General features: G+C 62.6%; 91 protein-coding genes, 1 tRNA gene, 2 pseudogenes and 1 riboswitch (1 of these 95 only partly in view). Of the genes and pseudogenes, 51 read left to right on the top strand and 43 right to left on the bottom strand.

Translation table 11 applies throughout. The annotated features are described in order from the left end of the window. A pseudogene (locus AC04SH_RS23815) lies at positions 1-210 on the bottom strand (glutamine--fructose-6-phosphate transaminase (isomerizing)); the annotation flags it as partial. Positions 211-492: 282 nt separating this feature from the next. Here AC04SH_RS23815 and AC04SH_RS23810 point away from each other — a divergent pair. Beyond that, positions 493-783 carry a hypothetical protein gene (locus AC04SH_RS23810; RefSeq protein WP_488576895.1) on the top strand — a complete coding sequence of 97 codons (291 nt, stop codon included), beginning with the start codon at positions 493-495 and terminating at the stop codon, positions 781-783. 3 nt (positions 784-786) lie between these two features. On the opposite strand, the gene glmU is transcribed toward AC04SH_RS23810, so the two are convergent. Together glmU and AC04SH_RS23800 are read right to left on the bottom strand one after the other, a co-directional pair. Next, complete coding sequence (gene glmU / locus AC04SH_RS23805; protein ID WP_488576894.1) at positions 787-2160, bottom strand: bifunctional UDP-N-acetylglucosamine diphosphorylase/glucosamine-1-phosphate N-acetyltransferase GlmU; 1374 nt, start codon at positions 2158-2160, stop codon at positions 787-789. Positions 2161-2305: 145 nt separating this feature from the next. Continuing rightward, complete coding sequence (locus AC04SH_RS23800; protein WP_488576893.1) at positions 2306-3052, bottom strand: cytochrome c biogenesis CcdA family protein; 747 nt, start codon at positions 3050-3052, stop codon at positions 2306-2308. Positions 3053-3270: 218 nt separating this feature from the next. Between AC04SH_RS23800 and AC04SH_RS23795 the strand changes: the two genes are divergently transcribed. The 8 genes from AC04SH_RS23795 to rpmG all read left to right on the top strand — a co-directional run bounded on the left by AC04SH_RS23795 (position 3271) and on the right by rpmG (position 12338). Continuing rightward, complete coding sequence (locus AC04SH_RS23795; protein ID WP_488576892.1) at positions 3271-3648, top strand: COG4315 family predicted lipoprotein; 378 nt, start codon at positions 3271-3273, stop codon at positions 3646-3648. Positions 3649-3981: 333 nt separating this feature from the next. Beyond that, on the top strand, positions 3982-6618 hold the full coding sequence (gene topA / locus AC04SH_RS23790; protein WP_477238409.1) for a type I DNA topoisomerase: 2637 nt from the start codon (positions 3982-3984) through the stop codon (positions 6616-6618). Between the two features lie 4 nt (positions 6619-6622). Next, positions 6623-8929 (top strand): ribonuclease R, encoded by a 2307-nt coding sequence (gene rnr / locus AC04SH_RS23785; protein WP_488576891.1) that lies wholly within the window; start codon positions 6623-6625, stop codon positions 8927-8929. Between the two features lie 18 nt (positions 8930-8947). Continuing rightward, positions 8948-9400 carry a DUF983 domain-containing protein gene (locus AC04SH_RS23780; RefSeq protein WP_488576904.1) on the top strand — a complete coding sequence of 151 codons (453 nt, stop codon included), beginning with the start codon at positions 8948-8950 and terminating at the stop codon, positions 9398-9400. A gap of 87 nt (positions 9401-9487) precedes the next feature. Next, positions 9488-10228: an NUDIX hydrolase gene (locus AC04SH_RS23775; protein WP_488576890.1), complete on the top strand. Its 741-nt coding sequence runs from the start codon at positions 9488-9490 to the stop codon at positions 10226-10228. A gap of 37 nt (positions 10229-10265) precedes the next feature. Then, positions 10266-11444: an MFS transporter gene (locus AC04SH_RS23770; RefSeq protein ID WP_488576889.1), complete on the top strand. Its 1179-nt coding sequence runs from the start codon at positions 10266-10268 to the stop codon at positions 11442-11444. 113 nt (positions 11445-11557) lie between these two features. Next, on the top strand, positions 11558-12016 hold the full coding sequence (locus tag AC04SH_RS23765) for a YqfO family protein (protein ID WP_488576888.1): 459 nt from the start codon (positions 11558-11560) through the stop codon (positions 12014-12016). A gap of 154 nt (positions 12017-12170) precedes the next feature. Then, entirely contained in the window at positions 12171-12338 is a 168-nt protein-coding gene (gene rpmG / locus AC04SH_RS23760) for a 50S ribosomal protein L33 (protein ID WP_006201775.1), read from the top strand. 406 nt (positions 12339-12744) lie between these two features. On the opposite strand, the gene AC04SH_RS23755 is transcribed toward rpmG, so the two are convergent. Further along, positions 12745-14118, bottom strand: a complete 1374-nt coding sequence (locus AC04SH_RS23755) for a PleD family two-component system response regulator (RefSeq protein ID WP_488576887.1) — start codon at positions 14116-14118, stop codon at positions 12745-12747. Between the two features lie 33 nt (positions 14119-14151). Next, a complete protein-coding gene (locus tag AC04SH_RS23750) occupies positions 14152-14523 on the bottom strand; it encodes a response regulator (protein ID WP_142864985.1) in 372 nt (123 codons plus the stop codon). Positions 14524-14761: 238 nt separating this feature from the next. On the opposite strand from AC04SH_RS23750, the gene AC04SH_RS23745 reads away from it, so the two are divergent. Further along, positions 14762-15061: a DUF3572 domain-containing protein gene (locus AC04SH_RS23745; RefSeq protein WP_192258736.1), complete on the top strand. Its 300-nt coding sequence runs from the start codon at positions 14762-14764 to the stop codon at positions 15059-15061. After that, on the top strand, positions 15058-15711 hold the full coding sequence (locus AC04SH_RS23740; RefSeq protein WP_488576886.1) for a hypothetical protein: 654 nt from the start codon (positions 15058-15060) through the stop codon (positions 15709-15711). The genes AC04SH_RS23745 and AC04SH_RS23740 overlap by 4 nt, the downstream gene beginning before the upstream one ends. A 25-nt stretch (positions 15712-15736) precedes the next feature. On the opposite strand, the gene AC04SH_RS23735 is transcribed toward AC04SH_RS23740, so the two are convergent. Then, positions 15737-17248, bottom strand: a complete 1512-nt coding sequence (locus AC04SH_RS23735; RefSeq protein WP_488576885.1) for a hypothetical protein — start codon at positions 17246-17248, stop codon at positions 15737-15739. 83 nt (positions 17249-17331) lie between these two features. Then, positions 17332-17905, bottom strand: a pseudogene (locus AC04SH_RS23730) (GNAT family N-acetyltransferase). A 67-nt stretch (positions 17906-17972) separates the two neighbouring features. On the opposite strand from AC04SH_RS23730, the gene AC04SH_RS23725 reads away from it, so the two are divergent. Further along, positions 17973-19301, top strand: a complete 1329-nt coding sequence (locus tag AC04SH_RS23725) for a DNA polymerase IV (protein ID WP_488576884.1) — start codon at positions 17973-17975, stop codon at positions 19299-19301. A gap of 9 nt (positions 19302-19310) precedes the next feature. Here the strand turns inward: AC04SH_RS23725 and AC04SH_RS23720 are convergent, their stop codons facing one another. Together AC04SH_RS23720 and AC04SH_RS23715 are read right to left on the bottom strand one after the other, a co-directional pair. Beyond that, positions 19311-19817, bottom strand: a complete 507-nt coding sequence (locus AC04SH_RS23720; RefSeq protein ID WP_488576883.1) for a hypothetical protein — start codon at positions 19815-19817, stop codon at positions 19311-19313. Between the two features lie 155 nt (positions 19818-19972). Continuing rightward, positions 19973-20476 carry a hypothetical protein gene (locus tag AC04SH_RS23715; RefSeq protein ID WP_488576882.1) on the bottom strand — a complete coding sequence of 168 codons (504 nt, stop codon included), beginning with the start codon at positions 20474-20476 and terminating at the stop codon, positions 19973-19975. 199 nt (positions 20477-20675) lie between these two features. Between AC04SH_RS23715 and AC04SH_RS23710 the strand changes: the two genes are divergently transcribed. Next, positions 20676-21557 carry a DMT family transporter gene (locus AC04SH_RS23710; protein ID WP_488576881.1) on the top strand — a complete coding sequence of 294 codons (882 nt, stop codon included), beginning with the start codon at positions 20676-20678 and terminating at the stop codon, positions 21555-21557. A gap of 95 nt (positions 21558-21652) precedes the next feature. Here AC04SH_RS23710 and AC04SH_RS23705 read toward each other — a convergent pair whose 3' ends face one another. From AC04SH_RS23705 to AC04SH_RS23695, 3 genes are all read right to left on the bottom strand, one after another. Further along, entirely contained in the window at positions 21653-22048 is a 396-nt protein-coding gene (locus AC04SH_RS23705; protein ID WP_477238438.1) for a nuclear transport factor 2 family protein, read from the bottom strand. A 180-nt stretch (positions 22049-22228) separates the two neighbouring features. After that, positions 22229-25756, bottom strand: a complete 3528-nt coding sequence (dnaE, locus tag AC04SH_RS23700) for a DNA polymerase III subunit alpha (RefSeq protein WP_488576880.1) — start codon at positions 25754-25756, stop codon at positions 22229-22231. A gap of 111 nt (positions 25757-25867) precedes the next feature. Continuing rightward, a complete protein-coding gene (locus AC04SH_RS23695) occupies positions 25868-27880 on the bottom strand; it encodes an acetyl-CoA carboxylase biotin carboxylase subunit (RefSeq protein WP_488576879.1) in 2013 nt (670 codons plus the stop codon). A 238-nt stretch (positions 27881-28118) separates the two neighbouring features. Here AC04SH_RS23695 and AC04SH_RS23690 point away from each other — a divergent pair, with 238 nt between their 5' ends. The 8 genes from AC04SH_RS23690 to AC04SH_RS23655 all read left to right on the top strand — a co-directional run bounded on the left by AC04SH_RS23690 (position 28119) and on the right by AC04SH_RS23655 (position 33586). Next, positions 28119-29246 (top strand): S-(hydroxymethyl)glutathione dehydrogenase/class III alcohol dehydrogenase, encoded by a 1128-nt coding sequence (locus AC04SH_RS23690; RefSeq protein ID WP_112564606.1) that lies wholly within the window; start codon positions 28119-28121, stop codon positions 29244-29246. Positions 29247-29320: 74 nt separating this feature from the next. Further along, on the top strand, positions 29321-29494 hold the full coding sequence (locus tag AC04SH_RS23685) for a hypothetical protein (protein WP_488576878.1): 174 nt from the start codon (positions 29321-29323) through the stop codon (positions 29492-29494). A gap of 28 nt (positions 29495-29522) precedes the next feature. Further along, positions 29523-30092 carry an S-(hydroxymethyl)glutathione synthase gene (gene gfa / locus AC04SH_RS23680; protein ID WP_488576877.1) on the top strand — a complete coding sequence of 190 codons (570 nt, stop codon included), beginning with the start codon at positions 29523-29525 and terminating at the stop codon, positions 30090-30092. Positions 30093-30356: 264 nt separating this feature from the next. Then, entirely contained in the window at positions 30357-30494 is a 138-nt protein-coding gene (locus AC04SH_RS23675) for a hypothetical protein (protein WP_488576876.1), read from the top strand. Continuing rightward, positions 30481-30963: a YaiI/YqxD family protein gene (locus AC04SH_RS23670; RefSeq protein ID WP_142864998.1), complete on the top strand. Its 483-nt coding sequence runs from the start codon at positions 30481-30483 to the stop codon at positions 30961-30963. The genes AC04SH_RS23675 and AC04SH_RS23670 overlap by 14 nt, the downstream gene beginning before the upstream one ends. Positions 30964-31104: 141 nt before the next feature. After that, positions 31105-31791, top strand: a complete 687-nt coding sequence (locus AC04SH_RS23665; protein ID WP_488576875.1) for a DUF1345 domain-containing protein — start codon at positions 31105-31107, stop codon at positions 31789-31791. Between the two features lie 135 nt (positions 31792-31926). Next, positions 31927-32793, top strand: a complete 867-nt coding sequence (locus AC04SH_RS23660; RefSeq protein ID WP_488576874.1) for a cytochrome b/b6 domain-containing protein — start codon at positions 31927-31929, stop codon at positions 32791-32793. Between the two features lies 1 nt (position 32794). Beyond that, positions 32795-33586, top strand: coding sequence for a molybdopterin-binding protein (locus AC04SH_RS23655; protein ID WP_488576873.1), 792 nt, complete (start codon positions 32795-32797; stop codon positions 33584-33586). A 19-nt stretch (positions 33587-33605) separates the two neighbouring features. Here the strand turns inward: AC04SH_RS23655 and AC04SH_RS23650 are convergent, their stop codons facing one another. Then, positions 33606-34607 carry a hypothetical protein gene (locus tag AC04SH_RS23650; protein ID WP_488576872.1) on the bottom strand — a complete coding sequence of 334 codons (1002 nt, stop codon included), beginning with the start codon at positions 34605-34607 and terminating at the stop codon, positions 33606-33608. A 175-nt stretch (positions 34608-34782) separates the two neighbouring features. After that, positions 34783-34869, top strand: a riboswitch (glycine riboswitch). Positions 34870-35018: 149 nt separating this feature from the next. Here AC04SH_RS23650 and gcvT point away from each other — a divergent pair. From gcvT to gcvP, 3 genes are read left to right on the top strand one after another with little or no spacing between them, the layout of a single operon-like run. After that, on the top strand, positions 35019-36119 hold the full coding sequence (gene gcvT, locus AC04SH_RS23645; RefSeq protein WP_488576871.1) for a glycine cleavage system aminomethyltransferase GcvT: 1101 nt from the start codon (positions 35019-35021) through the stop codon (positions 36117-36119). 6 nt (positions 36120-36125) lie between these two features. Further along, entirely contained in the window at positions 36126-36494 is a 369-nt protein-coding gene (gene gcvH / locus AC04SH_RS23640; protein WP_477238462.1) for a glycine cleavage system protein GcvH, read from the top strand. 18 nt (positions 36495-36512) lie between these two features. Further along, positions 36513-39323: an aminomethyl-transferring glycine dehydrogenase gene (gene gcvP / locus AC04SH_RS23635; protein ID WP_488576870.1), complete on the top strand. Its 2811-nt coding sequence runs from the start codon at positions 36513-36515 to the stop codon at positions 39321-39323. A gap of 12 nt (positions 39324-39335) precedes the next feature. On the opposite strand, the gene AC04SH_RS23630 is transcribed toward gcvP, so the two are convergent. The 10 genes from AC04SH_RS23630 to cpaB all read right to left on the bottom strand — a co-directional run bounded on the left by AC04SH_RS23630 (position 39336) and on the right by cpaB (position 49527). Then, a complete protein-coding gene (locus tag AC04SH_RS23630; RefSeq protein WP_488576869.1) occupies positions 39336-40508 on the bottom strand; it encodes a GGDEF domain-containing protein in 1173 nt (390 codons plus the stop codon). 162 nt (positions 40509-40670) lie between these two features. Then, positions 40671-41141, bottom strand: coding sequence for a hypothetical protein (locus AC04SH_RS23625; protein WP_488576868.1), 471 nt, complete (start codon positions 41139-41141; stop codon positions 40671-40673). Positions 41142-41303: 162 nt separating this feature from the next. Continuing rightward, positions 41304-42125: a PA3715 family protein gene (locus AC04SH_RS23620; RefSeq protein WP_488576867.1), complete on the bottom strand. Its 822-nt coding sequence runs from the start codon at positions 42123-42125 to the stop codon at positions 41304-41306. 132 nt (positions 42126-42257) lie between these two features. Next, positions 42258-43223, bottom strand: a complete 966-nt coding sequence (locus AC04SH_RS23615; RefSeq protein ID WP_488576866.1) for a type II secretion system F family protein — start codon at positions 43221-43223, stop codon at positions 42258-42260. Between the two features lies 1 nt (position 43224). Continuing rightward, positions 43225-44190 carry a type II secretion system F family protein gene (locus AC04SH_RS23610; protein ID WP_488576865.1) on the bottom strand — a complete coding sequence of 322 codons (966 nt, stop codon included), beginning with the start codon at positions 44188-44190 and terminating at the stop codon, positions 43225-43227. A 4-nt stretch (positions 44191-44194) separates the two neighbouring features. Then, complete coding sequence (locus tag AC04SH_RS23605; RefSeq protein WP_112564632.1) at positions 44195-45616, bottom strand: TadA family conjugal transfer-associated ATPase; 1422 nt, start codon at positions 45614-45616, stop codon at positions 44195-44197. Beyond that, positions 45613-46827 (bottom strand): CpaE/TadZ family protein, encoded by a 1215-nt coding sequence (locus tag AC04SH_RS23600; protein ID WP_488576864.1) that lies wholly within the window; start codon positions 46825-46827, stop codon positions 45613-45615. The genes AC04SH_RS23605 and AC04SH_RS23600 overlap by 4 nt, the downstream gene beginning before the upstream one ends. A gap of 44 nt (positions 46828-46871) precedes the next feature. Next, the gene (locus tag AC04SH_RS23595) at positions 46872-47138 is read right to left on the bottom strand and encodes a hypothetical protein (protein ID WP_488576863.1); all 267 of its coding nucleotides are present in this window, start codon (positions 47136-47138) and stop codon (positions 46872-46874) included. 4 nt (positions 47139-47142) lie between these two features. Beyond that, positions 47143-48543: a type II and III secretion system protein family protein gene (locus tag AC04SH_RS23590; protein ID WP_352588828.1), complete on the bottom strand. Its 1401-nt coding sequence runs from the start codon at positions 48541-48543 to the stop codon at positions 47143-47145. A 78-nt stretch (positions 48544-48621) separates the two neighbouring features. Continuing rightward, positions 48622-49527 (bottom strand): Flp pilus assembly protein CpaB, encoded by a 906-nt coding sequence (gene cpaB, locus AC04SH_RS23585; RefSeq protein WP_488576862.1) that lies wholly within the window; start codon positions 49525-49527, stop codon positions 48622-48624. Positions 49528-49786: 259 nt separating this feature from the next. Here cpaB and parE point away from each other — a divergent pair, with 259 nt between their 5' ends. Beyond that, the gene (parE, locus tag AC04SH_RS23580; RefSeq protein WP_488576861.1) at positions 49787-51841 is read left to right on the top strand and encodes a DNA topoisomerase IV subunit B; all 2055 of its coding nucleotides are present in this window, start codon (positions 49787-49789) and stop codon (positions 51839-51841) included. A gap of 44 nt (positions 51842-51885) precedes the next feature. Continuing rightward, a complete protein-coding gene (locus tag AC04SH_RS23575) occupies positions 51886-53955 on the top strand; it encodes an FUSC family protein (RefSeq protein ID WP_488576860.1) in 2070 nt (689 codons plus the stop codon). A gap of 4 nt (positions 53956-53959) precedes the next feature. Here AC04SH_RS23575 and AC04SH_RS23570 read toward each other — a convergent pair whose 3' ends face one another. After that, positions 53960-55084, bottom strand: coding sequence for a DUF2336 domain-containing protein (locus AC04SH_RS23570; protein WP_488576859.1), 1125 nt, complete (start codon positions 55082-55084; stop codon positions 53960-53962). Between the two features lie 150 nt (positions 55085-55234). Between AC04SH_RS23570 and AC04SH_RS23565 the strand changes: the two genes are divergently transcribed. Both AC04SH_RS23565 and AC04SH_RS23560 read left to right on the top strand, forming a co-directional pair. After that, on the top strand, positions 55235-55687 hold the full coding sequence (locus AC04SH_RS23565; RefSeq protein WP_477238491.1) for a MaoC family dehydratase: 453 nt from the start codon (positions 55235-55237) through the stop codon (positions 55685-55687). Then, the gene (locus tag AC04SH_RS23560; protein ID WP_488576858.1) at positions 55687-56568 is read left to right on the top strand and encodes an HpcH/HpaI aldolase/citrate lyase family protein; all 882 of its coding nucleotides are present in this window, start codon (positions 55687-55689) and stop codon (positions 56566-56568) included. Before AC04SH_RS23565 ends, AC04SH_RS23560 begins: the two co-directional genes overlap by 1 nt. Positions 56569-56623: 55 nt before the next feature. Here the strand turns inward: AC04SH_RS23560 and AC04SH_RS23555 are convergent, their stop codons facing one another. Then, entirely contained in the window at positions 56624-56941 is a 318-nt protein-coding gene (locus AC04SH_RS23555; RefSeq protein ID WP_477238495.1) for a hypothetical protein, read from the bottom strand. Positions 56942-57026: 85 nt separating this feature from the next. Then, the gene (locus AC04SH_RS23550) at positions 57027-57611 is read right to left on the bottom strand and encodes a nitroreductase family protein (protein ID WP_488576857.1); all 585 of its coding nucleotides are present in this window, start codon (positions 57609-57611) and stop codon (positions 57027-57029) included. Between the two features lie 166 nt (positions 57612-57777). Here AC04SH_RS23550 and AC04SH_RS23545 point away from each other — a divergent pair, with 166 nt between their 5' ends. Further along, positions 57778-58740: a hypothetical protein gene (locus tag AC04SH_RS23545; RefSeq protein ID WP_488576856.1), complete on the top strand. Its 963-nt coding sequence runs from the start codon at positions 57778-57780 to the stop codon at positions 58738-58740. A gap of 43 nt (positions 58741-58783) precedes the next feature. Here AC04SH_RS23545 and AC04SH_RS23540 read toward each other — a convergent pair whose 3' ends face one another. Both AC04SH_RS23540 and thrS read right to left on the bottom strand, forming a co-directional pair. Continuing rightward, entirely contained in the window at positions 58784-59722 is a 939-nt protein-coding gene (locus tag AC04SH_RS23540; protein WP_477238503.1) for a lysophospholipid acyltransferase family protein, read from the bottom strand. Between the two features lie 84 nt (positions 59723-59806). Beyond that, positions 59807-61780 (bottom strand): threonine--tRNA ligase, encoded by a 1974-nt coding sequence (gene thrS, locus AC04SH_RS23535; RefSeq protein WP_477238505.1) that lies wholly within the window; start codon positions 61778-61780, stop codon positions 59807-59809. 207 nt (positions 61781-61987) lie between these two features. On the opposite strand from thrS, the gene AC04SH_RS23530 reads away from it, so the two are divergent. Then, complete coding sequence (locus AC04SH_RS23530; protein ID WP_488576855.1) at positions 61988-62824, top strand: SAM-dependent methyltransferase; 837 nt, start codon at positions 61988-61990, stop codon at positions 62822-62824. 11 nt (positions 62825-62835) lie between these two features. Here AC04SH_RS23530 and blaOXA read toward each other — a convergent pair whose 3' ends face one another. The 3 genes from blaOXA to AC04SH_RS23515 form a co-directional block, all read right to left on the bottom strand. Continuing rightward, the gene (gene blaOXA, locus AC04SH_RS23525) at positions 62836-63651 is read right to left on the bottom strand and encodes a class D beta-lactamase (protein WP_488576854.1); all 816 of its coding nucleotides are present in this window, start codon (positions 63649-63651) and stop codon (positions 62836-62838) included. 157 nt (positions 63652-63808) lie between these two features. Then, positions 63809-64177, bottom strand: coding sequence for a membrane protein insertion efficiency factor YidD (gene yidD, locus AC04SH_RS23520; RefSeq protein ID WP_488576853.1), 369 nt, complete (start codon positions 64175-64177; stop codon positions 63809-63811). Between the two features lie 125 nt (positions 64178-64302). After that, positions 64303-64458, bottom strand: a complete 156-nt coding sequence (locus tag AC04SH_RS23515; RefSeq protein WP_477238513.1) for a hypothetical protein — start codon at positions 64456-64458, stop codon at positions 64303-64305. Positions 64459-64550: 92 nt separating this feature from the next. Here AC04SH_RS23515 and AC04SH_RS23510 point away from each other — a divergent pair, with 92 nt between their 5' ends. Beyond that, positions 64551-65480, top strand: a complete 930-nt coding sequence (locus AC04SH_RS23510; protein WP_488576903.1) for a LysR substrate-binding domain-containing protein — start codon at positions 64551-64553, stop codon at positions 65478-65480. 55 nt (positions 65481-65535) lie between these two features. Here AC04SH_RS23510 and AC04SH_RS23505 read toward each other — a convergent pair whose 3' ends face one another. Further along, positions 65536-65982, bottom strand: a complete 447-nt coding sequence (locus tag AC04SH_RS23505) for an iron-sulfur cluster assembly scaffold protein (protein ID WP_477238515.1) — start codon at positions 65980-65982, stop codon at positions 65536-65538. A gap of 241 nt (positions 65983-66223) precedes the next feature. Between AC04SH_RS23505 and folE the strand changes: the two genes are divergently transcribed. The 3 genes from folE to AC04SH_RS23490 all read left to right on the top strand — a co-directional run bounded on the left by folE (position 66224) and on the right by AC04SH_RS23490 (position 68402). Next, complete coding sequence (folE, locus tag AC04SH_RS23500; protein WP_477238517.1) at positions 66224-66859, top strand: GTP cyclohydrolase I FolE; 636 nt, start codon at positions 66224-66226, stop codon at positions 66857-66859. 34 nt (positions 66860-66893) lie between these two features. Then, entirely contained in the window at positions 66894-67346 is a 453-nt protein-coding gene (gene hisI / locus AC04SH_RS23495; protein WP_488576852.1) for a phosphoribosyl-AMP cyclohydrolase, read from the top strand. A gap of 84 nt (positions 67347-67430) precedes the next feature. Next, positions 67431-68402, top strand: a complete 972-nt coding sequence (locus AC04SH_RS23490) for a patatin family protein (protein ID WP_488576851.1) — start codon at positions 67431-67433, stop codon at positions 68400-68402. A gap of 15 nt (positions 68403-68417) precedes the next feature. Here AC04SH_RS23490 and recJ read toward each other — a convergent pair whose 3' ends face one another. The 5 genes from recJ to AC04SH_RS23465 form a co-directional block, all read right to left on the bottom strand. Next, positions 68418-70202, bottom strand: coding sequence for a single-stranded-DNA-specific exonuclease RecJ (gene recJ, locus AC04SH_RS23485; RefSeq protein WP_488576850.1), 1785 nt, complete (start codon positions 70200-70202; stop codon positions 68418-68420). A gap of 60 nt (positions 70203-70262) precedes the next feature. Beyond that, on the bottom strand, positions 70263-71246 hold the full coding sequence (gene glpX / locus AC04SH_RS23480; protein ID WP_488576849.1) for a class II fructose-bisphosphatase: 984 nt from the start codon (positions 71244-71246) through the stop codon (positions 70263-70265). Between the two features lie 256 nt (positions 71247-71502). Beyond that, positions 71503-72816 (bottom strand): homoserine dehydrogenase, encoded by a 1314-nt coding sequence (locus AC04SH_RS23475; RefSeq protein ID WP_488576848.1) that lies wholly within the window; start codon positions 72814-72816, stop codon positions 71503-71505. A gap of 151 nt (positions 72817-72967) precedes the next feature. After that, positions 72968-74185, bottom strand: a complete 1218-nt coding sequence (locus tag AC04SH_RS23470) for an LL-diaminopimelate aminotransferase (RefSeq protein ID WP_477238529.1) — start codon at positions 74183-74185, stop codon at positions 72968-72970. A gap of 91 nt (positions 74186-74276) precedes the next feature. Next, entirely contained in the window at positions 74277-74687 is a 411-nt protein-coding gene (locus tag AC04SH_RS23465) for a hypothetical protein (RefSeq protein ID WP_203279972.1), read from the bottom strand. A gap of 97 nt (positions 74688-74784) precedes the next feature. Between AC04SH_RS23465 and phaC the strand changes: the two genes are divergently transcribed. The 14 genes from phaC to AC04SH_RS23395 all read left to right on the top strand — a co-directional run bounded on the left by phaC (position 74785) and on the right by AC04SH_RS23395 (position 86950). Further along, positions 74785-76620 carry a class I poly(R)-hydroxyalkanoic acid synthase gene (phaC, locus tag AC04SH_RS23460; RefSeq protein ID WP_488576847.1) on the top strand — a complete coding sequence of 612 codons (1836 nt, stop codon included), beginning with the start codon at positions 74785-74787 and terminating at the stop codon, positions 76618-76620. Positions 76621-76947: 327 nt separating this feature from the next. Continuing rightward, positions 76948-78105 carry a YcbK family protein gene (locus AC04SH_RS23455; protein ID WP_477238535.1) on the top strand — a complete coding sequence of 386 codons (1158 nt, stop codon included), beginning with the start codon at positions 76948-76950 and terminating at the stop codon, positions 78103-78105. Between the two features lie 103 nt (positions 78106-78208). Continuing rightward, positions 78209-78283 (top strand) — tRNA-Glu (locus tag AC04SH_RS23450). 648 nt (positions 78284-78931) lie between these two features. Beyond that, positions 78932-79753 carry an alpha/beta fold hydrolase gene (locus tag AC04SH_RS23445; RefSeq protein ID WP_488576846.1) on the top strand — a complete coding sequence of 274 codons (822 nt, stop codon included), beginning with the start codon at positions 78932-78934 and terminating at the stop codon, positions 79751-79753. 105 nt (positions 79754-79858) lie between these two features. Continuing rightward, entirely contained in the window at positions 79859-80815 is a 957-nt protein-coding gene (locus AC04SH_RS23440; RefSeq protein WP_488576845.1) for an alpha/beta fold hydrolase, read from the top strand. A gap of 105 nt (positions 80816-80920) precedes the next feature. Beyond that, positions 80921-81904 carry an alpha/beta fold hydrolase gene (locus AC04SH_RS23435; RefSeq protein ID WP_488576844.1) on the top strand — a complete coding sequence of 328 codons (984 nt, stop codon included), beginning with the start codon at positions 80921-80923 and terminating at the stop codon, positions 81902-81904. 63 nt (positions 81905-81967) lie between these two features. After that, the gene (locus tag AC04SH_RS23430) at positions 81968-82939 is read left to right on the top strand and encodes an MBL fold metallo-hydrolase (RefSeq protein ID WP_488576843.1); all 972 of its coding nucleotides are present in this window, start codon (positions 81968-81970) and stop codon (positions 82937-82939) included. Positions 82940-82967: 28 nt separating this feature from the next. After that, entirely contained in the window at positions 82968-83717 is a 750-nt protein-coding gene (locus tag AC04SH_RS23425) for an SDR family NAD(P)-dependent oxidoreductase (protein WP_488576842.1), read from the top strand. Between the two features lie 24 nt (positions 83718-83741). Next, positions 83742-84191: a DUF6130 family protein gene (locus AC04SH_RS23420; protein WP_488576841.1), complete on the top strand. Its 450-nt coding sequence runs from the start codon at positions 83742-83744 to the stop codon at positions 84189-84191. Positions 84192-84242: 51 nt separating this feature from the next. Further along, a complete protein-coding gene (locus AC04SH_RS23415) occupies positions 84243-85169 on the top strand; it encodes an MBL fold metallo-hydrolase (protein WP_488576840.1) in 927 nt (308 codons plus the stop codon). Between the two features lie 29 nt (positions 85170-85198). Beyond that, entirely contained in the window at positions 85199-85561 is a 363-nt protein-coding gene (locus tag AC04SH_RS23410) for an SH3-like domain-containing protein (RefSeq protein WP_488576839.1), read from the top strand. 2 nt (positions 85562-85563) lie between these two features. Continuing rightward, positions 85564-86208 (top strand): nitrile hydratase subunit alpha, encoded by a 645-nt coding sequence (locus tag AC04SH_RS23405; RefSeq protein WP_488576838.1) that lies wholly within the window; start codon positions 85564-85566, stop codon positions 86206-86208. After that, entirely contained in the window at positions 86205-86546 is a 342-nt protein-coding gene (locus tag AC04SH_RS23400) for a nitrile hydratase (RefSeq protein WP_488576837.1), read from the top strand. Before AC04SH_RS23405 ends, AC04SH_RS23400 begins: the two co-directional genes overlap by 4 nt. 8 nt (positions 86547-86554) lie before the next feature. Then, a complete protein-coding gene (locus AC04SH_RS23395; protein ID WP_488576836.1) occupies positions 86555-86950 on the top strand; it encodes a DUF302 domain-containing protein in 396 nt (131 codons plus the stop codon). 38 nt (positions 86951-86988) lie between these two features. Here the strand turns inward: AC04SH_RS23395 and AC04SH_RS23390 are convergent, their stop codons facing one another. The 4 genes from AC04SH_RS23390 to AC04SH_RS23375 form a co-directional block, all read right to left on the bottom strand. Then, positions 86989-87840 (bottom strand): response regulator, encoded by an 852-nt coding sequence (locus AC04SH_RS23390; protein WP_488576835.1) that lies wholly within the window; start codon positions 87838-87840, stop codon positions 86989-86991. 33 nt (positions 87841-87873) lie between these two features. Then, complete coding sequence (locus tag AC04SH_RS23385; RefSeq protein ID WP_488576834.1) at positions 87874-88263, bottom strand: response regulator transcription factor; 390 nt, start codon at positions 88261-88263, stop codon at positions 87874-87876. A 118-nt stretch (positions 88264-88381) separates the two neighbouring features. Beyond that, on the bottom strand, positions 88382-89002 hold the full coding sequence (locus AC04SH_RS23380) for a response regulator transcription factor (RefSeq protein ID WP_488576833.1): 621 nt from the start codon (positions 89000-89002) through the stop codon (positions 88382-88384). Beyond that, on the bottom strand, positions 88986-91415 hold the full coding sequence (locus AC04SH_RS23375) for a PAS domain-containing sensor histidine kinase (protein ID WP_488576832.1): 2430 nt from the start codon (positions 91413-91415) through the stop codon (positions 88986-88988). The genes AC04SH_RS23380 and AC04SH_RS23375 overlap by 17 nt, the downstream gene beginning before the upstream one ends. Positions 91416-91916: 501 nt before the next feature. On the opposite strand from AC04SH_RS23375, the gene AC04SH_RS23370 reads away from it, so the two are divergent. Next, the gene (locus AC04SH_RS23370; protein ID WP_488576831.1) at positions 91917-92177 is read left to right on the top strand and encodes a winged helix-turn-helix domain-containing protein; all 261 of its coding nucleotides are present in this window, start codon (positions 91917-91919) and stop codon (positions 92175-92177) included. A 50-nt stretch (positions 92178-92227) separates the two neighbouring features. Here the strand turns inward: AC04SH_RS23370 and AC04SH_RS23365 are convergent, their stop codons facing one another. Continuing rightward, on the bottom strand, positions 92228-92464 hold the full coding sequence (locus AC04SH_RS23365) for a hypothetical protein (protein WP_488576830.1): 237 nt from the start codon (positions 92462-92464) through the stop codon (positions 92228-92230). Between the two features lie 270 nt (positions 92465-92734). Between AC04SH_RS23365 and AC04SH_RS23360 the strand changes: the two genes are divergently transcribed. Further along, entirely contained in the window at positions 92735-94501 is a 1767-nt protein-coding gene (locus AC04SH_RS23360) for an adenylate/guanylate cyclase domain-containing protein (protein ID WP_488576829.1), read from the top strand. Between the two features lie 203 nt (positions 94502-94704). Then, entirely contained in the window at positions 94705-95004 is a 300-nt protein-coding gene (locus tag AC04SH_RS23355) for a hypothetical protein (protein ID WP_488576902.1), read from the top strand. 173 nt (positions 95005-95177) lie between these two features. Here the strand turns inward: AC04SH_RS23355 and AC04SH_RS23350 are convergent, their stop codons facing one another. Continuing rightward, on the bottom strand, positions 95178-95835 hold the end of the coding sequence (locus AC04SH_RS23350) for a hypothetical protein (protein ID WP_488576828.1). The gene runs 659 nt beyond the window's last position; only the last 658 of its 1317 coding nucleotides appear in the window; the start codon falls outside the window, past its right edge — the gene reads right to left on this strand; its stop codon occupies positions 95178-95180.

Genomic DNA, 95835 nt, shown 5'->3' with positions numbered 1-95835 from the left:
GCCGATGCCGATCGTGCCATCGAGCGGCTCGTCTTTCAGCCGGCGTTCGAGGTTGATCAGCTTGCCTTCGGCGCGGCGGCGGCCGAGCGCGCCTTTCTCGACGGTGGCGACGCCGGCCGAGTCATAGCCGCGGTATTCCAGCCGTTTCAGCGCGTCGACAATGAGCGGCGCGACCTGGTGCTGGCCGACAATCCCAACGATACCGCACATGCGCCTGCCCCCGATTCCCGATGGAAAACCAGCGCTATCTAGGGATTGCCGGCCTGCCGCGAAAGTCACTTTGCGTTTCGTCTGGTGTAACGGAGCGCTTGTCAACCCGATGCACCATGACAGGCCGCTCTTGCAATCCGGTTACTGCAATTGCTCGATTTTTCAGGCGTCCGGTTCTCGTTTTCGCAATATCTGGCTAAGGTCCGGCCACGATGAGCCAAGCCACCGTCACACTCTGGCGTCCTGTCGGACCGAAGGCTGGAACTGATCAAGGCGTCAGGGATGCGGGGATTCCCGCCGCGCCTGCCCGATCAGCCGATTTTCTATCCGGTTTTGACCGAAGCCTATGCTACGCAGATTGCCCGCGACTGGAACGTACCGGCCAGCGGCTCCGGCTTCGTCACCCGCTTCGACGTGCTGAAAAGCTTTCTCGACCGCTATCATGTCGAACATGCCGGCAGCAGGGCACATCTGGAATACTGGATCCCTGCCGAAGACCTCGCTGATTTCAACAAGGCGATCGTCGGCCGGATCGAGGTGACGGCCAGCTTCGGCAAGGCTGCTACCGACTGACCGCTAGTGGTCGGCGCCGGCTTTCTTTTTCGCCGCCGCCGCTGAGGCAAAGCGCTCGCGCAATTCCTTGCCCTTGCCGGGGATGGTCTTCTGGCGGGCGCGGCCGAAGGCCAGCGCATCGTCGGGCACGCTTTGGGTGATGACGCTGCCCGAGGCGATGTAGCCGCCCTTGCCGATGGTCACCGGCGCCACCAGCGACGAATTCGAGCCGATAAAGGCGCCCTCGCCGATATCGGTGAAGAATTTCGAGTAGCCGTCATAGTTGCAGGTGATGGTGCCTGCGCCGATATTGGCGCCCGCACCCACACGAGCATCGCCGATATAGGTCAGGTGGTTGACCTTGGCGCCTTCCTCGACAACCGCCTGCTTGACCTCGCAGAAATTGCCGACCTTGGCTTTCTGCCGGAGATCGGCGCCGGGCCTGAGCCGCGCGAACGGCCCGACATCGCAATTGGAGGCTACGGTGGCGCCTTCGATGTGGCTGAAAGCGTGGATCTTGGCGCCCGTGGCGATCTTCACGCCCGGGCCGAACCAGACATTGGGCTCGACGATGGTATCAGCGCCGATTTCGGTATCATGCGAGAAATACACGCTTTCCGGCGCGATCAGCGTCACGCCCGACAGCATCGCCTCGCGCCGCTTGCGCGTCTGCCAGATGGCTTCCGCTTCGGCGAGCTCGGCCCGATTGTTGATGCCGAGCGCGCTCTCGAAGCTGGCTTCGGTGGCGACGACATCGAGGCCTTCGGCGCTGGCGATCTCGACGATGTCGGTGAGATAATACTCGCCTTTGGCGTTTTTGCTGCCGACCTGGTCGAGCAGATCGAGCGCATGCTTGCCCGCCACCGCCATCATGCCTGCATTGCAGAAGCCGATCTTTTTCTCCTCCGCGGAACAATCCTTTTCCTCGCGGATGGCGGTGAGCTTGCCAGCCTTTTCAATCAGCCGGCCATAGCCGGTCGGATTGGGCGGACGAAAGCCGACGACCACGACGGCAGCCCCGTCGGCCAGCTTCTGCCGCGCATTGGTGAGCGCCTCGGCGTCGATCAGCGGTGTGTCGCCAAACATGATGAGGATGTCGTCATAACCCTTTGATATCGCTTCGCGAGCGGCCAGCACGGCATGGGCTGTGCCGAGCCGCTTTTCCTGCACGAACGTCTCGGCTTTGGGCGCGAATTTCGTCGCAGCCTTGCGCATCTCGTCGGCGCCATGCCCGATCACCAGAGCCTGGCTGGCAGCACCGGCGGCTTCCGCCGCCTTCACCACATGCGCGACCATCGGAAGCCCGGCGATCTGGTGCAGCACCTTCGGCAGCGCGCTCTTCATGCGCGTGCCTTCGCCGGCGGCGAGGATGACGGACAGGCAGGATCTCTGGCTCATGGAAAGACAACCGTATGAAATGGGATCAGGAATCGCAGAGTGGTAGCATCTGGCGCCATGTTGCACCAATGCGGTTAAATTCCGGTGAGACCATAGAGCAGCTGACTCTTAATCAGCGGGTTTGCGGTGCAGTTTGGCAGGCGACCTACCCCAGCCGCCCCAGCACCGGGAAATTCTCCAGCAGCCAGTAAGACACCGTCTGCACGCCGCCGGTGAGGAAAAGCACGCCGGCGACGACCAGCAGTGCGCCGATCGCCTTTTCGACACGGCCGAGATGGACGCGGAATTTGCCGAGGAAGCGCATGAAGGCGCCGGAGAACAGCGCCGCGATCAGGAACGGGATGCCGAGGCCAAGCGAATAGGCGGCGAGCAGCAGCGCGCCCTCGCCCACGGTTTCACGGCCGCCGGCCAGCGTCAGGATCGGTCCCAGAACCGGCCCGATGCAGGGCGTCCAGCCGAAGGCGAAGGCCAGTCCCATGACATAGGCGGCAAGGGCATTTGCCGGCTTGCCTTGCGACTGGAAGCGCGCCTCGCGCGACAGCAGCGGAATGCGCAGGATGCCGAGGAAATTCAGGCCCATCAGGATGATGAGCACACCGGCCGCCATCGCCAGCGGCTCCTGCCAGACCCGTAGCCAATGGCCGATGGTCGAAGCGCCGGCACCGAGCGCCACGAACACGGTCGAGAAGCCGAGCACGAAGGCGACCGATGAATAGAGCAGCGCGCCACGCGTGCCTTCCCGAGCCGTCACGCCCGCATCGCCGCGAAAGTCGTCGACGGAGACGCCGGCCATGTAGCAGAGATAGGGCGGCACCAGCGGCAGCACGCAGGGCGACAGGAACGAGATCGCCCCCGCCCCGACCGCGCTGACATAGCCGATATCCAATGCCATCCCGAAACTCCAAATTCGCTGGCGCCGATATAGCGACGCAAAACATCGTTCGCCAATCACCATCGTGTGGCATTTGGCTACAGGTACGGTTCGGCCGGAGGAATTGTTACCGGCCCATCGTCAGATGACCAAGCCAGGGAAGAAACGCTCCTCGCCAAGCGTTCATAGAGCGAAGCCGCGATTTCTGCGCGCTTCTTCGGATACCCAGGGAGATTTCCATGAAAACGATCACTGTTGGCCTGGCCGCGCTTTTGCTCAGCACCGCCGCATCCTTCGCCGCCGAAGCGTGGAAGGAAGCCGAAGTCAACGGCACCAAGATCTACACCGATGCCAACGGCATGACGCTCTATACCTACGACAAGGACGAGAAGGGCAAGTCCAACTGCTACGACAAATGCGCCACCAACTGGCCGCCGCTGAAGGCCGAAGAGGGCGCCAAGGCGGACGACGAATGGACCATCGTCGACCGCACCGACGGCACCAAGATGTGGGCCTATGACGGCAAGCCGGTCTACACCTTCATCAAGGACAAGAAGGCCGGCGACATGACCGGCGACGGCGTCGGTGAAGTCTGGCATATCGTCAAGGCCGACTGATCGTTCGACCTCTACCCCGCCTGACCGGCGGGACTCAGCTGGTCGCCGGCTCCAAGCGACCCGGCGGCCAGTTTCGTTTTTGCGGCACCTCGCAAGGACCGACAAGCGCGCAATCTCGAGTCGTTCCTCAAGACTTGGCGCTCAAACCGCGCGTCCTCGAATTCTGTGATTTTCTCCATACACTCTTAGAGTGTATTGCTGCGGACATGCCGGCAATTTGGCCGCCTCCCCTTGACCGGATGCAAAAGCGCGGCCATGTGAGCGACAAATAGAACGAGATTTCGTCGCGCGCAGCGGAATCCTTCTGCCGCACCACAGCTGATATGAGAACTCATGGACGTCGTCGTCGTCGAATCGCCGGCCAAGGCAAAGACAATCAACAAATACCTCGGCAAGAACTATAAGGTTCTGGCCTCGTTCGGCCATGTCCGCGATCTGCCGGCCAAGGATGGCTCGGTGCGTCCGGACGAGGATTTCGCCATGTCCTGGGCGGTCGACACCGCGTCGGGCAAGCGCCTCGCCGACATCGCCAAGGCGGTCAAGGACGCCGATGGCCTGATCCTCGCCACCGACCCGGATCGCGAGGGTGAAGCGATTTCCTGGCACGTACTGGAAGTGCTGAAGCAGAAGCGCGCGCTGAAGGACAAGCCGGTCAGCCGCGTCGTCTTTAATGCCATCACCAAATCCTCGGTGCTGGAAGCGATGGCCAATCCGCGCCAGATCGATGCGCCGCTGGTCGATGCCTATCTCGCCCGCCGTGCGCTCGACTATCTCGTCGGCTTCACGCTGTCGCCGGTGTTGTGGCGCAAATTGCCGGGTGCCCGTTCGGCCGGCCGCGTCCAGTCGGTGGCACTGCGCCTCGTCTGCGACCGCGAATCCGAAATCGAGCGCTTCATCCGCGAGGAATACTGGCAGATCGCCGCTCTGCTGGGCACGCCGCGCAATGAGACTTTCGAGGCGCGGCTGACCGCTTTCGAGCGCAAGAAGCTGCAGAAGCTCGATATCGCCAACAAGGCGCAGGCCGACGACATCAAGGGCATGCTCGAGGGCGCAACCTTCAAGGCGCTGTCGGTGGAAGCCAAGCCGACCCGGCGCAATCCCGGCCCGCCCTTCACCACCTCGACGCTGCAGCAGGCGGCATCCTCTGGCCTCGGCTTTTCGGCCACGCGCACCATGCAGGTGGCGCAGCGCCTCTATGAAGGCATGGAGATCGGCGGCGAGACCACCGGCCTGATCACCTATATGCGAACCGACGGCGTGCAGATGGCGCCCGAGGCGATCGACGCCGCCCGTGACGCCATCGCCAAGGAATTCGGCCCCAAATATCTGCCGGAAAAGCCGCGTCAGTACACGACCAAGGCCAAGAACGCCCAGGAAGCGCACGAGGCGATCCGCCCGACCGATTTCATGCGCACCCCGGCTTCGGTCAGGCAGTATCTCGATTCCGACCAGCTGCGACTTTACGAGCTGATCTGGAAGCGCGCCATCGCCAGCCAGATGCAGTCGGCCGAGATCGAGCGCACCACGGTCGAAATCGAGGCGGTCAACGGCGCGCGCACGGCGGAGCTTCGCGCCGTCGGTTCGGTCGTCCGCTTCGACGGCTTCATTGCCGCCTACACCGACCAGAAGGACGACGACGCGGAGGACGAGGAAAACCGCCGCCTGCCCGAGATTCGCGCCGGCGAGCAGCTCGCTCGCCAGGCCATCAACGCCACCCAGCACACCACCGAGCCGCCGCCGCGCTATTCCGAGGCCTCGCTGATCAAGAAACTGGAAGAGCTCGGCATCGGCAGGCCGTCGACCTACACCGCGATCCTGAAGACGCTGGAAGACCGCGACTACGTCACCATCGACAAGCGCCGGCTGGTGCCGCAGGCCAAGGGCCGGCTGTTGTCGGCCTTCCTCGAAAGCTTCTTCGAGCGCTATGTCGAATACGACTTCACGGCCTCGCTCGAGGAGAAACTCGACGAGATTTCCGACGGCAAGCTCGCCTGGAAGGATGTGCTGCGCGACTTCTGGAAGGATTTCTCCGGCGCCGTCGCCGACATCAAGGAACTGCGCGTCACCGACGTGCTCGATGCGCTGAACGAGGAATTGGCGCCGCTGGTGTTTCCCGCGCGCGAGGATGGCTCGAACCCGCGCATCTGCCCGAAATGCGGAACCGGCAATCTGTCGCTGAAGCTCGGCAAGTTCGGCGCCTTTGTCGGCTGCTCGAACTATCCGGAGTGTTCGTTCACCCGCCAGCTGGGCGACGCTGCCAACCCCAATGGCGAGAATGGCGGCGGCGAGGAGGGCACCAAGGTGCTGGGCAAGGACCCCTACACCGCTGAGGAAATCACGCTGCGCTCAGGCCGCTTCGGCCCCTACATTCAGCGCGGCGACGGCAAGGAAGCCAAGCGCTCCAGCCTGCCCAAGGGCTGGACGCCGGATACAATCGACCATGAAAAGGCGCTCGCTTTGCTGTCGCTGCCGCGCGATGTCGGCAAGCATCCGGAGTCGGGCAAGATGATCTCGGCCGGGCTCGGCCGCTACGGTCCGTTCGTGCTGCATGACGGCACCTATGCCAATGTAGACAGCATCGAGGACGTCTTCTCGATCGGCCTCAACCGCGCCGTTTCGGTCATCGCCGAGAAACAGCTGAAGGGCAAGGGCGGCCGCAATGGCGGCACTGCCGCAGCACTCAAGGAACTCGGCGACCATCCCGACGGCGGCGGCAAGATCGTCGTGCGCGACGGCAAATACGGACCTTACGTCAATTACGGCAAGGTCAATGCGACCCTGCCCAAGGGCAAGGATCCGCAGTCAGTGACGGTCGAGGACGCGCTGGCGCTGATTGCCGAGAAGGAAGCCAAGGGCGGCGGCGGCAAGAAGCCATTCCGCAAGGCGGCAGCGGCCAAGGCGCCTGCAGCCAAGAAAACCACAGCAAAGAAGTCGGCAACCAAGAAGCCGGCGGCGAAGAAAAAGGGATAGCAGCGTGGCGCGCAGGATCACCGGTAGAAGCCACGGCGATCCGCGCACCGCCGACACCAGGGCCAAGGTCAAGGACGACTACCGGCCCTCGCGTGACGAAATCCTGCGCTACATCGCCGAAAACCCCGACCGCGCGGGAAAACGCGACATCGCCAAGGCGTTCGCGCTGCGCGGCGACGACCGCATCTGGCTGAAGGACATTCTGCGCGACCTGCAGGACGAAGGCGTGCTGACCAAGGAGCGCAAAAGGCTGGCCCGTGTCGGCGCCCTGCCGCATGTCGCCATACTCGACATTTTTGGCCGCGACGGCGACGGCATCTTGCTGGCGCATCCGGCCGAGGCCGTAGGCCCGGGCGAACCGCCCGTCGTCTCGATCCGCGTCTCGCGCGGCGGCAACGGCCCGGCGCCGGGAATTGGCGACCGCGTGCTGGCCAAAACCTTCCCGACCGATGAGCCGACCGGCCCCGCCTATACCGGCCGCGTGATGAAGATTTTCGAGAAGCGGACCGATGCCGTGCTCGGCGTGTTCCGCATCCTTAAGGACGGAACTTTCCGCATCGAGCCGGTGGAACGGCGCCAGCCCGAGCTGATCGTCGACAAGGAATTCCAGAACGGCGCCAAAAACGGCGACCTGGTCGAGGTCGAGCCGGCCCGGGCCTCCCGTTATGGTTTGCCGCGCGCAAAAGTGCTGGCGGTGCTGGGCTCGCTGACCAGCGAAAAGGCGGTCTCGATGATCGCCATCCATGCGCATGACATCCCGCATATTTTCCCGGCCGACGTCATCGCCGAATCCGAAGCGGTCAAGCCGGCGACGCTTGCTCACCGCGAGGACTGGCGCGACCTGCCGCTGGTCACCATCGACCCAGCCGACGCCAAGGACCATGACGATGCGGTGTTCGCCACGCCGGACCTCGACGAGAAGAACCCGGGCGGCGTGATTGCCACCGTGGCGATCGCCGATGTGGCGGCCTATGTCCGCTATGGCACCGCTCTCGACCGAGAGGCCTTGAAGCGCGGCAATTCGGTCTATTTCCCCGACCGCGTCGTGCCGATGCTGCCCGAGCGCATCTCCAACGACCTCTGTTCGCTGCGCGAAGGCCAGGACCGGCCGGCGCTTGCGGTGCGCATGACCTTCTCCGCCGACGGCCGCAAGCTGCGCCACTCTTTCCACCGCGTCATGATGAAATCGGCGGCCAAGCTCGCCTACCCGCAGGCCCAGGCGGCGATAGACGGTGTGCCGGACGAGAAAACCGGCCCGATCCTCGACACCGTGCTGAAGCCGCTGTGGGACGCCTACGCCATCCTCAAGCGCGGCCGTGACGGCCGCCAGCCGCTGGAGCTCGAATTGCCGGAGCGCAAGATCATGCTGAAGCCGGACGGCACCGTCGACCGCGTCATCGTCCCGGAACGGCTCGACGCCCACAAGCTGATCGAAGAATTCATGATCCAGGCCAATGTCGCCGCTGCCGAGGCGCTTGAAGCGAAGAAACAGGCGCTGGTCTACCGTGTCCACGATGCGCCGTCGCTGGCCAAGCAGGAATCGCTGCGCGAATTTCTCCAGACGCTCGGCCTGTCACTGGCGCGCGGCGCGCAGATGCGGCCGAACCAGTTCAACGGCATCCTCGAGCGCGTGCGTGGCGCCGACAATGAAGGGCTGGTCAACGAAGTGGTGCTGCGCTCGCAGAGCCAGGCCGAATACTCGCCCAAGAACATCGGCCATTTCGGTCTCAACCTGAAGCGCTACGCGCATTTCACCTCGCCGATCCGCCGCTATGCCGATCTGATCGTGCATCGCGGACTGATTGCCGCACTCGGGCTTGGCCCGGGCGGCTTGACGCAGGATGAGGGCGCGCGGCTGGAAGACGTGGCGGTGCTGATCTCCGGCACCGAGCGTCGCGCCATGGCGGCGGAGCGCGACACGGTCGACCGGCTGATCGCTGCCTATCTCGCCGAGCGCATCGATGACCGGTTTGACGCGCGCATCTCCGGCGTCACCAAGGCGGGACTGTTTGTCCAATTGCCGCAGTTTGGCGCGGATGGTTTCATCCCGGTGTCAAGTCTGAACGGCGATTACTATATATACGACGAAACCGCGCGATCGCTGTTCGGAGAACGCACCGGCAAGGGTTATCAGCTTGCCGACCGCGTCGAGGTTCGCCTGATCGAGGTGGCGCCGATGGCTGGCGCGATGCGGTTCGAAATGCTGACCGACCCGAAGCCCCTGCCCGGCTCCAAGAGGTCTTTTCACAAGGCAAAAGGCCGCGCCCGCGCGTCACAATCGCGCCCGGGGCCGCGCGGCAGGAGGCGGTAAATGCCGAAAGAACTAGGGATGGCAAGCGAACTGGGGATCCAGGAACAGGTTTTCGGCGGTGAACATCATTCGGGCCGGGTCGCCCGCCCGCTATGGACGGCGATGAAGCGTGGCGCGCTTGGTCGCTGCCCGCATTGCGGCGAAGGCAAACTGTTTGCCGGCTTCACCAAGAGCGTCGATAAATGCAACGTCTGCGGCGAGGAGCTTTACCACCACCGCGCCGACGACCTACCCGCCTATCTCGTCATCGTCATTGTCGGCCACATCGTTCTCGGCGCCTTCATGGCTGTCGAGGCGACCTCGACGCTCTCCATGTGGCAGCACATCGCCATCTGGGTGCCGCTGACCATCGTGCTGTCGGTCGCTCTGCTGCAACCGGTCAAGGGCGCCGTCATCGGACTGCAATGGGCGCTCTATATGCACGGCTTCGGCGGCGAAAAGGACGGGACCGAGTCACGTCCCGGAACCTGACCCGCATCGGGCAATGTCGCCTGGCGCAACATGCCGACCGTGAAAGGCCACTTTCGTTTGCCAGAAGTTTCCGCTAGGTCCTGCGCCATGGAAGGTATGACCAAGGCGGAAGTCGACAGGATGGAGCGGGGCACGATCGCCCATGGCGGCCAGCCGATGCGTCCCCGCGACGCCGCAACCTTGATCCTGCTGAAACGCCAGGGTGACGAGGTGCTGGTGCTGATGGGCCGGCGCCATGCCGGCCACGCTTTCATGCCCGGCAAATTCGTCTTTCCCGGCGGCCGCACCGATCCGGCCGACAGCCGCATTGCCGTTGCCACAGCGCTTCATCCCGAGGAAGAAGCCAAGCTGACCGCCGGCGTAGGCCGCATCAGCTCGTCGCGGGCCCGCGCCATCGCGCTCTCGGCCATCCGCGAGACCTATGAGGAAGCCGGCCTGCTCATCGGCCGCAAGGCCGCCTTCGCAACGGACATGCGCGACTGGCAGGGCTTTGTCGAGCACGGCGTCCAGCCTTCGTTGGCACCGCTTCGCTTCATAGCCCGCGCCATTACCCCACCCAATCGGGTGCGTCGTTTCGACACAAGGTTCTTCAGCGCCTGGCGTAGCGATGTCGCCGTCGAGCTGCCGGGTGGCGGTCCGACCAATGAGCTGGAAGAACTGGTCTGGTTGCCGCTGGCCAAGGCGAGAGAGGCCGATATCCCCGACATAACCCGGACGATCCTGCAGGAGCTGGAAAAGCGACTTGCCGACGATCCGCGACTGCGCCCCGGTGGCTCCGCGCCGTTCTACCGGCTTGTCCGCAACCGCTTCGTTCGCGAAATTCTTTAGCCCCGAAATTCTCTAGCATCGAGTAATTAGGCATCCCATGACGGTCGATACCCAGCAAGAGGGCGACGAACGCGTACACTGGCTACCGATGGTGGCTGCGATCTCGTCCATCAGCGTCGTCGGCATCGCCATCGGCCTCGGCATGCCGCTGCTCAGCGTCATTCTGGAGACACGCGGCCATTCGGCTTCGATGATCGGCCTCAACACGGCGGTCGCCGGCCTCGCCTCGATCGCCGGCGCCCCGCTGGCCACACCGCTGGCGATGCGCTTCGGCGTCGCCTGGACGATGGTTGCCATGATCGTCGCCGGCGCGCTGGCCTTTGTCGGTTTTCATTTCGCCCCGGACTTCTGGATGTGGTTCCCGCTGCGCATCGTCCTGCACATCGCGCTCACGGTGCTGTTCATCCTGTCGGAATTCTGGATCAGCACATCGGCGCCGCCGCGCCGGCGTGGCCTGGTGCTCGGCATCTACGCCACCGTGCTGTCGCTCGGCTTTGCCGCCGGGCCGTGGATCTTCGCTCATATCGGCAGCACCGGCTTCAGGCCGTTCGGGGTCATCATCGTCCTGGTGGCGCTGGCCGCGATACCGGTGCTGGCAGCGCGCAACGAGAGCCCCACCATTGTAATTGACGGCGAGACCAGCCACTTCCTGCGCTACATCTGGCTGGTACCCACGGCGACTGCCGCCGTGCTCGTGTTCGGCGCCGTCGAGACCGGCGGCTTTGCGCTGTTCCCGGTCTATGGCAGCCGCATCGGCTATTCCGAAGCGGATGCAGCCCTTCTCCTGACCATGATCGGTCTCGGCAACGTGTTGCTGCAGATTCCGATCGGCATGATCAGCGACCGCGTCAGCGACCGCCGCTATCTGCTTTTGGCTTGCGCCGCGGTCGGGCTTGCCGGCACCATCTTCATGCCGTTCTTCGCGCAGAATTGGCACCTGATGGCGGCGCTTCTGTTCGTCTGGGGCGGTGTGGTGGCCGCCATGTACACGATCGGCCTTGCCCATCTCGGCTCCCAGCTTTCCGGACATGAACTGGCCTCGGCCAACGCCGCCTTCGTGCTCTGCTACGGTGTCGGCATGGTGCTCGGCCCGCAGGCCATCGGCATCGGCATGGACGCGTTCGGCCCGTCCGGGTTCGGCTGGTCGCTCGGCCTGTTCTTCGGTGCCTACATCGCCTTGGTTAGCGTCAGGCTGATACGCAAGCTCCTGTTGTAGCCGGCCGCAGCAAGCCCCTTTTCACAACGCACAGACACGGCTGCTGACAGAACCGTGTCAGGAGGCCTCAGCTAAAAGGGTGTCCCAAAACACCCAAGTTTGAGGATACTGCCATGATCGACAGCGGCTTTGAAACCACATCGTTACGCATGACGCTTCTGCTGCTTGTCAGCTTCCAGGCCCCGGCAGCCGATGTCGACCGCATCATGGACGCCGTGGTCGCGATCGCCCCGCTCGCCATGGGCAAATACGATCGCAACGCCTATCAAACAGCGCACGGCATCGAACGCTACAGGCCACTTGAAGGTGCTGCCGCCGGCGCCGAGACCGAATTGCGCCGCCGCCCCGGCACGGTCGAGGTCTCGTTCGAACTGCCCGATGACCAGCCGCTCGCCGCCCGCGTCGTCGAGGCGATTTTCCAGGCGCATTCCTATCAGGAGCCGGTGATCCGCATCCAGCCCATCCTCGCAAGTCGGTCCAAGGGCCTGGACGACCGCGCCAATCCGAATCGCTGGTGGAACACGACCGGCGACTGGAAGAAAGCGGCAGCGCCGATAGCGCAAAGCGCGTGATTTCAGGCCGAAGGCCGGCTTGCGTGGATCACTGAGAGTGCGCCGGGCTTGACTTTCCGGGCACGTTCTTTATGTGTCGCGCCAAGTTTCCCGCGTCCGGGTGTTTTCCCCCGCTCCAGCGGCCAAAACCCCACGAACATAACGGACTGATACAATGGCCAAAGCCGCAAACATCAAGATCAAGCTTCTGTCGACCGCCGACACCGGTTTCTTCTACGTGACCAGCAAGAACAGCCGTACCAAGACGGACAAGCTGTCCTTCCGCAAGTACGATCCGGTCGCCAAGAAGCATGTCGAGTTCAAGGAAACCAAGATCAAGTAATCTGGTTTTCCACACGTCTTTAAAACGCCGTCCCTTGGGGCGGCGTTTTTGTTTTGTAGGCTCAGAAAAGCCAGAAACCTCGGCAGCCTGACGCGGAGGGTTCAAGTAATTTTTGGCAAAAAAGGGGGCCGGTCGGCGTATGGCAGCGGTACGAGGAGGCCACTATGTGCCAGCGCCGGCCGGCCGACCCCACGGACCCAGGAGATGCGGCGGACCTGAGCATCATGGGGTATCTTCGGATCGATGCGGCTGTCTACCCTCGCGCCCGCATCGCCTTTGTTCTTGCACCGCACATTTGCGCAACAACGCTGGAAAATCAATAGTTTCTTAACCAAGCCTCCCGAATCGCTTGGATTAAGGTAAATTCCTAACCCTGTCCGGTTGACAGCATAATCGGCGGTCCAGCCTACGCCGCCTTGGCGACAACGCGGTTGCGGCCGCCGCTTTTGGCCTCGTAGAGCGCCACATCGGCGCGCTTCATCAGCGCCGCGACCGTGTCCGCGCCGTTCAGAACCGACGACACGCCGACGCTGACCGTGACCTCGATCATCTTGCCTTCTTGACCGATGGCAAACGGCAACTGGGCGATTTCGGCGCGAATGCGCTCCGCAACCTTTTCCGCCACCGCTGCGTCCGTATCCGGCATCACAACGACGAATTCCTCGCCGCCGAAGCGGCAGGCAAGATCGATGCCCCTGACATTCTTGCGCAGCCGCCGGGCGAATTCACGCAGCACGTCGTCGCCGCCATCATGGCCATGCGCGTCGTTGACGGTCTTGAAGCGGTCGAGATCGGTGATCATCACCGACAGAGGCCGCCGCCGAGCCACGGCGCGGTCGAACAGCGTCTGCAGATGGCTGTCGAGATAGCGCCGGTTGTGCAGCCCGGTCAGCCCGTCGGTCACCGCCATCTCGATGGTCTGGGTGACGCTGGCGCGGAGTTGGTCGTTGTAGCGCTTGCGGCGCACCTGCGTGCGCAGCCGCGCCATCAGCTCCTGCTGGTCGATCGGCCGCATCAGATAGTCGTTGATGCCGAGTTCGAGGCCGCGGATGATGCGGCCCTCCTCGCCTTCCTCGGCAAGCAGGATGATCGGCAGGAAGCGGGTGCGATCGAGCGAACGCAATTGCGAGCATAGCCGCAGCGGATCGAAATCGGCAAAACCGGTCGAGATCAGCACGCACTCATACGGCGCCTCGGCAGCCTGGAAGAAACCGGCATGCGGGTCGGTGGCAATGTCGAGCTCGGCGCTGCCCCGCAGCATTTTCTGGATGCGCTCGAAGGAGGATTTGCGCTCGTCGATCAACAGAACCTTTGGCGTCGCGTCGTCGGACGTGAAGCTGCGGCTCAACAGCGCCTCGATGCCGATGTTGCGGGTGGTCGAGGCGCGCAGACGCAGCTCGTCGGTCAGCGACTTCAACCTGACCAGGCTCTTCACGCGCGTCATCAGCTGCAAATCATTGACCGGCTTGGTCAGGAAATCGTCGGCGCCGGCCTCGAGGCCGCGCACCCGGTCCGAAACCTGGTCGAGCGCGGTGATCATGACCACCGGTATATGCGACGTCGCCGGATCGCTCTTCAGCCGCTTGCAGACCTCGAACCCGTCCATGTCGGGCATCATCACGTCCAGCAGCACGACATCGACCTTGCCGTTCTCGCAGGTCTCGATCGCATCCAGCCCGTTGGAGGCGGTCAGCACCTCGAAATATTCGGCCAGCAGCCGAACCTCCAGTAGCCGCACATTGGCAGGGATGTCGTCGACGACGAGAATCCGCGCAGTCATTTCACAAGGCTCCGGCTGGAATGGGTGCTGGCATCAGGCATCACCCAGATAGGATTTGATGGTTTCGATGAAACGCGGCACCGAGATCGGCTTGGAGATGTAGGCCTCGCAGCCCCCTTGGCGAATACGTTCCTCGTCGCCCTTCATGGCGAAGGCGGTGACGGCAATCACCGGAATGGAACGGAGGTCGTCATCCTCCTTCAGCCATTTCGTCACTTCCAGGCCTGACACTTCCGGCAGCTGGATATCCATCAGGATCAGGTCTGGCCGGTGCTGGCGCGCCAGATCGAGCGCCTCGAGGCCGTTGCGCGTGCGCACCGTCTCGTAACCGCTGGCTTCGATGAGGTCCCGAAAGAGCTTCATATTGAGCTCATTGTCCTCGACGATCATCACCTTCTTAGGCATCGATTTCCCGTCCCGGCCGGGCTTCTGGCTGAAGCCCGCCGTCATGCGCCCTTGTCGGAGCACACCAAACCCTCCTTCACTCTACGACAATATGATTGACGAAACGGAAACCCGCAGCTGTAAAAGCCCTTCGGATTCCACCTCGAAAACCACATTGGATTGGGGCGGTGGCTTGCCGCAAGCGACGCTTGCCATTACTGCGGAAAAGAGACTCATTTCCGCAAACCAGAAGGTAATGATGGCAAACGCAGCGTCAATGCGCGAGGAGGCGGAAACCATTGCCGTGAAGGCATTGGGCTTCGTCGCCGCGGACCCCGAACTCCTGCCGCGCTTCCTGGCGATCACCGGCATCGAGGCGTCTGCTATCCGGCGCGCCGCAGCCGAACCAGGATTCCTTGCCGGCGTCCTGCAGTTCATCCTAGCCCACGAGCCGACCTTGCTGCGCTTTGCCGAGGAAACCGGCACCCCGCCGGCTGCCGTCGGCAAGGCGTTGCGCGCGCTGCCGCTTGGCGGCGATGACCATGAGCATTCGATATGAGCGACGATCCCGAGACGGCACGCCAGATCGCCGAACTTGCAGCCGACGACCGGCCTCTGCTGATCCTCGACGTCGATGATGTCGTGCTCGAATTCATCCGGCCGTTTCCGCATTTCCTAAAATCGCGCGGCTTTGGGCTCACGCTGGCCTCCTTCCGCCTCACCGGCAACATCGCCGAAACGGCGAGCGGCCGGCTGATCGAACAGCCGGAGGTGACGGCACTGCTTGGCGATTTCTTCGACGCGCAGGCTGACTGGCAGAGCGTCACCGACGGCGCTGAACAAGCGCTTGCCAGTCTCGGCGACCGTGCCGAAATCGTCCTTTTGACCGCCATGCCGCACAGCCATCGCGCGGCGCGCCGCGCCCATCTCGATGCGCTCGGGCTGCCCTACCCGCTTTTGACCACCGAAATGGCCAAGGGACCGGCGGTGGCGAAATTGCGCGGCAGCAAAGGGCGGCCCGTGGCCTTTGTCGACGATCAGCCGTCCAACCTCATCTCAGCGCGCAATTCCGTCGCGGATGCGCACCTGTTCCATCTGATGGCTGACAATTCGCTGCGCGCCTACCTGCCGCCGGTGCCGGACGACATCGTCTCGGTCGAGGACTGGCGCGACGCCGCGCCGAAGATCGCCAGCGCGCTCGGGCTCTAAGCCCAAACTCTTGCAAGCCTGATGGTCAGGGCTGCAGCTTCGCCCCTGCACCGCCACTATTGCCCTCGCCAGGGCTCGCACCCTGACCGGCGCCGTCTTCCACGGCCGGATCGGGGCCCTTCAGCATGGCGCCGTTGACCGTCACCGACCCATCGTGCCTGGCGTTGATCACCCATTCGATACGGCCGTCCGGCAGCGTCTTGGCGAATCCCTTGATGGCCAACGCGCCGGTAAAAGCCTGCGAGGCCTGTGGGTCCGTCTTCGCCGCCTCCTGCAGGCTCGCCACGATCTTGTCGTAGCCGGTGACGTCGATGGTCACGTTGGCGTCGGGCTTCTCGCCGGGGAAGGTCATCTCGCCTTCCATCGCGATCACGATACTGTCGTTCCCGACCGTGCTGTGGCCGAGAACGAATTTTGGTGTCTTGGCCAGGAAATCGGCGGAGATCTCGTCGCCGAAATCTGCCGGCAGCGGCGGATCCTTGCTGAAATCAAGCGTTTCGATGGTTTTCTTGGCCATGCTGTCGAGATCGATGTTGGCGCCGCCGAAGTTCAGGTCGATATCCGTTGGCAGCAATGCGACGCTCCAGCCGGGCAACACCTGCTGCGGCACCGTCAGGCCGGAGGCCTTGATGGCGTAATTGATCTTGCCGTCCTTGGCGATGCCGTCCATGCCGACTGCGGTGTCCAACTGCGCCGCACCGAAATTGCCGACATATGTTTCAATGGCGAGTTTCTTGAATGTGTAGGTCCCGTCGATCCGTTCCCATAGCGGCAACGCTCCGAGCAGAAGCGTTTTGAGTTCTGCTTGATCGGCTTTGAGCCGTGCTTCGTCTTCATGGGCGACGGCGAATGCCAAAAGGTCGAGAAGCGGCTTGGTCCGAATGGCTTTGGCAGTCGCGTTCACAGCGAGTTCGGGTGCCTTGAGCGCTGCGACTGCCCGGTCGTCGATTTTGACCGTTTCGACGAAGTCTGCCATCGCCTGTGTCACGTTAAGGTCGACGCCGCCATTGGCAGATTTGCTGGCGGTAAACTTGGAAGAACCCGGCCCAACGCTCAAATCTGTCAATTGCCTGGGCTGGCGCGACGTCATCGTCATGCTCGCTATGGAACCGGCGCCGTCGACGAATGCCGCCAGTTCCGGGTCATACACGCCCGTGAACTTGCCATCCTTGACAGCGATTTGCGCGCTGTTCGGCCCATCCGGGCCATTTACCTCGAACGACCCGGTTGTAGAGAAGTCCGAGGAGACATCCCAGCCTCCGTCGCCGCGGGGTTTGACCAGCAACGTGACGGGCGGGAAATCGAACTTCACCAGGTCCTGCTTCGGCATTTTCGCCGCAAGCGCCTTCATATCGAAAGTGATCTTGTAGGTACTCCCTTCGGCAGAGACCTTCAAAATACCTTCATTGAGCGCCTGTTTTCCGACATAGCGGGAAAGCTCATCGGTAAGTTGCTTGGCGCCCTCGCTGTCGACCGTCTGGCAAAACGCCGGTGCGCTGCAGGCAAGAAGCAAAACAAATGGCAAAACGCGCTTCATATCGATCCTCCACTCTATTGCAGCTGTGACCACTGGTAGGGAAATACAATCACAGCTGCAAGACAAACCCCATGCATTGCTGGCTACAGCACCAGCCGCATCAGCGGCCGGCCGGCCTTGCGTTCGACAAGCCGCTCGAAGCCGGCCTTTTCAAACACACGCGACGAGCCGACGAACAGCCCGATCGAACGCGAATCGCGCGACACATCGATCGGACAGGCCTCGACCAGCCGCGCTTTGTTCTGGCGGGCAAAGGCGATGCCGCCCTCGACCAGGCGATGACTGATGCCCCTGCCGCGCGCACTGGCGCGGATGAAGAAGCAGGAGATCGCCCACACGCCGGGATCGGTGGCGTCGGACGGATCGACCGGCGCCGAACCCCTGCCCCGATTGTTCCATTCGGGAACGTCGGCGCGCGGGCCGATCTGCATCCAGCCGACCGCGACGCCGTCCTCGAAAGCCAAAAGCCCCGGCGGCGGCCCGGCCTCGATGCGCGCCTTGATAAGATCCTTGTTGCGCTGCTTGTCGCTGGCGCGCCGCGCCGCCGGCGCCTGTCTGAAATAGGTGCACCAGCAGCCATAGCAGGCGCCCTGCTTGCCGAAAAGGCCCTCGAAATCCGCATAGGTCGGGCTTGAGCGGCGCTATGGTCGTGCTCATGAGTTCTCTCCCGGCTAACCGCTTGTGGCGGCTTCCGTCCTGACGTACCATTGCATTTGTTCTCTTTATGTTCGCAGCGATGGCGGCCCCTGTCAACAATCCCGAGCACGGTTTTTGCCGCGACTGCCTGACCCTACAGCGCAGCGATGTCAGACGCTGCGAGCGCTGCGGCAGTCCCCGGCTCGCCCGTCATCCGGAACTCTACCGGCTGCATCTTGCCCATGTCGATTGCGATGCCTTCTATGCGGCGATCGAAAAGCGCGACAACCCGGCGCTGAAGGACAAGCCGCTGATCATCGGTGGCGGCAAGCGCGGCGTCGTCTCCACCGCCTGCTACATCGCCCGCATCAAGGGCGTGCGCTCGGCAATGCCGATGTTCAAGGCGCTCGAGGCCTGTCCGGAGGCGGTCGTCATCCCGCCCAATATGGAAAAATATGTCCGCGTCGGCCGCGAAGTGCGCGCGCTGATGCAGGCGCTGACGCCGCTGGTCGAGCCGCTCTCGATCGACGAGGCGTTTCTCGACCTCGCCGGCACCGAGCGTCTGCACGGCATGCCGCCGGCAGTGGTGCTGGCGCGCTTTGCACTGACCGTCGAAAAGGAAATCGGCATCACCGTTTCGGCCGGCCTCTCCTACTGCAAGTTCCTGGCCAAGGTCGCCTCCGATTTCCGCAAGCCGCGCGGATTTTCTGTGATCGGCGAGGCCGAGGCGTTGGGTTTCTTGGCCGAGCAGCCGGTGACGCTGATCTGGGGCGTCGGCAAGGCTCTTGCCGCAACGCTGGAACGCGACGGCATCCGCACCATCGCCCAGCTGCAGCGCATGGAGCGCGCCGATCTGATGCGCCGCTATGGTGTGATGGGCACCCGGCTCTACCATCTGTCGCGCGGCCAGGATGACCGCCGTGTCGACCCCGATCAGGATGCAAAAAGCGTCTCGGCCGAAACCACTTTCGACACTGATATAGCTGAAATGGACGAGCTGGTTCCGGTGCTGCGAGGACTGTCTGAAAAGGTTTCGGCGCGGCTGAAAAAGTCAGGCATTGCCGGGCGCACCGTGGTGCTGAAGCTGAAGACGCAGGATTTCAAGCTGCGCACCCGCAACCGCCAGCTCGGCGACCCGACAAGGCTGGCCGACCGCATTTTCCAGACCGGGCTCGACCTGTTGCGCAAGGAGGCGGACGGAACGAAATACCGACTGCTCGGCATCGGCATCAGCGATCTCTCGGATGACGGGAAGGCCGATCCGCCCGATCTCGTCGATGTCGGCTCGCGCAAGCGAGCCATGGCCGAAAGCGCCATCGACACGCTGCGCGACAAGTTCGGCAAGAAGGCGGTGGAAACCGGCTACACCTTCGGCAAGGGTCGCAACGCCAACCCACCGGAGCCGATCGAGGATTGACGCTCTCGGTCAGATGCGCTGCAGATCGATGCGGCTCGTCACCACGCTCTTGCCGGTTTTCGGATCGACGTCGGTAACGGTCAACCGCATTCCGTCGCCGCTGGTTTTCTCGACAGTCAATCGCGCCTTGCGGTCGCCATTGACCTCCGTCGCCCAGCGAATGCCAAGATTGATCGCGTTGCCCGAGCGGCTGCCGGCGAGCTGTGCCGGCCCGGTACGCGATCCGACATAGACGCCGGTGTACTTCGCCCCGCTGGCCTTCAAATCCGCGCTGATCGCGCGCGTCACCACGACAAGACCACGGCAGTTGCCGTCAAGCGACAATGAGGTCGACGTCGCGTCGGAATTGAAGGTGCAGGACACATTCACCGTCGGTGCGTCGGTGGTGACCTTGACTGTGCCCTTGCCGGAGAAATTCCCTTGCAAGGAACTCAGAAAATTCGCCTCGTCGGCATGGGCTGCGCCGCTTGCAGTCATGAGGCAGCCGGCTAGCAGAAGTCGCGCCAATGATTTCATCGGAACCTCTCCCCCGTTGAAAAACGGTACGCCCAGGAACTTGGCAAATACCGGGAGTCAACGCCTGCCGCGGCGTCAGGTTCCTTCCAATGTGACTGTTCTGCAAGCGCGGCTGGCCCGTCGATGTATCGCCCAGCACGGCACGAGTGGAGGTTTCAGCTTCGGTTGAGATCGATCCTGCTTGTCACCACCGTGTTGCCGGTCTTGGGATCGACGTCGGTCACGGTCAGGCGCATGGCGTCGGCGCCGATCTTTTCCACGATCATCTGGGCATCGCGATCGCCGTTGACGATCTTCGCCCAGCGGATGTCGAGGTTGATCGCATCGCCGGTGCGGCTGCCGCTTAGCGCCGCCGGTCCGCTTTTCGAACCGACATAGGTGCCGCTGTAGGTCGCTCCGCTGGTCGTCAGGTCGGCGCGGATTTCACGCGTCATGATCATCATGGCGCGGCAGGTGCCGTCCAGCGCCAGCGACGTATCCGTCGTATCCGACGTGAAGGTACAGGAAATGTTCATGACCGGCGAATTCGTCCTGATTCTGACAGTTCCTTTGCCGGCAAATGTTCCTTGCAACAAGCGCAGAGAGCTCGCTTCGTCGGCATGTGCCGCCGTCGTTGACAACAGGCAGGCGGCAATCAGCAACCCGGCGACTGATTTCATCCAGAATCCCCTCTCGCGATCACAAAGGTGGCGACTCCCCCGGGAGTTAGCCGACGCTAGACTCGAAACGAGCGCCATCGGCAGGTTCCGCCTTCGACGTGACGGTTTTTTTACAACCGTCTCTGCACCGCCCCGCTGGCCCAGTCGAATGCTTCGACTAACGGTTGCGGCGCGCCTGCCGGCTTGCGACATAGCGCGCATGGCCCCTGCTCCCTCGATCCCCAAGGCCGCCTTCTGGATGGCGCTGTCGATCACGTCATTCCTGGCGATGTCGGTCGCCGGCCGCGCCACGACCGCAGAGCTCAACGTCTTCCAGGTGCTGGAACTGCGCTCGGTGATCGGCTTTTTCATCCTGTTGCCGCTGGTGATGATGAGCGGCGGTTTCGCCGCGATGCGCACGCAGCGCCCAATGGCCCATATCGCCCGCAACGTCATCCACTATACCGGCCAGGCGGCCTGGCTCTATGCGCTGACGCTCATCCCGCTTGCGGTGCTGATCTCGATCGAATTCACCACGCCGATCTGGACCGCCATCCTGGCCGTCAGCTTCCTTGGCGAGAAACTGTCGCGGCCAAGGCTGGCGGCGATCGTGCTCGGCCTGGTCGGCGTGGTGGTGATTGTGCGCCCTGGCGTCGGCTCCATCGATCCGGGCCACCTCGTGGTTCTCGGCGCCGCGGTCTGCTTCGGCATTTCGCTGGTGCTGGTCAAATCGCTGACGCGCACCGACAGTGTCGTGCGCATCATCTTCTGGATGCTGGTCATCCAGTCGGCGGTCGGCCTCGTGCCGGCCCTCTCTGAGTGGCGCAATCCCTCGCTGGCGCTCTGGCCGTGGATTTTCGTCATCGCCTTCACCGGCATGTCATCGCATTTCTGCCTGGCCCGCGCGCTCGTCTATGCCGACGCCACGATCATCTCGCCGATGGACTTCCTGCGCGTGCCGCTGTCGGCGCTGGTCGGCTGGCTGCTCTACAGCGAGCAGATCGACATTTTTACCGCCGGCGGCGCCCTGCTGATCCTGATGGGCAACCTGCTCAACCTGCAGCGCAAGGCGCCAAAACCGGCCGAAGTGGCGGCGTCGTAGCGATCCACCCGTCAGTTCCCCTCATCAGGTATGTTGAGCAAGTGGCGGATTGCGTAACGTCCGGCGCGCAAGCCGTCCAGGGGCCGGGGACGTCGTCAGCGTTGCACCGTGCCATCGGGCCCGACAACGCCCCAGGCGGTCGCCGTATCGTAGAAGAACTGCTCCTTGGCGATCCGATCACCGCGCCACTGCTGCAGCGCCACCTCTTCCAGCCGCTGGACGACACCATCCTTGTCGGTCTTGTCGAATGTCCAGCGGATGGCGACGTTGTCACCGTCGACCAGGAAAGTCTGGACGGGATGCGTGTGCATCTTCTGGAGTTGGTCCAAAACCGATTGCTCGCGCGCCATCAGCATTTCCTTGCCGCGCCGCGGGACGCCGAGATTCTCCTGCATGGTTGCATCGTCATGGTAGAAGTCGGCGATCGCCTTGACATGGCTGCCTTTGACCACCTCCTTGAGGAAGGCTTCGACGCGTTCGCGGCTGGGCATGATTGTGCGTTCCTTTGAAGTTCGTACTCAACGCATGTGGTTCAAAGGAGCTTCACTTCAACCATGCGGGGCATGCTGGCCCTATCGGCCGCAATGCCAGGCCCACAACTATGTTACGCAGCGATGCGCTGGCCGACGTCCATGTGATTGCCGTCGGCATCGCCTGAATATCAGCGCAGCCTAGACGAGTTCGACTTCCACCACACCCGGCACAGCCCGCATCGCAGAGGCGATCTGCGGCGAGATGCGGTAGCGGTTGGGCAGTTCGATCTCGACCTCGCCCTGCGCCTCTTCTTTGATGACGATAATGCTTACCTGACTTTCCCCACGCTGGGTAAGCTGCGATTGAATCGCCGATGCAGGCCCGTCATTTCGCACGAAAATGCGCAGCGCCTTTTGGATGCGGCTTGCCTCATCCTCCAGCGACTGCACCGTCTGGATGCGCAGATTGACGCCTTCCGGCCGGTCCTCGGCCGAAACGGTGATCACCACCGAGCGGCCCGGCTCGAGCAGATCGCGATATTGCGCCAGCCCCTCGGAAAACAGCACGGCCTCATACTGGCCCGACGTGTCGGAAAAGGCGATGACGCCCATCTTGTTGCCGGTGCGCGTCTTGCGCTCCTGCTTGGTGGTGACTGTGCCGGCGAGCCGCCCGGCAGCGGCACCGCGTTTGACCGCGGCCGAGAACTCGCCCCAGTTCTGCACCCGCATTTTCTGCAGCGCCGCCTTGTACTCGTCTAGCGGATGCGCCGAGAGATAAAAGCCGACCACCTGGAATTCGCGGTGCAGCCGGTCCGCTGCAAGCCATGGATCGGTCGGCGGCAAATTGAGCGCCTGCTGCTGCGCGCCAAGAGAAGCGCCGAAAATGTCGTGCTGGCCCGAAATCGCGTTCTGCTGCGCCAGCGAGGCCAGCCCCATCATCCGTTCGACGCCGGCCATCATCTGGGCGCGGTCATGGCCGAAACAATCGAGCGCGCCGGCCATGATCAGGCTTTCGAAGACGCGCTTGCCAACGATCTTCGGGTCGACCCGTTCGCAGAAATCGGCGAGGTTCTTGAACGGCTTTTCGCCGCGCATCGCGACGATATGCTCGACCGCCGCATCGCCAACGCCCTTCAGCGCCGCAAGCGAATAATAGATGCGGTTCTCGCCGACTTCGAAATTGCGGAAGCTGGTCATCACCGACGGCGCCACCACCTCGATGCCTAGGCGCAGCGCATCCTGGCGGAAATCGGCGAGCTTGTCGGTGTTACCCATATCGAGCGTCATCGACGCCGCCAGGAATTCGACCGGGTAGTGCGCCTTGAGATAGGCGGTCTGGTAGGACACGACGGCGTAGGCGGCAGCGTGCGATTTGTTGAAGCCGTAGTCGGCGAACTTGGCCAAAAGGTCGAAGATGAAGTCGGCCTGCGGCTTGCCGACGCCACGCTCGACGGCGCCCGAGACGAAGCGCTCGCGCTGCTTGTCCATCTCGGCGCGGATCTTCTTGCCCATGGCGCGGCGCAGAAGGTCGGCTTCGCCGAGCGAATAGCCCGACAGCTCCTGCGCGATCTGCATCACCTGTTCCTGGTAGACGATGACGCCTTGCGTCTCCTTCACCAGATGGTCGATCTTGGGATGGATAGAGGCCATCTCCTCCTCGCCATGTTTTCTGGCATTGTAGGTCGGGATGTTCTCCATCGGGCCGGGACGGTAGAGCGCCACCAGCGCGATGATGTCCTCGATGCAGTCGGGCCGCATGCCGATCAGCGCCTTGCGCATGCCGGCACTTTCCACCTGGAACACACCGACCACTTCGCCGCGCGACAGCATGGCGTAGGTGTCGGGATCGTCGAGCGGGATCGTCGCCAGGTCGATCTCGATGCCGCGGCGGCGGATCAGCTTCACCGCCGTCTCCAGCACCGTCAGCGTCTTCAGGCCGAGGAAGTCGAACTTCACCAGCCCGGCCTGCTCGACATATTTCATGTTGAACTGGGTGACCGGCATGTCCGAGCGCGGATCGCGGTACATCGGCACCAGTTCCGACAAAGGCCGGTCGCCGATGACGATGCCGGCGGCATGCGTCGAGGCGTGGCGGTAGAGGCCTTCCAGTTTCTGCGCCATATCGAGCAGCGTCTGCACGATCGGCTCCTTCTCGGCCTCCTCGGCAAAGCGCGGCTCGTTGGCGATGGCATCCGCCAGCTTTACCGGATTGGCCGGGTTTTGCGGCACCATCTTGGACAGCTTGTCGACCTGGCCGTAGGGCATCTGCAGCACGCGGCCAACGTCGCGCAGCACCGCACGGGCCTGCAGCGTACCGAAGGTGATGATCTGCCCGACCTGATCGCGGCCGTATTTCTGCTGGACGTAGCGGATGACCTCTTCGCGCCGGTCCTGACAGAAGTCGATGTCGAAGTCGGGCATCGACACGCGGTCCGGGTTGAGGAAGCGCTCGAACAGAAGCGAGAAGCGCAGCGGGTCGATGTCGGTGATGGTCGTCGAATAGGCAACCAGCGATCCGGCGCCCGAACCGCGGCCCGGCCCAACCGGAATGCCTTGCGACTTCGCCCATTTGATAAAGTCGGCAACGATCAGGAAGTAGCCGGGGAATTTCATCTTCTCGATGATGGAAAGCTCGAAATCGAGCCGCTCGCGATACTGCTCGGCGGTATAGCCGGCAGTGGGTCCATGCGCCGCCAGCCGTGCATCGAGCCCTTCATAGGCCTGGCGGCGCAGCTCGTCGGCCTCGGCCTTCAGCGCCACCTCATTGTCGGCGACATCGCCCCCGGTAAAACGCGGCAGGATCGGGTTGCGGGTTTTGGGATAATAGGAGCAGCGCAGCGCGATCTCGACAGTGTTATCGATGGCTTCCGGCAGGTCGGCGAACAACCTTGCCATGTCGGCCTGGCTGCGCAGGAAATTGTCCGCTGTCAGGCGGCGGCGGTTGTCGGCGGCGACGACCGAACCCTCGGCAATCGCGATCAGCGCGTCGTGTGCGTCATAGTCGTCGCGGGCAGAGAAGAACGCCTCATTGGTGGCGACCAGCGGCAGGTCATGGACATAGGCAAGATCGACCGTCGATTTCTCGATCGCGCGGTCATAGCCGGAAACCCGATCCAGTTCGACATAGAGCCGGTCGCCAAACAGCGCCTTGAGCGCCAGCAGCCGCGCTTCGGCGAGATCGCGGCGGTCCTCCTTCAGGGCCCGACCTATCGGACCGCGCGGGCCGCCGCTGAGGCAGATCAGGCCATCGCTATGGCCCTCAAGCATTGCTGACGTCAGATGCACGGCCTCGCCCGGCGGCGTCTCCAGATAGACCTGACTGACCAGCCTGACCAGATTGCCATAGCCGGCCTCGGTGGCGGCGAGCAGCACCACGGCATGCATCTCCGGCCCATGGCGGCGGCGGTCGCGCTGCGCGTCGCTGGTCTCGCCGGAAAAGGCGAGATCGATCTGGCAGCCGATGATCGGCTGGATGCCTTCCTTCACCGCCTTCTGAGCGAATTCCAGTGCACCGAACAGATTGTTGGTGTCGGTGACGGCGATGGCCGGGCACTCGTCCTTGACGGCATGACCGACAACGGCGCCGACCTGCAAGGCTCCTTCGAGCAGCGAATAGGCCGAATGCACGCGCAGATGGATGAATGGCCGCGCCGGTGCCTCCGGGCGCGAAGCGGCGATCGCTGCTTCGCGCTTCAGGGGATCGCGGGGAAGTTTATCATCCGCCATGGTGTTTCAATTGCTCGAAGGGCTTTGAGTCGATGGAAATGTATTGTCCGGGACCGGGCGATGCCAGTCCAGCACAAATGAACACCGACCACAGGCTTCCGTAGCCTTGCCTTATGCGAACTCCATGATCACCGCGTCCACGGCAAGGCTATCGCCAGGTTTGGCGTTGAGCTTCGACACGACAAGATCACGGTCGGCGCGCAGCACGTTTTCCATCTTCATCGCCTCGACCACGGCCAGCGTCTCGCCGGCCTTGACCTCCTGCCCCTCGACAACCGCGATCGACACGACCAGGCCCGGCATCGGGCAAAGCAGCATCTTGGACGTGTCCGGCGCCACCTTTTCCGGCATTAGCCGTTCCAGCTCCGCTATGCGCGGCAGCATGGCGCGTGCGTTCACCGACATGCCTTTCCAGGCGATGCGCAAGCCGTTCGGCAGCGGCCTGATCTGCGCTGTAACCTTGCGGGCGCCGACATGACCGCGCCAGATCAGATCGCCCGGCCGCCAGTCGGAAGTCACCGTCAGCGCCTTGCCGCCATTGACCGACAGGTCGATTTCCATCGGGATGGAGACCATGCCTTCCAGGATCGAGGCGAAAAGATAATCCTCGCCGATCTTCACCACCCAGTCGCGTTTGAGCGCACCCGAATGCGGCGCCAGCCGTCCGCCCAACCGGTCGAGCCGGTCGCGGCGCAGAAGCTCGACCGCGGTCGCGATTGCCGCCAGCACGGCTTTTTCGTCAGCGTCGGGTACGATCGGCGCAAAACCATCAGGATATTCCTCGGCGATGAAACCGGTCGATATCCGCCCTTCGCGCCAGCGCGGATGCTGCATCAGCGCTGCCAGAAACGGGATGTTGTGCTCGATGCCGTCGACGACAAAACTGTCGAGCGCCTCCGACATGGCATCGATCGCCTCGATACGCGTCGGCGCCCAGGTGCAGAGCTTTGCCACCATCGGGTCATAGAACATCGAAATCTCGGAGCCTTCGGTGACGCCGGTGTCGTTGCGGATGATGACGTTGCCGAACGTGCCCTCCTCCGGCGGCCGGTAGCGCGTCAGCCGGCCGATCGACGGCAGGAAATTGCGATAGGGATCCTCGGCATAGAGCCGGCTTTCCACCGCCCAGCCGTTCAGCTTGACGTCGCTCTGCTTGATGCCGAGCTTTTCGCCGGCCGCGACGCGGATCATCTGCTCGACCAGATCAATGCCGGTGACGAGCTCGGTGACCGGATGCTCGACCTGCAATCGTGTATTCATTTCAAGGAAATAGAAGTTCTTTTCAGCGTCGACGATGAACTCGACGGTGCCGGCGCTCTGATAGTCGACCGCCTTGGCCAGCGCGACTGCCTGCTCGCCCATCGCCTTCCTGGTTTTGGCATCGAGGAATGGCGACGGCGCCTCTTCGGCGACCTTCTGGTTGCGGCGCTGGATCGAGCATTCGCGCTCGCCGAGGTAGAGCGCGGTGCCATGCGCATCGGCCAACACCTGGATCTCGATATGGCGCGGATCGACGACGAATTTCTCGATGAAGACACGGTCGTCGCCGAACGAGCTTTTGGCTTCCGAGCGCGCCCGGTCGAAGCCGTCGCGCACCTCGGCCTCGCTCCAGGCGATGCGCATGCCCTTGCCGCCGCCGCCGGCCGAAGCCTTGATCATCACGGGATAGCCGATCTCGCCGGCGATCTTTTCGGCATGGTCGGCATTCTCGATCACGCCAAGCCAGCCGGGTACCGTCGAAACCTTGGCCGCATTGGCGAACTTCTTCGATTCGATCTTGTCGCCCATCGCCTTGATCGCTTTGGGTTTCGGACCGATGAAGACAATGCCCTCGGCCTCTAGCGCTTCGCAGAAGGCGGCCCGTTCCGACAGGAACCCGTAGCCGGGATGCACGGCCTGCGCGCCTTTTTCCTTGCAGGCAGCGATGATTTTCTCAGGCACGAGATAGCTCTGCGCGGCGGGCGACGGCCCGATATGCACAGCTTCGTCGGCCATCTCGACATGCATGGCGTCGCGATCAGCGTCGGAATAAACCGCGACGGTGGCGATGCCCATCTTGCGCGCCGTCTTGATGACGCGGCAAGCGATCTCGCCGCGATTGGCGATCAGGATTTTCGTGAACATCGAAGGCGCTTCCTCGGGTCTTTCGTCCTTCTTATGGGCTTCGGCAGCCCGGCTCAAGCACCGCCCGGCCGCGCACCCACCAAGACACTTCCGGCACGCCAGGCCCGAGTCGCGCGACAAAGGTCGGGCTCGCCGACGCCTGGGCCAAGATTTGCGCCATATTTGGTCGCCAAATCGGGTTGAAACAGTATAAAAATCCTGAAAGCCTGAAGACCAATCGCATGGGAGGAATTGCCTGATGAAAACCCGCGCCGCAGTCGCTGTCGCCGCCGGAAAGCCGCTGGAGATCATGGAGGTCGACCTCGACGGACCGCGCGAGGGCGAGGTGCTGGTCGAAATCAAGGCGACCGGCATCTGCCATACTGACGAGTTCACCCTGTCGGGCGCCGATCCAGAAGGCCTGTTCCCGGCGATCCTTGGCCATGAAGGCGCCGGTGTCGTCGTCGATGTCGGCAAGGGCGTGACGTCGGTCAAGAAGGGCGACCATGTCATCCCGCTCTATACGCCGGAATGCCGCCAGTGCCCGTCCTGCCTGTCGCGCAAGACCAATCTGTGCACCGCCATCCGCGCCACGCAGGGACAAGGGCTGATGCCCGATGGTTCGTCGCGCTTCTCGGTCGGCAAGGACAAGATCTTCCACTATATGGGCTGCTCGACCTTCTCGAACTTCACCGTGCTGCCCGAGATCGCGGTGGCCAAGGTCAACCCCGACGCCCCCTTCGACAAGATCTGCTACATCGGCTGCGGCGTCACCACCGGCATCGGCGCCGTCATCAACACGGCCAAGGTCGAGCAAGGCGCAACCGCCGTCGTCTTCGGCCTCGGCGGCATCGGCTTGAACGTCATCCAGGGCCTGAAGCTGGCAGGCGCCGACATGATCATCGGTGTCGATCTCAACAACGACAAGAAAGCCTGGGGCGAACGCTTCGGCATGACGCATTTCGTCAATCCGAAGGAGATCGACGGCGACATCGTCCCTCACCTCGTCAACATGACCAAGCGCGGCGCCGACCAGATCGGCGGCGCCGACTACACATTCGATTGCACCGGCAACACCAAAGTGATGCGCCAGGCGCTGGAAGCCTCGCATCGCGGCTGGGGCAAGTCGGTCATCATCGGCGTCGCCGGCGCCGGCCAGGAGATTTCGACCAGACCCTTCCAATTGGTCACCGGCCGCACCTGGATGGGCACGGCCTTTGGCGGCGCGCGTGGCCGCACCGACGTGCCAAAAATCGTCGACTGGTACATGGACGGCAAGATCCAGATCGACCCGATGATCACTCATCTGCTGAAGCTGGAAGACATCAACAAGGGCTTCGACCTCATGCATGAGGGCAAGTCGATCCGAAGCGTGGTCGTCTATTGAAGGAGGTTCGAATTCGCTTCGTCGACCCTGAGAAGTCGACGATCCATCGAATACGGAACTTTGGCGAGGATCTCTTGCGCAGCTTCCGCGAAGAAAAGCGCGTCACGGTCAATCTGGAGGAGATCGACCGTGCCCAAGATGAGATCGCTTATCTCGTGCATGGACAGTTTCTAAGGAGGAGCCTGACCGAAGTGCATCGTCTGCTGAAGGTGCACTTCATGGAAAATGAAGTGGTCATTGAGACTTAGTCGAGATGACAAAACAGGGAGGAAGAAAATGCCTGAAAAACTGCATCCCAAGATCGACAATGGCTTGCCCAAGGAAAGCGCGAGCTTTGCCGGCGGCACGCTGGTCTGCGCCTGCACCAGCAAGCCGGTGAAGGTGAAGGTCAAGGGCCAGATCGCTCATAACCATGCCTGCGGCTGCACCAAATGCTGGAAACCAGAAGGCGCGGTGTTCTCGGTCGTGGCGGTCGCCGGCACCGGCGACGTCACCGTCACCGAGAACGGCGACAAGCTGAAGGTGGCTGATCCCTCAGCGCTCATCCAGCGCCATGCCTGCACCGGCTGTGGCGTCCACATGCATGGCCCGGTCGAGCGCGATCATCCGTTCAAGGGCCTGACCTTCCTCCACCCCGAACGCTTCGAGGAAGACGGTTGGTCGCCGCCGGGCTTTGCCGCCTTCGTCTCCTCAATCATCGAGTCCGGTGTCGATCCGAAGCGGATGGACGGCATCCGCGCACAACTGAGGTCGATCGGGCTCGAGCCCTATGACTGCCTCAACCCCGGCCTGATGGACTACATGGCCACTTGGACGGCAAAGAAATCCGGCGCGCTTCCGGCCTGAATGAAAACGAAAGGGCTGGCTTGCGACGCCGGCCCTTCTCCCCAGCCCACCGCGTATTGCTACCGGGTAGTTGATGAATCTCAGGGGCTTCAAAAACTGGAAGTTGAAGCTCCGCTATGGGCGGGTGAGAACCGACTTTCATCACTACACGCTGCTGGCCGACGGCGAAGTGGGTCTCCAAACGCGGAGTACGGAACTGCCGACGCGGGACCCGCCTTCTTTGGCATGAGCGTCTGGGCTTATAACTCCGATCAAGCGACCGACATGATCCGCACCATCGGCCAACATGTCGGATTTGCTTGTACTGGGAAAATCTACGTCTATGACACCGAGGCCGAGGAACCGCCCGGCGCCGAGCCGCGCGGTTATAATTTGAAGTTCACACCCTATGAACGCGACTAGTGTCGACCCTCCCCAGATCTACGTCGACGCCGACGCCTGCCCGGTGAAAGCCGAGGTCGAAAAGGTCGCCGAGCGCCATGGCGTCGTCGTCACTTACGTCTCCAATGGCGGGCTTCGTCCTTCGCGCGATCCGATGATCCGCAACGTGGTCGTCTCCAAGGGTGCTGACGCCGCCGACGACTGGATTGTCGACAACGCGAAATCCAACGACATTGTGATCACCGCCGACATTCCGCTTGCCGCCCGCGCCGTGGCGCTGGGCGCCCATGTGCTTGGGCCAACCGGTCGCCCGTTCACGCCTGAAACCATCGGCATGGCGGTGGCGATGCGCGATTTGAAGCAGCATTTGCGCGAGACCGGCGAGAGCAAGGGTTACAATGCCAGCTTTGCGCCGCAGGACCGCTCGCGCTTCCTGGGCGAACTCGACCGTATCTTGCGGCGCGCGCTGAAATCCGTCACACCGGGCTAGAGCAATTCCAGGAAAAGTGTGTAGCGGTTTTCCCGGGAAAAGCGCGTAGCGCTTTCCCCAGGGAATTGCCTCAAAGAAAAAGATAGAGCGGTTCGCCGTTTCCGTGAAACGGTGAACTGATCTAGAAACGGCACCCGGGCCATGGCGACTGACATCCCGATTACAAACCCGCTGCACCGGCACAAACAATTCCTGGTGTCGGCCTGTGTCGGCCTGCCGGCGCTGGCGATCGCACTGATAGCGGGCGCGCCGCTTGCCTATTCGATTTCGATTGCCGCTGACGCCTTCTTCGTCGTCTTCATTGCGCTGGTCATCGCCAAGATGCCGCTGCTGTCCGGCCGCTATCTCAGCAAGAATGCGCGCGAGGTCGACCTGCCGGTGCTGAGCATTTTTGCCATCACGCTGGGCGTCGTCAGCATCGCCATTATCCTATTGTTTCTGCTGATCAATCACAAGGGGCGTGACCCTATCGAGCTTGGCGTCGCTATGCTGTCTGTCCCGCTCGGCTGGTTCACCATCCATGCCATGGCCGCACTTCACTACGCGCATGTCTACTGGATGGACGGCGATGCGATCGATGCTGAAACCAAGAAGAAAATGCCGGTCGGCGGCCTCGAGTTTCCCGGCAGCAAACGGCCCGAGGGCTGGGATTTCCTATACTTCGCGACGGTGATCGGCATGACCGCGCAGACGGCCGACACAGCGATAACCACCTCGCATATGCGCCGCGTCGTGCTTGTCCATTCGATCCTGTCGTTCTTCTTCAACACCGTGATCGTCGCTGCCGTGGTCAATCTCGCCGTCAGCCTCGGTAATTCGGGGCCGTAACAAAAATTCGCTCGTAATAAAAACGTGATCGGATGAAACATCGCTTTCGATAGAGACGTATTGGGAGGAGAACGACAAGCGCGGCCATGTCGGGATCGCGCAGCCGGGAGACCAGGAAATATGGAATCCGTTGCCATGACCCAGCCCAGCATCGGGGCTGATACCACTATGCCGAAGGAGACGACACTGATCTACCGGCAGTCGCGCTGGACGCGTCTGACGCACTGGCTGTGGGCGATTTCGCTGTTCTTCATGCTGTTGTCCGGCCTGCAGATCTTCAACGCCCGCCCGCAGCTCTACATCGGCAAGCAATCCGGCTTCGAATACAACAACACTGTCTTTGCCATCGGCGCCGAAAACACCACGACCGGCCCGCGCGGCTATACCGAAATCTTCGGCCATCGCTTCGACACCACCGGCGTGCTCGGCTGGTCGGGACCGGCGGGCCAGGAGACCTCGCGCGCCTTCCCGTCCTGGGCGACGATCCCGTCCTACTACGACCTCGGCACCGCCCGCGTCGTGCATTTCTTCTTTGCCTGGATACTGACTACCACCCTGGTCGTCTGGCTGATCGCCAGCCTGGTCAACGGCCATTTGCGCCGCGATCTGGCGCCGCGCCTGGACGACCTTAAGCGCTTGCCGCAGGACATTATCGACCACGCCAAGCTCAGGTTTCACCACACCCGCGAATACAACACGCTCCAGAAAATGGCTTATGGCGGCGTGCTGTTCGTGCTGTTGCCGCTGATGATCATCACCGGCCTTGCCATGTCGCCGAGCATGAACTCGGTGCTTCCCTGGCTCAACGAGGTGCTCGGCGGCCGGCAGACGGCGCGCACCATCCATTTCACGGTGATGGTGCTGCTGGTCGGGTTTTTCATCATCCACATGCTGATGATCCTTGCCGCCGGCCCGATCAACGAACTGCGCTCGATCATCACCGGCTGGTACCGCACCGATCCACCCGCGCATGACGACAAACCCGCCGAGAGGAGTGTCTGACATGGCCAAATTCCAGATCAGCCGCCGCAAATTGCTGACGGGTGCCAGCCTCGGCGTTTCCGGCATCATGCTGTCGGGCTGCGATGCCTTTGATAGCCAGCTCGGCATGGGCGACGGCCTGCGCAGCTTCCTCGAAAACGCCAATGGCCTGACCTATCGCGCGCAACGCTGGCTGGCCGGCCGCGACGCGCTGGCGCCGGAATTTTCCGAGGCCGACATCCGCCAGCCGCAGCGGCCGAACGGCGTGACCGCGCCCGACGACGACACCTACAAAGGCTTGCTCGCCAACAATTTCGCCGATTGGCGGCTGGAAGTGACGGGCCTGGTCGAAAAGCCGCTGTCGCTCAGCCGCGAGCAGCTGCAGAACATGCCGAGCCGCACCCAGATCACCCGGCATGACTGCGTCGAAGGCTGGAGTTGCATCGCCAAATGGACCGGAACGCCGCTGTCGCTGGTGCTGGATCAGGCTGTCGTTAAGCCTGAGGCGCGCTACGTCATGTTCCACTGCCTCGACACGATCGACCGCACCCTCTCTGGCGAGATCAAATATTACGGCACCATCGACCTGATCGACGCCCGCCACCCGCAGACGATCCTGGCCTATGGCCTGAACGGCAAGCCGCTGCCGGTCGAAAACGGCGCGCCGCTGCGCGTGCGCGTCGAGCGCCAGCTCGGCTACAAGATGCCGAAATATCTCTACAAGATCGAGTTGGTCGACAGTTTTGCAAAAGTCGGCGGCGGCCGCGGCGGCTATTGGGAGGACAATGGCTACGACTGGTATGGCGGGATTTGATTGAGCCTCCCGATCGAGTTCACGCCACCTTGTCGAGCAGCGGCTTCAACGCCGGGTGAATCTCCGGCGAGGCGTGCTTGATCAGCGTCAGCAGCGCGCGTTCATTGTCGTGCAGCGGGCGGTCGGTGCCGATGCGCTCGGCCAGCCATTTCGCCTCGCCGGCATCGATCGTTTCGGCACGGCGCGCGAGCGCTTCGGCAGCCCGGTTCTTCGATTCCCACTCGGCCTCGATATCGCCGGGCGAACGATAGGCCTCCATGATGCCTGCGAGCCCGCCCGACACCATGCGGGCGAAAAAGCCGCCAATCTCAGGCTCGGCCTGTTCGAAGAAGCTGTCACGGCGCAAGGCAGCCTCGCGCGTCGGCGCTTCGTAGCCGGCCGAACACATGACGAAGTTGGCGAGCGCCTTGACGAACAACTCGTTCCAGGATGGATCATTGCCGGCGGCGGAAGTCTGCTCGTTGATCCTGAACAGCACCTCGGCCTCGGTGCGGGTGATGGCGATGTTACCGTCGCCGCCATAGGCATAGAGGATGCGGCGCAACAGATCGACTTCGGCCTTGGCGACCAGCCCGGGAACCAGCGCGCCACCGAGCATCAGCGGTCCCTTGCCATCCACCACTGCATGGGCGACCTGTTCCAGCGCATAGGCGGACAGCCGGCCGGGCGATGATTTCGCCCTCTCCAGCACATGCACCAGGAGCTCCAGCTCGGTGAGACTATCGACCATCCCGTCGCGCGAGATTGTCCGGATTAACCAGTCGGCATTGTCCTCGGAAATGTAGCCCGCCGGCTTTTCCTGGTGGACGATATAATCCGTGACGGCCTCGACGAAGAATTCAGGCCATTCCTGGGATTTGTCCCTGACCGTGGCGTCAAGCGCAAACAGCGCCTCGGCCTCACCGCGGCTTACCACGCCATCGGCGAACACTTCGCGGCGCAACATGACGACATCTTCCGCCGTGATGCGGTCTTTGGAGGCCAGCCCCGCCACCCGCATGCTCCCGATCCGTTCGCCCATCAGTCAGTCCCCGTCCGTCGTGCTAACCCAACTACCGGCCAAACTATCGGCAGTGTCTTGAAAAACCGGCAAACGGCGTGGTTAGCGAAGACTTGCCAGGAAGATGTCGCTGGCAGGTGACAAGGTGTCGCCGACAAGCTATGGATGGCGCGTCGAGGACTCAGGGTCTGAGTCCTACCTGTTTGCGGGAGAGAGCAGCGCGAGCTGCCGCCGAAGGGGAAATCGCCCGAAATCTCTCAGGCAAAAGAACCGTAGACGGGAAAGACACTCTGGAAAGTCGGGGCTTGCCCCCGCGCCGAAGGTGTAAGCGTCGCCGACAGAGTTCCGGTTGCGCGAGTCTCTCAGGCTTCAGACAGAGGGGCACGGACTGGTCGCCAGCAGCGGCCGATTGCGTGCGACTCTGGAGATGACATGACGGGCGACGATACCAAACACCTTCCCCTCGAGGACCTGCACACCGCCGTCGGCGCACGCTTTGGCGCCTTTGCCGGCTGGTCGATGCCGCTGACCTATCCGGCCGGCGTGATGAAGGAGCACCTCCACGCCCGCGAACATGCCGGCCTGTTCGACATTTCGCATATGAAGCTGTTCGAAGTCAGCGGACCGGGCGCCGGCGGCCTGCTCAACCGCGCCTGCCCGCTCGATGCCGGCGCGCTCGACATTTCGCAGTCCAAATACACCTTTTTCCTCAATGAGGCCGCCGGGATCATCGACGACCTGATCGTCACCCGGCTCGGCGATACCAGGTTCATGGTGGTCGCCAATGCCGGCAATGCTGTCGAGGACGAGAAGCACTTGCGCGCGCTGGCGGCGGATTTCGATGTGAAGGTCGCGGCGCTTGACCGCGTCTTTCTCGCCATCCAGGGACCCGAAGCGTGGGCCGCTCTGTCCCGCGCCGGCATCGAGACCGGCTCGCTGCTGTTCATGCACGGCATCGAGCCGAAGCAGAACTGGTTCATGAGCCGCTCCGGCTATACCGGCGAGGACGGATTCGAGATCGGCCTGCCCGAAGCGGATGCGCGGGCTTTGGTTGCGAAATTGCTTGAGGACGAGCGCGTGTTGTGGATCGGCCTTGCCGCCCGCGACTCGCTGCGGCTGGAGGCCGGCCTCTGCCTGCATGGCCAGGACATCACGCCGGAAATCGATCCGGCCAGTGCCGGCCTGATGTGGGCGATCCCCAAGGATCTCCGTGCCAGCGGATCCTTCATCGGCGCCGACGCCTTGCGGGCGATCCTGGAGCGTGGCGCGGCGCAAAAGCGCGTCGGCCTGAAGCCGGACGGCCGCCAACCGGTGCGCGCCGGCGCTGCCCTGTTCGACGCCGACGGCAATGCGGCCGGCCATGTCACATCAGGCGGGTTCGGCCCCTCGGCCGGCCATCCCGTCGCCATGGGCTATACCTCGGCGTCCCTGGCCAAGCCGGGGACAAAACTGTTCGCCGATGTTCGCGGGACGAAAATCCCGATCGATATCAGTTCCTTGCCCTTCACTCCTCATCGCTACCGCAAAGGATAAATCCCGATGGCAAAAACCTATTTCACACAAGATCACGAATGGCTGAGCGTCGAAGGCGGCATCGCCACCGTCGGGATCACCGACTATGCGCAGGAACAGCTTGGCGATCTTGTCTTTGTCGAACTGCCTCAAATCGGCACGAAGCTGAGCAAGGGCGATACGGCCGTGGTTGTCGAATCCGTCAAGGCGGCCTCCGACGTCTATGCGCCGGTCGATGGCGAGATCATCGACGCCAATGGCGCGCTGTCCTCGGACCCGTCGCTGGTCAATTCGGCGGCCACCGGCGACGGCTGGCTGTGGAAGATGAAGCTTGCCGACGAAGGCCAGCTCGCCGGCCTCATGGATGACGCCGCCTACAAAGCCCATATCGGCTGATAACAGGACTTAAAAACGATGAGCGCAGCACTTACCCCCTTCTCGGCCCGCCATATCGGCCCGGGCGTCAATGATGTCAGAGCCATGCTTGCCGTGATCGGCGTCCCCTCCGTCGAGACGCTGATCAGCCAGGCCGTGCCGCAGTCGATCCGCCTCGACCTGCCGCTGGCCCTGCCCGCACCGGCGAGCGAAGCCGAGGCGTTGGCCGAATTGTCGGCGACCATGGCGAAGAACACGGTGCTGAAGAGCTTCATCGGCGCCGGCTATCACGGCGTCCACGTGCCGCCGGTCATCCAGCGCAACCTGTTCGAGAACCCGGCCTGGTACACCGCCTATACGCCCTACCAGGCCGAGATCAGCCAGGGTCGCCTGGAAATGCTGTTCAATTTCCAGACGCTGGTCACCGAATTGACCGGCCTGCCGGTAGCCTCGGCCTCGCTGCTCGATGAAGCGACCGCGGTGGCTGAAGCCGTTGGCATCGCCTTGCGCCATCATCGCGACAAGCGCACCAAGGTGGCGCTGGCCGGTACGCCACACCCGCAGACGCTGGACGCCGTGCGTACCCGCGCCGAACCGCTCGGCATCGAGGTCGACGGCGAGACCATCGACGACAACACCGCCGCTCTGCTCGTCTCCTGGCCGGACACGTTTGGTGTCTATGGCGACCACAAGGCGGCGATCGACAAGGCGCGCGCCACCGGTGCGGTCGTCGTCTTCATCGCCGATCCGCTTGCGCTAACGCTCACCGATGCGCCGGCCAAGCTTGGCGCCGACATCGCCGTCGGCCCGATGCAGCGCTTTGGCGTGCCGATGGGCTTTGGCGGCCCGCACGCCGCCTATTGCGCCGTCTCCGACAAACTGACCCGGCTGATGCCCGGCCGCCTCGTCGGCCAGTCCACTGACAGCAAGGGCCGCCCGGGCTATCGTCTTGCCCTGCAGACACGCGAACAGCATATCCGCCGCGACAAGGCGACCTCCAACATCTGCACCGCGCAGGCGCTGCTTGCCAACATGGCGACGGCCTATGCGATCTGGCATGGCCCCACCGGCTTGCAGGCCATCGCAGGGCGCATCCATGAGCTCGCCAATCGCCTCGCGGCGGGCCTGAAGGCCGCAGGTGTTTCCATACTCGGCTCAAGCCGCTTCGACACGGTTACGGCCGAGGTGAAGGGCAAGGCAGCCTCGATCGACGCTGCCGCTGAAAAGGATGGCCGGTTGCTGCGTGTCATCGATGCCGACCGCATCAGCATCGCCTTCGACGAGACCTCGACCGAGGCCGATCTCGAGGCGATCGCCGCCCTGTTCGGCGCCAAGCCCGGGGCTGCCGAAGCCGGCGTGATGCCCGGCAAGCCGCGCGGCAAGGAATTCCTCACCCAGCCGGTTTTCCGCGAGAACCACTCCGAAACCGACATGATGCGCTTGCTGCGCCGGCTGGCCGACAAGGACCTGGCGCTCGACCGCACCATGATCCCGCTGGGCTCCTGCACCATGAAGCTCAACGCGGCGGCCGAAATGATGCCGGTCAGCTGGCCGAGCGTCGCCAATCTGCATCCCTTTGCACCGGCCAGCCATTCGCAGGGCTATCGCGCGATGGTCGGCGAACTGGAGGGCTGGCTGGCTGAGATTACCGGCTTCGACGCCGTCAGCCTGCAGCCCAATGCCGGCAGCCAGGGCGAATATGCCGGCCTGCTCGCCATCCGCGCCTATCACCGCGCGCGCGGTGAAGGCCATCGCACCATCTGCCTGATCCCCTCCTCCGCGCATGGCACCAATCCGGCGAGTGCGGCCATGGCCGGCATGAGCGTCGTCGTCGTGCGCTGCCTGGAAGACGGCAATATCGACATGGACGATATGCGGGCCAAGGCCAACGAGCATTCCAAGAATCTCGCAGCGCTGATGTTCACCTATCCTTCGACGCACGGCGTCTACGAAGAAGGCGCGCGCCACCTCTGCGCCCTGATCCATGAGCATGGCGGTCAGGTCTATTTCGACGGCGCCAACCTCAACGCGCTGGTCGCCCTGGCGCGCCCCGCCGACATCGGCGCTGATGTCTGCCACATGAACCTGCACAAGACCTTCTGCATCCCGCATGGCGGCGGCGGTCCGGGTGTCGGCCCGATTGGCGTCAGGGCGCATCTCAAGCCCTATCTGCCGGGTCATGTGACCGAAGGCTCGGCGCATGCCGTGTCGGCTGCCCCGTTCGGCAGCGCTTCCATCCTGCCGATCACCTGGATGTACATCCGCATGATGGGCGCCGCCGGCCTGAAGCAGGCGACGGAGACGGCGATCATCTCGGCCAACTATGTGGCGACGCGGCTCGCGCCGTACTTCCCGCTTCTCTATAAGGGCAGGCACGATCGCATCGCGCATGAATGCATCCTCGACACCCGCGTGCTCAAGGAAAGCGCCGGCATCAGTGTCGACGACATCGCCAAGCGCCTGATCGACTACGGTTTCCATGCGCCGACCATGTCGTTCCCGGTCGCCGGCACGCTGATGGTCGAGCCAACCGAGTCCGAGCCCAAGCGCGAGCTCGACCGGTTCTGCGATGCAATGATCGCCATCGCCGGCGAGGCCGCCAAGGTGGCGAAGGGTGAATGGCCGCTTGACGACAACCCGCTGGTCAACGCGCCGCACACGGCAGCCGAAACGCTTGCCGGCCAGTGGACGCATCCTTATTCACGGCTGGAAGCGGCCTACCCTGCCGGAGACGCCGATACATCAGCCAAGTACTGGCCGCCGGTGTCGCGCATCGACAATGTCGCCGGCGACCGCAACCTCGTCTGCTCCTGCCCGCCGCTTTCGGAATATCTCGGCGCCGCCGAGTAACACTCTGGCCTGTCAGGCAGAACGCAAGGCCGGCCCGTCGGCCTTGCTGTTACGGTCGTGGACAAGCACGCGGTTTCGCCCGGCGTGCTTGGCCGCGTAGAGCGCCTTGTCGGCCTCGGCCAGCACGTCGTCGAGGCTGCTGCCGCCCTCCGCGCCGAAGCCGATGCCGCCGCTGACGCTGCTGCGCAGCGGACCGCGCGCCGTCGGCACCACTTCCGTACCGAAAGCGACGCCGATCTTGCTGGCGAGATCGTAGGCCTTGTCTTCAGTCATCCGCGACATGACCAGCGCGAACTCCTCGCCGCCCAGCCGGAAGGCATCGACGCCGGCCCTGTCATACTTCTTGATGATTGCGGCGAAGCGGCACAGCACCCGGTCGCCGACCGGATGGCCATAGACATCGTTGGTCCGCTTGAAATGATCGAGGTCGAACATGGCGACCGACATAAACGGACCGAAGACGCGCTCGCCATAGAGTGAATTCAAAGCCCGCCGGTTCATCAGGCCGGTCAGCGGGTCGGTCAAGGTCTCGGCCTTCAGTTCGATCTGCGCCTGCAAATGATGCAGCGACAGCGTCAGCGCGCCGAGCGCCGTCATGCAGGCGACCGCCACAACCGAATTCAGCCGCTCGGCCCAATTGTCGGGCGCGACGCCAAGCACCCACTGGCCCTTGACCAGAAGCACCGCGCCGCAGAGCCCGAAGGACAGCCCGCAGACACCGCTCAGCGCCGAGACAACCAGGAGAATGCCGCGATCATGACCGCCGCCCTTGATCCAGAACATCACCCCGATCAAGGCGAGCAGCATCGTTACCGTCATATAGGTGAGGATGAAGCCGACACCGTCGAAACCGAGATAGGTCACGCCGGCGCAGATCGCCATCGCAAGCAGGGCCGGCAGGACGGCGCGACTGTAGTTGCGCACGCCGAGATACTGCATGGCCGAAAGCGAAAGGACCAGGAAACCGAGGCTGAGCAGCGCCAGAGCTGCCTGGCAAAGCCAGGGATTGGGCTCCCTTGTGTAGCGCCAGAAGACGATGACATGGGCGACAAGCACCAGAATGCCGCACGCCACCGTCAGGACAAAGCGCGCACGCGGCGCCGTGAACCAGATCGCAAACATGGTAACGCTGAGGCATGTGCCCGACAGCGCAGCCGCCAGCAGGAGCGAACTGAAATCCAGCATGGGTGAACGACAGCCTTCAGGGATCGTCGGTTGCACCGCATCATAGGCGAGCGGCCGCTTCGAGATACCGTTTTTGGCCGGGCTTGCAGTGCAAATTTCCGACCAAGGTTTACAAACCGTCGATAGATCGCGGCAGATACCACAAACGACGGTTGCGAAGCCTCACCCCTTGTTGAGCAGCGCCAGATTGGCGTTGACCACGGTCGGGTCGGCCATGCCGGCCCTTGCTTCCATCAGCAGGGCTCTTGCCTTCTGCTTGTTGCCGCGCAGCAGCTGCGAATAGCCCATATTGTTGACGATCTGCGGCTTGCGCCCGGCAACCTTCAACAGCTGGTCGTAGGCACGATCGGCGAAGTCGAAGCGGCCGAGCTCGTCATAGGAGGCGGCCAGCCCCATCCATCCCTCGGCACTGTCGGCCTTCAGCTCCACGGCCTTGCGGAAATGCTGTTCGGCAAGACCGTAATTGGCGTCGCGGAACTGCGCCTTGCCCTGCGCCAGGTCGGACGTGCTGACGTCCTTTGCCGCCGGTTGGATCGATGTGGTCTTGGTCTTGTCGACGTTCTCAGTCGTACAACCGCTGACCGCCAAGACGGCCGCTAGCGCGGCCATTGCCGTGAAACTTCTGTGACGCATGCCCCTGCCCCAATCGCCCGATTTACCGGGTCATTCTCTGGGGATCATGTGTACAGGAGAGCGATTAAGCTTCGGTGCTGAAATGCGCTGAAAATTTGGTTTCCAGCACACCGTCCATTAACCAGCAGGCGCAGCCTTCGATCGGCACCGACGCGAGCGGCCTCAAGGTTCCAAGGCGTTGAGCGCAGCCGGAACCGGATAGCGGCTGCCGTCATAACGCAGCCGATAGGTATGGCCTGTGGACTTGCCGGGATGAGCCTGGCAGTCCCCGTTCGCATCAGGAAATGGATTATCGGTATCCGATCGCTCGACCACGTGAATGTCGTGATAGCCGTGATGTATGGCCCGGCCCATGGTCAGCGTCACCTGAGTGGAATGAAACGATCCTGCGCAGTTGGTATCGCCCTCGCCGCCACTGCCTGCCACGGTCATGCCAGCGAGCACCATCCGCAGGCCGTTGCCGTCAACCGCATAGAGCCGCAGATCGGTCTCGCTAAAGGGATTCGGCTGCGAATGGTTTGCCATCTCGATGCGCAGGCCGAAGGCGGTGACACCAGGGGCCAGCCCATAGCGGCCGGTGTCGACCTCGATCTCGCGGATTGCGATGGCGTCATCCGTCATAAGATCAGGCTGGAGCAGCCGCTGGCGCACCTGCAGGCTGTTCCGGTCGACCACCAGCAACTCGATATCGCCGACGTGCCGGTCGTCGCTGGATTGGGCGCTGTCGAGCAGCGGCACTGCGACCAGCAGCAATTCGTCATGGGCGGGCCAGACCTTGCAGACCAAACCGAACGGCGTATCGCCGTCCCGGAGGGTTTGAGCGATGCTGGTATGGGGCTCGAGTGTGAACGAGGTGCCGTCAGCACTCTTTCGAGCCTTGGGATAGGCCTGCTGCACGAGAGCGGCAGCATCGCCGCAGTCGCCGGCTGCAGCCTGGGCAGGCGACAAGCCGGCCGTGGCAAGGCAGAGGAAGACGGTGCACAAGACTATTCGCATTGGCTGATCACTCATTTGCTGGTTTTGCCGAAGCAGCCGCACTGGCCGGGTCCCACGAAATCCAGGCAGGGCTAATTGAAGTGAGTAACCGCAGGAAGTCGCCTGATGGCTCCGACGTATCTACTGCGCGGCAGTCATTTTGACGATGATCGGGATGACGGCGATCATCAGCACCACCGGCAGGATGCACACCACCACCGGCACCGACATCTTGGCCGGCAAGGCATGTGCCTTTTCCTCCGCCAGCGACATGCGCTTGTGGCGCATTTCGTCGGAGAACACACGCAGCGCCCCGGAGAGGCTGGTGCCGAGTTCCTTGGACTGCTGCAGGAGCGTGGCGAAGGAGCGCACCTCGTCAAGGCTGAGGCGATCGGCGAGCGCCTTCAGGGCATCGTCCAGGCTGCGGCCAGCCCTCAGTTCCAGCGACACCAACTGCAGGTTCTGGCTGAGCGACGGATAGGTCTTGGCCAATTCCTTCGAGACACGCTCGATGCCGGCTTCCATGCTCATGCCGGCATCGGAACAGACGATCATCAAATCCATGAAGTCGGGAAAGCCGTTGCGGTATTCGCGCATCTTTTCCCGCACCTTCTGGCTGAGCACCAGACCAGGCATGAAATAGCCGGCGGCTCCCGACAGGATGACGAAGGTCCAGCGGCTGGTCGCGGTGGAATCGGCGCTCGCCATCCACTGATTGACCAGGAACGCGCCGATCGCTGTGCCCACGAGGCAGCCGAAGCGGATCAGGAAGAACGTGCCGACCGCGCGCGGCTCCATATAGCCCGCCTGGATCAGCTTCATGCGCAGCCGGGCGACATTTTCCGGATCGCTCTTGGCGTAGAATTCCTGCGCCCGCTTCACCGCCTTCTCGCGCACGACGCTCTGGCTCTTCTTCGGCGCCGCCTCGACCTGTTCGGGAGCCTTCCTGTCGTCCACCTTGAGCCGGCGCTTGAGATCGTTGCGGTCGCCTTTGGCCAACACCAGCGGCCATGCCACCGCGCTGCCCCCCAATGCCAGGAGCAGCGCGGCCACCGGCATCATCGAGGTCGGCGCCAGCGAGGCGAGGAACTGGATCACCTGTTCCATCTCAGAACCGGAAGTTCGACATCTTGAACATGATGATGTTGCCCAGTATCAGCCATGTCACCGAGCCGCCCAGCAGGTACCAGGTCTTCGGCACATCCCAGACCTGGCTGTAAAATTGCGGCATCAGCACCATGATGGCGGCGAACAGCAGCGCCGGAACCGCCGTCAGGATGTAGGCCGACATACGGCCTTCCGTCGAAATGGCGCGCACCTTGCGGCGCAGCTTGCCGCGCTCGCGGATCGTCGTCGACAGCCCGTCGAGGATCTCGCGCAGATTGCCGCCCGAACTCGTCTGGATCGACACCGCGGTGACGAACAGCGGCAGATCCTCCTGGCCGACCCGGTCGAACAGTGAATTCAACGCCGAGACCAGGTCGGAACCATAGGTCACCTCGTCCGAGATAACGCCGAACTCGGTGCCGATCGGATCGGGCATCTCGCGCGACACCATGGAGATCGCCACCGGAACCGGATGCCCGGCCTTGAGGCCACGCGTGATCAGCTCCAGCGCCTCCGGCAGTTGCACGCCGAACCGCTTCACCCGGCGGCTACGCTTGGTACGCAGCACCAGCACCGGCAGCAGTGGCGCGAGCATTACAAACAGCAGAATGGCGAGCAGCAGCGGCAGGCCGTACCAGAGCGTGGTGAGCATCATCGCCAGCGCCACGCCCGTCGTGATTGTCAGGAACTTCGGCAACGGCATCACCATGCCAGACTGCGTGCGCAGCGCGCGGAAGCGGTCGGGTGAGAACAACGACGTGCCGGCGTCAAGGCCGCGCTCCTTGCGCAGCTGGATCAGCACCTGTTCCTGGCTGATCTTGTTTTCCTGCAGCTTCATGCGCCGGTTGATGGCCAGGCGCTTGTCGCTACGGCCGGCATAAAGCAGATAACAGCCTTCGGCGATCATGATGCCGGTCAGCGCTGCCGCGGCATAGACGACATAGATCGGGCTGAAACTCTCGAACACCAGCCTACTCCTGCGGTCGGCCAGGTTCGAAATATTTGCCGGGGAATTCGATGCCCATATTGCGCAGATCCTCAAGAAAGCGCGGGCGAATACCGGTCGCCTCGTAGTGACCGAGGATGGTGCCGTCGGCTTCCATGCCGGTGCGCACGAAGCGGAATATCTCCTGCATCTGGATGACGTCGCCTTCCATGCCGGTCACCTCGGCGACGCTGGTCACCTTGCGCTTGCCGTCGGAGAGGCGCGTCAGCTGGACGATAAGGTCGAGCGCGCTGGCGATCTGGCTGCGGATCGACTGCACCGTCATGGGCATGCCGGTCATCCCCAGCATCTGCTCGAGGCGTGAAATGGCGTCGCGCGGCGTGTTGGCGTGGATGGTTGCCATCGAACCTTCATGGCCGGTGTTCATCGCCTGCAGCATGTCGAAGGCCTCCTCGCCGCGGCACTCGCCGAGGATGACGCGGTCGGGGCGCATGCGCAGCGCGTTCTTGACCAGGTCGCGCTGCTTCAGCTCGCCATGACCTTCGATGTTGGCGGGGCGCGTTTCCATGCGCGCGACATGCGGCTGCTGCAATTGCAGTTCGGCCGCGTCCTCGATGGTGATCAGCCGCTCGTCTTCCGGAATGAAGGCCGACAATGCGTTGAGCATCGTCGTCTTGCCGGTGCCGGTGCCGCCCGAGATGATGGTCGTCTTGCGGGCGTGCACGGCGGCGGCCAGCACCTCGGCCATGTTCTGGGTGATGGCGCCGAATTCGACCAGCTTGTGCAGCCCGAGCTTGTTCTTGGAAAACTTGCGGATCGACACCAGCGGCCCGTCGACGCCCACCGGCCGGATGGCGGCGTTGAAGCGCGAGCCGTCGAGCATGCGGGCGTCAACCATCGGTTGCGATTCGTCGACCCGGCGACCGACGGCGGCGACGATCTTGTTGATGATGCGCAACAGGTGCGCCTCATCCTTGAACGGGATGTGGACCTGCTGCAGCTTGCCGCGTTTTTCGACGAAGCAGTTCTGGTGGCCGTTGATCAGGATATCGTTGATGTCGGGGTCCTTGAGCAGCGGCTCCAGCGGACCGAGGCCGACCATCTCGTCGACAATGTCGTCGACCAGCGACTCGAGCTCGACGGTGTTGATCGCCATCCGCTCCTGACGGGTCTTTTCCGATACGAATTCCTGCACCTGCCGGCGCATCTCTTCCTTGGGCAGGCGCTCCAGTGCGACAAGGTTGATTTCCTCGAGCAGCAGACGGTGAATGCGCACGCGGGCGTCGAGCACCTTGTTGGCGCTTTTTCCCGGTGTTGTATCTGGCTTCGGCGGCAAAGCCTTGCGGATCGTCGGAATGACCACGGCGTGGTGCGCAACTGGCGCCGCATCGGCCGGCTTCAGCGGGCGGACGTCACGGTTCTGCAGGGTCGAGAAGCGGCTGGTCATCCGGCTTTCCTCTTCAGGAGGCCCCTGCCGATACCGAACAGCGAGCGCGATTTCTCCGGCGTCGCCACGGCTTCTTCCGGCAGGATGATCTTCTTCAGATCGTTGACGACATTGGCGTTCGGGTCGATCTCGTGCAGCGGCACGCCGCGATCGACCGCTTCGCGCACCAGCCGGTAATTGTTGGAGATACCGCCGACGAAATGCTCGCCGAGGATTTCCTGGACATCCGCCTGCTTGATGCCGTTGTCGAACATCTTCTGCTCGAACCGGTTGACGATGACATTGGGCTTCACTTCCTTGCCGGCCGTCTCGTAGACCGCCTGGATCAGCCGCTGTGTATGGCGCAGGCACGGCACCGTCATTTCGGCGACGATGTAGAGCTTGTTGGAGCCGAGCAACACCGTCTCCGTCCACGGGAACCAGGTGCGCGGCATGTCGATGACGACATTGTCGAAATAGGCCGAGACCAGATCGAGCATGCGCACCACGACATCGGTCTTGAACGAGCGCATTTCCGATGGATGTGTGGGGGCGGCCAGCACGCAGAGCCCGCTGGCATGCTTGGACAGCATCACATCCAGCAGCTGCCGGTCGAGGCGCTCGGGCTGGTTCTCGATTTCGGTGATGTCGAAGCGCGGCTCAAGGTCGAGATATTCGGCGCAGGCGCCCTGCTGGAAATTGAGGTCGACCACGCAGGTCGACGCGCCGCGCGTCACCGAATGATGCAGCTGGAAGGCGGTCTGCAGCGCCAGCGTCGTGGTGCCGACGCCGCCGGCGGCCGGCATGAAGGTGTAGATCTGCGACTCGGTGTTTTCCTCGCGCCCCGGGCCTTGCAGCGCGCGGATGACAGAACGCACCAGGTCGGCGGTGGTGATCGGCTTGACCAGGAAATCGGCGACCTGGAGCTGCACCACGATGCGTACCGCGGCCGCGTTGAACTCCTGGGTGACGACGACGACCGGAACCCGGCCTTCGAGCCGGCGCATGATGCGCTGCAGCGACTCGATCTCTTCCAGCTTCGCCGCATCCATGTCGACGATAAGCGCGCCGAAATCGGCTTCCTGGACCTCGCCGCGCAGTTCGGAAATATTCTTCTCGACGGTCGAAAGCTGGATCACCTCCGAGGCCGCGAACGCGGTGCGCGTATCCTGCACGAAGGCCCGGTCGTTGGACACCAGCAGGATTTTCTTGGTCTTGATGCCGCTTGCCATTTTGTCAGCCTGTCAGGTCATTCCCGGTCAAATCGCCAGGCAAATCAATCGGTTGTGGCTGTTGGTTGCACGGCCTTGGCGGCAGCAGCCTGATCGGCGGCGTTCACCGCCGCCTCACTGCGCTGCGCCGGCACCAGCAGCCTGGTGTTCTGGACGCCGTACTTCCAGGGATCGACCATCTGCATGGCCGTATTGGCAGCCTGCGCGTTGCCGGCCGCCGTCGTCGGCCCCTCGGAGCGGACATAGTCGTCGCTGGTACAGCCGCCGGCGAGGCCGGCGAGCAGCAGGGCAATGCATGGTCCCACGCGCATGGCTTCAATCCTTCGGCAGGTCGAGGAAATGCCCGACCGTGGTGACCGGGGCCGGCTGTGCCGTGCTGCCGCTGGCCATTGCCATTGCGCGGTTGGCGTCGGACGCCTTCACTTCTTCGGTGTTGTTGAGGAAATAGTCGACATTGCTGGCCGGCTGCGTGCCGTCGGTCGGCTCGAGCAACTTCTTCGACGGATCGACCGGCTTGACCAGATAGGGGGTGACGATGATCACCAGATCGGTCTCGCGCCGCTGATAGGATTTCGAGGAGAACAGCGGGCCGAGCACCGGCAGCTTGCCGAGGCCGGGAAGACGCGACGTGGTGATGTCGTTCTGCGATTGCAGCAGACCGGCAATCATGAAGCTCTGGCCGTTCTTCAGGTCGACCGACGTCCTGGCGCGACGCACGATGAAGCCCGGCACCGAAATCTCACCGATATTGTAGGAGGCCGACGCATCGATCGAAGACACTTCCGGCGCGATGTCGAGGCTGACCAGCCCGTCCTTCAGCACGGTCGGCGTGAAATCCAGGCTGACGCCGTATTTCTTGTAGCTGACGGAGATCTTGCCATTGTCCTCGGAGACCGGGATCGGGAACTCGCCGCCGGCGAGGAAGCTTGCCGTCTGGCCCGAACGGGCGATCAGGTTCGGCTCGGCCAGCCGCCTGGCAAGGCCGCGCTCCTCCAGCGCCTTGATTGCAACGTCGATCGACAGGCCGTTCGACAGCAGCCGGCCGATGATCTCGCCATTGCCCGCCGCCGGCAACGAGCCCGGCTCGATGGTGACGTCTCGCCCGCCAAGGCCGTAGGCGAAATTGGCGCTGTATTTGGCGCCGAGATCCTGTCCGGCCTGGCGGTTGATCTCGACGAAGCGGACGTTGAGCTGAACCTGCTGCGAAGACGAGATGTTGACCGAATTGATCACTTCCTCATTACCGGAGAAGCGGCTGGCTATCTTGCTCGCCTTCTCGGCGGCGACCGCGTCATCCGCCTCGCCCGACAGCACGACGCGGCCATTGGCCGAGCCGACCTTGATCTTGGCGTCCGGCACGCTGGCACGAATGGTGCTGGCCAGCTGGTCGGTGTCCAGCGTCACCTCAATGTCGACGGTGCCGACCAGTTGCTTGTTCTCGTCGAACAGCGCGATGCCGGTGGTGCCGAGATTGTTGCCCAGCACATAGAAGGATTTGTCGGTCAGCGGATTGACGTTGGCGATCTCCGGATCGCCGATGACGATCTGGTAGAAGGCGGCATTGGTCATGATCGTCTTCGGCTTGCCCTTGGCCACCTTGATCGACGCATTCTTGGTCGACGACACGTAGACGATGTCATTGTCGGCCCTGGCCGGCGCGCTGAGGCCGAGCATTGCGGCCGCGGCGAGGCAAGCCGCCATCGCAAACGCCCGCATTGGGCGCAGCCCTTTCGTCATCCGATATGCATGAAATCCCGACATCTGTCCCGTCCCTCGCCCGGTCCCCACCGGCAGTTATGGCTGGTCCCGCGCAGGAACCTGGTATTCTTCGACCTGCGTGCCGCGCGTCACGATGATCGTCTTGAATTTCGGCTTCTCAGACTCCTTGGTCGCGGCAGTGAACAGCGCGCCGGCAGCGGCCTGGACGCCGGAGGCGACCGACCCGCCGAAGGATGAGATGGTGGTGACGCCGTCCTTTGCGGCACCGCCGTCGGCGGAGGAGCGGAGCGACAGCGACAAGGTGCCGACGGTGCGGGCAAGCGCCACTTTCTGCGCGCCGTCCGTTGTTACCTCGATGGTCACGGAATTGGCGATCTGCGGCGTGGTCTGGCGCTCGTCGGCGCCCTGGCCGACGGTCAGCACCCTGGCGTCGGAGACGACGATTTCGGAGGTAACGGTCGAACCGGCCGCGCCTTGCGCATTCTTGGCCACTTCCTGGATTTCGCCGGCATCGCGTGTCAGCACCACGTCGACGCGGTCGCCCGGCATCACGAAGCCGCCGACCCCGGCGATCTCGTCGGTGCGGATGGTCACCGCCCGCATGCCGGGCGTCATCATGTTGGACAGCGTCGCGCGGCCGTTCGGCCCCGACAGCTTGCTGAGCAGCACCGGCTCGTTGATCTCGATCGGCGACAGCACAACACGGCTGCCTTCGGCAAGTAATGCATTGATGGTGGTGAAGGCGCCCTGCGGCACCGACTCTTCCGACCACGGGATTTCGGTGAGCTGTGCGCGGTCGAGTTCCATGCCGTAACGCAGCGGTGCGTTGGCCACCACAATTGTCTTGAACTCAACTTTTGGGGTCACGGGCGCCGGGATCGCCGCCGTTCTTTCCTCGGCATCGGTCCTGGCCTGGCTCTTGACCCAGAAATCCGCGGCAAAGATCGAGATCGCGCCGAAGACGGCGGCGATGCCGATCATGGTTATGGCCTTGCCCCTCACAACTAACCCCTGACACCTGATGGTCTTTTGTTTATTGAGGCCCACACTAGGCCGCTTGGTTAAAGATTCAGGAATCCCGGCCGGCCCGCGCGGACCTATTTCCGCCGGCTTGGTTATCGAAAGGTTTTAGGATAAGAAGGGGTTAAATCCCCGAACGTAACAGGAACTTCCGTCGCTTGGCGCTGAAAAGCGTGGCAGTATCGACGGGTGATTCGCGGCACCGGATTCTATGGCAGGCATGGACGACAACAACGATCTTTTCGGCAATCTGGAAAAGCAGCCCCAACCGACCCGGACAACGGCGCGCCCAGCTGATCCGCTGGTGCAGGCCGCGAAACGCCCTGTTGCGACCAAGGATGGCAGCGAAGGCTACAGCGCTGCCGACATCGAGGTGCTGGAAGGGCTGGAGCCGGTGCGGCGCCGTCCCGGCATGTATATTGGCGGCACCGATGACAAGGCGATGCACCATCTGTTCGCCGAGGTCATCGACAATTCGATGGACGAGGCGGTCGCCGGCCATGCCACCTTCATCGACGTCGAGCTTTCGGCCGACGGGTTTTTGACCGTTACCGACAATGGCCGCGGCATCCCGGTCGATCCGCATCCGAAATTCAAGAAGCCGGCGCTCGAAGTCATCATGACGACGCTGCATTCGGGCGGCAAATTCGACTCCAAGGTTTATGAGACCTCGGGCGGCCTGCACGGCGTTGGCGTCTCCGTCGTCAATGCGCTGTCGGACCATCTCGAGGTCGAAGTCGCACGGGGCCGCCAGCTCTACCGCCAAAGATTCTCACGAGGCGTTCCGGTGAGCGGGCTGGAGCAGCTCGGCGAGGTGCACAACCGACGCGGCACCAAGATTCGTTTCCATCCCGACGAGCAGATTTTCGGCAAGGGCGCAGCCTTCGAGCCGGCGCGGCTCTATCGCATGACGCGCTCGAAAGCCTACCTGTTTGGCGGTGTAGAGATCCGCTGGAGCTGCGATCCGTCGCTGATCAAGGAAAAGGACCAGACGCCAGCCAAGGCGGAGTTCCATTTCCCCGGCGGCCTGAAGGACTACCTCAAAGCATCGCTCGGCGACGACTTCCAGGTGACGCGAGAAATCTTCGCCGGCAAGAGCGAGAAGCAGGGCGGCCACGGTTCGCTCGAATGGGCGGTGACCTGGTTCGGTGGCGACGGCTTCATCAATTCCTACTGCAACACCATCCCGACCGGCGAAGGCGGCACGCATGAGGCCGGCTTCCGCAACGTGCTGACGCGGGGCTTGCGCGCCTATGCCGACCTCGTCGGCAACAAGCGCGCCTCGATCGTCACCTCCGAAGATGTTATGATCTCGGCGGCAGGCATGCTGTCGGTGTTCATCCGCGAGCCGGAATTCGTCGGCCAGACCAAGGACCGGCTGGCAACAATCGAGGCCATTCGCATCGTCGAGACCGCCATCCGCGATCCCTTCGACCACTGGCTGGCCGACAACCCGCAGGAAGCCTCCAAGCTCTTGGAATGGGTGATCGCGCGCGCCGACGAGCGGGTGCGCCGGCGTCAGGAAAAGGAAGTGTCGCGCAAGAGCGCGGTGCGCAAGCTCAGGCTGCCCGGCAAGCTCGCCGACTGCACGCAGAATGCCGCCGCGGGTGCAGAACTCTTCATCGTCGAAGGCGACTCGGCCGGTGGCTCGGCCAAGCAGGCGCGCGACCGCGCCAGCCAGGCCGTCCTGCCGCTGCGCGGCAAAATCCTCAACGTCGCCAGCGCCGGCAACGACAAGCTGGCCGCCAATCAGCAGATTTCGGACCTGATCCAGGCGCTCGGCTGCGGCACGCGCTCAAAATACCGCGACGAGGATCTGCGCTACGACCGCGTGATCATCATGACCGACGCCGACGTCGACGGCGCCCACATCGCCTCGCTGCTGATCACCTTCTTCTATCAGGAAATGCCGAACCTGGTGAATGGCGGCCATCTCTATCTGGCGGTGCCGCCGCTCTATTCGATCCGGCAAGGCGGCAAGGTCGCCTACGCCCGCGACGATGCGCACAAGGACGAACTCTTGCGAACCGAGTTCACCGGCCGCGCCAAGGTCGAGATCGGCCGCTTCAAGGGCCTGGGCGAAATGATGGCCGCGCAGCTCAAGGAAACCACCATGGACCCGAGGAAGCGCACGCTGCTCAGGGTCGATGTCATCGATGCCGTGGCGGCGACCAAGGATGCGATCGACGCGCTGATGGGAACCAAGCCTGAGGCCCGCTTCCGCTTCATCCAGGAACGCGCCGAATTCGCTGCGACGGAAGTGCTGGATATCTGAGCGTCAGCCGGTCTAGCCTGCGCTTCCGATACGGAGACCAGCCTGTGATCTGGGCGCGGCTGAAGAGCTATTTCGAAGCCAGTTTGGCGGGGCTGACTCAGCCGACACGCTCGGACTGGATTTTCGCGCTGCGCACCGTTTCGGCCGGCCTGATCGCGCTTCTCGTTGCCTACGCGCTAAAACTCGACCACCCGCAATGGGCGATGATGACAGTCTTCATCGTCGCCCAGCCGGTCGCCGGCATGGTGCTGGCGAAAGGCTTTTACCGGCTGCTCGGCACGCTGGCCGGTGGGCTTGCGGCGATCGGCATCACCTCCGTTTTCGGGACCAACCCCTGGCTGCTGGTCACGGCGTTGTCCGTCTGGATTGGCCTGTGCACGCTGGTCTCGTCGCTGCTGCGCAACCCGGAAGCCTATGGCGCCGCACTTGCCGGCTATACCGCGATGATCATTGGGCTGCCGGCCTTCGGCCAGCCGCATGTGATCGTCGATCTCGCTGTCGCGCGCTGCGCCGAGATCGTGCTCGGCATCGTCTGTGCCGGGCTGACCAGCCGGCTGATCCTGCCCAAGCTGGCGGCCGACGCCATCATCTCCAGGCTGAAGCGCAGCATCCTCGACCTTGCCATTTATGCGGGCGGCGCTTTTTCCGGCGGCGACCCGGCGACGCTGGCCGGCCTGCATCGCAAGCTGATTGCCGACGCCCAGACGCTGGCCGAAATGCGCACCTATGCCAGGCTCGAAGCGCCAAGCTTCGCCACCCGCGCCCATCCGGTCCGGCGCACCATCGGCCAGCTCCTGTCGGCGCTGTCGGCCGCACGTGCCTTGCATTCTCACGCTGCTCCCAAAAACGCGGCACTCATTCCGGTGCGCTCCGAACTGCAGTCGCTGGTCAGCGAACTAGCAGCCACGCCCGAGGCGCTGGACGACACGTCACCATGGGTGACGCGGCTCGACGCGATTGCCGGCAAGGCCCGGCAAATGCCCAACGCCTCGACCGAGCAGGGCGACGACAGGGTCGGCACTATAACGCGCCTCACCATCGCCGCCGATTTTGCCGAAGCCTTCAAGCAGGTGCTGCGCGGCCTCGACGCTTTGCGCGCACCGGTGACCCGCCCAGGTCGGGGCAACAGGCAGCAGCCCGCGCTGGTGGTGCACCGCGACTACCCCGGCGCTTTTCGCAATGCCATACGCGCGGCCCTCGCCACGCTGGCGGTCGCCGCCTTCTGGCTGACGACGAAATGGTCCGACGCAGCCGGCACCGTCATTCTCGTGGCCGTCGTCTCCAGTCTTTTCGCCGCCCGGCCTGACCCGGTGCAGGTGTCATGGGGCTTCTTCAGGGGAACGCTGCTGGCTTTGCCCTTTGCCTTCCTTGTCGGCCAGGTCGCGCTGCCCGCCCTGCCCGGCTTCGGCTGGTTCACGCTGTTTGTCGTGCCGATACTGATTCCGACTGCGCTGGGCATGGCCAATCCGCGCACTGTCGGCGTGGCGACCGCCTTTGCCATCAACTTCCTCGCCTTCCTCAGCCCGCATCAGGCGATGACCTATGCTCCGGGCCCGTTCTTCGCCGGCTCGGCGTCAGTGCTGGTCGGCATCCTGCTGGCGATCGGCGTCTTCATCGTGGTGCTGCCCGCCGACCCATGGCTCGCGGCCAACCGCATCGTGCGCGCCATGCGTGAGGACCTGGCCCGGCTTTGCCTGCATGAGCGTGTGCCGCGGCGTTCGGCCTTCGAGAGCCTGGCCTATGACCGCATCAACCAGCTGATGCCGCTCTTGCAGAACGTCGGTGGGAAAGGCGATGCCATCCTGGGTGGCGGCGTCGCCGCCGTCACCGTCGGCCTCGAAATCCTGCGGCTGCGCACCGCGCAGCAGGGCCCGGCCACGCCTTCCGAAACCGCGCTTTCGATCGGCAATTTCCTGCGCGGCCTGGCGCGTGAACTGCTCTTTCGCGCACCCGGCGATCCGCAGACGGCGACGGTCGCCGTCGCCCGGCAATACGCAGCCGCCCTCAGGGAGCGCAGCGGCAGTGCCGACACGCTGCAGATCGCAGCCTCGCTACGCATCATCGCCGCGGCGATCGAGGATTTCCCGGATTTTTTCGCCAAGGATCGCGGCTAGGAAGTTATGCTGCGGCGATCGCCAGCGCATGCCCACGCGCATTTTCGCGCAGGGCGTCGAGATGGATCGACTTGACCAGGCCGGCAAGATCGCCCTCGGTAGACTGGCCGCCGAGTTCCTTCAGCATCAGCCAGCTGACTTCCTGGACGCCGGCGACGCGCTTGCCATTGGCAACCTCGCGCCAGATCTTGAGCGCGCGCAGGATGATGGCGTGGGTGGGAGCGGCAAGGCCGGCGCTGCGAAACAGCGCCTGGAGCGCAACGTCTTGGCCGCCGGCAAGCAGTGCCCGCACCCGTTGCTGCGACTGTTGGCTGAGCGCGACCAGGGTCGAGCCGAAAAAGTCGACCTTGCCATGGGCAATGGTGCGGATGATGAAACTTGCGGTCAGGTCGCCGCGCAGGCGCAGATGTTCGATGAGTGCGGCATGTTCCTCCGTGCGCGTGCCTTCAACCAGCCGCACCGAAGCCTTGACGCAGGCATCGCGCGTGACGCGCTCGGCTCTGGCCGCCCCCATCAGCGCCATCACCAGCGGTGACCCCTTCAGCGTTTCGCCGAGCTTGACCAGCAGCATGTGCCGGCAGTCGGCGGGCAGCCTGATATCGGTGACCATAGCCTCGCGCAAATGAGCGATATGGCCATGCCGCTCGGCCATGCGGCGAAAGCTGAGCGACGCGATATCGGCGCCGTCATTGGCGAGCAGCGCGGCACAGGCTTCCGGTTCGCCGATCTCGGCAATGGCCGCGGCAACCGCCATCGAGACGACCGGCCGGTCGGCGATCAGCTTTTGCGTCGCCTTGTGACCGGCAGCAACACGGTCGATCAGGTCGGCATCGGTGAGCAGCGGCGAGCGCGCCAGCACCAGGGCTGCAACCTCGGGCTGGTCGGAGGCGAGCGCGCTGATGATCTGCAGCGGCGCGTGATGGCTCATCGACAGTGCCTCGGCCAGCGCCAGCCGCACCTTCGACGAGGCGTCGTCAAGCAGCAGCGTCAGCGCCGCCTCCGCGGCGCAGCGGTCCTCAAAGGGCAGTTCGGCGTTGATATAGGCGCGAGCCAGCGCGCTCGCCGCGGCCGCACGCTCCGATACCTTGGCGGTGTAGATCCATTTCAGGAAATGCGAAACAACGACCATGCCGCCTGCTTTGCCCCTTGCCGGAAGGTTTCCGGCCCCACGAGGACCCTAGGCAGAAATGGTTTACGAACGGTTCACCATGTTTATTAACTGGCTTGCGGGTGGCATGGGCAGCGCCTATCAACCGTCAGGCTGCAGAGGAGGACGATAATGGCCGGGCTTTATCTCGAAGAGTTCGTCGTCGGCCATGTCTTCAGGCACACGCTGCGCAAGACCGTCACCGAAAGCGACAACATGCTGTTTTCGGTGATGACGCTGAACCCGCAGCCGCTGCATATCGACTTCGACTTCGCCGCTAAAAGCGAATGGGGCAAGCCGCTGGTCAATTCACTGTTCACGCTCGGCCTGATGATCGGCATCTCCGTCAATGACATCACCGTCGGCACCACGGTCGCCAATCTCGGCATGAAGGAGACGGTGTTCCCGCACCCGGTCTTTCACGGCGACACCATCCGTGTCGAGACCACGGTGCTCTCGGTCCGGGAATCGAAATCGAAGCCGGACCGCGGCATCGTCGAGTTCGAGCATCGCGCCTACAATCAGAACGACGTGCTCGTCGCCAAATGCACGCGCCAGGCGATGATGATGAAAAAGGCGGCCTGATGCGCTCGCTGCTGTTTGTGCCCGGCGATTCCGAAAAGAAGCTGGAAAAGGGTTTTGGCGCCGGCGCCGACGTGGTCATCGTCGACCTCGAGGATTCCGTCGCGCCACAAAACAAGGTGGCGGCACGCGGCATCGCGGCCCGCTTCATTGCCGGCAACAGGCAGCAGACAAGCTCCGCCATCTATATCAGAGTCAACGATCTCTCGACCGGATTGACCGACGACGACCTGGCAGTGCTGGTGGCAGTCAAATCCGACGGCATCATGCTGCCGAAATCGAACAGCGGCCAGGATGTGCAGCAGCTCTCTGCAAAGCTGCGCGTGCATGAGGCCGAAAACGGATTGCCGGACGGCGGCATAAAAATCCTGCCGATCATCACCGAGACCGCTGCCGGCGTGCTTGCCGCCGCGAGCTATGCGGGGGCAAGCGCCCGGCTTGCCGGCCTCACCTGGGGTGCGGAGGATCTGTCGGCGGCGATAGGCGCGCGCGCCGCGCGCGACGACAACGGCCGCTATACCGACGTCTTCCGCCTTGCCCGCACCATGACCATCCTCGCCGCTGGCGCGGCCGAAGTCGCGGCGATCGACACCGTCTTTCCGAATTTTCGCGACATGGTCGCCTTCGAGGCGGAATGCACGGAAGCCGAGCGCGACGGCTTCACCGGCAAGATGGCGATCCATCCGGCGCAAGTGCCAGTCATCAACGCCGCCTTCACGCCATCGGCCGAGGCGGTGGAACGCTCGCAGGCGATCGTCTCCGCCTTCGAGGCGGCCGGAAATCCCGGCGTGGTCGGCATTGACGGCAAGATGTTCGACCGGCCACATCTCAGGCTGGCTGAACGGCTGCTGGCCCGCGCCAAGGCCGCAGGGGTTTCCTCTTAGTCTCGCGCCAGGACAATGACCCGGTCCCCCGGCAGATGGGCCAGCGCTTCCGACTTCAACGGGTTGACGGTGACGCCGCCCAGCGCCCGCGCATCGGTTTGCGCGGCACGGACGCGCGGTACCCGATGGCGACCTCGCCACGCAACCGCGCCGATTCCGCGATCGTCCAGAACGTCACCGGTTGGTCGATGGCGACATAGTCGCCGACCGGGCGCATGTAGATTCCGGAGCCCTCCTCATCGAGCAGGTCATCGAAGATCGCGGCGAGATACTGGTTCTCCGACGCCTGCGCCAACATCAGGCTGACCAGCCTGTTGCTGACGACGAAGTCATCCGCCTTCTGGATGAAGGGCATCGCTTTTCGCGTGTGCACGGCTAAGGAATCCACAGGAACGTCGAACCTGCCACACACGTCTGGCAAGCCACCCTGGACGGGCCCACTATGGCTCGCAGACCGGTCAGCCGTTCCACGGTCCTGTGTAATCGGCATAGAGCTTTGCCGGATCGGGCCGCGGCCGTTCCGGCGCCGGCCCCTGGTAGGAGCCGATATGGACGAAGCCGACGACGCGTTCCTGCGGCGCCAGTCCCAGCAGTGCCCTGCCCTCGGCCACGTCGGAATACCAGTTGCTGATCATGTTGGTGCCGTAACCCAGCGCGTTGGCCGCGATCATCAGGTTCATCGCCGCCATGCCGCCGGACAGGAACATCTCCCATTGCGGGATTTTTGGGTTGTCCTTCGGAACCGAGACCACGCCGATCACCAGCGGCGCACGCGAAAACCGCGCCAGCTCCTGGTTCCGGCGGTTTTCCGCCAACGGCCCTTCGCGCTGTTCGGCAAGGGCGGCCAGCTTCCTGCCGATCTCGACGCGTGCTTCGCCGCGATAGAGGATAAAGCGCCAGGGCTCCAGCCGGCCGTGATCGGGCACACGGCTTGCAGCCGCGATCATGATCGCGATATCGGCATCGCTGGGCGCCGGTTCCTTCAATTCAGGAATCGGTGCGGAATTTCGGGTCAGCAGGAAGTCGATGATCGGCGACGCCATGGGGGCCTGGTCTCCTAAAGCACTCGATTTTGAGCTGAAGCACGCCATTGCGGATCGGGGCGGCTTGGGCATTGGCGCGGACGCGCCGGACGAAAGAGCCTGTTGCCAAGGCGGACCGGACTCTTAAGCCTTGAAATTGCCACCGCCTTGGGCTTCAACGCAAGGCATGTTTGAGGGGACATTGCGCCTTTTCCTGATTTGGCTCGCCGCAGCGCTGTTTGCGCCGGCCTCGATGGCCATGGCGCAGAATGCCGACGGCATCTCCAATCTGAAACTCCCCGATATTTCGAGCTATACATCGCCCAAGAGCGAGAGGTCGCTGGCGCTCAGTGGCGGTGGCGCCATCACGCTGTCGGCCCAGCTTACCGACAAGGGCGCCGATATCACCCGCGGCATCGTCTGGCGCGTGTTCAAGCCCGAGGCGGCCGGCGACGGCAAGCTGCCGATGGTGGCGTCCGCGCATGGCGGCACCGCGGTGTTCCAGCTCGAACCCGGCAGCTATCTGGTGCACGCCTCCTACGGACGCGCCGGCGCCACCAAGCGCATCACCGTCGGCAAGGACGCCAAGCGCGAAAGCCTGGTGCTCGATGCCGGCGGCCTCAAGCTCGACGCAGTGCTGTCGGGCGGCGTGCGCATTCCGCCCAAAAAGCTGCGCTTTTCCATCTATGAGGGCACCGCTGAGGCCAATGGCGACCGCGCCTTGATCATCCCCGATGTCGAGCCGAACAGCGTCGTACGGCTCAACGCCGGCGTCTACCATGTCGTCTCCACCTATGGCGCGGTGAATGCCGTCATTCGCTCCGACATACGCGTCGAGGCCGGCAAGCTGACCGAAGCGACGGTCGAGCATCGTGCGGCCGAGATGACCATGAAGCTGGTTCGCGAGACCGGCGGCGAAGCCATCGCCGATACATCCTGGTCGCTGCTCAACGAATCCGGCGATCCGATCAAGGAAGCCGTCGGCGCCTTCGCCTCGATGGTGCTGGCCGAAGGCCAATACACCATCATCGCCAAGAACCGCGACCGCATCTACCAGAAGGATTTTACCGTCGTTGCCGGACAGAACCAGGAGATCGAGGTGCTGGCCACCGAGGCGTCGGCGATCGATCCCGAGGAAGGTGCCGACTAAACCGGCGGGTTTTGCCTGCTCAATCGAAGGTGTACCCGTTTCGTCAGGCGGCCTTGCGCAGGCGGCGCGGCAGGAAGTGGACGCGGCCGCGCGGCGCATCCGGCGCCAGATCGAAGACGCCACGATGAAGGCGGTCGAGCAAGGCCTTGCGGTCGCGCAGCGGCTCCAACTCGTCCCAGCTCAGTACGTTGCCTACGCGCACGTCGATCGCCTTGCCGGACAGCCGCGCGAACTCGCGGATGAGCATCGAAAGGCGCAGCGTCAGCGACGCCTTGCCGACGAATTTCGCCACCCGCCCTTCACGCTCGGCCATGTTCATCGGGCCGCTGACCAGATGGAACAGCCGCCCGTTCTGACCGGAAAAATGCATCGGCACCACCGACGCCTTGGCATCCTGCACCAGGCGGGCCGGAAACATCTTCCACGGGAGGTCGCGCGCCCGGCCAAAGCCTTTCGGCGCGGTGGCGACGCCGCCGGCTGGAAACACGACGATGGTGACGCCCTCTTTCAACAGCCGCACAGCCTCATGGCGCACAGCCATATTGTTCTTCACCGCGTCCTTGGTCTCGGAAAAGTCGATCGGCAGCGAGTACGGTTCCATCTCGCGGATCTTGAGCAGATCCTTGTGGATCATGACACGGAATGGACGCCCGAGTTGCTCGGCCAGCGACAGCACCGCAATGCCGTCGCCGATGCCGAACGGATGGTTGGCGACGATCACCAGCGGTGTGTCAGGCAGTTTCGCCGGCGGCCACTGATCGGCGCTGCGCACCTTGACGTCGATGAGCTCCAGCATGCGGCTGAACACGCGTTCGCCGGTAGGCGCCACCTGGCGGCGCCAGAAATCGTAGAGCGCAGCATACCGGTCACGTCCCGACAGGCCTTCAATGGAATGGATGAACCAGCGCGTCAGCGCGGGCTGGCTCGCATTGGCGTAGGAGAGCTCGGGAAACGGTCTTTCCCGCATTTTCAGCTTGAGCATGGGGGCTCGTTACAGGGTTGGCGTGACAGGCATGTGAAAATGGCGGTGGATCGCTCCACCGCCATTCCTTAGAGATATTGATGTTCAGGCCGCGTTTCGTCTGCGGTCGGGCGACGTGGCTTCGTCGGACAGCGACTTGAGCGCATCGGCCAGCTTGAGCGATTCCTGGTCGCGGGAGCCGAGCCGGCGGATGTTGACCGTCTCCTCCTCCGCCTCGCGCTTGCCGCAGACGAGGATCACCGGAACCTTGGCCAGCGAATGCTCGCGGACCTTGTAGTTGATCTTCTCGTTACGCAGATCGGCTTCGGCGATAAGCCCCGCGGCCTTCAACTGTGCGACAACCTTTCGCGCATAGTCGTCGGCATCGGACGTGATCGTCGCCACCACCACCTGCAGCGGCGCGAACCACAGCGGGAAATGGCCGGAATAATGCTCGGTCAGGATGCCGAGGAAGCGCTCCATCGAGCCGCAAATGGCGCGATGCACCATCACCGGCTGCTTCTTTTCCGAATCCGAACCGATGTAGAAAGCGCCAAAACGCTCCGGCAGGTTGAAGTCGACCTGCGTGGTGCCGCACTGCCATTCGCGGCCGATGGCGTCCTTCAGCACATACTCGAACTTCGGCCCATAGAAGGCGCCCTCGCCCGGATTGATCGAGGTCTTGATGCGGTTGCCCGAACGCGTGCGGATCGTATCCAGCACGCTGCTCATGATCGCCTCGGCATGATCCCAGGCCTCGTCGGTGCCGACGCGCTTGTCAGGCCGCGTCGACAGCTTCACGCTGACCTCGTCGAACCCGAAATCGGCATAGGTCGACAGGATCAGGTCATTGATGCGCAAGCACTCGGCGGCGAGTTGATCCTCGGTGCAGAAGATATGCGCATCGTCTTGCGTGAATCCGCGCACACGCATCAGCCCGTGCAGCGCGCCGGACGGTTCGTAGCGATGCACATTGCCGAATTCTGCAAGTTTTACGGGCAGATCGCGATAGGATTTCAACCCATGCTTGAAGATCTGCACATGGCCCGGACAGTTCATCGGCTTCAGCGCGAACACGCGGTCGTCGTCGGTGTCGTCGCCGGCCACCGTCACCTTGAACATGGCGTCGCGATACCAGCCCCAGTGGCCTGACGTCTCCCACAGGCTCTTGTCCAGAACCTGCGGTGCGTTGACCTCCTGGTAGCCTTGCTCGTCGAGGCGGCGGCGCATGTAGTTGACCAGGTTCTGGAACATCTTCCAGCCCTTGGCGTGCCAGAAGACGACGCCCGGCCCCTCTTCCTGGAAATGGAACAGATCCATTTCGCGGCCGAGTTTGCGATGGTCGCGCTTCTCCGCCTCCTCCAGCATCGTCTGGTAGGCATCGAGCTCAGCCTGGTCGGCCCAGGCCGTACCATAAATGCGGGTCAGCATCGGGTTGTTCGAATCGCCGCGCCAATAGGCGCCGGCCACCTTCATCAGCTTGAAGGCGTTGCCGATCTGCCCGGTCGAGGCCATGTGTGGGCCGCGGCAAAGATCGAACCAGTCGCCCTGGGCATAGATCTTGAGATCCTGGTCCTCGGGAATGGCATCGATCAGCTCAAGCTTGTAGCGCTCACCCTTGTCGGCAAAGATCTTTTTCGCCTTGTCGCGCGACCAGACTTCCTTGGTGAACGGCTTGTTGCGCGCGATGATCTCGCGCATCTTCTTTTCGATCACCGGGAAATCGTCCGGCGTAAACGGCTCATTGCGGGCGAAGTCGTAATAGAATCCGTTCTCGATCACCGGCCCGATGGTCACCTGCGTTCCCGGCCACAGCTCCTGCACGGCCTCCGCCAGCACGTGCGCCGCATCGTGGCGGATGAGCTCCAGTGCGCGGGGATCGGTGCGGGTGATGATCTCGACCTTGCCGGACTTGCCGAGCGGGTCGGAAAGATCACGCACAGTGCCGTCGATGGCATAGGCGACGGCTTTCTTGGCCAGCGACTTCGAGATCGATTCGGCCAACCCAGCACCGGTCATCGCCGCGTCGTAGTCGCGGACGGAGCCATCGGGAAATGTCAGGGAAACGGAATTCAGCATCAGGTATCTCCTATCCAGTCCCGCAAACGAGCGCGGGTGGTCGTGGTGTGAAGCCGGAGGCATCCGGCAGCGGGCGGGTTTTAGAGGCAGCACGGTAAGAGGTAAAGAGCCGTCGTTGGCGCAACCGTCAGGAATTGGCGCGACAGATGTCGCAGGCCAGTCGCACAGGCTTGCGAATTTCCCCGACACGAGGTTGGAATCCCCGTCATGGAAGACACAAAACCCAGCCGGACCGCACTGGGCGTCGCGCGCCTGCGGGCCCTCCACCAGTTCTCGCCGCAGGCGGCGCTGTTTCGCGACCCATACGCGAGTGCGATTCTGGGCGATGCCGCACCGACGGCAAAGGAGCTCGAGCAGGAAGATGAGCGCAGCCGGCGCATGCGCCTGTTCGTGGCCTCGCGTGCCCGTCTCGCCGAGGACTGGCTGGCTGCGGCGGTGCGCCGGGGTGTCCGGCAAGTGGTGGTTCTCGGCGCCGGTCTCGACACTTTCTCGCTGCGCAATCCGTACCCGGATGTCGCGGTGTTCGAAGTCGATCATCCGGCAACGCAGGCCTGGAAACGCAAATGCCTCGCCGATGCTGGCCTTGCCGAACCGCCGGCCACCACGTTCGTGCCAGTCAATTTCGAGCGGCAGAACCCGGCGGACGAACTGGCATTAGCCGGCTTGAGGCCAGCCGAGCCCAGTTTCTTCATCTGGCTGGGCGTCGTTCCGTATCTGAGCCTGGAAGCGATCTTCAGCACCCTGTCCTGGATTGCCGGCATGCCCGGTTCGGAGGTCGTCTTCGACTATAGCGAGCCGGCCGAGAACCGCGATGCGGCGGGTCAGGCTGCCCTCTCCTTCCATGCAGCGCGCGTCGCCACTGTCGGCGAGCCCTGGATCAGCTTCTTCGTCCCCGCCGCGCTGGCGCGATCGCTGCGCGAACTCGGCTTCGCCGAGATCGAAGATCTGGAAAGCAGCGAGATTGCCGCCCGCTTCTCCAGGGCGCCAAAGGCAGAGGCAAGGAATTCCGGCGGCCACCTCATCCGTGCCCGCCGGAGCGCTTAAGCCACGCAAGATCACTTCACCAGCTGCGGCAAATCCTTCAGGAACGCCGTGCGCGTCGCAGGGCCCTTTGGCGTGTCGATCGGCTTGGTGTCGACGACCAGCCGGGCAAAGACGATGCGGCGGCCATCCTTCTCGGCCCAGCCGACGAACCAGCCCAGCGAGCGCTTGTCCTTGCTGTTGCCGAGCCTTGTGCTGCCGGTCTTGCCCTGCACCATCCAGTCGCCGGCCTGAAAACGCGGCAGGATGGCTTGCGTCATCTCATGCGCCTTGGCCGTAACAGGCATCTTGCCGGCAAGCAGTTGGCGCAGGAAGGCTGTCTGTTCGACCGGCGATATCTGCAGTGAGGAATTTATCCAGGATTGCGTGAGCCCGTTGTCCTTGCCGGCATCGCCCGAGACATCCATGTTGCCGTAGCCGAATTTCGAGACGTAGCCGGCAAAGCTTTTCGCGCCGAGCCGGCGCACGATCTCGCGCGAATACCACACGATCGAGTCGCGCTCCCAGATCGTCGGGTCGACGGTTTTGTGGTCGCGCTTCACGGCCTTGAATTCAGGCTTGTACTCCCAGCTCGGCGTATGCGCGTCGCTCAGGATGCCGCTGTCGTAGCCGATCAGCGCCAGCGGCACCTTGAAGGTCGACGCCGGGCTGACGCGTTGGTCGCAGACGCCGTTCTGATAGAGCGTCTCGCCGCTCGCCGCGTCCTGGATCAGCGTGCATGCGACATCGCCGCGCGGCGCCGAGTGCGCCCGCATCGGAAACCCCAAAAACCAGGCCAGAAGGAACAGGACCGCGGCAATGATAAAGGGATGGGTTTCGATCCGACGCATGTGAGCTCTCCTGGGGAATGACAGAGGGCGCTTAGCGAAGTGTCTTGGCTCGATTTTGACTCAAATGCGCAGTCTTTGTGCAGGCCGTTGTTAACCCTACCGGATCGTAAAGAAATGCGGCCTTGGCGATCTGAATCAGGAGCCTAGAGCGTCGCCGTCAGGCCTCGCCGCGCTTCTTGCCGATCCGCCAATACCGCCAAGGTGTGAACCAGACATAGCGTGGGGCGAGCACCTCCGGAACACGGTCTATGCCATGCGTTCCGAACGGCCCGCAGCGCAGCACGCGAAACAGTCCCATCCAGCCGCCGGCCCACAGGCCGTGCCGGGCAATCGCCTCATGCGCGTATTCGGAACAGGTCGGCAGATGCCGGCAGGAATTGCCGACGAAGCCGGACAGCGTCAGCTGGTACAGCCGCACCAGCGACGTGCCGAAAACGCGGCCGGGCGTCCTGCGCCAGGGACCGGGCCAGTTGCGCCCGCGCTGGGTCTGTCCGGTGGCATGCACATGCCGGTGCTGGTCGCCCACGGCGATCTCTTTCTAAACGTGATCCCGAACCCGTTTTTCGGGATCGGCTTGCGCTTCCAAGCCGATAGATGTGAGCTTCGGCGGGCAAACGCAATCCCGTTCACTCACTTGCTTCCCTGTCGGCATCAGGGTCGCGAGCGACGAAAGGGATGCCGCTCCCTTGGAGTCGCCCAGCGGATGGCTGGCCGTTCCTCAATGCGCGGGGCGTGGTGCCTGTCGCCATGCCATTGAAACGTCGCGATCCGCATCACATCGCCAAAGATTTCCAGAAACTGGATCATGTCCGTGTCTCCTTTGAGACGGATTAGACGCCCACTGGTCTTCGCCTTCAAACGAGTATAATTTCCGCTTCGGATAACTTTGGGTTATGCGAATGAAGCGCGGCCGGCTGCCCCTGACGGCGTTGCGAAGTTTCGAGGCGGCCGGCCGGCAATTGAGTTTCAGCCGGGCGGCCGAGGAACTGTTCGTCTCACAGGCCGCGATCAGCCGGCAAATCCGCGAACTCGAGCAGTTCCTGCGCCGGCCCTTGTTCCACCGCCATCATCGCCGCGTCGAGTTGACCGAGGCCGGCCAGCGTTTGCTCGATCAGCTGGTCAAGAGTTTCGACGACATCGACAGGCTGCTTTCGGACCTGGTGGCGGCCCCGGCGCAGTCCGTGGTTCGCGTCAGCGTCGAGCCATCGCTGGCCTCGGTATGGCTGTTGCCGCGGCTCAACCGCTTCAGCCAGTTGCGGCCCGATATCGACGTTTCCCTCGAAGTCGACCCAAGGCCGATCGAGTTCCGCAGCGATCAGCCTGAACTCGCATTGCGCTTCAGTGCCCGCGCCACCTCATGGCCGCGCAGCGAGGCCGAATGGCTTGCCTCGACCGTCGATTCACCGGTCCTGTCGCCGGCCTTGCTGGCGTCGGGCCCTGCTCTGAACAAGCCGCTCGACCTCGCCCGCTACACGCTGTTGCACGAGGAAAACCGTCAGGGCTGGGCGCGCTGGTTCGAGGCAGCCGGCGTGGCCGCCGATGCCATTCCGGCGCGCGGCCCGATGCTGGCGGATGTGTCGCTGTCGAAGCAGGCAGCCCTGCTCGGCCACGGCGTGGCGCTGGGTGACCTGTTGCAGATCGGCGAGGAGATTGCGTCCGGCGCGCTGATCAAGCCGTTCGACATCGACGTCGCATCCGGCGCCTACTGGCTGGTCGCCAGGAGTTTGAACGACCTGCCGGAACCGGCCAAGGCGTTTGCCGACTGGGTGAGAAGCGAATTTGCCGAAAGCAGACGGACGCAGGAAGCGAAAGCCGGAGCAGCTAGTTAGCGAGCCAGCAAGGCTCGAAGCAAAAACACCAGGCTCTGGCGGTCAAACGGCAAGGTCAGGCGGCTTCTTCGGCGCGTTTCTTCTCGATCTGGCCGATGGCATCGACCACGGCATCGAAGGTCAGCATGGTCGAGGCATGGCGCGCCTTGTAGTCGCGCACCGGCTCCAGATATTTCAGATCGGCGAAACGACCTTCTGGCGGCGCCCCGTTTTCCTTGAGCATCTTCAGCATGGTGTCGCGCACAGCCCGCAATTCGTCAGCGCTGGCGCCGATGACATGCTGAGCCATGATCGAGGACGAGGCCTGGCCAAGCGCGCAGGCCTTCACGTCATGAGCGAAATCGGTGACGACGCCATCGTCCATCTTGAGGTCGACAGTCACCGTCGAGCCGCACAATTTGGAATGGGCACGTGCCGTCGCGTCCGGATCATTGAGCCGGCCGATGCGTGCGATGTTTCCGGCAAAACCCAGAATTTTCGCATTGTAGACGTCGTCAATCATATTTTTCCAATCCGTCGCCGCCAAGCGAACAGTGATTGCCGCTATGGCGTCTTTCATTCGCTGGGCACGACCATATATAATGCTGGCAGTCGGGTATCGACAAGGCAACGCAAAGCCGCCGTCCTTGCCCATTTCGTTCACGCCGCTTACGGGCTGGAAGCCGGGCGAATTTCCAGCACCCGAAAGGTCGTGGTCCGTTCAACTCGTTCCTCCTGAGAGAGGAACTACGGGAGACGCCTTTATGGATGCCGTCATCAAGAAAATCATGCCCCCCTCCGACTATCTAGACAAGCCGGTCACCGACAGGCCGAGCGAAGCCGAGGTCGAGGCCGCCGTGCGCACGCTGTTGCGCTGGACCGGCGACAATCCGGACCGCGAAGGCCTGATCGACACGCCCAAGCGTGTCACCAAGGCCTATCTCGAAATGTTCAACGGCTACGACATGTGCCCGGCCGAAGAACTTGGCCGCACCTTCGAGGAAGTCGCCGGCTATGACGATCTCGTCATCGTCAGGGATATCCACTTCCATTCGCATTGCGAGCATCACATGGTGCCGATCATCGGCAAGGCGCACGTCGGCTATCTGCCGGACGGCAAGGTCGTCGGCCTGTCCAAGATCGCCCGCGTCGTCGATATCTTTGCCCATCGCCTGCAGACGCAGGAAGCCATGACCGCGCAGATCGCCGGCGTCATCCAGGACGTGCTCAATCCGCGCGGCGTCGCCGTCATGATCGAGGCCGAGCATATGTGCATGGCCATGCGCGGCATCCGCAAGCAAGGCTCCACCACGCTGACCTCGACCTTCACCGGCGTGTTCAAGGACACGCCTGAGGAACAGGTCCGTTTCGTCACCATGGTGCGCGGCCTCGGGGTGTAAGCCCCCGCCGGCATCGCTAGATCAAGGACCGGCGATGTCGGCACTAACATTTCCCAAGGCCCCATCGGACAAGAAGGCGCTTGAAGAAGGCGCGGTGTTTTCACCGCGCTTCGACGCCGCGGGCCTCGTCACTGTTGTCGTCACCGATGCCGAAGACGGCATGCTTTTGATGGTCGCGCATATGAATGCCGAGGCGCTGGCGCTGACGCTGGAGACCGGCATCGCCCACTTCTGGTCGCGCTCGCGCAATGCGCTGTGGCAAAAGGGCGAAACCTCCGGCAATTTTCAGCATGTCGTCGAGATGCGGACCGACTGCGACCAGGACGCCCTATGGCTTCGCGTGAAAGTGTTGGGCCACGACGCAACCTGTCACACAGGCCGGCGTTCATGCTTTTATCGGACGGTGGGGCTCAACGACGGCAAGGCGACGCTTGCCGACGATGGCAGCAGACCGCTGTTCGATGCGGAACAGACGTATCGGAAGTGAACCATTCAACAGTCACAAACCACTCATATTCACTATTTTCAAACGTCCTTCCTTTAGAACGGACATGGGACATGGGAGATCATGATGCTCGAATGGGCGTCATTGCGTAGCAGACCAGACGCGCGGGAGGCCAATGGCCCCTCATCGTCCGGCGGCGTGCCTGACCCGCAACCTGCGGGGAAGACAGGCATTTCGCTCGCGCTGGGCGGCGGCTGCGCACGCGGCTGGGCGCATATCGGCGTGCTGCGCGCGCTCGACGAGGCTGGCATCGAAGTCTCGATGATCGCCGGCACCTCGATCGGCGCGCTGGTCGGCGGCTGCTACATCGCCGGCAAGCTGGATGAGCTCGAGGAATTCGCACGCAGCCTGACCAAGCGCCGCATCTTCGGCCTGCTCGATCTTAATCTGCGCGGCAGCGGCCTGTTCGGCGGCATGAAACTGGACGCCAGGCTGCGCGAGCACATGGCTGGCATCCGCTTCGAGGACCTGACGAAACCTTTCGTCGCCGTTGGCGCGGAAATCCGTACAGGCCATGAAATCTGGCTGTCGAGCGGTTCGCTGATCACTGCCATGCGCGCCTCCTATGCGCTGCCCGGCGTGTTCGAGCCGGTGAATTGCAACGGCCGCGTGCTGGTTGACGGTGCGCTGGTCAACCCGGTGCCGGTCTCGGTCTGCCGTGCCTACGAGCAGCCATTGGTCGTCGCGGTCAACCTTCACTACGATCTGTTCGGCCGCGCCGCCGTCATCAAGCACAGTGCCGGCGAACTGCTCATCGAGAAGGACGCGCCTCGGCCGGGCCAGGCCGACCCCGACCACCACGCGCACCAGACGCGCCTCGGCATCACCGGCGTTATGGTCGAGGCCTTTAACATCATCCAGGACCGGATTTCGCGCGCGAGGCTGGCCGGCGATCCGCCCGACATGTCGCTGCAGCCGAAGCTCAGCCATATCGGCCTGACCGAATTCCACCGCGCCGACGAGGCCATCAACCTCGGCTACCAGGCGACGATGGCGCAGATCGGCGAGTTGAAGCGGCTGCAGACGGTTCTAGCTTAAACCAATCCAGTAATCTCAGGCCTTGGCCGCATCGCTGATGCGAAACTGCACCGAGCGGTTGCCGTTCCAGTAATTGCCCGACAACGAACCGGCGACATGGATCGTCTTGCCCCGGTTCTTGAACAGGAATTCGCCGAGCGCGGTATCGACCGCGCGAAAGGCGATCGCCTGGATGCGGCCGCCGCTCTCCGACTGCAGGTCGGCGCGGATGTGGTTGGTGCCGACTGCGCGCGCGTCGGCCAGCCGGTGGCGTGGCAGCGCGAACACCGGCGCGACATGGCCGGCCCCGAACGGACCGGCCTTCTCCAGTGAATCGAGCAGAGAAAGCGTGGCGCCTTCGGCGGCAAGCGCACCGTCAATAGCCAGGCTTTCCTCGTCCTGCAGGCGGAACACCTCGGCCGCCGCGCGCTCCTCGAAGAAGGCTCTGAGTTCACCGAGTTTTGCGCGCTCCACCGTGATGCCGGCCGCCATGCCATGGCCGCCGCCCTTCACGATCAGCCCGGCATCGGCAGCTTCGCGCACCAGCCGTCCGAGGTCGAAGCCCGACACCGAACGGCCCGATCCGGTGCCGATGCCATTGGCGTTGAAGGCGATGGCAAAGGCCGGCCGCCGCGCATGATCCTTCAGCCGCGATGCAATCAGCCCAACGATGCCGGGATGCCAGTTGGTGCTGGCGGTGACGATGACGGCCGGGCCATTACCGCCAGCAAGCTCTGCGTCGGCCTCGGCGCGCGCCGAGGCCAGCATCTCCAGCTCCATCTGCTGGCGTTCCTGGTTGAGCCGGTCGAGCGTCTCGGCAATCGTGCCGGCCTCGACCGGATCGTCGGTGGCGAGCAGCCGGCTGCCAAGGGCTGCGTCGCCGATGCGGCCGCCGGCATTGATGCGCGGCCCGATCAGATAGGCGAGATGAAAGGTGCTGATCGGCTCGCCGATGCGCGACACCCGCGCCAGAGCGGCCAGCCCCTCATTCTTCTGCTGACGCGCCATTTGCAGGCCCTTGACGACGAAGGCGCGGTTGACGCCGGTAAGCGGTACCACGTCGCAGACGGTGGCCAGTGCTGCCAGATCGAGCAGCGACAGCAAATCCGGCTGCGCTGCATCGGGCATGCGGCTGCGTAAAATCCTCGCCGTCTGCACCAGAGCCAGGAAGACGACGCCGGCAGCGCACAGATGGCCCTGTCCCGACAGATCGTCCTCGCGATTGGGATTGACGACCGCGGTCGCCTCCGGCAGCGCGCCACCGACCTGATGGTGGTCGAGCACCACGACATCGGCGCCTGCGGCTTTGGCCGCGTCGATGGAAACGGCGCTGTTGGTGCCGCAATCGACGGTGACGATCAGCGTCGCGCCACGCGAGACCAGTTCGCGCATCGCCTCCGGATTGGGGCCATAGCCCTCGAAAATGCGGTCCGGAATGTAGATTTCAGACGGCACGGAGAAATGCGTCAGGAAGCGTTTGAGCAGCGCCGACGAGGCGGCGCCGTCGACATCGTAGTCGCCGAAGATCGCCACTTTTTCCTTGGCCATGACTGCTTCGGCAATACGGGTGGCAGCCTTGTCCATGTCGGTCAGGGAGGCCGGATCCGGCAACAGGTCACGGATCGTCGGATCGAGAAAGCGCTCGGCCTGGTCGGCGGTGACGCCGCGCCCGGCCAGCACGCGCGCGACAATGTCGGGCACACCATGGCCCTGCGCGATGGCAAGCGCCGTCATGTCCTGCCGTTCGCTCAACCGGTGTTCCCAGGAAACACCGGTCGCGGACTGCCTGACATCGAGGAAAAGGCGTTTGTCGCCCGTCATAGGAGGGGTCGTCTGCAGATTGTCATTTCCGGCAATATGCGACGGCTAAACAGGAAAGTCTCAAAACTTTTCCAGATCCTGATGACGCGCCTTGATCTCGCGCACGGTGCGCGAAGACGAGCGCAGCACGATGGTGTGCGTGGTGATGTAGTTGCCGCCGAACTTGACACCGGCCAGCATGTTGCCGTCGGTCACGCCGGTCGCCGCAAACAGCACGTCGCCGCGCGCCATGTCCTCGGCGCGGTAGATCCGCTTCGGATCGGCAATGCCCATTTTTGCCGCGCGCGCCGCTTTTTCCGCCGTGTCGAGGATCAGCCGGCCCTGCATCTGGCCGCCGGTGCAGCGCAGCGCGGCCGCCGCCAACACGCCTTCCGGCGCGCCGCCGGTGCCGAGATAGATGTCGATGCCGGTCTCCTCCGGATCGGTGGTGTGGATGACGCCGGCGACATCGCCGTCGCCGATCAGCCGGATCGCAGCGCCCGTGGCGCGCACCGCTTCGATCAGCCTTTCATGGCGGGGACGGTCGAGGATGCAGGCGGTGATTTCGGACACCGCGACGCCTTTGGCCTTGGCCAGGCTGGCGATGTTTTCGGCCGGCGAGGCATCAATGTCGATGACGCCTTCGGCATAGCCCGGGCCGATGGCGATCTTGTCCATATAGACGTCGGGCGCAAACAACAGGCTGCCTTTTTCGGCAATGGCGATGACGGCCAGCGCATTGGGCAGGTTCTTGGCGCAGATAGTCGTGCCTTCGAGCGGATCGAGCGCGATATCGACCGCCGGACCGATGCCGCTGCCGACTTCCTCGCCGATATAGAGCATTGGCGCCTCGTCGCGTTCGCCCTCGCCGATCACCACCGTGCCCTTGATGGCGAGGCGATTGAGCTCCTGGCGCATGGCGTCGACCGCGGCCTGGTCGGCGGCCTTTTCATCGCCGCGCCCGCGCAGTCTGGCGGCCGCGACTGCGGCGCGCTCGGTGACACGCACAACTTCCATGGTGAGTATCCGGTCGAGACCGGCGACAATGTTCTGGGCCACATTCATCAGGAAAAATCCTCGTTCACAACGCGCCGCCGCTAGAGCCGGATGATTTCAGGTCTGTTCGACCTGAAATCTGAATCCGACACTAAATCAAAGAGATAGAGCATGATGTCATCCGAAAACCGCTTCACACTTTTCGGCATCATGCTCTAGAGGCGCGCTTCTTGTGTCAAAGCTCCATGACAAGGGCAAGACTTGCTGTGTCAATTTTTCAAAATTGCAGCAATATCAATCGATTAAAGAAAAAATATGACTTGCTCTAGCCAGCCCGCTCGATGCGGATGACCTGCGGCTTGTCAGTGAGATGGCCGTCCTTGGTGATGCCGTCGACGGCCTTGCGCACCGCCGCTTCCGTCGTCTCGTGGGTGACCAGGATCACCGTCTTTTGCGCATCGGTTTCCGGTCCGGCCGCATGCTGGACGATCGATTCCAGCGAAATATCATTGTCGGCCATGCGCTTGGCGATTGCGGCAAACACGCCAATGCGATCGTGCACGGTCAACCGGATGAAATAGCCACCGGCATGGCTGCGCATCTGCGCCTTCTTGTATGGGCGCAATTCCTTGGCCGGCAGGCCGAAAACCGGACCGTGCTGGAAGCCCGGCCGGCTCTTGGCAATGTCGGCAATATCGCCGACCACCGCCGAGGCGGTGGCGTTGCCGCCAGCGCCGGGGCCGGAGAGCAGAAGTTCGCCCAGAATGTCGGTTTCGATCGCCACCGCATTGGTCACGCCGTGCACCTGCGCGATCACCGAGGCCGTCGGCACCATGGTCGGGTGCACGCGCTGCTCGATGCCGCTGTCGGTGCGCTGCGCGACGCCGAGCAGTTTGATCCGGTAGCCCAGGTCGCCGGCAGCGCGGATATCAGCCTGGCTGATGTTGGAAATGCCTTCCATGTAGATGTCGTTGGCGGCGATCCTGGTACCGAAGGCCAGGCTGGTCAGGATCGACAGTTTGTGCGCCGTGTCATGGCCCTCGATGTCGAAGGTCGGATCGGCCTCGGCATAGCCCAGCCGCTGCGCGTCCTTCAGGCACTCGTCGAAGGAAATGCCCTCGGCTTCCATGCGGGTCAGGATGTAGTTGCAGGTGCCGTTGAGGATGCCGAAGACGCGCGTGACCGAATTGCCGGCCATCGCCTCGCGCATCGTCTTGATGACTGGGATGCCGCCGGCCACCGCTGCCTCGTAATTGAGCAGCACGCCCTTCTTCTCGGCGATTTCGGCCAACGCCACGCCGTGCTTGGCCAGCAGCGCCTTGTTGGCGGTCACCACATGGCGCCCGGCCTCAAGTGCTGCCTTGACCGACGCGCGCGCCGCCCCTTCATCGCCGCCGATCAGTTCGACGAAGACGTCGATCTCGGCGGTCTGCGCCATCTTGACCGGATCGTCGAACCATTTGGCGGCGGCGAGATCGACGCCGCGGTCACGCTTCGAATCGCGGGCCGAAACGGCTGACACAACGACGTCACGGCCGCACTGGCGCGTCAGTTCGGCCGCTTTGTCGCGCAGCACGCGCGCCACCGAGGCGCCGACGGTGCCAAGACCCGCAATTCCAACACGCAACGCTTCAGCCATGTCCGGCGACGCCCCTCAAACTCTGCTCAATTAAGATGTGCGGCGACCTTAGAGCAATTCCAGGAAAAGTGTGAAACGGTTTTCCGTCCGGAATTGCGTCAAAAACAATGAGTTAGAGCAGATCGCCGTTTCCGTGAAACGGTGAACTGCTCTAGCGATGCGCGGCGAGCGGCACCACATTGTTCGGCTGCTTGGCGCTGGACGCCAGGAAGCGCTTGATGTTGCGCGCCGCCTGCCGGATCCGGTGCTCGTTTTCGACCAGTGCGATGCGCACATGATCGTCGCCATGCTCGCCGAAGCCGATGCCCGGCGCCACCGCCACGTCGGCGTGCTCGATCAGGAGCTTGGAGAATTCGAGCGAGCCGAGATGCTTGAACGGCTCCGGGATCGGCGCCCAGGCAAACATCGAGGCCGCCGGTGCGGGAATGGTCCAGCCGGCGCGGCTGAAGGCGTCGACCATGACGTCGCGGCGCTTCAGATAGACCTCGCGCACTTCGGCGATGTCGGCGCCGTCGCCATTGAGCGCATATGCCGCCGCCACCTGGATCGGCGTGAAGGCGCCGTAGTCGAGATAGGACTTCACCCGCGTCAGCGCCGAAATCAGCCGCTCATTGCCGACCGCAAAGCCCATCCGCCATCCGGGCATGGAGAAGGTCTTCGACATCGAAGTGAACTCGACGCAGACATCGATGGCGCCCGGCACCTGCAGCACCGAAGGCGGCGGATTGCCGTCGAAGTAGATTTCCGAATAGGCAAGGTCCGACAGGATGATGATGTCGTTCTTCTTGGCGAAGGCGACGACGTCCTTGTAGAAATCGAGCGAGGCGACCAGCGCCGTCGGGTTCGACGGATAGTTGAGGATCAGCGCCAGCGGCTTCGGGATCGAATGGCGGACACCGCGCTCGAGCGCCGGAATGAAGCCGTCATCCGGCTCGACCTGCAGCGAACGAATGACGCCACCCGACATGATGAAGCCGAAAGCGTGGATCGGATAGGTCGGGTTGGGGCACAGGATCACGTCGCCGGGCGCGGTGATCGCCTGCGCCATATTGGCGAAGCCTTCCTTCGAGCCGAGCGTTGCCACCACCTGAGTGTCGGGATTGAGCTTCACGTCGAAGCGGCGCTGATAGTAGGCGGCCTGGGCGCGGCGCAAACCGGGAATGCCGCGCGAGGATGAATAGCGATGCGTGCGCGGATCGCGCACCACTTCGCACAATTTGTCGACGATCGCCTTCGGCGTCGGCAGGTCCGGATTGCCCATGCCAAGGTCGATAATGTCGGCGCCGCGCGAACGGGCACTGGCCTTCAGCCGGTTGACCTGCTCGAACACGTAAGGCGGAAGCCGGCGGACCTTGTGAAATTCTTCCATGTCAGTTCCAGACGATTAGAATTGGCTTTGGCAGAGTTGGTTTGGCAAAGCGGACCTTGGCAAAGGTGGGCTTTCGGCGCGCCATATAGCCCTATTTGCAGGTAGGGTCGAGGGCGGGATCGCATTTGGCCTCGATCTGTTTCAGCGTGTCCTTGCCATGGTTCTTCGCCAGCGAGTTCAGCGCCGCCGGGCTGGTGGACGGGACACCGCCGCCGCCCTTGCCCGCCTGCGCCTGCTGTTCGCCCTTCAGCAGGGCAAGCTTGGCCTGGGTCTCCTCAGGCGTGAGCTGCTTTGCCGCGACCTGCGGCGGGATGTTCAGATTGGGATAGGAGCCGGTGTCCTGCGCGCCCTGTGTCAGGCCCACATTCATCCCGTTGCCGGTGTTGGCGCTGGTGCAGCCGCCTGCTGCCAACAGCCCTGGCGCCAGAAAAGCTGTCGCAACAGCGATGCGGCAAAAGCGGCCTGCCCCCGAAAAAATGGTCTTGCCGGTGTTAATCGTCATATTGTTTTCCTGGCAGCCGGGGTACAGCGCATTGGACCCGGTCAGATGTCCCATGATAATATGTCAAGAAAACGCCTCGGGAGGAACCCCGCGAGCCATGTCCAAAACACCTGATTCGAGCAAAGCGGAAGATGATCAATCTTCGACCGTCGAGCAATATCTGGTGAAAGACCCGGAACGCTTCGCGTTGAACATGGCGCGCATGGTCGAACAGGCCGGCAAGGCGGCCTCTGCCTGGGCCGAGCCGCGTGAAAAAGGTGAGGTGCGCGATCACGTCGCCGAGCCCGTGGTCGACATGGTCAAAACCTTCTCCAAGCTCAGCGAATACTGGCTTGCCGATCCGCAACGCGCGTTGGAAGCGCAGACGCGACTGTTCGCCGGCTATATGACCGTCTGGGGAAACGCCATCCAGCGCATCAGCCCGAATGCCGAAGCGCCCGACGATGCGGTCAAGCCGGAGCGCGGCGACAAGCGCTTCCAGGACCCTGAGTGGGGCCGCAACGCGTTCTTCGATTTCCTCAAACAGGCCTATCTCGTCACCTCGCGCTGGGCGGCCGACCTCGTCGAGCATGCCGAAGGCCTCGACGACCACACCCGCCACAAGGCCAGCTTCTACGTCAAGCAGGTGTCCAACGCCATCTCGCCGTCGAACTTCATCCTGACCAATCCGGAGCTGTTTCGCGAAACCGTCGCCTCGAATGGCGAAAACCTGGTGCGCGGCATGAAAATGCTGGCCGAGGACATCGCCGCCGGCAAGGGCGACCTGAAGCTGAGACAAGCCGACTATTCGCCCTTCGAAGTCGGTAAGAACGTCGCGACCTCACCCGGCAAGGTGGTCGGACGCAGCGATGTCGCCGAGATCATCCAGTACGACCCGACGACGGAAACGGTGCTCAAACGCCCGCTGCTGATCTGCCCGCCCTGGATCAACAAATACTACATCCTCGATCTCAACCCGCAGAAATCCTTCATCCGCTGGGCGATCGAGCAGGGCCACACCGTCTTCGTCATTTCCTGGATCAATCCCGATGAGCGCCACGGCGCCAAGGGCTGGGAAGCCTATATCCGCGAGGGCCTGCAATACGGCCTCGACACGATCGAGAAGGCCACCGGCGAGAAGGAGGTCAACGCCATCGGCTACTGCGTCGGCGGCACGCTTTTGGCGGCCGCACTCGCGCTGCTGGCTCAGGAAGGCGACAACCGCATCAAGTCGGCGACCTTCTTCACCACGCAGGTCGACTTCACCCATGCCGGCGACCTGAAAGTGTTCGTCGACGAGGACCAGGTCGCAGCGGTCGAAAAATCGATGAACGAAAAGGGCTATCTCGACGGCACCAAGATGGCGACCGCCTTCAACATGCTGCGCTCGGGCGACCTGATCTGGCCCTATGTCATCAACAATTACATGCGCGGCAAGGATCCCCTGCCCTTCGACCTGCTCTACTGGAACGCCGATTCCACCCGCATGGCGGCGGCCAACCATTCCTTCTACCTGCGCAACTGCTATCTCGAGAACAATCTGACGCGGGGCGTGATGGAGCTCGCCGGCCGCATCGTCTCACTGGCCGACGTCACCATCCCGGTCTACAATTTGGCGTCGAAGGAAGATCACATCGCGCCGGCGCTTTCGGTGTTCCTCGGTTCGCAATATTTCGGCGGCGACGTCGAGTATGTGCTGGCCGGCTCCGGCCACATTGCCGGTGTCGTCAACCCGCCGGCAGCGAAGAAGTACCAGTACTGGACCGGTGGCAAGCCGGTGGGCGATTTTGGCCAGTGGTTCGCCAATGCGGTAGAGCATCCCGGCTCCTGGTGGACGCACTGGCAGCACTGGATCGAGACCCAGGACGACACCCTCGTTCCGGCCCGCAAACCGGGCAAGCATATGAAAACCCTGGGTGATGCCCCCGGCACCTATGTCAAGGTGCGTGTGTAACGGACTGTAATGTCTGGTGAGTTGACGGGCCGGCAAAACGGGGCGAAATGGTGTCGTCAACCATCAAGAAGCCTCAATTCGCCTCCAACGAGCGATTAATTCAGAGGCTTGCAGAATTGACACAAGTCTCGTTTCCGGTTTGGGAACACAGGGTTATTGGACGTGAACGTTTCGACGCCGCACCAATAGCAGGCAGACCGGACACCGAGGGGGAATTTAGTTTTGAAATCAGTAGGATCGCGTCTCGCGGGGAGAGAGGGTCGCACAATAGCGGCAGCGCTTTTCTCCGTGCTTCTGGCGTCCTGCACCTCCGCCGGCGACCCGACAATGTCGGTCGGTATGCCCGGCTACAACGCCACTGCTTCTGACATCGCGGCAGCTTCCGGCACCAGCGCTGCGGCGCCAGGCGATTCGACCGTGCAGGTCACATCGACCGCGCAGATCACATCGACAGGGCCGCAGATGATGATGACGGCCGCGGGCGATGCGACGCTGCCGGAGCAGGTCGCCTATGTACCGATGACCAAGCCCGGCGCCAATTTCCCGGTCACTGTTCCCGCGGGCGCCGACACCATCGTCAGCCAGACGCCGCAGGCGCTGCAGCAGCCGGCACAGACGGCGGCCGCAACGGACGACGCGGCGCAGAAGATTGCCGCCGCCGATGCCGGCGTGACCGCACCAAAACCGACGGCCGCGGCACCCGCGACCCCCGCGACCAATGAAGTCTACGTGACGGCCGCCGCTCCCCAGCAGGTCGACGCGCCGAAGAAGGGCTTCTTCGCTTCGCTGTTCAGCACAGCACCAGCCTCGGCTGCACCTGCTCCGCTGATCAACTCCCGCTCGGGCGAACAGCCTGCGGTTGCTGCCCAACCCAAGGAAGCACCCGCCAAGCCCATTGTCACGCTGGCTTCTGCCACTTCGGCCGACAAGCCGGTTCAGTTGGCCTCGCTCGGCGACGACAGCAGCAGCCATATCACCGGCGCCGATGCGCTGCCCGGCGTGCGCCAGACGGCGCTGTTCGAGATCAAGCGCAAATCCGGCATCGACGACGAAAGCGACGTCGATCTGAACGAGGACGAAGGCTCGGGCGGCGCCTATCAGGTGGCGTCCGCCGCCGGCCTCGCCCGGCTGGCGCCCAACGGCCTGCTGAAGCAGAACGAAAGCGTCGATGTCGCCTGCCTGAAGCCGTCGCTGGTGCGCGTGCTGAAGACCATCGAAGGCCACTACGGCCGCAAGATGATGGTCACCTCCGGCTATCGCGACCCCGCCCGCAACCGCCGCGCCAACGGCGCCAAGAACTCGCTGCACATGTATTGCGCCGCCGCCGACATCCAGGTGCCGGGCGTCTCCAAATGGGAGCTGGCGAGCTACATCAGGACTATGCCCGGCCGTGGCGGCGTCGGCACCTATTGCCACACCGAATCCGTCCACGTCGACGTCGGCCCCGAGCGCGACTGGAACTGGCGCTGCCGCCGGCGGGGATGAGTTTTTCACCGCTCTCACCCGGTGTTTGAAAAAAGTTGTCCGATGTGGCGGCTGATGGGTTGCCGGTTGGCAACAACGCAATTATAAGCCGCTTCGTCTGAGCGCGCCCATCGTCTAGCGGTTAGGACACCGCCCTTTCACGGCGGTAACAGGGGTTCGATTCCCCTTGGGCGTACCAGCAAAATCAAGCACTTAGGCGCGTATCCCGAAAATTGATCTAATATCGGTCGTGTGGAAAACGATGGAATCAGGTGGAGCTCGCCGGAATCAGGAGCGTCCATATAGCGGTCACGGCCGCACCTACCATGTTCGACAGAGGCGAAGCGTCCCGTTTTGAGGCGAAGACTGGCGCTAGTAACTCATCGTGCGGGGGCTCGGCTTTCGCCCTAAACCTCTTATTCTGTAGGGATGCTTTGATCTGCCGAATGCGATTCTGGCTTGCCCCGTAGTCACCAACCGATCGCTGAAGCCAGTTTACGAACGACCGAATCTCGGGCGGTAGCGGCCCTGTTCAATTTTCTATTGCTGCCGGCGATAAGCTGTCATTCAGTATGCGATCTGGCTGCATCGTGGCGAGATTGAGATTTCTGTTGGAAGAGAACGAGGCCGACTGCAAGACAAAGCTACGTCTTTTATGCACGTCCGGGAGAGCGTCTTCCTGCGCTCAATGCTCTACAAACTAAGGCACCATTCGCTGCGGCAGCCCGCAATCAAGCCGACCACCCTTGTCTTCGCTTCGTCTCACAACTTCTCACGCACTCTCTCGGAAACTCATTGGATCAACGAGCTTCCGCTGCGTAAGTTTTGTGAAACGAGAGGACTTACAATGAGCACGATCAAGACCAAGGACGGCACTGAGATCTACTACAAAGACTGGGGTTCCGGACAACCAATCGTGTTCAGCCATGGTTGGCCGTTGACCGCAGACGCATTCGAGGACCAGATGTTCTTCCTGGCCTCGCGCGGCTACCGCTGCATCGCACACGACCGGCGTGGCCACGGCCGTTCCAGCCAGCCCTGGCAGGGCAATGACCTCGACACATATGCGGACGATCTCGCGGAACTGACCGCCGCGCTCGATCTGAAGAAGGCGATCCACATCGGCCATTCGACTGGCGGCGGCGAGGTGACGCGCTACATCGGCCGGCACGGTACGGGGCGCGTCGAAAAGGCTGCGCTGATCGGGGCGATCCCACCGGTGATGATCAAGTCCGAGAAGAACCCCGGCGGCACGCCGATGGAGGAATTCGACAAACTGCGCGCCGCCGTCGTCGCCGACCGCTCGCAGTTCTGGAAGGATCTCAGCCTGCCGTTCTATGGCTACAACCGGCCCGGCGCCAAGGTCTCGGAGGGTGTCCGGCAATCGTTCTGGCTGCAGAGCATCATGGCGGGCTTCCCGGCCTCGTATTTCTGCATCAAGGCGTTTTCCGAAACCGACTTGACGGAAGACCTCAAGCGGATCGACGTTCCGACGCTCGTCCTGCACGGCGACGACGACCAGATCGTTCCGATCGCCGACTCCGCCCTGCTGTCATCCAAGATCGTCAAGAACGCGAAGCTCGTGGTCTACGAGGGCGCCCCGCACGGCATGTGCACCACGCTCAAGGATCGGGTGAACGACGAGCTGCTCGCTTTCATCAAATCCTGACCGCTTCGCACGACGGCGCTGCGGGTCCTGGTCCGCCGGTGCCAAGCGATCGACAAAATCGAAAAGGATAAAGCTGTGACCGAGACTTCGTACTCGCCTCATGCCATGGCATCGCGCCGCACCGTTCTGATGGGAACGACTGGGCTGCTTGCCGCCTCGGCCTTGGGTCTGCCCGGCATGACCGGTGCGGACCGCGCCGAAGCCGCCACGGAACGCCGCAAGGGAACGCTGTCCGGCAGTTTCCTAACCACCAGCGACGGCACGCGTATCTACTATAAGGACTGGGGCGCCGGGCAGCCGGTCGTGTTCAGCCACGGCTGGCCGCTGTCGTCGGATGCTTTTGAAGACCAGATGTTCTTCCTGGCCTCGAATGGCTATCGGGCCATCGCCGCCGACAGACGTGGTCACGGCCGTTCCAGCCAGCCTTGGCGAGGCAACGACATTGATACCTATGCCGACGACCTCGCCGAATTGGTTGCGGCGCTGGACCTGAAGCACGTCGTGCATATCGGCCATTCCACGGGCGGCGGCGAAGTAGCGCGATATGTTGGTCGGCACGGAACCAAGCGCGTTGCCAAGCTGGTACTAATCAGCGCGATACCACCGCTTCGGCTGAAGACCGAAGCAAACCCGCTGGGCGCCCCGATCGAAGCATTTGATGCACTGCGCGGGAAAATTCGCGAGGACAGGTCGGCCTTCTGGAGTGAGTTGTCGCTGCCTTTCTACGGCTACAACCGGCCTGGCGCAACGATTTCAGAAGGCGTGCGAGACCAGTTCGTCCTGCAATGCATGATGGCGGGCATGCCCGCCTCCTATCTCGGCATCAAGGCGCAGTCGGAAACCGACTTCACGGGAGACCTGAAGAAGATCGACGTTCCAACGCTCATCCTGCACGGCGAGGACGATCAGTTGGTGCCAATCGCCGATTCGGCCCTACTGACGGCCAAGCTGGTCAAGGGGTCGCAGCTCAAGATCCTGAATGGAGCACCGCACGGCATGTGCACCACCCGGAAGGACGAGATCAATGCCGCGCTTCTCTCGTTCATACGTGCTTCGGCCTGAACTTGCCCCCGCTCGGCATTGGCCGAAGCCGCGCTACGCGGCCCTCCCCTCCCGCGTAGCGCCCCTTTCCCGTAACCCCGGCCCCGAGCCGGCAAAGGAGCTGAAATGTTGAATTTCAATTCGAGGGTTGCCGCCCTGGCGCTTGCGTCCGTCCTGCTCTCGTCAACGGCGCCTCTGAACGTCGGAATCCAACCCACGTATGCCGCCGAACAGACGGTTCCGCCCGCGGTCCACTACCGTACCGCCAAGGTCGAGGGTGTCGACATCTTCTACCGCGAAGCCGGCCCGGCCGATGCACCCGTGGTCCTGTTGCTACACGGCTTTCCGACATCGTCCCACATGTTCCGCAATTTGATACCGACACTTGCTGATCGTTACCACGTCATAGCGCCCGACTATCCCGGTTTTGGCCAAAGTGGCGCGCCCGATCACAAGGAATTCGCCTACACCTTTGGCCACTATGCCGAGTTGGTCGACGGCCTACTCGGCCAGCTCGGGACGAAAAGCTATGCGATGTACGTCATGGATTACGGCGCACCTGTCGGCTACCGACTAGCGCTCAAGCACCCCGAGCGCGTGACCGGCCTCATCATCCAGAACGGCAACGCCTACGAGGAAGGACTCAAGGAATTCTGGGATCCGATCAAGGCGTATTGGGCGGACGGATCGGATGCCCACCGCGAGGCGCTGAGCTTTCTTGTCGCGCCGGAGACCACCAAGTTCCAGTACACGGACGGCGTGTCGGACGTGTCGCGCATCGATCCCGACAACTGGGCGCATGACCAAGCCTTGCTTGATCGTCCCGGCAACAAGGACATCCAGCTCGACCTCTTCCACGATTATGGCACCAACGTTCCGCTCTATCCGGCTTTCCAGGCCTTCTTTCGCGAGCACAAGCCGCCGACGCTGATCATCTGGGGCAAGAACGACAAGATCTTTCCAGCCGACGGGGCCGGTCCCTATCTGCGCGACCTGCCGGACGCGGAGCTCCATCTGATCGATACCGGCCATTTCGCGCTCGAGGACAAGCTCGACGAGATGGCGCCGCTGATCAGAAATTTCCTGGATCGCAAGCTCGCCATCAACTGAGCCAGGTCGCCAAGGCCGGCGCATGCGCCGACAGGGCTCTCACGCCCAATCGAGGACCATGACATGAACGTTTCCCGTCAGCATCCCCTTACCCGCCGTGGTTTCTGCCTTTGCTGCATCGGCGCCTCGGCCATCGCGGCAGGCGGCGGATGGCTCAGCCCCCGCGCGGCCTATGCGGAGGCCAGGGGCCTTGTCAGCCTGATCAAGGACAGCGCCGCGACGTCGCCGATCACGGTCCATAGGCTGCGCAACAATGTCAGCGTGCTGGAAGGGTCGGGCGGCAACGTCGCCGTGCTGACGGGGCCGGATGGCAAGGTGCTCGTCGATGGGGGGATCAGCGTGTCGCGGCCGCAGATGACCAAGACACTGCAGGCCATGTCCGCCGATCCTGTGACGCACCTGATCAACACCCACTGGCATTTCGACCATGCCGACGGCAATTCCTGGCTGGGTCCGGCGGGTGCAAAAATCATCGCACACGACAACACCCTGAAATACCTCTCGCAAGTGCAGCGCGTCGAGGAATGGGATTACAATTTCCTGCCGCTGGCCGCCGTCAGCCTGCCGACGGACGTTTTCGCTGAGAGCCACGATCTCGAGCTCAACGGCCAGTCCATCGCGCTCAAATACTATGGTCCTGCTCACACTGACAGCGATATCTCCGTCACTTTTGGAGAAGCGGATATCGTGCATGTCGCCGATACGTTCTGGAACGGCGTCTATCCTTTCATCGACTACTCGACCGGTGGCAGCATCGACGGGATGATCGCCGCCTCGGATGCCAATCTCGCGGCGACGACCGACAAGACGATCATTATTCCCGGCCACGGCAAGCCGGTCAGCAACCGCGCCGAGTTGCAGGCTTTCCGCGACATGCTGGTCGGGATCAGGGACAACGTCGCCAAACTCAAGCGCGAAGGTCGCACGCGCGACGAGACTGTTGCGGCGAAGCCTACGGCCGTCTTCGACTCCATATGGGGCAATTTCGTCATCGACCCGGCCTTCTTTACTCGGCTGGTCTACGAGGGCGTGTGACTCAACCTGTACAAAAAGGAGATTTGCCGTGGGCAAACTCGACGGAAAGGTCGCCGTCATTACCGGCGCGACGAGCGGCATCGGCCTGGCGATGGCCAAGCGATTTGCCAGGGAGGGCGCTCGGGTCTTCATGACGGGCCGCCGGAAGAAGGAACTGGACAGCGCGGTGCTCGCAGTCGGCAATGGTGCGCGCGGCATCCAGGGTGACGTAGCCGACATGACCGATCTGGACCGCCTCTATGCGATCGTCCGCGACGACGCCGGAACGATTGACGTACTTGTCGCCAATGCTGGCGGCGGCGAGTTCGCCGCATTGGGCGCGATCACCGAAGAGCATTTCGACAACACCTTCCGGACCAATGTCAAGGGAACGCTCTTCACTGTTCAGAAGGCGCTGCCGCTGTTGAAGGACGATGCCTCGATCATCCTCGTCGGATCGACGACCGCAACCACGGGGACACCCAACTTCAGCGTCTACAGCGCCACCAAAGCCGCGATCCGGAACTTCGCACGCAGTTGGATTCTTGACCTCGCCGGCCGGGGCATTCGCGTCAATGTGCTTTCTCCCGGAGCGACATCGACACCCGGCTGGCATGACCTCGCAGCGTCTCCGACGGAGCGGGACGAGATGATCCGCTTCGTCGCGACGACGACACCGTTGGGGCGGCTTGCCCACCCCGATGAAACGGCCAGCGCCGCGCTTTTCCTCGCGTCAAGCGAGAGCAGCTTCGTCACCGGGAGCGAATTGTTCGTCGATGGTGGGTCAGCACAGATCTAAGTTTCCCTCAACGAAGGATTTCGCATGACCCTCAGTCTCAAGGATTTGATTGCCATGACCGCAGCAGTCGGGATGACCACCGGGGCGTCGGCGCAATCGGCAAAGGACATTGTGGGTCCATCGCCGCTGGTCGCCATCGAGAATGAGCCGGCGCCGAAGCTCATCGTCGACCCGCCATTGGCAGAACCGCTGTCGCGCGGCCTCGTCTTTATCCAGTACCGCACCGAGAACCTGCGCGTCGTGCCGGTTTTCGGAAAAGGGGCCCTCGACGTCTCGCCACGCATTGGCCATGTCCACATAACCGTGGATGACGCGCCCTGGCATTTCGTTGACGCCAGCGGCGAGACAATAATCGTTGTCGGGCTGAATCCCGGTTCCCACAAGGTACTGGTGGAGCTGGCGGATCCCACGCATCACGTCATCGACCGCCAGATTGTCAGCTTCGACGTGCCGGCCAAGCCAGGCACGCCGTAGCACCCAGGCTTTAGGCCGCAGGTGGATTTCAACGAACGCAAGGGGATTGCCATGGACCTCGATCTCGTCACTCGTCGGCAGGTGCTCGGAGCCGCCAGCGCGCTGGCGGTATCGACGCTGCTGCCGAAAGCGGCACACGCGGCGCCGGCCTACACCTTCTCGCATGGTGAGTTTGAGATCACCGTACTCAGCGACGGGTTTATCTCCGTCCCCGGCGAAATCCTGGTGCCCGACGTTGCGGCTGAGGAGCGAGCCGCCATCCTTGGTCGCATCGATGCTCCCGGTGGCGTGGTTCGCGCCAAGACGAACATTCCGCTGCTGCGCAAGGGGAATGATCTCATCCTCGTCGATATCGGTGCCGGTCACAAATACCAGACGAGCGACGGCGGTCTTGCGACCGATCTGCAGAGGGCGGGAGTCGATCCCTCTTCCATCACCAAGGTGATCTTTACCCACGCGCATCCCGATCACATCTGGGCGACTTTGGCGGAGAGCGGCGGCCTGAGATACCCGAACGCGACCTACCATGTCGGCGCATCGGAATGGGCTTTCTGGATGGACGCCGATTATCTGACCAGCATGCCCGTTGCCCTACATGACTTTGCAAAAGGGGCGCAGCGGGACCTTGGTGCCATCAAGGACCGCGTCGTGATGCTGAAGCCTGGCGACGAGGTCGTGACGGGCATAGCCGTTCTGGACACGGCCGGCCACACGCCCGGCCACCTGTCATTCGAACTGGCAGGGGGCGAAGGGCTGCTAATCAGCGCGGACGTGGCCAACAACCAGATTGTCTCGTTCGAACACCCTGACTGGACGTTCGGCTACGACACGCTTCCGGACTTGGCCATCCGCAACCGGTTCAAGCTGCTCGACCGAGCGGCGACCGACAAAGTGAAGCTGCTTGGTTACCATTGGGAATACCCGGGAGTCGGCTATGCAGACCGCACCGGAAACGCGTTCCGCTTCGTAGCCAGCTAGGCCGGGACATTCCGCGAAGGAGGTCGAAATTGAAGGACGAGAGTATGTCGAATACTCGCCGAGCTTCGAAACCCGCACACTTCAGAGTCGTGCTCGCCACTGGCGAGGCGCCGATTTTCAAAGCGGGAGATCGGGTCCGGATACTCATGCGCGCTCCGATTGGCCATTACCGCGTGCCGATCTACCTGCGCGGCAAGCAGGGATCGGTAGAAACCGTGATCGAAACGGCCGCCGTCGACAACGAGGAAGAGGGTTTTGGCCGCAACGCTGGGTCGAAGCGGCATTATTACCGCGTTGCGATACCGATGACCGAGATCTGGGCCGACTATGCGGGTTCGCCGCGAGACGGGCTGCGCATCGAAATCTTCGAGACATGGCTGGAAAGGATATGAAGATGGCCGACCCCGAACAGGACCACCATCACGATCACGCCGAAATCACGCAGGCCGAAGCGCCAAGCTATTTCGAAATCATGGAAACGGCTGTCCGCGAGCTTCTGATCGAGCGCAAGCTGATCCGTGCCGACGAGATCCGCCGCCAGATCGAAGTTATTGACTCGCGCACCCCCGCCCTCGGTGCAAAGGTCGTCGCGCGAGCCTGGGTCGACCCGTCGTTCAAGATCCGCCTGCTGGAGAACAGCCGCACTGCCTGCGAGGAGCTCGGCATCAGCTTCTACGATGACACAGAACTCATTGTGCTGGAAAACACACCGGACGTTCACAACCTGATCGTCTGCACGCTGTGCTCCTGCTATCCTCGGCCCGTCTTGGGGCTTCCGCCGGACTGGTACAAGCTGAAGCCGTATAGGGCACGCGCCGTCTCCGAGCCTCGCGCCGTCCTTGCAGAATTCGGCACCGAAATTCCCGACGAAGTCGAGGTCCGCGTCAGCGATTCTACCGCGCTCGTCCGCTACTTGGTGCTGCCGATGCGTCCGGACGGTTCCGATGCTTTTGACGAACAGCAGCTAGCCGATCTCGTCACGCGTGATGCCATGATAGGCGTGGTTCCCGTCAGACTAGAGCAAGAGGTTGCACCATGACCGACAATCGTCACCTTGTAAGTCGACTTCCCAACGATATCGGCGGTTTGCAGGCCGACACCATCCATCGCGTAGACCACGAGCTTGAGCCTTGGGAAAAGCGCTGCCACGCGCTGGCAGACGTCCTCGATTCTCACAAGATCATCAACACAGAGGAAAAGCGTTGCGGCGTCGAAGCTCTCGGCGCCGAACTGGTGGGCAAGCTCAGCTACTACGAACGCTGGATCGTCGCGTTCGCCAACATTCTCTTCAGGAAGGGCATTCTGACGCCAACCGAGGTTGCCCTGAAGATGGGCGAGGTCGAGGGGCGGTCATCGCAGTACGGCAATGGCTCGTGAGAACTTGTATGACCCTGCAAGGCTTTATCGCGCGTGAAAGCAGGTTCGACTCCAAAGTGTCCATGAATCGTCTCTGCGCGTCGGCAGTTGGTAACGGAATGGCGATTGTGGCGCGGATCGATCACGCAGCGGCTGCAGCACAAGTCGGCTTAGAACTGGGGCCTGCTGAAGTCCTAATTTTCGGCAACCCTCAAGCTGGGACGCCGCTCATGCAGGAGGCTCCAACCGTGGCGATCGATCTGCCACTAAAAGCGCTCGTGTGGCAGGACGCTGCAGGAAAAACTTGGATAGGGTACAATGATCCGCTCTGGATTGGTGAACGGCATCGGGTTGGGAACCATACATTGCTTCGGGGAATGGCAGACAAAATTGCGAAGATGGTGATCTCCGCCGCCTCCGAATGACGATAAGAGCAGGGTGCGATTCGAAGTCCGTATCGGACCTATGACGATCGATATTGTTCGATATAAGCCGGTGCTGAGGCCACTGCAGCCGTACTGATCGCGTTCAGTAAGTCTTCGTGCCTTACCGGCTTGGTTAGAAAGTCCGACGCACCGTTTTTGATTGCACGGACCGACATAGCAATATCGGCATAACCACTGATGAAGATGATGGGAACGTAGGCACCAGCACTAAGCAGCTTGTCCTGAAAGTTTAAACCGCCCTGGCCGGGCAACCAGGCATCAAGCACGATACAGATTGGCGGATAGGACTGGTCGCTATCCAGGAACGCGCGTGTTGACAGGAAGGTCTCGGCGCGAAAGCCGGCGCAACGAATGAGGCCCGCCAGGGCTTCCAAAATGGTTGCGTCGTCATCTACCAAGGCCACGTACTGATCCTGCATGGGGTTTGCGTCACTCTGGCCCTTCAGCCAGATTGGAAACTCAGTAGGGTTCGCCGGCATTAGTGGCGGTGCGGACCCGGATGGTTCCGAAATGCGATCCGTGTCGGCGATCAGGTAGCCACGACCTGGTATCGTCTTGATCAAATCTCCTTCGGGTCCGAGAACTCTGCGAAGCGAAGCGATCTGAAATCTAATGTTTGACTCGTCTACGGTGGTGGATGGCCAAACGTTCTTTCTAATCTCATTCTTGTCGATCACCCGGCCGGGCATCCGCAAAAGAGTGACCAGCAGGTCAAATGCGCGGCCACCAATCGGGATCTCTTCACCGCAACAAAGCAGAAGACGCGAGGCAGGTAGAATGCGGTACCGCCCAAATTCTAGCGTTTCCACTTGAACACAGGGGATTTCAGTCTGCGTACTCTCCGGAATATCGATCTGGTATGTTTGCATGTGTGCTCCGATACCGTTTCGGGTTTTGGTCGTTTATGCCGCCTCGGGTCGGGGGCCTTTCAGGCAAGCCTCGACGGCCGTCAGGAGGCATTTTGATGAAATGGGTTTCGATAAGACATCGACTGCGCCAGCCTCCATGGCCTGCTTCCGGTAACCATTCTCGCCGAAGGCTGAGATAATGATGGTCGGGATTACATGTCCCATCTCGGTCAACTCTTTCAGAAGCTGCAGCCCGGATATGCCTCCCAGCCTTATGTCGGCAATGAGGCAGGAGACGGAGTCAAGAAGTTCGAAGTCAAGGAGAGCTTCAGCCGAAGCGAAAGTCACCACCCTGTATCCGTAGGCACTAAGCAGTCCATCAAGTGCCTCGCGTATCGACGCCTCGTCGTCCACGCATGCAACGGTAGGCGTCAGGCCCGGCACTTTTGGATCCGTCATCCGGGGATAGTGCGCTCACCTCGCTGGCGCTTCAAGCTAGCGAAAAGACGCGCGTGGCTAGACGTTAGTCGAGGAGTGTCTCTCGCTCGAATTTGTTCGAGGGCTAAGTTCGGGCGTCAGCCATTCTGACAAGCGCGGCGAGCGAATCCGCCGCCATTTTCCGCATAACATTCCCACGATGGAGTTTAACCGTTGCCTCAGTGATACATAGCTCTGCAGCGATTTGCTTATTCTGCATACCCTCTACGACCAGGCCCATGATCTGTCGCTCTCGACCCGTGAGGGTAGCGTATTTCGCCTCAACGCCGGCTCTCAACCTTGCCTCATTTCGGCGTGCACTATCTTCCGCGATCCCCCGATAGACCGCTTCGAGAAGATCCTGTTCGCGAACCGGCTTAGTCAAAACGTCAATGGCTCCGGCCCGCATAGCCCGTACGGACATCGGTACATCGGCATGCGCACTAATTAAGACAACCGATCTGGGCGACCCCTTGCGGAAGAGTGACTCTTGGAATTCGAGTCCGCTCTCGCCGGGCAGTCGAATGTCGATCACCAAACAGCCTCGTTGATCAGGCCGGTCATTGGCCCTGAACTCGTGCACCGAACCGTAGGTCTCGGTTGTCAGCCCAACAGACTCGAACAAACCTCGAAGTGCCTCGCGTACACTTTTGTCATCGTCGATGACGATGACGGACGGCGTTTCCACACTATCGTCTTTGTTCACCGGGAACCGCCTCCGACGCCAAAGGTACGGTGAAACTGAATACACTGCCTGCAGGTCGGTTCTGTGTTAGGCCGATTTGGCCTGCATGAGCCTCGATGATTGAACGACAAATTGAAAGGCCCATCCCGAGTCCACTCGGCTTTGTGGTGAAAAATGCGTCGAATAAGCGGTCTGCAGTGTTGGGGTCAAAGCCGAAACCAGTGTCGGCTACGCTGACCTTCGCGAACCCGTCGATTAGGGATGTTTTTATGACCAACTCACGCGGTTGGGGACTCCCCGCCATTGCCTCTGCACCGTTCATGATTAGATTGAGTACGACCTGTTGAAGTTGGGTTCTATCGCCGAGTACCTCAGCAGCATGCCCTGAAAATTGAACCGTTGGGTCGATGCCATTGCGACTGAGTTCACCATGCATCAATTCCAGGACTTCGCGGATTGCCTGTTCAAGATCCATCGGTTCGATGTTTAGAGGCGATTTTCGCGCCAATGCCCGAATGCCGCCGATAATCTCGCCCGCCCGATGTCCGTCCCTGATGATCCGATCAGCAGCTTGCCTCGCCTGAGCGACATTGAGTTGGCCATCCTCCAGCCACCTTAGACATGTCGCTGCGTTGGTGACGATAGCCATTAACGGCTGGTTCACCTCATGGGCGATGGAGACAGCCAGCTCACCCATCGTTATCATGCGGGTGACGTGCGCTAGCTCCGACTGTGCCTTGCGCAAGTTTTGTTCGGCGCGCTTTCTATCGTCGATATCCGTGTTGATGCCGAACCACTGGATAAGGTTGCCGTTATCGTCGTAAAGCGGGTTAGTCCGAAACAAAAACCAGCGATACTGGCCATCCGCGCGGCGTATTCGCGCCTCGACATCTCCACCCTTGCCCGAGCGCAGCATGGATTCCCACGAAGCGGCGAGGTTTGCTAAGTCATCCGGATGAACAGCTGTGGCCCAGCCACGTCCGAGGGCTTCCTCTGCCGAGAACCCTACATAGTCGAGATAATGCTGATTTGCGAACGTGCCATCGCCAGCGCCGGTGGCAGACCAAACTAATCCCGGGATCGCGGCAATGATTTGCTGCAGTCTGCGTTCACTCATTCGAAGGGCAGCTTCGCTGGCCTTCAAGGCATCTTCAGCCCGCTTCAAATCCTCGATGTCTAAAGTGACCCCGAACCATCTGTCTGCGCCGGTTGAGTCAGTGAATTTCCGGCCGGCGAAGTAGAACCTGTGGTATTCGCCGTCGTGGCGACGGAGACGGGCTTGGCTCACGGCCCAATCCAACCCCAGTTGAGCTTTCCAGCTGGTGACCAGCCCCTCTACGTCATCAGGATGGATCAAATTTAAGTATCCCCACCCGATGATGTCGCGCTCGGGGAGGCCTGCGTAGTCAAGGTATTGCTTATTTACATAGTCAGCACTTCCGTCTGCGCTGCTTGCCCAGACAAGAACGGGCAGAGAGTCAATCACCAAGCGGAAGTTCCGCTCGCTCTCCGCGAGCGCCTCTGCTGCTCTAAGAGCGTCCTGCGCGCGCCTGCGGTCTTCGATATCGGTGGTGACGCCGAACCACCTTAGGACATTGCCACTATCGTCAAGCAGAGGTCTGGCGCGTATTAGCGTCCAGCGATATTCTCCATCCGCCCGGCGTACGCGGCCCTCTAGATCACCTCCCTCCTTGGAGGCGAGCATCTGTTGCCAGAGAGGAAGGAGAACCGGCAGATCCTCGGGGTGAAACGTCGCAAGATAGCCTAGCCCCTGCATATCTGCGTAGGTTCGCCCAACGTAATCTAAATGATACTGGTTGAAAATCTCGGCCATCCCGTCGGCAGTGGTGGACCACGCGGCCACAGGTATCGTATTGATGAAAGTCCTCAGTTCGAGCTCACTTTTGGCATGATAATTGTCGGTTAGGTCGCAGTCAGATTTGGGACGCAGCAGAGGACGGTCGCTCAGTTGCCATACTTCTCGAAAGGCGATTGTCGCCTGGCCAGCAGCCACGTTGAGACGCAATTGCTCCGTTTGTGCGGGGAACGCGGGGCGGCGCGAGCCTGCCACCAACCAACCGATCCCTGCGGCGATGCCCAATGGAACGGCGACAACCGAGATTGAAATCTCGCCAGCTGAAATATGTGGAGATCGTAGTGGCGGGTCTATGTCGAGCCAGCGCCCAACCCGGTCCGACATGTAGTCGGCTTTAAGCGCATTGGTCAGCAACTGTCCAAATCGGATAAACGCGTGTACCGCTTTATCCACGCGGAGATAGACAAAATCCAGATCGAGCATGGGGCAGAGTGTAGCTATAAGGCTTTCAGCGATAAAACTTGTATCCCGCCCGCTCCAAGTTTGGCTCAGATTGAGAATATGAGTCAGATCGTCAGTGCATTTCTGGAGCTCTTGGACTCTGCGCTGCGCATGCATATGCCGCCTCATCGCCCAAAAAGTTGGGAGCTGTGCCAACCGCCGGAGGACACGGTGCCATTAACGCACCCTGACGACAAGTCGCTCCGTATTACGGCTTAGTAGTCAACCGCTTTTCGCTGAAGCCGCCGCCGCTAAATCTCCGCAGGCTTTGCAATCTACATGCAGACCGCAAGTAGCCGCCCCTTCCAAGCTTCCTTCAGCGATGTCTGTCGGTCGAGTGCAAGAACGCCTTCTGAGACCGATTTCGTGCAAGGCAAGATTTTCGGCATAAAGACGACCGACAGAGCAGGCTGATTATTTCTGCTGCCTCGACATATAGAGAAGGATCGCCTGGAACACCCTTATACACTATGATGCGGTGTTAGCGCTTGCCAGCGAACGCTTAGAACGCGTCCAACAACACGTCCCGCTCAATCCGTCGCGCCGGGGCGAGCAACTTAGGTCTTGGACTTCGATCGGGAGGTGCCCCAGCCATCAGGATCAACGAGGAATGATGCCATGATGTCGCCAGCCGAGAAGACTAGCGATAGAGTAGCGTTTGGTCCCTTCACGTTGGCGGCGGGCGAAAGGCTCCTGCTGCGGCAAGGTATTCCTGTCAATCTCGGCGCGCGCTCATTCGATGTTCTGGTAGTCTTGGCTACGCGCCCCAACGAGATCGTCAGCAAGAAGGATCTGCTTGCCCAGGTCTGGCGTGGCGCGCGCTATGGAAATTTGCTTGGAGTCAGAAGCCGCTTTTTCAGTATCTCTTTGTCTGACTGAATGTCAGCAGTTGAGCCGAGAGCGGACCGGCAGCTTCACGGTGCGGACCATCAGAACCGGTCATCCGGGTGGACCCGGGCGTCGTCGTGCATGAAGGCAACCTGCGGACTCTTCTGCAAGGCCAACTTGACATCGCGCTCAGCCTTTTCAAGCGACTCGCTCCAGCCATCCGTCCAATGGTACTGCCAGCTGAGCACCTCGGCCATTGCGAGGCCGGCATAGGGTTCGCCATAGCTCGAATCCTGGGCGATCGCTTGCGCGAACAGGTCGGTCGAGCGGTCGAACACGTCACGGTTCCTGATGGTCCCCACAACGTCTCGCGCCCGAGCAAGAAAAAGTCGTGTGCCTTGCCGTTGGTCGTTTGACGGCACCAAGCATCGCGGCTTTGCTTGCGTCCGGAAAGCAAGAGCGGACGCAGCGCGACAGGTGCATTGTCCGACCGTCACAAGCCGACATTCTGGTGGGCATGGTTGCCGCGACCCCAAAGAACTGGAAGAGCGGCCCTTGGATCACTCTACCTGGGCGAATATGATACTAATGCCTCGGAGGGAACACGGATGGAAATCGGCCGCGTCGAGCGCAAGCTCTCGGCGATCCTTGCGGCTGACGTCGCCGGATACAGTCGGCTGATGGGCATTGATGAAGAAGGTACCCTCGACCGCTTGAATTGCCATCGCCGCGAGCACCTCGATCCCTGCATTGCCCGGCATCGTGGCAGGATCGTCAAGACGACGGGCGACGGGCTGTTGGCGGAATTCGCCAGTGTCGTCGATGCGGTGCGCTGCGCCGTCGAGGTGCAGGCCGGCATGGCAGAACGCAATGCTGCCGTAGCAACTGACGAACGGCTCGAATTCCGAATCGGCATCAATGTCGGCGATGTTATCGAGCAGAACGGCGACGTCTTCGGCGACGGGGTCAATATCGCCGCGCGCCTGGAGGGGATCGCCGAGCCGGGCGGGATCTGCGTTTCCGCACGCGTACAGGAAGATGCTGCGGGAAAGATCGGCCTGCGCTTCGAGGATATGGGCGAGCAGGCGCTGAAGAACATCGCCCGGCCGATCCGTGCCTATCGTCTGCGCCCGGATGGGGCGAAGCAGCGCGGGCCGTCGCGTGCAACGGAGCGCCTGCCCGTCAGGCCGGCGCTTGCGGTGCTGCCGTTCCAGAACATGAGCGGCGACCCGGAGCAGGACTACTTCGCCGACGGCATCGTCGAGGATATCATCACCGCGCTCAGCCGCTTCAAGTCGTTTGCGGTGATCGCCCGCAATTCGAGCTTCGTTTATAAGGGCAAGGCCATCGACGTGCGGCAGGTCGCCCGGGAGCTCGGAGTCCGCTACGTGCTCGAAGGCAGCGTCCGACGCTCCGGCGAGCGGCTGCGCATCACCGCACAGCTCATCGAGACCATAGCCGGGGCGCATCTTTGGGCCGACAGGTTTGATGGTGTCGTCGCAGACGTGTTCGACGTGCAGGACCGCATTGCCGAAAGTGTTATCGGCGTCATCGAGCCGCAGATCCGACAGGCCGAAATCGAACGCTCCCGCAGGCAACGCCCTGAAAGCCTCGATGCTTACGACCTCTACCTCAGGGCCCTGTCGAAGACGTACAGCGCGCGGCCCGAGGACAACGCCGAGGCCTTTGAGCTATTCATGCAGGCAGTCGCGCTCGAGCCGCACTACGCGGCGTTCCTCACCGGTGCCTGTTTTGCCCTCGAGTTCCGCATTGCCATGGGCTGGCCCGAGCTTACCGGCGACGACCGGGCCGCTTGTCTCGATCTGGTGCGCCGCGCCCTTGCCGATCCGCAGGGCGATGCGACCGTGCTGGCGCAATGCGGGCTGACGCTGGTGACCATGCGGGAGTACGACCGCGGCATGCAGATCGTCGCCAATGCCGTCGAGGCGAACCCCAACAGTCAGTTTGTGCTGATGGTCGCAGGCATTGCCGAACTGCATTGCGGGGACCTGGAGGACGCGCTCGCCCATAGCCGGCGCGCGATCCTGATGAGCCCGGGCGACCCGACGGCGCCGTGGCCCATGACCACGATTGCGCATGTGCACATGGCGCGCGGCAACTATCTCGAAGCGCTGAAAGCCGCGGAGCGGTCAATGGCGGTCAACGCGGGCCTCGACCCGACTTACTGGATGCTGATCGCGGCAAATGCACAGCTCGGCCGAATGGATGAGGCTCGACGCTACCTGGCAAAGTTCCGGACACTCGCGCCGGACGTTACGATCGCGAGCATCAGGGCAGGACTGCCGGAATACGATCCATCGCGCATGGCAGCGATCTTCGAGGGTTTGCGCATTGCAGGACTGGAGGAGGGCTAACCATTGCGGGAAGCGAGCCTAAGCCGCCCGTCCGCCAACATCACAGAAGACCCAATATCCCCTGAGGCATTCAATCGGCCCGGTCTGTCGACTGTACAATCGCCTTGCGCCGCAAAAAATGTAGTGAGCTGGCTGTTGCCGAACCGCCCGCCGGGATGCGAGTTTCGCGTGACATATCAGTTCGCGGGTGACGTCTCATGTCCATGCACCGAATTTCCATGCACCGAATTATTTCGATGACGGCAGTGATCATGTTTGCCGCGACCGGCTTAGCCAACGCCCGGCCGGATACGCGCAAGATGAGTTGCGGAGAGCTTCAACAGATGATTCAGAGCCGCCACGCCGTAGTGCTGACCACCGGCCCGAACACCTATGACCGCTATGTCAGGCAGTTCGGCAACGAGTGCGACTGGCCGCAGATGCCGATGTCGGCCTATGTCCAGACCCGTGATGGCCGCTGCCCACTCTACCGCTGCGACGAGCCGGTTGGCCGCATCCCATGATAGCGCCGGCCATTTTCATTCACTGTACGGATGACGGTAGGTTGCGGTGGATCCTGGGTTTGGGGGCGCGGCCTGCCCTCCTACCCACTTTGAGTGTGATGGGATCGGGAAGCGGACATAGCCGGGGAAGGAATGCCGCCGGGGTGTTGAGAAGTTTGCATGACTTACCATCGCTAGCTGGGAGGTATCGCAACCAGGAAGCCGCTGGCCAGCAGATATTCATAAAGATGCAATAGAGGGGGTGCGGGGCGCAACTGATCGGCAGTTATCCATTGCCGGCCATCGTCGACCTCCCATCCGCGGCCCAGCTCAGTCTCCAGCAGGGGAAGCAACTCCTCGCGATGGCATGGATAGGCCAGTACACGTACGTTGGAGCCGAAAAGCCGCGCGATACCCTCAAGCAGGCGGCCTTCCAGGTGCTGGTATCTAACATCGTCTAGAACCCGTATCAACGCAGGCAGCGGCACGGCAAAACGCAAAGGCGCCTGTGTGTATCGACGCACGAATGCGGTGGCGCGGTACAACTGGCGGTGCCGCATCATCATCGCCGCGCCCTTGCCCATTGCAGGCAGCGGGGTATCAGAATCGACGACCATTAGGCGCACATCGATGACATCCTTCACCTCAGGATTCCCAGCGACCTCGCGTCGGAGCGTTGCCAGGCACGCCGCAATCGCTTCAGGAGAAAGGTCGTCGCGCGGGTCGCTCGCCAACGGTACGATGGCCACAGACTTCTTGTAGAGGAACTCGTTCGCAGCGACGGCCACGCCATCACTGTTCAGCGTCACCGCCTCAGCCCTGCCGTCGCGCGCCAAGGCCATGTGCAGTTCG

This window comes from Mesorhizobium sp. CNPSo 4688 (assembly GCF_057784295.1).
This window is presented reverse-complemented; position numbering and strand designations above follow the sequence as displayed.

Bases quoted from the DNA above. Each gene is read 5' to 3' on its own strand.
- AC04SH_RS23810 (WP_488576895.1), top strand. From the start codon at position 493: ATGCGGGGATTCCCGCCGCGCCTGCCCGATCAGCCGATTTTCTATCCG.
- glmU (WP_488576894.1), bottom strand. From the start codon at position 2,160: ATGAGCCAGAGATCCTGCCTGTCCGTCATCCTCGCCGCCGGCGAAGGC.
- AC04SH_RS23800 (WP_488576893.1), bottom strand. From the start codon at position 3,052: ATGGCATTGGATATCGGCTATGTCAGCGCGGTCGGGGCGGGGGCGATC.
- AC04SH_RS23795 (WP_488576892.1), top strand. From the start codon at position 3,271: ATGAAAACGATCACTGTTGGCCTGGCCGCGCTTTTGCTCAGCACCGCC.
- topA (WP_477238409.1), top strand. From the start codon at position 3,982: ATGGACGTCGTCGTCGTCGAATCGCCGGCCAAGGCAAAGACAATCAAC.
- AC04SH_RS23780 (WP_488576904.1), top strand. From the start codon at position 8,948: ATGGCAAGCGAACTGGGGATCCAGGAACAGGTTTTCGGCGGTGAACAT.
- AC04SH_RS23775 (WP_488576890.1), top strand. From the start codon at position 9,488: ATGGAAGGTATGACCAAGGCGGAAGTCGACAGGATGGAGCGGGGCACG.
- AC04SH_RS23770 (WP_488576889.1), top strand. From the start codon at position 10,266: ATGACGGTCGATACCCAGCAAGAGGGCGACGAACGCGTACACTGGCTA.
- AC04SH_RS23765 (WP_488576888.1), top strand. From the start codon at position 11,558: ATGATCGACAGCGGCTTTGAAACCACATCGTTACGCATGACGCTTCTG.
- rpmG (WP_006201775.1), top strand. From the start codon at position 12,171: ATGGCCAAAGCCGCAAACATCAAGATCAAGCTTCTGTCGACCGCCGAC.
- AC04SH_RS23755 (WP_488576887.1), bottom strand. From the start codon at position 14,118: ATGACTGCGCGGATTCTCGTCGTCGACGACATCCCTGCCAATGTGCGG.
- AC04SH_RS23750 (WP_142864985.1), bottom strand. From the start codon at position 14,523: ATGCCTAAGAAGGTGATGATCGTCGAGGACAATGAGCTCAATATGAAG.
- AC04SH_RS23745 (WP_192258736.1), top strand. From the start codon at position 14,762: ATGGCAAACGCAGCGTCAATGCGCGAGGAGGCGGAAACCATTGCCGTG.
- AC04SH_RS23740 (WP_488576886.1), top strand. From the start codon at position 15,058: ATGAGCGACGATCCCGAGACGGCACGCCAGATCGCCGAACTTGCAGCC.
- AC04SH_RS23735 (WP_488576885.1), bottom strand. From the start codon at position 17,248: ATGAAGCGCGTTTTGCCATTTGTTTTGCTTCTTGCCTGCAGCGCACCG.
- AC04SH_RS23725 (WP_488576884.1), top strand. From the start codon at position 17,973: ATGTTCGCAGCGATGGCGGCCCCTGTCAACAATCCCGAGCACGGTTTT.
- AC04SH_RS23720 (WP_488576883.1), bottom strand. From the start codon at position 19,817: ATGAAATCATTGGCGCGACTTCTGCTAGCCGGCTGCCTCATGACTGCA.
- AC04SH_RS23715 (WP_488576882.1), bottom strand. From the start codon at position 20,476: ATGAAATCAGTCGCCGGGTTGCTGATTGCCGCCTGCCTGTTGTCAACG.
- AC04SH_RS23710 (WP_488576881.1), top strand. From the start codon at position 20,676: ATGGCCCCTGCTCCCTCGATCCCCAAGGCCGCCTTCTGGATGGCGCTG.
- AC04SH_RS23705 (WP_477238438.1), bottom strand. From the start codon at position 22,048: ATGCCCAGCCGCGAACGCGTCGAAGCCTTCCTCAAGGAGGTGGTCAAA.
- dnaE (WP_488576880.1), bottom strand. From the start codon at position 25,756: ATGGCGGATGATAAACTTCCCCGCGATCCCCTGAAGCGCGAAGCAGCG.
- AC04SH_RS23695 (WP_488576879.1), bottom strand. From the start codon at position 27,880: ATGTTCACGAAAATCCTGATCGCCAATCGCGGCGAGATCGCTTGCCGC.
- AC04SH_RS23690 (WP_112564606.1), top strand. From the start codon at position 28,119: ATGAAAACCCGCGCCGCAGTCGCTGTCGCCGCCGGAAAGCCGCTGGAG.
- gfa (WP_488576877.1), top strand. From the start codon at position 29,523: ATGCCTGAAAAACTGCATCCCAAGATCGACAATGGCTTGCCCAAGGAA.
- AC04SH_RS23675 (WP_488576876.1), top strand. From the start codon at position 30,357: ATGATCCGCACCATCGGCCAACATGTCGGATTTGCTTGTACTGGGAAA.
- AC04SH_RS23670 (WP_142864998.1), top strand. From the start codon at position 30,481: ATGAACGCGACTAGTGTCGACCCTCCCCAGATCTACGTCGACGCCGAC.
- AC04SH_RS23665 (WP_488576875.1), top strand. From the start codon at position 31,105: ATGGCGACTGACATCCCGATTACAAACCCGCTGCACCGGCACAAACAA.
- AC04SH_RS23660 (WP_488576874.1), top strand. From the start codon at position 31,927: ATGACCCAGCCCAGCATCGGGGCTGATACCACTATGCCGAAGGAGACG.
- AC04SH_RS23655 (WP_488576873.1), top strand. From the start codon at position 32,795: ATGGCCAAATTCCAGATCAGCCGCCGCAAATTGCTGACGGGTGCCAGC.
- AC04SH_RS23650 (WP_488576872.1), bottom strand. From the start codon at position 34,607: ATGGGCGAACGGATCGGGAGCATGCGGGTGGCGGGGCTGGCCTCCAAA.
- gcvT (WP_488576871.1), top strand. From the start codon at position 35,019: ATGACGGGCGACGATACCAAACACCTTCCCCTCGAGGACCTGCACACC.
- gcvH (WP_477238462.1), top strand. From the start codon at position 36,126: ATGGCAAAAACCTATTTCACACAAGATCACGAATGGCTGAGCGTCGAA.
- gcvP (WP_488576870.1), top strand. From the start codon at position 36,513: ATGAGCGCAGCACTTACCCCCTTCTCGGCCCGCCATATCGGCCCGGGC.
- AC04SH_RS23630 (WP_488576869.1), bottom strand. From the start codon at position 40,508: ATGCTGGATTTCAGTTCGCTCCTGCTGGCGGCTGCGCTGTCGGGCACA.
- AC04SH_RS23625 (WP_488576868.1), bottom strand. From the start codon at position 41,141: ATGCGTCACAGAAGTTTCACGGCAATGGCCGCGCTAGCGGCCGTCTTG.
- AC04SH_RS23615 (WP_488576866.1), bottom strand. From the start codon at position 43,223: ATGGAACAGGTGATCCAGTTCCTCGCCTCGCTGGCGCCGACCTCGATG.
- AC04SH_RS23605 (WP_112564632.1), bottom strand. From the start codon at position 45,616: ATGACCAGCCGCTTCTCGACCCTGCAGAACCGTGACGTCCGCCCGCTG.
- AC04SH_RS23600 (WP_488576864.1), bottom strand. From the start codon at position 46,827: ATGGCAAGCGGCATCAAGACCAAGAAAATCCTGCTGGTGTCCAACGAC.
- AC04SH_RS23595 (WP_488576863.1), bottom strand. From the start codon at position 47,138: ATGCGCGTGGGACCATGCATTGCCCTGCTGCTCGCCGGCCTCGCCGGC.
- AC04SH_RS23590 (WP_352588828.1), bottom strand. From the start codon at position 48,543: ATGCGGGCGTTTGCGATGGCGGCTTGCCTCGCCGCGGCCGCAATGCTC.
- cpaB (WP_488576862.1), bottom strand. From the start codon at position 49,527: ATGATCGGCATCGCCGCCGTCTTCGGCGCGATCTCGATCTTTGCCGCG.
- parE (WP_488576861.1), top strand. From the start codon at position 49,787: ATGGACGACAACAACGATCTTTTCGGCAATCTGGAAAAGCAGCCCCAA.
- AC04SH_RS23570 (WP_488576859.1), bottom strand. From the start codon at position 55,084: ATGGTCGTTGTTTCGCATTTCCTGAAATGGATCTACACCGCCAAGGTA.
- AC04SH_RS23565 (WP_477238491.1), top strand. From the start codon at position 55,235: ATGGCCGGGCTTTATCTCGAAGAGTTCGTCGTCGGCCATGTCTTCAGG.
- AC04SH_RS23560 (WP_488576858.1), top strand. From the start codon at position 55,687: ATGCGCTCGCTGCTGTTTGTGCCCGGCGATTCCGAAAAGAAGCTGGAA.
- AC04SH_RS23550 (WP_488576857.1), bottom strand. From the start codon at position 57,611: ATGGCGTCGCCGATCATCGACTTCCTGCTGACCCGAAATTCCGCACCG.
- AC04SH_RS23545 (WP_488576856.1), top strand. From the start codon at position 57,778: ATGTTTGAGGGGACATTGCGCCTTTTCCTGATTTGGCTCGCCGCAGCG.
- AC04SH_RS23540 (WP_477238503.1), bottom strand. From the start codon at position 59,722: ATGCTCAAGCTGAAAATGCGGGAAAGACCGTTTCCCGAGCTCTCCTAC.
- thrS (WP_477238505.1), bottom strand. From the start codon at position 61,780: ATGCTGAATTCCGTTTCCCTGACATTTCCCGATGGCTCCGTCCGCGAC.
- AC04SH_RS23530 (WP_488576855.1), top strand. From the start codon at position 61,988: ATGGAAGACACAAAACCCAGCCGGACCGCACTGGGCGTCGCGCGCCTG.
- blaOXA (WP_488576854.1), bottom strand. From the start codon at position 63,651: ATGCGTCGGATCGAAACCCATCCCTTTATCATTGCCGCGGTCCTGTTC.
- AC04SH_RS23515 (WP_477238513.1), bottom strand. From the start codon at position 64,458: ATGATCCAGTTTCTGGAAATCTTTGGCGATGTGATGCGGATCGCGACG.
- AC04SH_RS23510 (WP_488576903.1), top strand. From the start codon at position 64,551: ATGAAGCGCGGCCGGCTGCCCCTGACGGCGTTGCGAAGTTTCGAGGCG.
- AC04SH_RS23505 (WP_477238515.1), bottom strand. From the start codon at position 65,982: ATGATTGACGACGTCTACAATGCGAAAATTCTGGGTTTTGCCGGAAAC.
- folE (WP_477238517.1), top strand. From the start codon at position 66,224: ATGGATGCCGTCATCAAGAAAATCATGCCCCCCTCCGACTATCTAGAC.
- hisI (WP_488576852.1), top strand. From the start codon at position 66,894: ATGTCGGCACTAACATTTCCCAAGGCCCCATCGGACAAGAAGGCGCTT.
- AC04SH_RS23490 (WP_488576851.1), top strand. From the start codon at position 67,431: ATGCTCGAATGGGCGTCATTGCGTAGCAGACCAGACGCGCGGGAGGCC.
- recJ (WP_488576850.1), bottom strand. From the start codon at position 70,202: ATGACGGGCGACAAACGCCTTTTCCTCGATGTCAGGCAGTCCGCGACC.
- glpX (WP_488576849.1), bottom strand. From the start codon at position 71,246: ATGAATGTGGCCCAGAACATTGTCGCCGGTCTCGACCGGATACTCACC.
- AC04SH_RS23475 (WP_488576848.1), bottom strand. From the start codon at position 72,816: ATGGCTGAAGCGTTGCGTGTTGGAATTGCGGGTCTTGGCACCGTCGGC.
- AC04SH_RS23470 (WP_477238529.1), bottom strand. From the start codon at position 74,185: ATGGAAGAATTTCACAAGGTCCGCCGGCTTCCGCCTTACGTGTTCGAG.
- AC04SH_RS23465 (WP_203279972.1), bottom strand. From the start codon at position 74,687: ATGACGATTAACACCGGCAAGACCATTTTTTCGGGGGCAGGCCGCTTT.
- phaC (WP_488576847.1), top strand. From the start codon at position 74,785: ATGTCCAAAACACCTGATTCGAGCAAAGCGGAAGATGATCAATCTTCG.
- AC04SH_RS23455 (WP_477238535.1), top strand. From the start codon at position 76,948: ATGTCGGTCGGTATGCCCGGCTACAACGCCACTGCTTCTGACATCGCG.
- AC04SH_RS23445 (WP_488576846.1), top strand. From the start codon at position 78,932: ATGAGCACGATCAAGACCAAGGACGGCACTGAGATCTACTACAAAGAC.
- AC04SH_RS23440 (WP_488576845.1), top strand. From the start codon at position 79,859: ATGGCATCGCGCCGCACCGTTCTGATGGGAACGACTGGGCTGCTTGCC.
- AC04SH_RS23435 (WP_488576844.1), top strand. From the start codon at position 80,921: ATGTTGAATTTCAATTCGAGGGTTGCCGCCCTGGCGCTTGCGTCCGTC.
- AC04SH_RS23430 (WP_488576843.1), top strand. From the start codon at position 81,968: ATGAACGTTTCCCGTCAGCATCCCCTTACCCGCCGTGGTTTCTGCCTT.
- AC04SH_RS23420 (WP_488576841.1), top strand. From the start codon at position 83,742: ATGACCCTCAGTCTCAAGGATTTGATTGCCATGACCGCAGCAGTCGGG.
- AC04SH_RS23415 (WP_488576840.1), top strand. From the start codon at position 84,243: ATGGACCTCGATCTCGTCACTCGTCGGCAGGTGCTCGGAGCCGCCAGC.
- AC04SH_RS23405 (WP_488576838.1), top strand. From the start codon at position 85,564: ATGGCCGACCCCGAACAGGACCACCATCACGATCACGCCGAAATCACG.
- AC04SH_RS23400 (WP_488576837.1), top strand. From the start codon at position 86,205: ATGACCGACAATCGTCACCTTGTAAGTCGACTTCCCAACGATATCGGC.
- AC04SH_RS23395 (WP_488576836.1), top strand. From the start codon at position 86,555: ATGACCCTGCAAGGCTTTATCGCGCGTGAAAGCAGGTTCGACTCCAAA.
- AC04SH_RS23390 (WP_488576835.1), bottom strand. From the start codon at position 87,840: ATGCAAACATACCAGATCGATATTCCGGAGAGTACGCAGACTGAAATC.
- AC04SH_RS23375 (WP_488576832.1), bottom strand. From the start codon at position 91,415: ATGCATGCGCAGCGCAGAGTCCAAGAGCTCCAGAAATGCACTGACGAT.
- AC04SH_RS23370 (WP_488576831.1), top strand. From the start codon at position 91,917: ATGATGTCGCCAGCCGAGAAGACTAGCGATAGAGTAGCGTTTGGTCCC.
- AC04SH_RS23360 (WP_488576829.1), top strand. From the start codon at position 92,735: ATGGAAATCGGCCGCGTCGAGCGCAAGCTCTCGGCGATCCTTGCGGCT.
- AC04SH_RS23355 (WP_488576902.1), top strand. From the start codon at position 94,705: ATGCACCGAATTTCCATGCACCGAATTATTTCGATGACGGCAGTGATC.